Source organism: Kitasatospora sp. NPDC034023, from assembly GCF_055575795.1.
Genome location: NZ_JBVIRY010000018.1, coordinates 1 through 107,888, shown reverse-complemented (window position 1 = coordinate 107,888; position 107,888 = coordinate 1). Strand labels below are relative to the sequence as shown.

The 107,888-nt window shown below is 70.8% G+C and carries 130 protein-coding genes, 1 tRNA gene and 1 pseudogene; 86 read left to right on the top strand and 46 right to left on the bottom strand.

Annotated elements, in window-relative coordinates; genetic code table 11:
- Positions 1-28: 28 nt before the first annotated feature.
- The 7 genes from ACZ52R_RS23720 to ACZ52R_RS23690 all read right to left on the bottom strand — a co-directional run bounded on the left by ACZ52R_RS23720 (position 29) and on the right by ACZ52R_RS23690 (position 3,861).
- Positions 29-613 carry an HNH endonuclease signature motif containing protein gene (locus ACZ52R_RS23720; RefSeq protein ID WP_465664097.1) on the bottom strand — a complete coding sequence of 195 codons (585 nt, stop codon included), beginning with the start codon at positions 611-613 and terminating at the stop codon, positions 29-31.
- Entirely contained in the window at positions 613-1,998 is a 1,386-nt protein-coding gene (gene dnaB / locus ACZ52R_RS23715) for a replicative DNA helicase (protein WP_465664226.1), read from the bottom strand. Before dnaB ends, ACZ52R_RS23720 begins: the two co-directional genes overlap by 1 nt.
- Positions 1,999-2,022: 24 nt before the next feature.
- Positions 2,023-2,511: a hypothetical protein gene (locus tag ACZ52R_RS23710; RefSeq protein WP_465664098.1), complete on the bottom strand. Its 489-nt coding sequence runs from the start codon at positions 2,509-2,511 to the stop codon at positions 2,023-2,025.
- 537 nt (positions 2,512-3,048) lie between these two features.
- Positions 3,049-3,246: a hypothetical protein gene (locus ACZ52R_RS23705; RefSeq protein WP_465754075.1), complete on the bottom strand. Its 198-nt coding sequence runs from the start codon at positions 3,244-3,246 to the stop codon at positions 3,049-3,051.
- A complete protein-coding gene (locus tag ACZ52R_RS23700; protein WP_465754074.1) occupies positions 3,243-3,380 on the bottom strand; it encodes a hypothetical protein in 138 nt (45 codons plus the stop codon). The genes ACZ52R_RS23705 and ACZ52R_RS23700 overlap by 4 nt, the downstream gene beginning before the upstream one ends.
- A gap of 77 nt (positions 3,381-3,457) precedes the next feature.
- Positions 3,458-3,652 (bottom strand): hypothetical protein, encoded by a 195-nt coding sequence (locus tag ACZ52R_RS23695; RefSeq protein ID WP_465754073.1) that lies wholly within the window; start codon positions 3,650-3,652, stop codon positions 3,458-3,460.
- Positions 3,649-3,861, bottom strand: a complete 213-nt coding sequence (locus ACZ52R_RS23690; RefSeq protein ID WP_465754072.1) for a hypothetical protein — start codon at positions 3,859-3,861, stop codon at positions 3,649-3,651. Before ACZ52R_RS23690 ends, ACZ52R_RS23695 begins: the two co-directional genes overlap by 4 nt.
- A gap of 467 nt (positions 3,862-4,328) precedes the next feature.
- On the opposite strand from ACZ52R_RS23690, the gene ACZ52R_RS23685 reads away from it, so the two are divergent.
- Together ACZ52R_RS23685 and ACZ52R_RS23680 are read left to right on the top strand one after the other, a co-directional pair.
- A complete protein-coding gene (locus tag ACZ52R_RS23685) occupies positions 4,329-5,477 on the top strand; it encodes a helix-turn-helix domain-containing protein (RefSeq protein ID WP_465754071.1) in 1,149 nt (382 codons plus the stop codon).
- On the top strand, positions 5,474-6,001 hold the full coding sequence (locus ACZ52R_RS23680; protein ID WP_465754070.1) for a hypothetical protein: 528 nt from the start codon (positions 5,474-5,476) through the stop codon (positions 5,999-6,001). The genes ACZ52R_RS23685 and ACZ52R_RS23680 overlap by 4 nt, the downstream gene beginning before the upstream one ends.
- A gap of 50 nt (positions 6,002-6,051) precedes the next feature.
- On the opposite strand, the gene ACZ52R_RS23675 is transcribed toward ACZ52R_RS23680, so the two are convergent.
- The 3 genes from ACZ52R_RS23675 to ACZ52R_RS23665 form a co-directional block, all read right to left on the bottom strand.
- The gene (locus ACZ52R_RS23675; RefSeq protein ID WP_465754069.1) at positions 6,052-6,474 is read right to left on the bottom strand and encodes a hypothetical protein; all 423 of its coding nucleotides are present in this window, start codon (positions 6,472-6,474) and stop codon (positions 6,052-6,054) included.
- Positions 6,475-6,643: 169 nt separating this feature from the next.
- The gene (locus tag ACZ52R_RS23670; protein WP_465754068.1) at positions 6,644-7,453 is read right to left on the bottom strand and encodes a GntR family transcriptional regulator; all 810 of its coding nucleotides are present in this window, start codon (positions 7,451-7,453) and stop codon (positions 6,644-6,646) included.
- Between the two features lies 1 nt (position 7,454).
- Positions 7,455-7,997 (bottom strand): GntR family transcriptional regulator, encoded by a 543-nt coding sequence (locus ACZ52R_RS23665; RefSeq protein WP_465754067.1) that lies wholly within the window; start codon positions 7,995-7,997, stop codon positions 7,455-7,457.
- Between the two features lie 151 nt (positions 7,998-8,148).
- Between ACZ52R_RS23665 and ACZ52R_RS23660 the strand changes: the two genes are divergently transcribed.
- From ACZ52R_RS23660 to ACZ52R_RS23405, 52 genes are all read left to right on the top strand, one after another.
- A complete protein-coding gene (locus tag ACZ52R_RS23660; RefSeq protein WP_465754066.1) occupies positions 8,149-8,355 on the top strand; it encodes a helix-turn-helix domain-containing protein in 207 nt (68 codons plus the stop codon).
- Positions 8,352-8,597 (top strand): hypothetical protein, encoded by a 246-nt coding sequence (locus tag ACZ52R_RS23655; RefSeq protein WP_465754065.1) that lies wholly within the window; start codon positions 8,352-8,354, stop codon positions 8,595-8,597. The genes ACZ52R_RS23660 and ACZ52R_RS23655 overlap by 4 nt, the downstream gene beginning before the upstream one ends.
- Positions 8,598-8,676: 79 nt before the next feature.
- Positions 8,677-9,021, top strand: a complete 345-nt coding sequence (locus tag ACZ52R_RS23650; protein WP_465754064.1) for a hypothetical protein — start codon at positions 8,677-8,679, stop codon at positions 9,019-9,021.
- A gap of 69 nt (positions 9,022-9,090) precedes the next feature.
- On the top strand, positions 9,091-9,312 hold the full coding sequence (locus ACZ52R_RS23645; RefSeq protein WP_465754063.1) for a hypothetical protein: 222 nt from the start codon (positions 9,091-9,093) through the stop codon (positions 9,310-9,312).
- Between the two features lie 9 nt (positions 9,313-9,321).
- Positions 9,322-9,501: a hypothetical protein gene (locus tag ACZ52R_RS23640; protein WP_465754062.1), complete on the top strand. Its 180-nt coding sequence runs from the start codon at positions 9,322-9,324 to the stop codon at positions 9,499-9,501.
- Between the two features lie 59 nt (positions 9,502-9,560).
- Positions 9,561-9,737 carry a hypothetical protein gene (locus ACZ52R_RS23635; RefSeq protein WP_465754061.1) on the top strand — a complete coding sequence of 59 codons (177 nt, stop codon included), beginning with the start codon at positions 9,561-9,563 and terminating at the stop codon, positions 9,735-9,737.
- Between the two features lie 258 nt (positions 9,738-9,995).
- On the top strand, positions 9,996-10,196 hold the full coding sequence (locus ACZ52R_RS23630) for a hypothetical protein (RefSeq protein WP_465754060.1): 201 nt from the start codon (positions 9,996-9,998) through the stop codon (positions 10,194-10,196).
- 11 nt (positions 10,197-10,207) lie between these two features.
- Positions 10,208-10,477: a hypothetical protein gene (locus ACZ52R_RS23625; protein ID WP_465754059.1), complete on the top strand. Its 270-nt coding sequence runs from the start codon at positions 10,208-10,210 to the stop codon at positions 10,475-10,477.
- Positions 10,478-10,608: 131 nt separating this feature from the next.
- Positions 10,609-10,806: a hypothetical protein gene (locus ACZ52R_RS23620; RefSeq protein ID WP_465754058.1), complete on the top strand. Its 198-nt coding sequence runs from the start codon at positions 10,609-10,611 to the stop codon at positions 10,804-10,806.
- Positions 10,806-11,030, top strand: a complete 225-nt coding sequence (locus ACZ52R_RS23615) for a DUF7739 domain-containing protein (protein WP_465754057.1) — start codon at positions 10,806-10,808, stop codon at positions 11,028-11,030. The genes ACZ52R_RS23620 and ACZ52R_RS23615 overlap by 1 nt, the downstream gene beginning before the upstream one ends.
- Before the next feature lie 134 nt (positions 11,031-11,164).
- The gene (locus tag ACZ52R_RS23610) at positions 11,165-11,380 is read left to right on the top strand and encodes a hypothetical protein (RefSeq protein WP_465754056.1); all 216 of its coding nucleotides are present in this window, start codon (positions 11,165-11,167) and stop codon (positions 11,378-11,380) included.
- Between the two features lie 89 nt (positions 11,381-11,469).
- Positions 11,470-11,949 carry a hypothetical protein gene (locus ACZ52R_RS23605; RefSeq protein ID WP_465754055.1) on the top strand — a complete coding sequence of 160 codons (480 nt, stop codon included), beginning with the start codon at positions 11,470-11,472 and terminating at the stop codon, positions 11,947-11,949.
- 50 nt (positions 11,950-11,999) lie between these two features.
- A complete protein-coding gene (locus ACZ52R_RS23600) occupies positions 12,000-12,212 on the top strand; it encodes a hypothetical protein (protein ID WP_465754054.1) in 213 nt (70 codons plus the stop codon).
- A 275-nt stretch (positions 12,213-12,487) separates the two neighbouring features.
- On the top strand, positions 12,488-12,718 hold the full coding sequence (locus tag ACZ52R_RS23595; protein ID WP_465754053.1) for a hypothetical protein: 231 nt from the start codon (positions 12,488-12,490) through the stop codon (positions 12,716-12,718).
- A 92-nt stretch (positions 12,719-12,810) separates the two neighbouring features.
- Positions 12,811-13,353 (top strand): DUF6197 family protein, encoded by a 543-nt coding sequence (locus ACZ52R_RS23590; RefSeq protein ID WP_465754052.1) that lies wholly within the window; start codon positions 12,811-12,813, stop codon positions 13,351-13,353.
- A gap of 19 nt (positions 13,354-13,372) precedes the next feature.
- Positions 13,373-13,579, top strand: a complete 207-nt coding sequence (locus ACZ52R_RS23585; protein WP_465664128.1) for a hypothetical protein — start codon at positions 13,373-13,375, stop codon at positions 13,577-13,579.
- Between the two features lie 10 nt (positions 13,580-13,589).
- Positions 13,590-13,763, top strand: coding sequence for a hypothetical protein (locus tag ACZ52R_RS23580; RefSeq protein ID WP_465664129.1), 174 nt, complete (start codon positions 13,590-13,592; stop codon positions 13,761-13,763).
- Positions 13,764-13,792: 29 nt separating this feature from the next.
- A complete protein-coding gene (locus ACZ52R_RS23575; protein ID WP_465664130.1) occupies positions 13,793-13,978 on the top strand; it encodes a hypothetical protein in 186 nt (61 codons plus the stop codon).
- Positions 13,979-14,053: 75 nt separating this feature from the next.
- Positions 14,054-14,194 (top strand): hypothetical protein, encoded by a 141-nt coding sequence (locus tag ACZ52R_RS23570; RefSeq protein WP_465664131.1) that lies wholly within the window; start codon positions 14,054-14,056, stop codon positions 14,192-14,194.
- A gap of 16 nt (positions 14,195-14,210) precedes the next feature.
- Positions 14,211-14,417 carry a hypothetical protein gene (locus ACZ52R_RS23565; protein ID WP_465664132.1) on the top strand — a complete coding sequence of 69 codons (207 nt, stop codon included), beginning with the start codon at positions 14,211-14,213 and terminating at the stop codon, positions 14,415-14,417.
- 12 nt (positions 14,418-14,429) lie between these two features.
- Positions 14,430-14,765, top strand: coding sequence for a hypothetical protein (locus ACZ52R_RS23560; protein ID WP_465754051.1), 336 nt, complete (start codon positions 14,430-14,432; stop codon positions 14,763-14,765).
- Between the two features lie 15 nt (positions 14,766-14,780).
- Entirely contained in the window at positions 14,781-15,785 is a 1,005-nt protein-coding gene (locus ACZ52R_RS23555; RefSeq protein WP_465754050.1) for a DUF2637 domain-containing protein, read from the top strand.
- Positions 15,786-16,001: 216 nt separating this feature from the next.
- Positions 16,002-17,915, top strand: coding sequence for an FtsK/SpoIIIE domain-containing protein (locus ACZ52R_RS23550; protein ID WP_465754049.1), 1,914 nt, complete (start codon positions 16,002-16,004; stop codon positions 17,913-17,915).
- 66 nt (positions 17,916-17,981) lie between these two features.
- Positions 17,982-18,206: a hypothetical protein gene (locus ACZ52R_RS23545; protein ID WP_465754048.1), complete on the top strand. Its 225-nt coding sequence runs from the start codon at positions 17,982-17,984 to the stop codon at positions 18,204-18,206.
- 48 nt (positions 18,207-18,254) lie between these two features.
- Entirely contained in the window at positions 18,255-18,380 is a 126-nt protein-coding gene (locus ACZ52R_RS23540) for a hypothetical protein (protein ID WP_465754047.1), read from the top strand.
- A gap of 74 nt (positions 18,381-18,454) precedes the next feature.
- Positions 18,455-19,138 carry a hypothetical protein gene (locus ACZ52R_RS23535; protein WP_465754046.1) on the top strand — a complete coding sequence of 228 codons (684 nt, stop codon included), beginning with the start codon at positions 18,455-18,457 and terminating at the stop codon, positions 19,136-19,138.
- Between the two features lie 96 nt (positions 19,139-19,234).
- Positions 19,235-19,450 carry a helix-turn-helix domain-containing protein gene (locus ACZ52R_RS23530; protein WP_465664140.1) on the top strand — a complete coding sequence of 72 codons (216 nt, stop codon included), beginning with the start codon at positions 19,235-19,237 and terminating at the stop codon, positions 19,448-19,450.
- 167 nt (positions 19,451-19,617) lie between these two features.
- A complete protein-coding gene (locus ACZ52R_RS23525; RefSeq protein WP_465754045.1) occupies positions 19,618-19,782 on the top strand; it encodes a hypothetical protein in 165 nt (54 codons plus the stop codon).
- Entirely contained in the window at positions 19,779-19,991 is a 213-nt protein-coding gene (locus ACZ52R_RS23520; protein ID WP_360251480.1) for a hypothetical protein, read from the top strand. Before ACZ52R_RS23525 ends, ACZ52R_RS23520 begins: the two co-directional genes overlap by 4 nt.
- A 41-nt stretch (positions 19,992-20,032) precedes the next feature.
- On the top strand, positions 20,033-20,872 hold the full coding sequence (locus ACZ52R_RS23515; protein ID WP_465754044.1) for an SGNH/GDSL hydrolase family protein: 840 nt from the start codon (positions 20,033-20,035) through the stop codon (positions 20,870-20,872).
- Between the two features lie 21 nt (positions 20,873-20,893).
- Positions 20,894-21,196, top strand: a complete 303-nt coding sequence (locus ACZ52R_RS23510; RefSeq protein WP_465754043.1) for a hypothetical protein — start codon at positions 20,894-20,896, stop codon at positions 21,194-21,196.
- 2 nt (positions 21,197-21,198) lie between these two features.
- Complete coding sequence (locus ACZ52R_RS23505; RefSeq protein WP_465754042.1) at positions 21,199-22,464, top strand: DNA methyltransferase; 1,266 nt, start codon at positions 21,199-21,201, stop codon at positions 22,462-22,464.
- 5 nt (positions 22,465-22,469) lie between these two features.
- Positions 22,470-22,781: a hypothetical protein gene (locus ACZ52R_RS23500; RefSeq protein WP_465754041.1), complete on the top strand. Its 312-nt coding sequence runs from the start codon at positions 22,470-22,472 to the stop codon at positions 22,779-22,781.
- A 14-nt stretch (positions 22,782-22,795) separates the two neighbouring features.
- On the top strand, positions 22,796-23,392 hold the full coding sequence (locus ACZ52R_RS23495) for a hypothetical protein (RefSeq protein WP_465754040.1): 597 nt from the start codon (positions 22,796-22,798) through the stop codon (positions 23,390-23,392).
- 18 nt (positions 23,393-23,410) lie between these two features.
- The gene (locus ACZ52R_RS23490; RefSeq protein WP_465754039.1) at positions 23,411-25,006 is read left to right on the top strand and encodes a hypothetical protein; all 1,596 of its coding nucleotides are present in this window, start codon (positions 23,411-23,413) and stop codon (positions 25,004-25,006) included.
- Between the two features lie 13 nt (positions 25,007-25,019).
- On the top strand, positions 25,020-27,362 hold the full coding sequence (locus ACZ52R_RS23485; protein ID WP_465754038.1) for a phage portal protein: 2,343 nt from the start codon (positions 25,020-25,022) through the stop codon (positions 27,360-27,362).
- A 224-nt stretch (positions 27,363-27,586) separates the two neighbouring features.
- Complete coding sequence (locus ACZ52R_RS23480; RefSeq protein ID WP_465664147.1) at positions 27,587-28,078, top strand: phage minor head protein; 492 nt, start codon at positions 27,587-27,589, stop codon at positions 28,076-28,078.
- 9 nt (positions 28,079-28,087) lie between these two features.
- Positions 28,088-28,465 carry an XkdF-like putative serine protease domain-containing protein gene (locus ACZ52R_RS23475; protein ID WP_465664148.1) on the top strand — a complete coding sequence of 126 codons (378 nt, stop codon included), beginning with the start codon at positions 28,088-28,090 and terminating at the stop codon, positions 28,463-28,465.
- Positions 28,465-30,075, top strand: a complete 1,611-nt coding sequence (locus tag ACZ52R_RS23470; RefSeq protein WP_465754037.1) for a hypothetical protein — start codon at positions 28,465-28,467, stop codon at positions 30,073-30,075. Before ACZ52R_RS23475 ends, ACZ52R_RS23470 begins: the two co-directional genes overlap by 1 nt.
- An 81-nt stretch (positions 30,076-30,156) precedes the next feature.
- Positions 30,157-31,653, top strand: coding sequence for a hypothetical protein (locus ACZ52R_RS23465; protein ID WP_465754036.1), 1,497 nt, complete (start codon positions 30,157-30,159; stop codon positions 31,651-31,653).
- 178 nt (positions 31,654-31,831) lie between these two features.
- Positions 31,832-32,245 (top strand): hypothetical protein, encoded by a 414-nt coding sequence (locus ACZ52R_RS23460; RefSeq protein WP_465754035.1) that lies wholly within the window; start codon positions 31,832-31,834, stop codon positions 32,243-32,245.
- Positions 32,246-32,286: 41 nt separating this feature from the next.
- The gene (locus ACZ52R_RS23455) at positions 32,287-32,649 is read left to right on the top strand and encodes a hypothetical protein (protein ID WP_465754034.1); all 363 of its coding nucleotides are present in this window, start codon (positions 32,287-32,289) and stop codon (positions 32,647-32,649) included.
- Between the two features lie 58 nt (positions 32,650-32,707).
- Positions 32,708-33,637, top strand: a complete 930-nt coding sequence (locus tag ACZ52R_RS23450; RefSeq protein ID WP_465754033.1) for a hypothetical protein — start codon at positions 32,708-32,710, stop codon at positions 33,635-33,637.
- Between the two features lie 86 nt (positions 33,638-33,723).
- Positions 33,724-34,044 (top strand): hypothetical protein, encoded by a 321-nt coding sequence (locus ACZ52R_RS23445; RefSeq protein ID WP_465664154.1) that lies wholly within the window; start codon positions 33,724-33,726, stop codon positions 34,042-34,044.
- 10 nt (positions 34,045-34,054) lie between these two features.
- Positions 34,055-34,432, top strand: coding sequence for a hypothetical protein (locus tag ACZ52R_RS23440; protein WP_465664155.1), 378 nt, complete (start codon positions 34,055-34,057; stop codon positions 34,430-34,432).
- A 14-nt stretch (positions 34,433-34,446) separates the two neighbouring features.
- A complete protein-coding gene (locus tag ACZ52R_RS23435) occupies positions 34,447-34,944 on the top strand; it encodes a hypothetical protein (protein WP_465664156.1) in 498 nt (165 codons plus the stop codon).
- A gap of 11 nt (positions 34,945-34,955) precedes the next feature.
- Positions 34,956-35,120, top strand: a complete 165-nt coding sequence (locus ACZ52R_RS23430; protein ID WP_465664157.1) for a hypothetical protein — start codon at positions 34,956-34,958, stop codon at positions 35,118-35,120.
- Positions 35,120-35,488: a hypothetical protein gene (locus ACZ52R_RS23425; protein WP_360251427.1), complete on the top strand. Its 369-nt coding sequence runs from the start codon at positions 35,120-35,122 to the stop codon at positions 35,486-35,488. The genes ACZ52R_RS23430 and ACZ52R_RS23425 overlap by 1 nt, the downstream gene beginning before the upstream one ends.
- 83 nt (positions 35,489-35,571) lie before the next feature.
- A complete protein-coding gene (locus ACZ52R_RS23420; protein WP_465664158.1) occupies positions 35,572-36,171 on the top strand; it encodes a hypothetical protein in 600 nt (199 codons plus the stop codon).
- A 38-nt stretch (positions 36,172-36,209) separates the two neighbouring features.
- Complete coding sequence (locus ACZ52R_RS23415) at positions 36,210-36,599, top strand: hypothetical protein (protein WP_465754032.1); 390 nt, start codon at positions 36,210-36,212, stop codon at positions 36,597-36,599.
- A 17-nt stretch (positions 36,600-36,616) separates the two neighbouring features.
- The gene (locus ACZ52R_RS23410; protein WP_465754031.1) at positions 36,617-36,916 is read left to right on the top strand and encodes a hypothetical protein; all 300 of its coding nucleotides are present in this window, start codon (positions 36,617-36,619) and stop codon (positions 36,914-36,916) included.
- Positions 36,917-36,919: 3 nt separating this feature from the next.
- A complete protein-coding gene (locus ACZ52R_RS23405; RefSeq protein WP_465754030.1) occupies positions 36,920-40,795 on the top strand; it encodes a hypothetical protein in 3,876 nt (1,291 codons plus the stop codon).
- Between the two features lie 58 nt (positions 40,796-40,853).
- Here ACZ52R_RS23405 and ACZ52R_RS23400 read toward each other — a convergent pair whose 3' ends face one another.
- Complete coding sequence (locus ACZ52R_RS23400; protein ID WP_465664162.1) at positions 40,854-41,258, bottom strand: hypothetical protein; 405 nt, start codon at positions 41,256-41,258, stop codon at positions 40,854-40,856.
- 351 nt (positions 41,259-41,609) lie between these two features.
- Between ACZ52R_RS23400 and ACZ52R_RS23395 the strand changes: the two genes are divergently transcribed.
- The 16 genes from ACZ52R_RS23395 to ACZ52R_RS23320 all read left to right on the top strand — a co-directional run bounded on the left by ACZ52R_RS23395 (position 41,610) and on the right by ACZ52R_RS23320 (position 54,768).
- A complete protein-coding gene (locus ACZ52R_RS23395; protein ID WP_465664163.1) occupies positions 41,610-42,857 on the top strand; it encodes a phage distal tail protein in 1,248 nt (415 codons plus the stop codon).
- A gap of 37 nt (positions 42,858-42,894) precedes the next feature.
- Complete coding sequence (locus ACZ52R_RS23390) at positions 42,895-43,956, top strand: hypothetical protein (protein WP_465664164.1); 1,062 nt, start codon at positions 42,895-42,897, stop codon at positions 43,954-43,956.
- Complete coding sequence (locus ACZ52R_RS23385) at positions 43,957-45,159, top strand: hypothetical protein (protein ID WP_465754029.1); 1,203 nt, start codon at positions 43,957-43,959, stop codon at positions 45,157-45,159.
- Positions 45,160-45,180: 21 nt separating this feature from the next.
- Entirely contained in the window at positions 45,181-45,492 is a 312-nt protein-coding gene (locus tag ACZ52R_RS23380) for a hypothetical protein (protein ID WP_465754028.1), read from the top strand.
- On the top strand, positions 45,489-47,189 hold the full coding sequence (locus ACZ52R_RS23375) for a glycosyl hydrolase family 28-related protein (protein ID WP_465754027.1): 1,701 nt from the start codon (positions 45,489-45,491) through the stop codon (positions 47,187-47,189). Before ACZ52R_RS23380 ends, ACZ52R_RS23375 begins: the two co-directional genes overlap by 4 nt.
- A gap of 37 nt (positions 47,190-47,226) precedes the next feature.
- Positions 47,227-47,766, top strand: a complete 540-nt coding sequence (locus ACZ52R_RS23370) for a phospholipase D-like domain-containing protein (RefSeq protein WP_465754026.1) — start codon at positions 47,227-47,229, stop codon at positions 47,764-47,766.
- Entirely contained in the window at positions 47,763-48,206 is a 444-nt protein-coding gene (locus ACZ52R_RS23365) for a DUF1003 domain-containing protein (RefSeq protein ID WP_465754025.1), read from the top strand. The genes ACZ52R_RS23370 and ACZ52R_RS23365 overlap by 4 nt, the downstream gene beginning before the upstream one ends.
- Positions 48,203-49,012, top strand: a complete 810-nt coding sequence (locus ACZ52R_RS23360; protein WP_465754024.1) for a hypothetical protein — start codon at positions 48,203-48,205, stop codon at positions 49,010-49,012. Before ACZ52R_RS23365 ends, ACZ52R_RS23360 begins: the two co-directional genes overlap by 4 nt.
- Before the next feature lie 11 nt (positions 49,013-49,023).
- Positions 49,024-50,604: a GH25 family lysozyme gene (locus tag ACZ52R_RS23355; protein ID WP_465754023.1), complete on the top strand. Its 1,581-nt coding sequence runs from the start codon at positions 49,024-49,026 to the stop codon at positions 50,602-50,604.
- Complete coding sequence (locus ACZ52R_RS23350; RefSeq protein WP_465754022.1) at positions 50,604-50,855, top strand: holin; 252 nt, start codon at positions 50,604-50,606, stop codon at positions 50,853-50,855. Before ACZ52R_RS23355 ends, ACZ52R_RS23350 begins: the two co-directional genes overlap by 1 nt.
- Positions 50,855-51,280, top strand: a complete 426-nt coding sequence (locus ACZ52R_RS23345) for a hypothetical protein (protein WP_465754021.1) — start codon at positions 50,855-50,857, stop codon at positions 51,278-51,280. The genes ACZ52R_RS23350 and ACZ52R_RS23345 overlap by 1 nt, the downstream gene beginning before the upstream one ends.
- Positions 51,277-51,642, top strand: coding sequence for a hypothetical protein (locus ACZ52R_RS23340; RefSeq protein WP_465754020.1), 366 nt, complete (start codon positions 51,277-51,279; stop codon positions 51,640-51,642). Before ACZ52R_RS23345 ends, ACZ52R_RS23340 begins: the two co-directional genes overlap by 4 nt.
- Before the next feature lie 264 nt (positions 51,643-51,906).
- Positions 51,907-52,533 carry an HAD family hydrolase gene (locus tag ACZ52R_RS23335; RefSeq protein WP_465754019.1) on the top strand — a complete coding sequence of 209 codons (627 nt, stop codon included), beginning with the start codon at positions 51,907-51,909 and terminating at the stop codon, positions 52,531-52,533.
- Positions 52,534-52,630: 97 nt separating this feature from the next.
- Positions 52,631-53,815, top strand: coding sequence for a helix-turn-helix domain-containing protein (locus tag ACZ52R_RS23330; RefSeq protein WP_465754018.1), 1,185 nt, complete (start codon positions 52,631-52,633; stop codon positions 53,813-53,815).
- 267 nt (positions 53,816-54,082) lie between these two features.
- On the top strand, positions 54,083-54,589 hold the full coding sequence (locus ACZ52R_RS23325; RefSeq protein WP_465754017.1) for a hypothetical protein: 507 nt from the start codon (positions 54,083-54,085) through the stop codon (positions 54,587-54,589).
- A complete protein-coding gene (locus ACZ52R_RS23320; protein WP_465754016.1) occupies positions 54,586-54,768 on the top strand; it encodes a hypothetical protein in 183 nt (60 codons plus the stop codon). Before ACZ52R_RS23325 ends, ACZ52R_RS23320 begins: the two co-directional genes overlap by 4 nt.
- A 119-nt stretch (positions 54,769-54,887) precedes the next feature.
- On the opposite strand, the gene ACZ52R_RS23315 is transcribed toward ACZ52R_RS23320, so the two are convergent.
- Positions 54,888-55,133, bottom strand: a complete 246-nt coding sequence (locus ACZ52R_RS23315) for a helix-turn-helix domain-containing protein (protein ID WP_465664178.1) — start codon at positions 55,131-55,133, stop codon at positions 54,888-54,890.
- Positions 55,134-55,506: 373 nt separating this feature from the next.
- Between ACZ52R_RS23315 and ACZ52R_RS23310 the strand changes: the two genes are divergently transcribed.
- From ACZ52R_RS23310 to ACZ52R_RS23290, 5 genes and pseudogenes are all read left to right on the top strand, one after another.
- Positions 55,507-56,643 (top strand): helix-turn-helix domain-containing protein, encoded by a 1,137-nt coding sequence (locus tag ACZ52R_RS23310; RefSeq protein WP_465754015.1) that lies wholly within the window; start codon positions 55,507-55,509, stop codon positions 56,641-56,643.
- A 143-nt stretch (positions 56,644-56,786) separates the two neighbouring features.
- Positions 56,787-57,299 (top strand): hypothetical protein, encoded by a 513-nt coding sequence (locus ACZ52R_RS23305; protein ID WP_465754014.1) that lies wholly within the window; start codon positions 56,787-56,789, stop codon positions 57,297-57,299.
- Positions 57,300-57,427: 128 nt separating this feature from the next.
- Entirely contained in the window at positions 57,428-57,685 is a 258-nt protein-coding gene (locus tag ACZ52R_RS23300) for a hypothetical protein (protein ID WP_465754013.1), read from the top strand.
- A gap of 58 nt (positions 57,686-57,743) precedes the next feature.
- Positions 57,744-57,875 (top strand): annotated as a pseudogene (locus tag ACZ52R_RS23295) (aldehyde dehydrogenase family protein); the annotation flags it as partial.
- A gap of 243 nt (positions 57,876-58,118) precedes the next feature.
- A complete protein-coding gene (locus ACZ52R_RS23290) occupies positions 58,119-58,442 on the top strand; it encodes a nuclear transport factor 2 family protein (RefSeq protein WP_360489716.1) in 324 nt (107 codons plus the stop codon).
- Between the two features lie 83 nt (positions 58,443-58,525).
- Here the strand turns inward: ACZ52R_RS23290 and ACZ52R_RS23285 are convergent, their stop codons facing one another.
- Entirely contained in the window at positions 58,526-59,746 is a 1,221-nt protein-coding gene (locus ACZ52R_RS23285; protein ID WP_360489718.1) for a serine hydrolase domain-containing protein, read from the bottom strand.
- Positions 59,747-59,849: 103 nt separating this feature from the next.
- Between ACZ52R_RS23285 and ACZ52R_RS23280 the strand changes: the two genes are divergently transcribed.
- The 3 genes from ACZ52R_RS23280 (at position 59,850) to ACZ52R_RS23270 (ending at position 63,327) form a co-directional block, all read left to right on the top strand.
- Positions 59,850-60,368: an NUDIX hydrolase gene (locus tag ACZ52R_RS23280; RefSeq protein WP_360489720.1), complete on the top strand. Its 519-nt coding sequence runs from the start codon at positions 59,850-59,852 to the stop codon at positions 60,366-60,368.
- A gap of 87 nt (positions 60,369-60,455) precedes the next feature.
- Positions 60,456-61,355 carry a TetR/AcrR family transcriptional regulator gene (locus ACZ52R_RS23275; RefSeq protein ID WP_465619969.1) on the top strand — a complete coding sequence of 300 codons (900 nt, stop codon included), beginning with the start codon at positions 60,456-60,458 and terminating at the stop codon, positions 61,353-61,355.
- A 139-nt stretch (positions 61,356-61,494) separates the two neighbouring features.
- On the top strand, positions 61,495-63,327 hold the full coding sequence (locus ACZ52R_RS23270; protein ID WP_465619967.1) for a hypothetical protein: 1,833 nt from the start codon (positions 61,495-61,497) through the stop codon (positions 63,325-63,327).
- 164 nt (positions 63,328-63,491) lie between these two features.
- On the opposite strand, the gene ACZ52R_RS23265 is transcribed toward ACZ52R_RS23270, so the two are convergent.
- From ACZ52R_RS23265 to ACZ52R_RS23210, 12 genes are all read right to left on the bottom strand, one after another.
- The gene (locus ACZ52R_RS23265) at positions 63,492-64,529 is read right to left on the bottom strand and encodes a TetR/AcrR family transcriptional regulator C-terminal domain-containing protein (RefSeq protein ID WP_465619966.1); all 1,038 of its coding nucleotides are present in this window, start codon (positions 64,527-64,529) and stop codon (positions 63,492-63,494) included.
- Between the two features lie 106 nt (positions 64,530-64,635).
- The gene (locus ACZ52R_RS23260; protein WP_360489726.1) at positions 64,636-65,346 is read right to left on the bottom strand and encodes a spermidine synthase family protein; all 711 of its coding nucleotides are present in this window, start codon (positions 65,344-65,346) and stop codon (positions 64,636-64,638) included.
- Positions 65,347-65,504: 158 nt separating this feature from the next.
- Positions 65,505-66,641, bottom strand: coding sequence for a YeiH family protein (locus tag ACZ52R_RS23255; protein WP_465754122.1), 1,137 nt, complete (start codon positions 66,639-66,641; stop codon positions 65,505-65,507).
- Positions 66,642-66,700: 59 nt separating this feature from the next.
- A complete protein-coding gene (locus ACZ52R_RS23250; protein ID WP_465619963.1) occupies positions 66,701-67,282 on the bottom strand; it encodes a cysteine dioxygenase family protein in 582 nt (193 codons plus the stop codon).
- A 76-nt stretch (positions 67,283-67,358) separates the two neighbouring features.
- Positions 67,359-68,264, bottom strand: a complete 906-nt coding sequence (locus tag ACZ52R_RS23245; protein WP_360490658.1) for a LysR family transcriptional regulator — start codon at positions 68,262-68,264, stop codon at positions 67,359-67,361.
- A 141-nt stretch (positions 68,265-68,405) separates the two neighbouring features.
- On the bottom strand, positions 68,406-69,275 hold the full coding sequence (locus tag ACZ52R_RS23240; RefSeq protein ID WP_465754012.1) for an amino acid ABC transporter permease: 870 nt from the start codon (positions 69,273-69,275) through the stop codon (positions 68,406-68,408).
- Positions 69,272-69,916: an amino acid ABC transporter permease gene (locus ACZ52R_RS23235; protein WP_360489732.1), complete on the bottom strand. Its 645-nt coding sequence runs from the start codon at positions 69,914-69,916 to the stop codon at positions 69,272-69,274. The genes ACZ52R_RS23240 and ACZ52R_RS23235 overlap by 4 nt, the downstream gene beginning before the upstream one ends.
- Before the next feature lie 12 nt (positions 69,917-69,928).
- Positions 69,929-70,810 (bottom strand): glutamate ABC transporter substrate-binding protein, encoded by an 882-nt coding sequence (locus ACZ52R_RS23230; RefSeq protein WP_465619961.1) that lies wholly within the window; start codon positions 70,808-70,810, stop codon positions 69,929-69,931.
- 99 nt (positions 70,811-70,909) lie between these two features.
- Positions 70,910-71,689, bottom strand: coding sequence for an amino acid ABC transporter ATP-binding protein (locus tag ACZ52R_RS23225; RefSeq protein ID WP_465619959.1), 780 nt, complete (start codon positions 71,687-71,689; stop codon positions 70,910-70,912).
- A complete protein-coding gene (locus ACZ52R_RS23220; protein WP_360489736.1) occupies positions 71,686-71,931 on the bottom strand; it encodes a LapA family protein in 246 nt (81 codons plus the stop codon). The genes ACZ52R_RS23225 and ACZ52R_RS23220 overlap by 4 nt, the downstream gene beginning before the upstream one ends.
- A gap of 136 nt (positions 71,932-72,067) precedes the next feature.
- Entirely contained in the window at positions 72,068-73,840 is a 1,773-nt protein-coding gene (locus ACZ52R_RS23215; protein ID WP_465754011.1) for an ABC transporter ATP-binding protein, read from the bottom strand.
- A 55-nt stretch (positions 73,841-73,895) separates the two neighbouring features.
- Entirely contained in the window at positions 73,896-75,698 is a 1,803-nt protein-coding gene (locus tag ACZ52R_RS23210) for an ABC transporter transmembrane domain-containing protein (protein ID WP_465619954.1), read from the bottom strand.
- 571 nt (positions 75,699-76,269) lie between these two features.
- Between ACZ52R_RS23210 and ACZ52R_RS23205 the strand changes: the two genes are divergently transcribed.
- The gene (locus ACZ52R_RS23205) at positions 76,270-77,133 is read left to right on the top strand and encodes an aldo/keto reductase (RefSeq protein WP_465754010.1); all 864 of its coding nucleotides are present in this window, start codon (positions 76,270-76,272) and stop codon (positions 77,131-77,133) included.
- A gap of 202 nt (positions 77,134-77,335) precedes the next feature.
- Here the strand turns inward: ACZ52R_RS23205 and ACZ52R_RS23200 are convergent, their stop codons facing one another.
- The gene (locus ACZ52R_RS23200; RefSeq protein WP_360489744.1) at positions 77,336-78,202 is read right to left on the bottom strand and encodes a MarR family winged helix-turn-helix transcriptional regulator; all 867 of its coding nucleotides are present in this window, start codon (positions 78,200-78,202) and stop codon (positions 77,336-77,338) included.
- 403 nt (positions 78,203-78,605) lie between these two features.
- Here ACZ52R_RS23200 and fabG point away from each other — a divergent pair, with 403 nt between their 5' ends.
- A complete protein-coding gene (gene fabG / locus ACZ52R_RS23195; RefSeq protein WP_360489746.1) occupies positions 78,606-79,373 on the top strand; it encodes a 3-oxoacyl-ACP reductase FabG in 768 nt (255 codons plus the stop codon).
- Positions 79,374-79,760: 387 nt separating this feature from the next.
- On the top strand, positions 79,761-80,534 hold the full coding sequence (locus tag ACZ52R_RS23190; RefSeq protein ID WP_465754009.1) for a phosphatase PAP2 family protein: 774 nt from the start codon (positions 79,761-79,763) through the stop codon (positions 80,532-80,534).
- Here ACZ52R_RS23190 and ACZ52R_RS23185 read toward each other — a convergent pair.
- Positions 80,485-80,703, bottom strand: coding sequence for an I78 family peptidase inhibitor (locus ACZ52R_RS23185; RefSeq protein ID WP_360489750.1), 219 nt, complete (start codon positions 80,701-80,703; stop codon positions 80,485-80,487). The two genes, ACZ52R_RS23190 and ACZ52R_RS23185, sit on opposite strands and share 50 nt — an antisense overlap.
- 76 nt (positions 80,704-80,779) lie before the next feature.
- Here ACZ52R_RS23185 and ACZ52R_RS23180 point away from each other — a divergent pair, with 76 nt between their 5' ends.
- Positions 80,780-81,052 (top strand): DUF6343 family protein, encoded by a 273-nt coding sequence (locus ACZ52R_RS23180; protein WP_360489752.1) that lies wholly within the window; start codon positions 80,780-80,782, stop codon positions 81,050-81,052.
- A 78-nt stretch (positions 81,053-81,130) separates the two neighbouring features.
- Here the strand turns inward: ACZ52R_RS23180 and ACZ52R_RS23175 are convergent, their stop codons facing one another.
- The 15 genes from ACZ52R_RS23175 to ACZ52R_RS23105 all read right to left on the bottom strand — a co-directional run bounded on the left by ACZ52R_RS23175 (position 81,131) and on the right by ACZ52R_RS23105 (position 98,847).
- Complete coding sequence (locus ACZ52R_RS23175) at positions 81,131-82,531, bottom strand: aspartate aminotransferase family protein (protein WP_465619947.1); 1,401 nt, start codon at positions 82,529-82,531, stop codon at positions 81,131-81,133.
- Complete coding sequence (gene dxs / locus ACZ52R_RS23170) at positions 82,521-84,431, bottom strand: 1-deoxy-D-xylulose-5-phosphate synthase (RefSeq protein ID WP_465754008.1); 1,911 nt, start codon at positions 84,429-84,431, stop codon at positions 82,521-82,523. The genes ACZ52R_RS23175 and dxs overlap by 11 nt, the downstream gene beginning before the upstream one ends.
- Before the next feature lie 112 nt (positions 84,432-84,543).
- Positions 84,544-85,572, bottom strand: a complete 1,029-nt coding sequence (gene hpnH, locus ACZ52R_RS23165) for an adenosyl-hopene transferase HpnH (protein ID WP_465619945.1) — start codon at positions 85,570-85,572, stop codon at positions 84,544-84,546.
- A 2-nt stretch (positions 85,573-85,574) separates the two neighbouring features.
- The gene (locus ACZ52R_RS23160) at positions 85,575-86,255 is read right to left on the bottom strand and encodes a 5'-methylthioadenosine/S-adenosylhomocysteine nucleosidase family protein (RefSeq protein WP_465664188.1); all 681 of its coding nucleotides are present in this window, start codon (positions 86,253-86,255) and stop codon (positions 85,575-85,577) included.
- Positions 86,252-88,348, bottom strand: coding sequence for a squalene--hopene cyclase (shc, locus tag ACZ52R_RS23155; RefSeq protein WP_465619943.1), 2,097 nt, complete (start codon positions 88,346-88,348; stop codon positions 86,252-86,254). The genes ACZ52R_RS23160 and shc overlap by 4 nt, the downstream gene beginning before the upstream one ends.
- Before the next feature lie 7 nt (positions 88,349-88,355).
- Complete coding sequence (locus ACZ52R_RS23150; RefSeq protein ID WP_396287639.1) at positions 88,356-89,444, bottom strand: polyprenyl synthetase family protein; 1,089 nt, start codon at positions 89,442-89,444, stop codon at positions 88,356-88,358.
- A 194-nt stretch (positions 89,445-89,638) separates the two neighbouring features.
- Positions 89,639-91,081 carry a hydroxysqualene dehydroxylase HpnE gene (gene hpnE / locus ACZ52R_RS23145; RefSeq protein ID WP_465754007.1) on the bottom strand — a complete coding sequence of 481 codons (1,443 nt, stop codon included), beginning with the start codon at positions 91,079-91,081 and terminating at the stop codon, positions 89,639-89,641.
- Positions 91,082-91,208: 127 nt separating this feature from the next.
- On the bottom strand, positions 91,209-92,066 hold the full coding sequence (gene hpnD / locus ACZ52R_RS23140) for a presqualene diphosphate synthase HpnD (protein WP_360490667.1): 858 nt from the start codon (positions 92,064-92,066) through the stop codon (positions 91,209-91,211).
- A 41-nt stretch (positions 92,067-92,107) separates the two neighbouring features.
- The gene (hpnC, locus tag ACZ52R_RS23135; protein WP_465664190.1) at positions 92,108-93,070 is read right to left on the bottom strand and encodes a squalene synthase HpnC; all 963 of its coding nucleotides are present in this window, start codon (positions 93,068-93,070) and stop codon (positions 92,108-92,110) included.
- 285 nt (positions 93,071-93,355) lie between these two features.
- Positions 93,356-94,165, bottom strand: a complete 810-nt coding sequence (locus ACZ52R_RS23130) for an ABC transporter ATP-binding protein (RefSeq protein WP_360489768.1) — start codon at positions 94,163-94,165, stop codon at positions 93,356-93,358.
- On the bottom strand, positions 94,158-95,099 hold the full coding sequence (locus ACZ52R_RS23125) for an ABC transporter permease (protein WP_360489770.1): 942 nt from the start codon (positions 95,097-95,099) through the stop codon (positions 94,158-94,160). Before ACZ52R_RS23125 ends, ACZ52R_RS23130 begins: the two co-directional genes overlap by 8 nt.
- A 141-nt stretch (positions 95,100-95,240) precedes the next feature.
- A complete protein-coding gene (locus tag ACZ52R_RS23120) occupies positions 95,241-96,140 on the bottom strand; it encodes a glycosyltransferase family 2 protein (protein WP_360489772.1) in 900 nt (299 codons plus the stop codon).
- A 73-nt stretch (positions 96,141-96,213) separates the two neighbouring features.
- Positions 96,214-96,951, bottom strand: coding sequence for a CDP-alcohol phosphatidyltransferase family protein (locus ACZ52R_RS23115; RefSeq protein WP_465664229.1), 738 nt, complete (start codon positions 96,949-96,951; stop codon positions 96,214-96,216).
- 91 nt (positions 96,952-97,042) lie between these two features.
- On the bottom strand, positions 97,043-98,104 hold the full coding sequence (locus ACZ52R_RS23110) for an iron-containing alcohol dehydrogenase family protein (protein ID WP_360489774.1): 1,062 nt from the start codon (positions 98,102-98,104) through the stop codon (positions 97,043-97,045).
- Positions 98,092-98,847 (bottom strand): phosphocholine cytidylyltransferase family protein, encoded by a 756-nt coding sequence (locus tag ACZ52R_RS23105; protein ID WP_465619937.1) that lies wholly within the window; start codon positions 98,845-98,847, stop codon positions 98,092-98,094. Before ACZ52R_RS23105 ends, ACZ52R_RS23110 begins: the two co-directional genes overlap by 13 nt.
- Before the next feature lie 645 nt (positions 98,848-99,492).
- Here ACZ52R_RS23105 and idi point away from each other — a divergent pair.
- Positions 99,493-100,140, top strand: a complete 648-nt coding sequence (gene idi / locus ACZ52R_RS23100) for an isopentenyl-diphosphate Delta-isomerase (RefSeq protein WP_360489778.1) — start codon at positions 99,493-99,495, stop codon at positions 100,138-100,140.
- Positions 100,141-100,204: 64 nt separating this feature from the next.
- On the opposite strand, the gene ACZ52R_RS23095 is transcribed toward idi, so the two are convergent.
- The gene (locus tag ACZ52R_RS23095) at positions 100,205-100,744 is read right to left on the bottom strand and encodes an ATP-binding protein (protein ID WP_360489780.1); all 540 of its coding nucleotides are present in this window, start codon (positions 100,742-100,744) and stop codon (positions 100,205-100,207) included.
- 354 nt (positions 100,745-101,098) lie between these two features.
- Between ACZ52R_RS23095 and ACZ52R_RS23090 the strand changes: the two genes are divergently transcribed.
- Positions 101,099-101,183: transfer RNA gene (locus ACZ52R_RS23090), tRNA-Leu, on the top strand.
- Positions 101,184-101,492: 309 nt separating this feature from the next.
- Positions 101,493-103,151, top strand: a complete 1,659-nt coding sequence (locus tag ACZ52R_RS23085) for an APC family permease (RefSeq protein ID WP_465754006.1) — start codon at positions 101,493-101,495, stop codon at positions 103,149-103,151.
- 134 nt (positions 103,152-103,285) lie between these two features.
- On the opposite strand, the gene ACZ52R_RS23080 is transcribed toward ACZ52R_RS23085, so the two are convergent.
- Genes ACZ52R_RS23080 through ACZ52R_RS23070 form a run of 3 tightly spaced genes read right to left on the bottom strand, consistent with a single transcriptional unit; the run spans position 103,286 to position 105,908 of the window.
- The gene (locus ACZ52R_RS23080; protein WP_465754005.1) at positions 103,286-103,780 is read right to left on the bottom strand and encodes a hypothetical protein; all 495 of its coding nucleotides are present in this window, start codon (positions 103,778-103,780) and stop codon (positions 103,286-103,288) included.
- Positions 103,777-105,492, bottom strand: a complete 1,716-nt coding sequence (locus ACZ52R_RS23075) for an alpha/beta hydrolase (RefSeq protein WP_465754004.1) — start codon at positions 105,490-105,492, stop codon at positions 103,777-103,779. Before ACZ52R_RS23075 ends, ACZ52R_RS23080 begins: the two co-directional genes overlap by 4 nt.
- Positions 105,493-105,494: 2 nt before the next feature.
- Positions 105,495-105,908, bottom strand: a complete 414-nt coding sequence (locus ACZ52R_RS23070; RefSeq protein ID WP_465664192.1) for a hypothetical protein — start codon at positions 105,906-105,908, stop codon at positions 105,495-105,497.
- Positions 105,909-106,369: 461 nt separating this feature from the next.
- On the opposite strand from ACZ52R_RS23070, the gene ACZ52R_RS23065 reads away from it, so the two are divergent.
- A complete protein-coding gene (locus tag ACZ52R_RS23065; protein ID WP_465754003.1) occupies positions 106,370-107,797 on the top strand; it encodes an aldehyde dehydrogenase family protein in 1,428 nt (475 codons plus the stop codon).
- The last annotated feature ends 91 nt before the right edge of the window (positions 107,798-107,888 follow it).

Here is a 107,888-nt window from a genome sequence, read left to right as displayed (position 1 = left end):
CGCTCAACTCCCCTTCGGCGTGCCGGAGTCAGTGGGCAGGCCCACGCGTCCCGACCCACTCACGGAGCCGGTTGCACGTCTTGCAGTACCGTCGCCCGTCGTACAGGTACGTGTTCTCTGCGTCGTACGCATGGCCGGCCGGGCAATGAGTCTTGATGGCGTTCCGCACCCCGCCGCGGCCACGCCGCGTGTTCTCGGCGAGCGTGGCCGGTTCGAGGTGTTCAACGTTGATGCACCTGCGGTGCACGCACCGCGGACCCCCCTGGCACGACAGGTCCAGGTTGTGGCACGTGTGGTCAAGAGCCAGCCCCGCCGGTATGGGGCCGACCTTGAGTTCGTAGGCCACTCGGTGCGCGAGCCGGGAGGCCCCGTTCACACTCAACTCCCCGTAGCCGCGCGGGTTGATCGTGCCGGTGTAGAGAACACAGCCACCGGGGCCCGGCTCCGTGCGGGCGTTCAACTTCTCCTCCGCGTGACCGTGGAGAAGGATCGGCGCGAACTGGCCCGTCTGCTTCAGCAGCGCGCGCAGCTTGAGGTAACAGCGCTGGCAGCGGTCTCGTGCATACATTGCCGACGACCCGCAATCGGCGCATCGCCGCGCAGAGGCGGCCATCACTGCTCCCTGGCGAGGTCGGTGAAGCGACTGTAGTGCAGCTGGCTGGCCACGGTGATCGTCGCCGTCGGCCCGTTACGGTGCTTCCCAACGATCAGATCCGCCTCACCGGCCCGCGGCGACTCCTTCTCGTACGCGTCCTCACGGTGCAGCAGGATCACCATGTCGGCGTCCTGCTCGATCGACCCGGACTCGCGCAGATCCGACACCACCGGCCGCTTGTCCTGCCGCTGCTCCGGGCCGCGGTTCAGCTGCGACAGCGCCACCACCGGCACGTTCAGCTCCTTCGCGAGCGTCTTCGCTCCGCGGGAGATCTCCGACACTTCGAGCTGCCTGTTCTCGGCCTTCCCCCCACCGGACTGCATGAGCTGCAGGTAGTCGATGACGACCAGGCCAAGCGGGTGCTTCTGCGCGAGCCGACGCGCCTTGGTGCGGATGTCCATGCCGGTGAGCTGCGCCGAGGCGTCGATGTACAGCGGAGCCGCGGTGATGGCCGGCATCCGGCGGGCGATCCGCGTCCAGTCGTCGTCGGTCAGGTTGCCGGAACGCACCCGTTCGAGCAGGACCTTCGCCTCGGCCGACAGCAGCCGGTCATGGATCTCGCCGCGGCTCATCTCCAGGCTGAAGATGACGGTCGGCAGGCCGTGCTGGATCGCGGCGGAGCGGGCGAAGTCCAGGGCGAGGGTGGACTTGCCCATCGCCGGCCGCGCCGCCACCACGATCATCTGACCGCCGCGCAGCCCTCCGGTCAGCGCATCAAGGTCGGCGTAGCCCGTCGGAACGCCGACGAGCTTGCCCTGGTTCGCCTTGCGGGCCTCGATGTCATCGAGGTGGCCGCCCATTGTGTCAGCGACCGCGAGCATGTCCTCCTCGGCGTGCTCGTCGGCGACCTCGAAAAGCTCCTTCTGTGCGGCGTCCACGATCTCCCGCACGTTGCCCTCGGCAGCCCGGCCCATGTCGGTGATGCGCATCCCGGCCTTGACGAGGCGGCGCAGCACGGCCTGCTCGTGGACGATGCTCGCGCAGTACGCCGCGTCCAGCGCGGTCCTCGCCGTCTCCATCAGGGCGTGGAGGTAAGGGGCACCGCCGACCCGCTGCAGGTCGCCGGTACGGGTGAGCTCCGCGGTGACGGCGATCGGGTCAGTGGGCTCGCCACGGGAGAACAGGCGGACGATGGCCTTGTGGATCTCCTCGTGCGCAGGCCGCTGGTAGTCGCGGGGCTTGAGGACGGAGCAGACTTCGCCGACCTTGTCGCGGTCGAACATCATGCCGCCGACGGTGGCCTGTTCGGCCTGGAGGTTGCTGGGGCCGCCGGCCGGGATGACGTCCGACTCCGGCTCGGGTTCGGGCTCGAAGTCCTCGGGCTGGGGTTCGACGAGGTACATGGTCACAGGGAGGCTCCTGGAGGGTCAGGCCGCGCTGGCGTGGACGTTGGGGTGACAGGCCGGGCAGGGCTGCCCGCTGCGGGTGCGCCAGCGGGGGTTGTGGGCCGCGTGCGGGTTGTTGTCGAGGCAGGTGCCGCACGCCGGCGGGAGGCTGCCGCGGCGGCCGTGGACCTCGGCGTAGGGGCGGAGGTTCGGGATGCGCCGTTTGGCGAGCACCTCCGCCGGGTTGGTGATGCCGTTGGGGTTGGTGCACAGCTCGGCAACGAGCTGGTCGTCGAGCTTCCAGCCGAGGCGCTGTGCCGTAGCAGCGAGGCGGGGGGCCAGGCTCCGGGCGTCGAGGGGGCCGAGGGTCCAGGGCCCCGGGAGGCGGCCGAGGAGAAGCCGGGCTCGGTTGAGGTTTTGGTTCGAGTCCTCCTCCTCCGGGCCGTTCGGGAGGGTTGGCGGCGAGGGCTCGCTCGGCGCGGTCTCCCTGGAGGAGGAGGTAGTTGAGGAGTAAGGAGGAGTAGGGGTCATCTGTTGGATGAAGCATTCGGGGTTTGCTTCACCTGTTGGATGAGGCATCGCGCACGATGCTTCATTCGTCGGGTGAGGAATCCCGTCCAATGCTTCATCTGTTGGGTGAAGATCACCGGATTCTTCATCTGATGGATGAGGAATCCGGGGCGCCAGGACGGGGATCCGATACGTCGCAGTCCGCCCCTTCACCCCAGCGGTCACCACCTCCAGCACACCCTTGCGGATCAGTGCACTCCGCAGGTTCGACCACGCTGCCGGCTTCATCCTCACGCGGCGAAGAATCACCGGGTCGTTGACCGGTGTGAACGTCCGACGTGTCATGTCGTTGGCGTCCCGCGCCAACACCAGCAACCCCTTCCACTCCCCAGTCGTCAACGAGTCCGGGGCGAAGTCCATGACTTCCTCGACCAGCTTGATCCCCATCACGACACCGCCGATGCGGGTACGGGGGTACGCAGGTACACGGCTTCTCCAGCTGGACGTGAAGGTGAAAGAGAATGGGGCCGCCCGCAGTGGGGCGGCCCACAAGGGATGTCAGCGGCCGAGGATCCGGTCGATCGTCCGCTGCGCCGACGCCGCCGGCAGATCACCGGTCACCGTGTGGTGACCCGTCTGCGGCTCGTAGTGCGTCTCCACGTTCTCGAAGCCCAGCTTCCGGGCGTCGTCCGCGGTGGCGACGATGCGGTCCGACGCGCCCCGCTGGCTCTCGTGCAGCGACTGGAGGAGCTTCACGCCGGCACCCCCTCGACGAACGTGACGGCATCGCCGTGCACCGACTGCAGGACCATGACGACCAGCTCGGCGGTCAGGAACCGCGGGTCGAAGCCGACGACGACCTGGTCCGGCGCGATCCACGTCGAACGCATCCGGGACCCGCCCTCCGGCAGACGAACCGGGACCAGGCCAGCAGTGACACGCGGCCGGTCGGCGATGGCAGCGGCGGTCACAGCGCCTCCCCCACGTTGCCGTTAGCCAGCGCACGCAGGTAGCGCTTCGCGAACAGCAACGCCCCGTGGGCGTCACCAACGCTCTTCGCGCGGAGGGCCAGCCAGTAGGCACCCGCGCTTCCGCGCTCGATCAGGGGCGTGCGGGCGACGGCCAGGTTCTCGGTCGGCCGGGCCACAGTGACGGCGATCATCGGGCCACCGCCGGGGTGACGTCGAAGAGGTCACCGAACAGGCCGGTCAGGACGGACCAGGCGTCCTTGCGGTCGATCTGCGCCGGCGAGTACGCGGCGATCACGCCGGTGCCGAAGCGCTGGAAGCGCAGCGGGTGCGGGGCGTCGTCGGGGAGGAGGCCGGCCAGAGCGGCCGGGGCGGGCTTGGGAACGGCGATGGAGGATGCCATGATGGAGTCTCCGGTCTGTGTGCGCCGGGGTTCCTAGGCCATGTGGCGCGCACGGGGATTGGAACGGCCTCGCTTCGGCGGGGCCGTTTGCGTTTCCGAACGCTCCAGACATTACCGCCTATGCGGTATGGATACAAGGCAAGAAGACGGGAATCGCCTTTGCGGTGAACCCAAGGCTCGGCCGACACCCCACCCCGGCAGACCCGCCTGCGGATGCGGCGACCCATGTCCGATGTCGATCGAAGGTAGATCCCCGGACTGGTCTGAACCAATGACTGGGCGCCCGACGTTTCCATTCGCCCACCCCTGCCCGGCAAATGCGGGGACGCGCCACGTTTGCCCAGGTCAGAGCGAAAGCGAAGCCTTGCGGTCAGCAAGCGACACGGGCTCACCCGGGCAGGTGAACCGCAGGTCACAACCTGGTCATGTCGATTGCGATTCTCGCAACGCGACTGTACGGTCACAGCATGGATGCCGGACTGATTGAACGCGTGCGTCAGGTCATCGGCACAGCGGGTGAGACCCAGGGCGCCGTGGCAGAACGCATTGGAATCTCCCCAGACAAGCTGTCGAAGTCACTTGGCGGGAAACGCCGCTTCACCTCCCTTGAACTAGCACTCATCGCCGATTACGCCGGCAGGACCGTCGACTGGCTACTGCGCGGCACCGAGCCGCGCACCGCACTGGGCGCAGCCGCACGCAAGGCGTCCGCCTGCGAAGCCACCACCGACGAAGTGCGCGCCCTACTCGGCCGCTACGAGCAGGTGATCGACGCCCTGGCGAGAATCGGGCATGAGCTGCCGAGGCGGATGTCCAGCCGCCCGGCCGGCGCGGCCGGTGCGCCGCTGGCGCAGGCTGCACTGAAGGCGTTGGGCGCCACCCCGTGGACCCTCTCCACCCAGAACCTGGCCGGCCACTTCGAGGAGGCCTTCGGGGTGGAGATCGCGGGGGTCGACCTTCCCGACAAGCTGGACGGCCTGTCCTGGTCGACCGATGCGTTCGATCTGATCCTGGTCGCCAAGTCCAGCCGGTGGACACGCCAGCGGTTCACGCTCGCCCACGAGCTGGGGCACATCCTGGCAGGTGACGCGCGCGACGAGGCGGTGGTCGAGAAGGTGCAGCCGGGCCGGTCGACGGCGGCCATGGAGGTCCAGGCGAATGCGTTCGCGGCGGAGTTCCTGATGCCGCGCGATTCCGTGCTGGACGACGCGGGCGGCCGCGCGCCGGGGGTTGACCTGGTGGTCGATCTGGCCTGGAAGTACCGCGTATCGCCGAGTGCGATGGCGACCCGACTGAAGGTGCTCGGCGTTCTGACTGCCGATCAGCGGCGCCAGTGGGGCTCGATGTTGACGGCCGAGTCAGCGCGGGCTGCTGGGGCGCTAGAGCAACATATGATCAACACCCGTCGCAGCCAACGGGGTTGGAACCCTCGACGACTAACAGAGCTAGCGATCAAGGCATATGCTTCGGGTGATACGACAGTCCGGCCGCTGGCAGCCCTCCTAGGCCTCGACCCGGACGAGCTCCTGGAGTTCCTGGAGCCCGCCCCACCCGAGTCCGAGCAGCAGCAGGCGGCGCCGTCCGATCCCGGAACGGAGCTCGCGTTCAACCCATGATCATCTGCTTTCCCGACAACACGGTCCTGTGCAATTTCGCCTCCGTCTCCAGGCTCGACATCCTGGAACAGGTGCTGAGTGGCCGGGGCCGCTGGACGGAAGCAGTAGCGTACGAAGCGAAACGATCATCCCGGTTTCTGCCGGCCCTTGACCCTCCCGATATGACCCGCTGGCTCGGGGAGCCGATCGAAGTCGACGACCCGGACGCAGTCGAGCGGATCCGGCAGGGCGTGTTCTTCGGCAGCCCATCGGATCCGCTCAAGCATCTCGGGGAGTCCGAGACGCTCCACGTGATCAGCACCGAGCTGGAGTTCAAAGGCGCCACCTGGATCAGCGACGACAGCGCTTCACTGCGCCTCGCCGAGATCCGCGGGATCCCGACTCTGCGGACCAAGGACGTGATGGCGATCGCCTGCGTCGGGTTCATCGTCTCCAAGAGAGACGGGTTCGCTCTCCTGCAGCAGATGGCGGCGAACGGCCGGCGCCTCCGGATGCCGGCCAGCCCAGACGAGCTGATGCGCTGAGAACACCGCTGCGCCCCGCCCAAGACTCTGGGCGGGCCGCAGTCGCGTGTTCAGCGGACGTGGTTGATGAAGGCGCGCGACCCGTCGCGCAGGTCGATCGTCGCGCCGTGACCGACGGCCGGCGGGGCGGGCTGCGCCGAGTAGACCTCAACGGCGGCGATCTCGCCCCGGTCGGCGGCCAGCAGAGCGGCGACGAGCCCCTGCTCGACCGCGGCCAGGTCCTTCAGCTCGGCTGGCATCGCAGGCCCGGCCGGCTTCTCCCCCAGCACCGGCTCCGGGTCCGGATGGTCGCCCCACTTCTCGCCGGGGGCGCTCATGACCACGATCTGCCAGTTGGTGGTCCGGCCGCCGGCCTCGACGACGACGCCGAACGGATACCTGGTGTTGCCGGTGTCGGCGAAGGTCTTCGCGGCCGCGCCCGGCAGGGACGACGCGGCGTCGAGGAGCAGCTGCTGAAAACGGGCGGGGCGCATGAACGTTCCTTCTGAGGCGGGGGTGAGTCCACCGTACCGGGAAACCAAGCGCGGCAGAGTCAGCGACAGTCGACGTCGAAGTACCCCTGGCAGGGGCTTTGACTTGCGCGGAGCCAGGCGTTCGCCCTTCCGCCAGTAGCTCCGGGTCGTGGACTCCAGGAGGCCTTCCTCAATGTGGAAGTTGGTCGCCCGCGATCTCGTACTGCAGCTCGTACAGGTGCCCAGCCTTGGCCATGACGGTCACCTCGATGACCCGGTCATTGTCACTGAAGACTGTCCGGAAGGTGCGAAGCACGGGAAGCTCACCCACCGGCATCTTCAGGTACACGCCCTGGTCCGCAGTGGGCGTGCGCGCCGAGACGCGGTCAACCGACCGCCGGAACGGGAAGCCCATCTCGGCAAGCAGCGTCGGCACTCCTCCCTTGACCTTCTTCCCTTCCGCGATGGGAGTCCCTCGGGCAATGTCCATCGGGTAGTAGTTCTCCACCAGCTCTGCGGGTTCGCCATCGAGCTTCAGCAGCTGTCGGCGCAGCATGGCGGTTTCGCCCTGCGCGATCCCCAGCGCTTCGGCCACGGATGCTGGCGGAACAACCTCCTCGACGTCGAGCAGTTCGCTTGCTGCAGTCATGCCCTTTTGCTGGGCTTCCGCGATCCAGCGGTAGGGCTGGCCCGGCTCAGCCGGTGCAAAGAAGTCTGCTGGCCGCATCACTCGCATGCGGCCCTCCCGGGCCTTGGTCTGCTTGCCCTTGCTGGTGATGACGAGCCCCTCGTCCTTCAGGGCACGCATGGCGTTCTGCACCGCGGTGATGGATGCACCGAACTTCCCGCACAGTTCACTGATGGACGGGAGATCGTCACCCGGCTTGATGTCGCCGGAGAGGATCTGGTCTCGGATGTCCGCAGCGATGCGCTGACCTGCTGCGCGCAGGTCTCCTTCGACAGCCCGCTTCCGCTCCCCAGGAGCCTTTCGCAATCCCACCTCAGTCGACCTTCATTTCGTAACGAAGCCGGCGCTCATTGCCGGGCGTGACCATCACGCAAACCTCAAATGGCACTCCATCGGCAGTGCAGACAGTGCGAGTCTGCACGAGCACTGGCTCGCCTCCGCCTAGCTCCAGCAGTGCCGTCTCGGCTGGCTCTGCAAGACGACTCTCGACATCTTCGGTCACAGAAGCGATTCGGTACCCGAGTTCCGCGAGGAGCGTCACGGCGCCCCCCTTGATCTTCCGGAACTCTGCTAGCTGCGTGTCGGCAGCCACCCCGAGTGGATACCAGGAGTCGACGAGTTCTACCGGCCGCCCATTGAAGGTGATCAGCCGACGTCGGCGAATTGCACTCGCATCGGGACCGAGGCAGAGCGCGTGGGCTACGTAGACCGGCGCCTGAGTCAGGTCGGCACCGAGTAGGTGCTGGCCACCGACGCCGCCCCGCGCTTCGGCCTCTTGCGTCCAAGCGTCTGCCCCGGTCTGCGGTCGCAAGTAGCCGGCGGAGTCACTGACCCATTGACCGTTTGCGCTGGTCACGCCACACCCCCAGTCCTCGTCTAGGTGCTCCACGGTAGCGCCTTATATCCGTTCAAGAAAAGTAGTACAGCGGGCATCCCTTGCTTCCAATGCGGTAAGGCGGTAAGGTTCAAGCGTTGGAAGACACCAAACAACCCCTCCGGAGACATCTGTGCTCACCGTCAAGGAGGTGGCCGACCGCCTCGGCGTCAGCCCGTCCACCGTCTATCGGTGGGTCGACGACGACGTCCTTCCGGCCACCCGCAAGAGAAAGCCCACCGCGGTCAAGTCCAAGCGCAACATCCGCGGCTCGATCGAGATCGACGAGACCCACGTGATCGCCATCGAGAACGAGCACCGCCTCAGGCAGGCCGCGTGATGGCCGGCACCCACGACCGCCTGTGGGACGGCCTCGATCCTGTCGAGCCTGGCCCGCAGCCTTCTCGCCCTGCCCCTGCTTTCGGCGCGCCGGACATCGGTCAGCGCCACTTCAAGGAGGACCCCATGCCCATCCCCGACCGCGCTTTCGCCAACGGAGACGGTGGCGGTGACCACTCGACGAACGGTGGTTACGGCCACGACCCGTTGCCGCCCCTGCCGAACCCGCAGCCGTCGAAGTGAGCGACTGGGACAACCGGCCAGTGATCCCGAAGATCCCGAAGCCGAGGAAACCGATCGACCCGACCGAGAAGGAGCCGCAGTGAACGTCGACGAGCAGATCGCCCTGTTGGAGAGCCAGATCGCGGAGACCTCCGAGGCATCTGTTGCCGCCGCCGGCGACCCGGCCGAACGGAAGTCCATCGCTGACGAGTTGGTGGCGCAGCGGGACCTGTTGCGGTGCCTCAAGTCGGAGCGCGTGAGCGGCCGGGAGCTTGCCGAGATTCTGGCCGGCGTGACCGCTGCGGACGGCATCCGCTTCGTCGACCTCCTCGAAGAGGCGGGCACCGACAGCCCCGACTGGCACTGCACCGTGCACGGCACCTGGGGGAACGGCGAGCACAACTGCTTTCACTGCATCGACGACCCTTGGCCGCACCGCCTCTGACCCCGCCCCACCCGCCCCCCGGAATCGCCAAAACCAAGCCACTGACATGCCCATGCCTCAGGAGAAGCCATGACCGGCGCCACCACCGAGACCATCGCCCGCTACCTCACCGTCGCCGGAGTCGCCCTCGCCAACCCGGACATCACGGTCGACCTCATCGAGGGCGGTGGCAAGGCCCAGTGCCGGGGCTGCGGCGACGAGTGGAGTAACCCGGACTACGCCTTCACCGTCCGCCAGTGGGCGGAGTCCCACGCCGAGCAATGCCGCGCCCTCCCCACCCACACCAGCTGAGGAACCGTCATGCCCGGCTTCACCCCCGCACACCGCACCGCCGTCGCCACGTCCTACGAGACCGCCGCCAACACCCGCGAAGCCCTGGCCAGCGAGCACGAGAACCAGGGCGACCCGGCCAGCGCCGAGCAGTGCCGCATCTGGGCCGCCAACTGCCGCGCCACCGCCAACGAGATCCGCAACTCCTGACCGGCACCCGCTCACGACAGAGGCGCACCTCGCCCACGACAACCCCGCAAGGAGATCCGATGCGACCCAACGAGACCGCCGACGCCCCCCGCGCCGCCCGCCGCGCCGGTGACGACGCGACCTGCCAGAAGATCCTGAAGGAGGTCACGGACCGGTTCGACACGCGGACCACCGACGGCAGTGAGCTGGCCGCCCTGCTCCGGGCCAACCTCGACACCCCGCTGGCTAAGAAGTGAGTGCCGGCCGCACGTTCTGTGACGCGGCCCGGGCCGCTGCGGACCGCAGCCGCCAGGCGCAGCCCGACTGCGACGGCCCGGTCGTCGCCTACGTCACCTGCAGGAAGACCCCGTCCCACGCTTTCGGATGCGTCACCCACGCGGCCCGGATGCTTGCCGCAGTCCCCAGCGCGGATGTGTTTGCCCTGGAGGACTCCCCGCTCGGCACCGTCGAGGCGGTCCGCCGGGCCGCCTCCCAGTTCTGAAAGGTGAACTCTCATGGCCACGATGCAGGAGCGTTACGACGGCATCGTCAGTGTCGAGATCGCTCTCGGCCGGCTGCGGCCGGACGCGACGGCGGCGGAGCGTGAGGCCGCGGTCGATGCGGTCCTCGACGACCTCGACCACACGGTTGACGCCCGTGCGACCGACCTCTACCACCGGCTCGGTGCGGGCGACCGCTACCCGGCCGCTGTCTGAAGGGAACCATCATGCTGTCGCCGTACATGATGCCCACGGGTCGCTGGCCGGCCGACCTGCCGGACCCCGCCACGATCTCCGCTGTGTTCCAGGCCTACGGCCCCAGTCACACCGCCATTCTGCGAAGCCGGGACCTGTCGGACAGCAGGTCCGATGTCTGGGTGACGTGCAGCTGCGGTCTCTCTACCGCCCCCAAGCGTGTGGACCGTGGCAGCTTCCTCGCCGCGATGGACGAGGCCGAGGTTTTCGCGGACCGGCACGTTGAGGAGACCCGCGGGTGAAGCCCGAGGTCCTGCCGCACGAGCGTCGGCGAGGGGTGGACGGTCCTTTGGGATGTCGTCGCTACCACGAGGGTCGCCGCGTCCACGCACATCACTGAGATCCACACCAACTAGCTTGAGAGGAAAGCGTCATGACCGCCATCGACAAGCTCATCGGTGAGCCCGCCCACCTGATCCTGCGTCACCCTGACGGCCGGGACCCGCTGTACAAGCCCGTCCACACCTACGGTGACGTCGACGATACGACCGTGAAGGCGTTCGCGGAGCAGGTGCTGCACCTGCCCACTGGCCAGGTCGACGTCTACCGCTACAACGGCCAGGCTGCCTGATGGGCTGGTCCTGGGATCACAACCAGACCGGCGGCACCCGTTCCTGCACGGCGCACGCTGAGCTTGGCGAGTACCTGTCCCGGATCGCTCCCCGGCGCGAGTGGGAGGCCGTCAAGAGCCTCTTCAACCGCGGTAGCGGCGACCCGCACGACATCCAGCCCGAGCAGGCCCGGCGCATGGGCGAGGCGTTCAAAACCCTGGCGCCGTTCGCCGACTGCCAGTAGCGCGGCGCTTGCTACGAACTCGGCGCGGCTGCTGCCGAGGCCGGCCGCACCAACTCGGTGTGGCACTGGTCCTAACCGCCCGGGGGCGAGAAGAGATCCGCCAGCCGGTCAACGCAATCTGATTGGAGCGCCACATGTCCAACCTCGGTATCACGTACGCCAAGTACCCGACCAGCGGCAACGCGAGCAAGACCACGGATGTCATGAGCAACGGTGATGACGCCCTCTGGTGGTGCTGGAACTGCAACGAGCAGGGCGACCGCACGCACATGGGCCGGTATCGGGACGACCAGGTCATCAACCAGATCCGCCGCAAGGCCAAGGCCCACGCCGACGCCTGCGTCATCTGATTTCGCCCCGGGGCGGCCGCACAGCCTGCCAGCAACGCCGGCCGCCCCGGGCCCCTATCAACCCAACTGAGCAGACAGGAGTACCCATTATGAGCCTGCGCGCCCTGTTCCGCGGTATCGATGACCGCCTGACTGGCAACCGTGCGATGCGGGAGGTCCGCGAGGAGCACGACACGTGGGCGCGCACCGCCCAGAAGAACGCCATGTACTACACGATGCTGCCGGCCCTGGGCGAGGACCTCGTCAACGCCGGCCGGATCAGCCGCCCCCTCCACTCCGCCTTCGTCTTCGACCGCCGCTCGAAGGCGGGCCCGCTCACGGGCCAGTGGCTGGTCCGCGGCGGTAACAGCACCAGCTGGGGCCTGTGGAAGCAGCTCGGCCCCCTGACGCTGGAGAAGCAGTGGACGCACCTCGACCAGGTACTCCTCGACCTGCGGCGTGACCTTGAGGTCGAGAGTGGCATGGGCGCGCTGGTGCTGGAGCGGCTCCACGCCTCACCCGAGTACCGGTCCCTCACACAGCGCGTGGGCCGCCAGTACCCGGCCACCGTCGCCGCCCTCGCAGCCTGACCGGCCGCCAGCCCCGATGTCCCGTAGCTGCGCACATGAGAGGACTCCCGATGACCACCAAAATCACCGCGGTCGCCGACAGTGAGTGGCCCCGGATTTACGCCCTGTTCGACCGTGCGATGACCCACGAGATCGCCGCACAGGCCGGCGTCCCGTTCCCGGCCGACGAGTCCTGCCTGGAGGACGTCGTCGACCTCGTGGGCGAGATGTACGGCATCGAAGCGCTGCACATGATCTTCACCGGCCGCTCGCCCCGGGCCTGATACCCCCCTTCGCGAGGGGTGCGACGCACCGCACACATCGCACCCCTCGCACTCCCCGCAGCCCTCGCACCCCGAGGAGGCCGCCACGGCCACCGGCACCTGCACCCACCACAAGCGCGGCACCCCCGCCCCCTGCGGCCGCCCGGCCCGCCTCTACCCAGGGGGCTGGTGCTGCCCCGACCACACCCCCGCCCGGCTCGCCGGAACGCCCGAGCCCCCAGCACCCCCATGCACCCCCTTCCCCGCACCACGAGCACACCCGAGAGGACTGACCGATGACGTACACCCTCGTCTCCGGCAACGTCGGCCCGGACCGTCGCTGGGGTTGGCTGCTCTCCACCGGCGGCAGCCAAATCGGCTACCACGACGGCGTCTTCGACCCCGACCCGGAAACCGACGCGGCTGCCGCCCGGCTGTGGGCGGACGATCTGGCCGGAGGGGCCACGGAGCGGTGGAGGCCCGTCATCTGGTCCGCCCAGGGGCCGCGCACCTACAACAGCGTCTGACGGACCGCGGGCCGCGAGGGGGTGCGACACCTCCCCGAGGCACGCACCACCCGCAGATATCGCACACCTGCTGACCAGGGAGGAGGACCGACATGACCGCGGTACTCGACACCGACCTCGACCTCGCGGAGCTGCTCGGCCCGCTCCTGGTCACCGAGGTCGAGGCCTACCTCGCCACCGTCGCACCCACACCGGCCTGGCGTGCCCGGCTTCGTACAGCGATCGCCGAGGCCCACACCGGCACGCCGCGCGGGACCAGCCCCGAAGCACCGTCGCCCTGGTGGCACGACGCCCCCGCCCCGGTGCAAACCCTCACCGACCGCCTCCTGCGTCGGCGCCCGACCGTCCCGGTCACCGCCCGCCAGTACCTGCAGCTCATGGACAGCTACATCCGGCAGCACGGCTGGACTCAGGGCCGCCTCTGGGACGACACCGGGGCCGTTTGCGTCCTCGGCGCCCACATCCGCGTACTCGCTGCAGGCTACGGCACCCCGGCGACCGCCTGGCAGGCCCGGCTGCTGATCGGCAACGCCCTCGGCTACCAGGGCACCCCGGTGCCCGTCGACACCTGGAACGACCTCCCCACCACCCGCCAGAACGACGTCCACATCCTGCTGCGGGCCGCCGCAGCCTGAACCGAAAGGCCCCACTGCCATGGCCACCATGTCCCTGCGCCACCACGGAGCCAACACCCCCGTCCCGCTCGGCCGCTACCTGATGACCCTCCACACCGACCGGGGAAACAACACCAGCACCAACACGGTCACCTCCCCGCACACGCTCGGCTCGCTCGCCACCGGCCTCGCCACCCTGCATCGCGTGCCCGGGACCGTGGTCGACCTCGTCATCACCACGAAGTAAGGAGCCCCGAATGACCGACACCCAGCAGACCGGCAACGGCATCAACGACAACGCGACCGTCAACGGACACGTCACCCAGGCCGGAACGATCACCGGCACCAACGTCAACCTCGGCACCCTCAACGGCGGCCAGACCGTGATCAACGTCGGCCGCAACTACAGCCCCACCGACAAGAAGCACTGACCCCAACCCGACCACCAGAGGAGATCGAAATGTTCGGACGTAAGGCCGCTGCTGAGCGCCGCCGCGAGGCCGAGGCCTTCAACGCCCAGGTCAGGGCCGAGATCGAGGCCGACCGAGTCAAGGACGACATCCTCGACCTGACCCGCGAACCCCCGGTCCGCATCACCACCCACCTCGACGGGCGCGTCGAGTACCGGCGCATCGACAGGGACTGACCAACCCCCGGGGGTGGCCGACGTAGCGCCGGCCACCCCCGGCCCCCGACCGAGTCCAACCCGAAGGATCACCCGATGAAGGACTACCTGCGCTTTCTCGTGAAAGCCCAGCGCGACTCCCGCGACGAGCTCCTCCGCGTCAGCATCCTCGCCGGACTCGTGCTCTTCGCCGTGCTCTTGGCCGCCACCACCATCTACGCCCTGACCACCCCGTAGCCGATCGGAGCCCGCGATGGCCACCTTCAAGAAGGGCGACCGCGTCCGGATCGCCCGCGACAACTTCGCCAAGCACGAGGCGCCCACCCGCTTCCTCGGCCGCACCGGAACGGTAACCGCCTTCCGCCAGGGCTGGGTCTCCGTCAACGGGCTCCAGGACCCCGGCCAGCCCCACGACCCCAAGTCCTACGGCTTCGAGGCCAGCGAAGTCGAACCCGCCTGAAAGGAGGCCCCAGTGGCCCGCACCGCCGCCCCAGCCGAACAACACGCGCTCACCACCGTCAGCCTCGCCCTCGCCGGCCTGGCCGCCACCCAGACCCCCGGGGCGGCGGTCACCACCATCCTCCTCGCCGCCGTCACCCACTACGCCATCCTCGCCCTCGCCGCAGCCTCCCTGCGCCTCAACCTCCCGCACCTCCTCGACGGCCACCACAAACAGCTCCGCGCCACCGCAGCCGCCCTCCTCCTCGGCGCAGCACACGCCACCCGCATGGCCGCCACCGCCATCCTCTGGGCCCTCACCACCACAGCCCACGCCATCGCCCCCGACCAGCCACCTACCAACCGCTAGAAAGGCCCGGACCCCATGCACGAGCACACTGGCGGGACCGACAAGCTCATCCGCGGCGCCCTCTTCCTCGTCATGGGCGCAGCACTCACCGTCGGCACCTGGTCCATCTACACCCTCCTCACCGTCCTCCTCCACGCCCCCAAGCAGGTCGCCATCTTCGGCGCCGGCATGTTCGACATCGCCGCGATCTTCTTCGCCCTGCTCTCTCAGAAGTACGCCGCCAGTCCCGACAGCGGCCTCGCCCCGCGGCTCGCCATGCTCGCCATGGTCGGCACCAGCTCCTGGGTCAACTGGACCCACGCACGCCTTGAGCACTGGGGCCTCGTCGGCGGCGTCATCCTCGCCGCCGCTCCCGTGATCGCCGAACTGTCCTTCGAGATGTGGCACCGGTACGAGCACCGTGAGGCCCTCCGTCGCCAGGGTCGCGTCCCCACCGCACTCCCAGTGATCCCCGGTCTCGCCTGGATCCTGTTCCCCGGACGCTCACACAAAGTGATGCGCCGCACCGTCGGTGCGCGCCTCAGCGTCATCGACAAGCAGGCCGATACGGGCGCATCACTGGACGACGCGCATCACGTGGAGCGCACCACCGAGCCGCATCATGGCATCACCGCGTCGCGCGGCGGTGAGGCGCAGCAGATCGTCATCACGCTGCAGCAGCCACAGGCCATCGCCGCTTCACCCCGGCCAACGCGGGCCGATGTGGCGCATGATGCGCCCAATGAAGTCGCACGTCAGCGCCGTGACGCGCCTCCTCGCATCATCACCGTGCCGCAGGCCGTGTCATCGCCCGCATCGTCCGATGGGGCGATTGAGTCGCCGCACGATATCGACTTCGCCGTGTTGTCGACGGCCGCTGCAGTCCGGGCGATGCGTGATGCGCTTCCCGATGCGACGGCGCAGCAGATCGCTGATGCGCTGGCGCCGCACGGCGTCGCTACGAACGCGGCGTATGTACGCACCGTGTTGTCCCGCGCATCGTCTGCGGCACCGCAGCAGGGCACCGGCGGCTACCTGTGATGCGTCCGGTACTCCCGGTCTGACGGTCTGATGGCGGCGCCCAGCGAGTCTGGGCGCACGCCACCTGCCCTCAGCCCAACCCCCGCTTCCCCACCCCGCCGCAACCCCCCAAAGGAGGCCCCCGTGGCCCAGCAACTCACGCCCGCCGGGGCCGACAACGTCCTCCCGTTCATCCCCCGCCCCCAGCGCTCCCGGCCCGCGACGACAGTGACGACGATGCCGACGACGACCGATTTGGAGCCGCGACCTGCGGAAACGCCGCCGGAAGCGGGCCTCCCGGCATCGTCGTCGCCGGCCCCCGCCCAGGCCCAGGACTCCGTCTACCTGCCCGTCCACGCCAAGCCATCCCTCTCCCGCCGCTTCTTCGAGGGCTGCATCACCGTCGCCAACCGGGTCGGCGCTCTGGTCGTCCGCTACCGAGTCGAGCTCGTCCCCACCGCGGTCGTCGGCACGGTCACCGGCCTCGGCTGGTGGCAGAACCTCGCCGGCGTCGGAGGCTGGGGGACCGCCGCCTACGCGGGCCTCGCCCTCGCCGGGGCGGGGATCACCGCCTGCGGGGTGAAAGAGAAGAACGACAAGCTCGTACAGGCTGGCGCCGGCCTCACCATGACATTTGCCGACGTCGCCACTGCGGTCGGCGCCGGCCCCGGCGGGATCTCCCTCACCGCTGCCGCGGTCACCACCGGTGCCGCGTACGCGGTGTGGGTGCCGTGGCTGATCGATCACCGTAAGGGTCGCAAGAAGCTGCCCGCGAAGCCGGCCGCCACGGCGCACGCGAACGCCAGCGTCGACGTGCAGGTCCAGATGGACAAGGGCCAGGCCGCTCTCAAGGCCGCCGCGTCCAGCACCGGCACCGACACCGACACGGCCGTCGAGGAGGAGCGTCAGCCCGCGCCGCGTGTCCCGGGCGGACCGTTCTACGACAGCGTGATCCCCTACGCCGACGAGGACTCCGACGACATCAACGACCCGATCCGCATCGGCTGGGACGAGTACGGCCGACCTGTCTACCTGACGATGATGTACCGGCACACGCTCGTTGCCGGCGCCAGCGACTGGGGCAAGTCCGGGATCATCAACCTGATCATCAAAAAGCTCCTCAAGAAGAAGGGCGTCGAGCTCTACGGAATCGACCTCAAGCCCGGCGCCCCCGAGCTCGGCCCGTGGGAGCCGCTTCTTCAGAAGCTGGCCCGCACCCCAGAAGAAGCCCGCGACCTCCTTAAGGAGTTCATCGCGGAAGGCCATCGCCGGGGAGTTGCCCTGGAAGGCCTTCGTATCGACTCCCTCAGGCGGGGCAGCTCCAACGTCTCGATGCAGCGGAAGTGGGACCCAGACACGCATGGCACGGTGAAGTACCTGATCACGGACGAACTCGGCGAGCTCATCCGAGCAGAGAAGAGGCTTCGCAGTGAAGAGGCCGAGGCTCGCAAGATCGACCCAGACGGAACCCCTGCGGAGACACCCATCACGGAGCTCTTCGAATCCGGTCTCGCGCTCCTCCGCTTCGTCGGCATGCACTTCGTGTCGGCCACACAGCAGCCGTCCAGCAAGATCTTCGGAGGGGACACCGACGCACGTGGAAACTACGTGAACCGGCTCTCCACCCGTGTCGCGGAACAGGATCACGCCCAGTTCGTCTTCGGCAAGCGCTACAAGCAGCTCGGCCTCGACCCGGCGAAGCTGAAGCGCCCGGGGGAGATCTTCCTGGCCTGCCCGGAACAGCCCGAGGACGGCAACCCGCCGCGGATTCGCGTCGAGTACGTGTCGGACCAGGACATCGCCGACGACGTGGCGCACCTGTACGCCGCGATGGGGCCGCGGCAGGCTGTCGGCCGGTTCGCGCCACAGGGCGAGCCGCGAGCGAACCTGACGAAGCCGGAGCCGCCCGCCAAGCCACAACTGCTCTACCCGGACGGGACGCGCGTCGGCGCCGACGAATGGCCGGGCCTGTACAAGGTGCTCGTAGAGGTCTGCGAGGAGCAGGGCTACGCCACCAAGGGCGACCTCGGCGAGCGTGGCCCGTTCGCCAGCCTGGACACCGTCCGGCGCGCCCTGGAGGTGTGGGTGCAGCACGGCGTCCAGGTGGAGAAGGTCGGCGCGGTCAAGCAGTACTCGCTGCCAACCTCCTGACCTCTGGCCCGCAGGCCCGCCCCGGTGCTATCCGGGGCGGGCCTTCTCGCGCGAGAGGATGAGCCCATGAGCGACACCACCACCATCAATCCCGACGCCCCAGCCACAGATCGGCGCCGGCAACTCCTCGACGCCATCCGCCGTGCCGGAGGAACCTGGAACCGGCAGCGCGCCTGGCAGCTCTACCAGCCCAGGCCCACCGCCAAGTTCGTCCGGGGCGACCTCCAGGACCTCTGCCGCGAAGGGCTACTGGTACGGGTCCGGCTCGGCGATTACGAGGCGGCCCCGTGACCGCCGACCTGGTGGCCTTCCTAACCGCCCGGGGCGTCCGCCACCCCCGTGAGCGCGAAGAACCACATGGCGATGCGCACCGCGCAGTGGGCCGTCGACGAGTTCATGCGCACGATCGCGCTGCCGCACCGCGATCACTCCAACTACCGGCCCGAGTGGGCCCCAGAGAGCTAAGAACTGCGCCGGGGTGACAGATTCCGGATCGGTGCCACACTGGTCTGATCACCCCGCCGCCCGGGAGGACCAGCATGCCCGCGCCCGAAGAACCCGAAGTCGACACCCGGTGCGCGCACTGCCCGCGCCTCCTCCGCAGCAACGAACTCCACCGGCTCGCCTGCTACGCCTGCGAAGACCGCGCCACCACCCAACTCCGCGCAATGCCCAGCCTCTACCGGAACCTCGGCGACAAGCTCACCCCCACAACCCAAGCCAGCAACACCGGTCGGGTCAGCGGGAGTTCCGGCGCAGCGCCGCTCCCCGCCGCCCTCACCCCGCTCGACCTTCGGGGACCCGGAGGAATCGTTTCCTCGGTCCTCGGCATCGAGCAGCGCTGGCGCATCCAACTCGACTGGGAGCCGCTGCCGTTCCGCGGCGACTACGAGAGCAGCCTCTCCGGCTGCGTCACCATGCTGGTCAACAACCTGCCGTGGGCCTGTGAGCAATACGCGGACGTCGGCGCGGACCTGCGGCTGATCTCCAGTCTCCACGCGCAGGCCGATTCGACGGTCACCGGCCAGTGGGAGGTGCGGGTGCCGGTCGGCTGCTGCCCGGCCCAGCCGGAGGACGGCGGGCCGGCGTGCGGCGAACGGCTGAAGGTGTCCCCGTGGGCCATGGAGATCAAGTGCCGAGGCTGCGGCGCGAGGTGGGGCCGAGCCGAGTGGCTGAAGCTCGGCGCGACAATCCGCGGCATCGACATGCCTGTCGCGGCTTGACAACCCGTCGGACCGAAGCGACTATCTGATCAACTAGAACATCTGTCGAAAGGGCCGCCCTACACCGGGCGGTCCTTTTCGCGTTCCAGCGGGGCGGTGCAGCAGGTGGACCCCATACTCGTCACCGCCAAGGAAGCCAGCCTGTGGACCGGCCGGCCCGTCGGCACGATCTGGCGCTGGGCCAGTGAGGGCCGGATCAGCCGGCACGAGACGCCGCGAGGCACTCGCTACGACCTTCGCGAGCTGTCGCCTGCCACCGAAGACGGCCCCGGGGCCGTTCCCACCCTCCCCGAAGGCCGCCGAGCGGCCTGAACCCCAAAGCTCCCCGCTGCGTGCCGCCCGCGCGAGCTGGCCGGTGGGGACGGCCCGCCCTGAGGGCGGCGGGCCCCAGCTCGCGGCCTGGCACCACCGCTTCCCGCCAGGCCGCGAGCACCCAACCCCGGGAGGTGCACATCGCCACGGAAGACACCCACACGCCCATGCCAGCCGCGGACCCCGTCACCTTCGAGTCAGCCCTCGGCCACGCCGCAAGACTGCTCCTCCACGCCGAGCTCGAAACGAACCTGCCGCTGATGGAGCGCCTCGAACGCCTCGCGGACTCCTGGATCGCGATCGCCCGCACCCCCACAGAGGTCAATTCGTGACGGCCAGCCCGCAGCGCGCCCTCGACGCCCCCTTCACCCTCCCCGCCGCCTGGACACCGATCCCCGGCACCTGCTCACGCTGCGGCGCCCGCGCCTGGCTCGGCGAACAACGGTGGTGGCACCAAGGCCCCACCTGTCGAGCCCGGCCCACCAACCGCGTCACTGCTCCCGTCACCGCCGAGTTCATCCCGGACAAGCGGCCGCGCTGACGCCCGCCCACGCACCCGCCCTCACCCGAAGGAGCGCCACGGTGACCGCCCCCATCGGCTACAGCGCCGCCACAGCCACCAGCGGCGCGTTCGGCGCCACCGACACCGGGTTCGTTGAGAACAGCAGCCAGGTTGGCGGCTGGGACGTCTCCGCGTCCCGGTTCAACCTCCTGGAGGTCATGCAGCAGGACGCCAGGCTCGCCATCGACACGCGCGACAACCTGAACCTGCTCCGCAACCAGCTCCTGCCGGCCCCCGCCACTCAGGTCAAGGTCATGGCGTGCGGCGACTCCATCACCGTTGGCTTCGGCTCGACCGACGGCCTCGGCTGGCGCGGCTGGCTCTCCGACCTCATCGCCCGGCAGCGCGTCGCCCCGGTCATGTCGCTCTGCGCACACGGCGGCTGGTACCTCGCCGACCTCAAAGCCAACATCGGCGCCGCCCTGGCCGCGAACAGCCCCGACCTGGTGCTGATCAACATCGGCACGAACGACAGCGACTTCACGGGCGCGTTCACCGCCACCACCTACGGCGCGCTGATCGACCAGATCCTCGCGTCCAGCCCCACCGTCAAGGTCGCCTGCGCCCTCGTCGCCCTCAGCCAGCAGAACACCGGCATCCTCGCCAGTGAGCAGCACGCCAACGCCGTCATCACGCAGGCCGTGAACGCCCGCATCTCGACCGGCCGGGTCGTCCTGTCCGACCACACGCACACCACCACGGCCCGCTGGGAAGTCGACGCCACCCAGCCCGGCAGCGCGCCGCCGCCCGGCCGCTGGACGATTGACGGCGTCCACCCGACCGATGCTGGCTATCTCCAGATGGCTCGCGCCTGGTTCACCACCATCCAGCCGCTCGTGCCTGGCCTCGCCCCGCTCTGACCCGCCCTCAAGGAGTAGCCCGTGTCCATCGCCGACGCCGCCCGCGCCATCGCCGCCCGACTCCAGGCCGAAGGCCACCACCTCGCCGACGACGCGCACAAGCTCTGGGCCCACCTGCACGACGACGAGACCGCCCTGGCCGGCGAAGTCGCCGCCGACGCACGCCAGGTCGCCGCCGACGCCGCCCCGGTCGTCGCCGAGATCAAGGCCGACGTCCAGGCTCTCGGCAGCGAGGCCGTCCAGGACGCCGAGGCGCTCGCGGCCGAGGCTGCCGCCGACGGCAACGGCGCGGGGCAGCCCGAGAAGCCCAGCCCCCAGGAATGACCGTGACCGACACACACGGTGCCGCCTACATCGACACCCGTCACCTTCCCCTCGACGAACTGACCCCGTTTCCTGGCAACGCCAAACGCGGCGACGTCGACGCCATCCGCGCATCCCTGCGCCGCAACGGCCAGTACCGCTCCCTCGTAGTGCGCCTCATTGAACACGGCCCCACCACGGTCCTTGCCGGGAACCACACCCTGCAAGCACTTGCCGCCGAAGGCCACACAACCGCCCGCTGCGAAGTCATCACCTGCGATGACGCCACCGCCCGCCGCATCAACCTCGCCGACAACCGCATCGCCGAGCTCGGAACGTTCGACGCCGAAGCCCTCGCCGAACTCCTCACAGCAGTCGAAAACGACCTCGACGGCTCCGGCTACACCACGGCGGACATCGACGCGATCCTCGGAAGCGTCGAAGAGCTTCCCACCGTCCTCGGCGACCCGGACGAAGTGCCGGCCCCGCCAGCCGCCCCCATCACCAACCCAGGAGACGTCTGGATCCTCGGCCAGCACCGCCTCCTATGTGGCGACTCCACCGACATAGCGGCCGTGGAGGCCATGCTCGCCGGCGAACGAGCGGACTGCATGTGGACCGACCCCCCGTACGGCGTGGACTACGTCGGCAAGACCAAGAACGCCCTGACCATTCAGAACGACGGCGCTGCAGACCTTCCCGAACTCCTCGCGGGGGCATTCGCCGTCGCAACCGCCGCCCTCAAGCCAGGTGCACCGGTCTACATCGCGCACCTGCCAGGCCCGCTGTCACTCGACTTCGCCCACGCGTTCCTCCAGGCAGGCTGGCTACTCCGCCAAAACCTCATCTGGGACAAGGGAACCCTGGTCCTCGGCAGAAGCGACTACCACTACCGGCACGAACCCATTCTCTACGGCTTCACCGACGCGCCTGCGGGATCCGGCCGGCTCGGCCGAGGCGGTGACCGGTGGTTCGGCGACAACGCCCAGACCAGCGTGTTCGAGTTCCCGAAGCCCGCCCGCAGCGAGGACCACCCAACCATGAAGCCCGTATCGCTCGCCGCCGCGGCACTCCGGAACTCCTGCCCACCCGAAGGCGTCGTCTACGAGCCTTTCGGCGGGTCGGGCACCACCCTGGTTGCCGCACACACCGAAGGCCGCATCGCCCGAATCGTCGAACTCGACCCGCGTTACGCGGACGTGATCTGTCGCCGCTACCAGAAGCTCACCGGCGACTGCCCCACTCTGCAGAGCACGGGTGAACGCGTCGACTTCAATTCCCCGGGTTAGCTGACGTGACGGCCGGCCGAGCCGCGCAAGCACTCGCGCTGCGTCTCGCTGGCGTCGACTGGAACACAATCGCCGAACGCCTCGACTACCCCACTGTTGTGGCCGCGATCGAGGACGCAACCGACGCCGCCGAGGAACAGTACGACGGCATCCCACTGGATCCCCTACGGGTCCTGGAGGTTCTCCGACTCGACCGGCTCCAGGCCGCGGTGTGGAGCTCGGCTATGAAGGGCGATCTCGCCTCTGTCAACATGGCGCTGTCCATCGCAGACCGTCGGGCCCGCATGTTGCGCCTGAACCTTCGGTCTGAACGCTGAATCGGAGGTTGTCGGTGCCCGACAGCAACCGCAACGAAACGGGCGCCGGCCGTAAACGGGCGCGGTGTGGCGCCCGCACCCGGCAGGAGGATTCGGCGGAGCTCTGCGGGCTTCCGGCCGGATGGGGTACTGACCACGCCGGGACCGGGCGGTGCAAGCTGCATGGCGGCAAGACCCCCGGGCAGAAGCTGAAAGCCGCCCACGACATCGCCGAGCGGGAGGTTCGGGCCGTGCTCGCCGAACTCGACGTCCAGCCCGTCGACGACCCCCTCACCGCCCTGATGCAGCTCGCCGGCCAAGTCGTCTCGTGGCAAAAAGCCACCGCCGTCCTCGTCAACCGCATCGGCGACGAGATCCGCTACGAAGGACACGCCGGCGCCGAACAGCTCCGCGCGGAAGTGCAGCTGTACGAGCGGGCCATGGACCGGGCGAACACCGTCCTGTCCTCCATTGCCCGTCTCGACATTGAAGCGCGCCTCGCCGCGATCTCCGAGGCGCAAGCCGACCGGGTCCTCAGCGCAATCGACGCGGTCCTCGCACACCTCGGCGTCAGCGGCGTTCAGGCTGCGGAGGCCAAGACCGTCGCGGCCCGCCACCTGCGCTCCGTGTAGGCCGCGAGGGGGTGGCAGGTGCGGGCCGACCCTCTCGCTCTCGCCGCCCGGCGACTCGAAGAAGACGGCGCAGCCCGTGCGCGGGTCGACGAGTACGCCGCGGACCCGGCACTGTGGGCGCGGGAGAAGCTCGGCGAGCACCTGTGGTCGAAGCAGGTGGAGATTGCGGGCTCGGTCCGGGACCACCGCATGACCGCCGTCCAGTCGTGTCACGGCGTCGGCAAGTCGTTCGTTGCCTCCCGGCTCACCGCCTGGTGGCTCGACACCCACCCCGCCGGTGAAGCCCGCGTTGTCACTACCGCCCCAACCGGCGACCAGGTCAAGGCCATCCTGTGGTCCGAGATCAATGCGGCGTTCTCCACCGCCGCCGCCCGCGGCACCCCACTGCCCGGCCGGATCAACGAGACCGACTGGAAGCTCGGGAAGCGGCTCATTGCGTTCGGCCGTAAGCCGAGCGACTACAATCCGCACGCTTTCCAAGGCATCCACGCCAAGTACGTCCTCGTCATCCTCGACGAGGCCTGCGGCATCAACAAGCAGTTCTGGACCGCCGCGAACGCCATCGCCACAGGCGAGCACTGCCGCATCCTCGCGATCGGCAACCCCGACGACCCGGGTTCCCAGTTCGCCCGGGTCTGCGCCAACACCGGCCGTTGGAACGTCATCCGCATCTCGGCGTTCGACACCCCGAACTTCACCGGCGAGACAGTGCCGGCCGAGCTGCAGCCGATGCTCGTCTCGCACGCCTACGAAGCCGACATGCGGGCCGAGTTCGGCGCCCAGTCCCCGACCTACATCTCCAAGGTCCTCGGCGAGTTCCCGTCGGACGCCGAGGACGGCGTTGTGCGGCTCTCCGCGATCCGCGCCTGCGGCCTTCCGCCAGAACAGCCGCTCAGATACACCGATCTCGCCCCCGTCGAACTTGGCGTCGACCTCGGCGCGGGCGGCGACGAGACCGTCATTCGCGAGCGCCGCGGCACCCGTGTCGGACGCGAGTGGCGCAGCCGCGAGAAAGACCCCACCAAGGTCGTGCACCTGATCGTCGCGGCGATCCGCGAGTCGAAGGCCACCAGGGTCAAGGTCGACAGCATCGGCATCGGCTGGGGCATCGTCGGAACCCTCAGGGAGCGCCGCGCCCAGGGCGAACACGACGCGGAGATCATCGGCGTCAACGTGTCCGAAGCCAGCAGCGAGCCCGCGAAGTTCGCCCGGCTGCGGTCCCAGATCTGGTGGCAGGTCGGCCGGCAGCTGTCCGAGGACCGCGGCTGGGACCTGTCCGAGCTTGACCCGGACGACAGGGAGCGGCTCGTCTCCCAGTTGACCGCACCCAAGTACTCCACTGATGCGGCCGGCCGGATCGTGGTGGAGCCGAAAGCCGAGACGAAGAAGAGGATAGGCCGCTCACCCGACAACGCGGACGCCCTGCTCCTGGCGTTCTACAGCGGCAGCGGCCTCGACGCGCACGCCTGGCTCTCCTACGGCCGCCGTAAGGCGGCCGAAGCTGCCCCGGCGGACGTGCCGGACGAGTCCGCGCCCACCGCTGTGTCCGACGACCCGGCCGTCGCCCGCAAGCAGGCCCGCGACGCCGCCATCCGCAGACAACGCCAACCCTGAGATGGGAGGCAGCGTGGGCATCCGGGACCGCATCGCCAAGGTCTTCGGCCCCGGCACCCGCGTGCCTGCGGAGATCGTCGCCGCCGAACAGGCCGCCCAGATGACCATGCAGACGCCGTTCGCGCCGGGCACCCCCCAGATGCCGTTCGACGGCTACTCGCGGCAGCCCCGTTCCAGGGACTTCCCGGCTGGCGTCAACATCGCCGCCCGGCCCCGCATCAACGAGCGCGTCGCCTTCCACACCCTGCGCGGCCTGATCGAGGCGTACGACGTCGCCCAGGCCTGCATCTGGCACCGCATCGATTCCATCCGTGCCCTCGACTGGTCGCTGACCCCGGCGCCCGGATTCCATGGCGACGCCGCCGCGGCCATCGCGCAGGGCATGGCCGTCCTCGCCAAGCCGGACCGGCAGACGCCGTTCGCGAACTGGCTCGCCAAGTGGTTGTACGACGTTTTGGCGTACGACGCGGGCACCCTGTACCGGCTTCGGAACCGGCGCGGCGACGCGATCGGCCTGCGGGTCGTCGACGGCACCACCATCGCCCCGCTGCTCGACTACTGGGGCAACATCCCCGAGCCGCCCGCCGAGGGATACGTCCAGTACGTGCAGGGCCTCCCCTGGAACTGGCTCACCCGGGACGACCTCATCTACGAGCCGTTCCGGCCGCGCGCCAACAGCCCGTACGGCACCGCTCCGCTGGAGACCGTGTTGCTCAACGCCAACACCGACCTGCGGTTCCAGGCCCACTTTCTGGGACGGTTCACCGAAGGCAACGTGCCGGAAGCGTTCGCGTCCGCACCGGAGACCTGGAGCCCCGACCAGATCGAAGAATGGCAGACCGTCTGGGACGCCATGATGCTCGGTGACCAGGCCGCCAAACATCAGATTCGATGGATGCCCGGCGGCAGCGGCATCACTTGGAGCAACGAGAAGGATTTCTCCGACACGTTCTCGCTGTTCTTGATGCGCAAGACCTGCGCGGCGTACCACGTCGTCCCCACCGACCTTGGGTTCACCGAAACCGCCAACCTGTCCTCGTCCGAGTCGCAGGGTGACGTGCAGCACCGCGTCGGCGACCTGCCGCTGATCGCCCACATCACCTCCGTACTGACCGACTTCCTCCAGAACGACCTCGGCCTGCCGGTCTGCTTCACGTTCGACACCGGCCAGGAAAAGGAAGACAGGCTGCAGCTCGCGCAGGCCTGGCAGGTCTACATCGAGACCGGTATGGCCTCTGTCGACGAAGGCCGCGAGGCCCTCCTTGGCCTACCCGGCGACCCCACCCGGCCCACCCCGCGTTTCTACTCCACCCCGCGCGTCGGGCCGATCCCCCTGCTCGCCATCGACGGGGTCGCAGGGCGGGTCGACCCGGAGACGTTCGGCCCCGCCAAGGACCAGCCGGTCCTCGACCAGCCGTACGTACCCCCGCCCGGCGCCGTGCCGGCCGCGGGCACCACCGACCAGGCGGCCGCGGCCGCCGCCGAGGACGCGTACCAGACCCGGTACAACGCGATGGTCCACAACACCGAGGTCGCCAAGGACGGCGGCGCCCAGACCGGGCCCACCACGGGCATCACCTCGGCGACCGGCATCACCGGCTACGACCTCGTCCGCACCACGGACGACGAGGACGAGGACCGGGACCAGCTGGTCAAGCGGGAGCTCGGCTCTTTCCACCGTTTCTCTCGGGCGCGCCGACGCGACGGCCGCTGGAGGGACTTCACCTTCCAGCACGTCACCACCCGACAGGCCCGGCGCCTCAACCAGGCAGGCCGCCTTGCCGTCCGCAAGGCCACGGGGGAGGTCGCCGTCGCCGGACTCGCCGTTCGGGCGGCCGACACCGGTCGCGTCCTCATGCTGCAGCGGGCACTCGACCCCGACGACCCCGCGGCTGGCATGTGGGAGATGCCCGGTGGCCACCTGGAAGGCAACGAGACGCCCCTCCAGGGCGCCTGGCGCGAATGGGCCGAGGAAACGGGCTACATCCCCCCGCCGGGCACACTCACCGGCACGTGGACCAGCGGCGACGGGATCTACCAAGGCACCGTGTGGACCGTCGACTCCGAGACCGCCGTCCCGGTCAGCACAGGCCGCGGCCAGGTCACCAACCCGGACGACCCCGACGGCGACCAGGTCGAAGCCATCGCGTGGTGGGACCCCTGCCTCCTCGCCGGGAACCCAGCCGTACGGGCGGAGCTCCTGGACGGCCTGCCCGGCGTCCTCGCCGCACTCGGCCTCGACAGCCCCGCAGACGTAGAAAAGGCCGACGACGGCGGTGACGCGGACCCAAAAGCCCCGACGCCTGGCCCGGCTGGGACCACGATGAGCGCACCGCCCGCTACTGGGCGCCGCTGATCGCCGCCGCGCTCGGCACCGCACTCACCGTCACGGCCGCAACCCGACTGGCCCAGGCCTTCGCCTCCAACAACGGCGGCAATCGCACGGACCGGCAGACGCTGACCGCGGCCGCCGCCACCTACCTCACGAGCCAGGACATCACTCCCGGGCCCGCGCTCACCGACGCGCTCGCCGGCCTCTACGCCGACGCCTATCTCGTCGGCGCGGTATCCGCCGCGACCGTGACCACCGGCACCACCAGCAACCTGAACAGCTGGCAGCCCGGCGGCGCCCCCGCAGCACAGGCCGGCATCGAGGACCACGGCACCGGCCCGGCCCTCACCATGCTCACGCTCGGGGCCGGCGCCACCGCCGCAGCCCTGACCGCATCACGCATCAATAACGCGGCCAAGGCCCTCGCAGACGGCACCGCAGCCGGCGACACACCGCACAGCATTGGCGCCGCCATGCACGCCGCCCTGGCCGACCCCGACCGCGCCTACGCGGCAGCCGTCACCGAAACGACCCGGGCCATCGCGGCAGGAGCAGCCGACGGCTACCGGCGCAGCGGCGTCGCGCACGGCCGCTGGCAGACCGAGCCAGACGGCCGTGTCTGCCCGGTCTGCGAAGCCAATGCCGCCGCCGGGACGCTTCCGCTTGGCAGCACCTATCCCAGCGGCGACGCCTACCCGCCGGCCCACCCCCGGTGCCGATGCGCCGTCCTTCCCGCCTAGGAGGTCCCCGTGCCCGAGCAGCGCTACGTCCTCGGCATCGCCTACCAGGCGGGACCCGACCCGCGGATTCAGAAGGGCGCCGACGGCGGCCGTGATTTCTTCACCCCGGAGGAGCTGGAGAAAGCCGCGTGGAGCTTCCTCCGGGACGGCGGCTCCCAGGTCGGCCTCAACCACATCGACGGCACGACCGGCGCGGCCACCGTCGTCGAGTCGTACGTGTGGCGCGGCCCCGACTGGGACCTCGGCGACGGCGTCGTGGTGAAGGCCGGTGACTGGCTCGTCGGCGCCGTCCTCGACGAAGCCGCCTGGCACCTCTACAAGTCCGGCCGGATCACCGGTTTCTCGCCGCAGGGAACGGCGCGGCGCATCCCCAACAGGAGCAGCTGATGACCACACCCGCTGACGACGAGTTCACCGAGCTGCGTGACGCGACCATCCCCCGCGTGGACCTGGTCGACAAGGCCGCCAACGGCACGCGGTTCCTCATCGCCAAGAACGCCGCCGACAGCCGGGGCCTCATGGCGCCCGGCTTCGTGCGAGACCTGATCGGCAAGACCGCCGAGCCCACGCCCCAGGAGGAGACCGTGACGATGACCGGCAGCCCCGGGGCCATCGCCAAGCTCATGCACGAGGCCGCGCAGCGCGCACGCCGCCGCGACGACGTTGCCAAGGACGCCGGCATCGGCGCCGACCTCGACGACTCCGAGGACGGCCTCGACCCCACGATGGTCCTTGCGGCCCCCGACGACGACGCGCCCGGCGACCCCAACGACCCCGGCTCCCCCGCTTGGGAGGCGATCGACGCGGCCACTGCCCAGAAGTGGACGAGCATCGCGGTCCGCCTCAAGAACGCCCTCGGCGTCCTCGCCGAACGCGAGATGCTTGAAGCCGCCGGTGCCGACCCCGACGACGCCTACGACGCGTGGGATCTGCAGGACGCGCAGTGCGCCCTGGACTACGTGATCGACACCCTCGCGTCGTTCGCCGTCGGCGAGCAGGCCGCAGCCGACCTGGCCGGCGAGGCCATGGCCACCGTCGGCAAAGCCCTCGCCGGGCTGGAACCCGCCGCGCTCGACACCGTCGAGGCCCTCGGCCAGGTGGCCAAGGCCGGCCGCGTCCTCTCCGCGGCGAACGAGGCCGCGATCCGCACCGCGACCGAGCACCTGCAGAAGGTGCTGGCGTCGCTGCCCGAAGCCCCGGTCGTCAAGACCGCCCACGAGGAGCCCGACATGCCCACGCCCACCCCGTCCGAGGACCGCACCGCAGCGGCCGGCGAGGAGCCCGCGATGGGCACCGCCGAGGTCGAGAAGACCACCGAGCCCCACGCCGGCGAGCCGGTGGCCAAGGCCGACGGCGAGAAGCCGCCCGTGGTCGTCGTCTACGACCAGGCCGGGCGGCTCATCGGCATCGTCGACCCCGCCGACGTCACCCCTGTCGCCAACTCCGAAGCCGAGCCCGACGCCACCAGCACCGGCGACACCGCGGACGCCGAGGACGACTCCGCCGACGACGACACCCCCGACCTCGAACCGCAGCCCGCAGCCGACGCCGGCACCCCCGCCGACGCGCCGCCGGACGACGACGAGACCGTCACCAAGACCACCGACACCGACACCATCTCCGACATGTTCAAGAGCAGCCTCCTGGCTGCGGTCGAAGACGTCCTGACGAAGAACAGCGCCGACCAGGCCGAAAAGATCGCCAAGACCGGCGATGCCGTCCTGGAACTGGCGGAACTCGTCGAGACACTCAAGGGCCGCATCGGGGTGCTGGAGGAACAGCCCGCCCAGCCGAAGATCTTCACCAACGGAGCGACCCCGCCGCGCGAGCACATGCGCGGCCAGGACCACGGCGCACCCCCGGCCGTCGACGTCGCCAAGGCCCGCGAACTCAAGGGCGTGCTCTACCGGGGCACCGCCGCCGAGCAGAACCGCGCCGCCAACGACATGCAGGCCGCCGCCATCGCCGCGCTCCAGGCGATCCACCAGCCGCGGTAACCACCCGCACCCAGACACCCCCCAAGCCTCCGGACGAGCGCCCAGCGCCCCGGGGGCTTTCGCATGCCCAGGAGGCACCCCTTGACACCGCTCGGCAGCATGACCGAGGACACGCTGGCCGCCATCAGCAAGGCGCAGACCAGCGGAATCCTCAACAACACCGGCATCTACTCGTACGACCTGAGCGAGCTCGTCTCCCTCATCCCGGTCGTCACCCCGTTCCGCGACATCGTCGCCCGCGTCAAGAGCCCCAACGGCAACCCCTACGCCGTATGGCGCGCCATCATGAACCTCACCAACAGCCAGCCGAGCCCCGCGATGGGCTTCGACTACGCCGCCAACGAAGTGCAGTTCCAGGAGCAGGACTTCCAGGCGAGGTACAAGCCGACCGGCTTCGCGGGCCTGGTCACGCAGGACGCCTACGACCTGGCCCAGGGCTACGGCGACCCGTTCGCCATCAGCACCTTCCAGGTCCTCAACCAGGTCCTCATCGGCGACGACCGGCAGCTCATGGGCGGCCAGTCCTTCCCGCTTGCCCGGCCCGCGGCACCCACGCTGGCCACCTCGACCACGGGCGGCACCATGGCCGCGACCACCACCGTGTACGTCGGCGTCGCGGCCCGCACCGGCACCGGCTACTACTATGGCAACGGCAACAGCCAGGGCAATAGCGCCAGCATCGCGACCGGTGCCGGTTCCACCAACTCCGTCTCGGCGACGGTCGGTTCGGTGCGCGGCGCGGTCTGCTACGACTGGTTCCAGTCCGCCAACGGGACGACCTGGTACTACTACACGACCACCACGGTGAACGCGGTCACCATGACCAAGATCATCAACGCGAACCAGGCGCTCCCCACCCTCAACGCCGCCCCTGACCTGTCCACCTCCTGGCAGGGCACCGCCAACGCCTCCCCCACCTACAACGCCGCCGCCGACAACGGCTCCGCCGCCCCCGCCGAATACGACGGCTTCCTCGCCAGCCTCGCCGGCGACTACAACGGCGCCGGCCAGTGGGGACAGCCCGGCACCGGAACCGCCAACCCCTCCATCAACAACTCGCTCAACGGCGCCGCCCTCACACTCACCGGCGGCAGCATCACCGAGATCGAGAACCTGCTCTTCCTCCCGCTCTGGCAGCAGGTCAAGTGCTCGCCCACCGCCATCATGGTCAACGCCGTCCAGGCCCAGTCAATCGCCAACCTCATCCTCGGCTCGTCCTCGGCGACCACCTACCTCAACACCGACTCTGCCGGCCGCGTCTCCGTCACCGCCGGCGGCCGCGTCGGCGAGATCGTCAACGCCCCCGCGGGCGGTGTCACGGTCCCGATCGAGGTCCACACCTCCCTCCCGCCGGGCACGATCATCGCCCGCACCGACCGCGTGCCGTTCCCGCAGGCCAACATCCAGAGCGTCCTGGAGTACCGCGCCCTGCGCGACACCGCCCAGTTTGACTACGGCGTCTCCCGCATCGCCAACACCGCAGGCGGGGGCCCGAGGCGCGAGTACGAAATCCGCAGTGTCGGAGCCTTCCTGAACCGCGCGCCCGTGGCGATGGCGTCTTTGCAGAATGTCGCCTGACACCCGGCGATGACCTGCAGTCCGTCCACGCCAGTTGCAGAGCCGACAACGGCCTTCCTGCCGAACTGATGACAGGAGGGCGGTTCGTAGTGGCCGGGAACTAAGCACTCCCGGCCACTCTGCAACCGTCGACAAACAGAAGGAGGCCCAGATGCCGCCGGCCCGTGCGGGTGTACCTATGCCGAACTTCACTGCCACACAGGAGCTGTTTCGCGCTGACGGGCTGACGCTGAACAGCAACTCGGACAGCGTGACGGCCAACATCACCAACCAGGTCAACGGTGCAACCGGCGGCCTGATTGATGTCTCGTCGGTGTCGAACGGCCTGCTGGTCGTCAACGTGGCGAACGCCCCGACCGGCACCAGCCCGAGCCTGGCGGTCTTCTTCGACGTCCGCGACGCCTTCGGAAACTGGATTCTTACCTCGAACCCGACGGCGATCTCCGGCGCCGCCCTCGGCTTCGCGGGCACCGTCGCGGGCAACATCTCGACCGGCTACGGCCTCACCTACAACGGCCGGATCCGCTGGACGGTCACCGGGACTGGCAGCCCGACTTTCACTGGGGTCAGCTTCAGCCTTTTCGGCCGCTGACCCGCCCTCATCAGTTCCTTCCCCCTTCGAGGAGAGCAGGCATGCGCCTCTACTCGCGTACGGGCGCGACCGCGCTCGAACACCCCGTCCATGGCCGTATCGAGGCCGACCCGGTTCACGGCGGGTTCGACCTGCCGGAGGAACTCGCCGAGGAGCTGCAGTCGTTTCCGACCTGGGAGACGGACGTGGCTCGGCAGCACCGTCTGATCGCGGAGGAGATGGAGCGGCGCAAGGACCCGGCGACGCTCCTCGACGCGGTACAGCAGCTGGTGCAGGCGGCTCAGGCCGTGGGCGCGGCGCGGCAGGAGTCCGGCGCTGCCGGGCAGGCCGAGGAGTCTGCTCCCGCGAAGGCCGCCCGCGGGCGGAAGGCCGCCGCGAGCCGTCCGGACCCGTCCTCCGAGTAGCCGCCTCATCAGGCCGAGCGCGCAGTCGCGCACCGATCCGAGCAGGGGGTGAGTGGCTGTGGCGACGCCGTACATCACGCCGGGGATGCTGCTGGCGCAGCCGGCGGGGATCAGCTGGAAGGTGATGCCGACCTTGACCGCTGATGCCTCGTCGCAGTTCGCTCAGCTTCAGCAGGTGTGCTGGAGTGCGACGGCCGTCGTGGACACCTACTGTCGGCAGCCGCTGCGGGCGACGGTGGTGACGGAGACGCAGGCCGGTCCGGGCGGGTCGCGGGTCTCGGTGGACCGGCACACCCGGATGGGCGCGGTCGTCGCGCGGCATCGGCATCTGTCGGACGTGTGGGCGGTGCTCTTGTCACCGGCGCGCACCTTTCCTTCGGTGTGGTCACCGGTGCCTGCCGGCCAGTTCCGGCTCCGCAGTTCAGCGGCCTTCGCCGGGCCGGTTCCGGCGACGGGCCCGTCGGGTGGCAGTGCCATCGACGTGGCTCCGGGCTGGATCGACTGGCGGCAGGGGCGGGGCGGCTGGCAGGTGCAGACGTCCTATACGTCGGGTTGGCCGCACGCAGGCCTTACCGCGCCTGCTGCCGCGGGCGCCATGTCGATCAGTGTGGACGACGTGACGGGCTGGGGCGGTGCGCATGGCACGGCCGGGTTTTGCTACGACGGGGCGTCCACGGAGACGATTGCCGTGAGCGGGGCCACCGCCACTGTTCCGGTGGTGCTGCCGAACACGGCAACTGCGGTGCAGACCGGGCCGGGCACCGTTCAGCTCGCCCAGCCCCTGACCCAGAACCACGCGACTGGGGCTGTCGTGTCGGCACTCCCGCCGAACGTGATTCACGCCGCGGTTCTCGCCGCCGCAGTGGAGGCCCTGGAGGGAATCGACGCCATTGCGGCTCAGTCTCTGTCAGGGCAGTTGGCAGGCGGAACAGGGGCTCTGGCGACCGAGGTCGAGATGCTGCTCGACGACTACCGGCGGGTCGGCTGATGGCCCGCCGCCGGCCGAACCTCGGCAGCGGGGGTGCTTCCGGAACCGCCGGGGTCCTTCGGTTCTGGAACCGCACGATCACGATCATGCGCGGCACGGCCGTCAACGCGTACGGCGACGCGACGGACGTCGGGGTTCCCCTCTACACGGGGGTTCCGGCGGCGCTGGCGGAGACCGAGCAGGTGGCCTTCGACTCGGCGAGCCAGCGGCAACAGATCATCCGCTCGATCACATGCAACGTGCCGAACTGGGCCGATGTACGGACCACGGACACCATCCGGGACGAGACGACCGGCCGCTACTTCATGATCGAGAACATTCAGGAGCAGCCCGGCATCGGCTACTACCCGCCGCCGAAGACACTGACGCTGCGCCTGAGGTCGGGCGTCACCGCCGCATCGGACTGAGGAGGCTGCCATGGCGCACGCTGAGATCGACGGAGCCTGGGAACACGAAGTGACGAGCGCCCTGGGCCGGCTGTTCGTCGAGCGGCTCGGCCCGGCCATCGCAGCCGACGCCGCCCGCTACTGCCCCCAGCACACCGGGGCGCTCGCCGCCAGCATCGAGCACCACATGGAAGGCCAGGATCTCATCGTGTCCGCGACTGGCGGAGCTGAGGGCCGCACCTACGCCGCCTACGTCGAGCTCGGCACCGGCCCGCACATCATCCGCCCCAACGGCAAGCAGGCCCTGTACTGGGAAGGCGCCGCGCACCCGGTCCGAGAGGTGCACCACCCGGGCACCCGGCCGCGACCTTTCCTGCGGCCCGCGCTGTACCAGCAGCGCGGCGACTGACCGAGGGAGGCGAGGTGACCACTCCCCTTCCGCTGGAGGCCACCGACGAACTCGTCTGCGCGCAGTGGATCGCCACCATCCCAGGGTTCACCCCGGCCATGGTCGGAACGACTCTGCCTCCGGACGTCAACGCCGACGGCTCCCTCGCCCCGTGGGTCGCCACCGGGTTCGTCACCGTCGCGGTGGTTGGCGGCAACCCTGACCCGCTTCTGCCAGTCAACTGGCCTGTGCTGCAGGTCGACTGCTGGGCCACCGTGCCGGGCAGCAACAAACCGCCGTGGCACCAGGCCGCAGCCCTGGCCGGCGCCATCCGCCGAGCCACCTGGGACCGGCGGGCCGTCTCCCGGCCCTTGCAGATCACCGCGAACGGGGTCGCCTACCCGGCTGCGGCGGTGCGCTCCGCCTACCTGACGACCGCGCCCCGCCGCCTGTACGACGACCAAGGCGACTACGCCCACTACCAGGCCGATCTGTCGCTGTCGTGGGTGACCGTCAACGACCGCCTCTACTGAGCGAGGAATCCATGCCTCTGGTCCGCACCACCTTCTTCGACGACCTGGTCGAGGTCCCCGACGACGAGATCCCGGTGCTCCGGGCTCAGGGCCTGCTGGTCGGGGAGTCCGCGCCGCAGCCCGCCGCCGACCCTGTTCCCGTCAAGCCGACCGCCTCCAAGACGAAGGACGCCTAATGGCCCGCCTCGCCCTGACCGCGACCAGCCAGCCGAAGACCGGCGCGGCATCCCCCCTCAACCTCACTGCCCTCCTCACCGCCGGCACCCTCGGCGCCAACACCGGCGTGAGCTTCGTCAACACCGGACGCGAGGTCCTGCACATCTCCATGGGCGCGGGCGCCAGCACGGTGATCGTCAACATCGGGACGACCATCGAGGGGCAGTCCGTCACTGCCATCACGGCGTCGCTGACCTCAAGCGCGACCAACATCGTCGGGCCGTTCCCGTCGGACGAGAACCAGCCCAACGGGCAGATCTACGTGGACTTCGGTACCCCGGCGAGCGTCAACGGTGTCGCCCTGCTTCAGAACGCCGGCGTCTTCTAGCCCGGTCCCGCAGTACCGCCCCCCGGCCCGCTGTGCGGGCTTTTTTCATGCCCGCGCCCGGCAGTGGCGCCTGACCCAAGGGGATGAGTCCCATCGCCGTCAACGCTGCAAATCTCGTACTCGGCCCGGCGCGACTCTACGTCGCCCCATTCGGCTCGACCGAGCCCGCCGACTCCACCGTCACTCCGAACGGCCCCACGACCCCGCCGTCCTCCCCGTGGACCGATGTCGGCGGGACCGACGGCGGCGTCACGTGGGAGGTCGACAACACGTACACCGGACTTCAGGTCGACCAGATCACGATGGAGGTCGGCGCCCGCCTGACCGCCATGAAGATGACGGTGACCGCCAAGCTCGCAGAGATGACGCTCGGCAACCTGCAGACGGCGCTCAACAACATCGGCACCCTGGCCACCAACAGCGGCTACTCAACGCTCGACATCCCGGTGACCTCGGCCTCGACGCAGCCCAGCTACGCGGCCCTGATCATCGACGGCTGGGCGCCGATGCTGTCCAGCGGCCAGCCGGCACTGCGCCGCGTCATCGTCCGCAAGGTCCTCAGCCAGGTCAAGGCGCAGCTGTCGTACGACAAGAAGACCCAGCAGGCCTACGACTGCACTTTCTCGGCGTACTACGTCAGCAGCAGCATCCCTCCGGTCCACATCGTCGACCAGACGGCGTGAGCTGAACCGATCCGTTCCTGCCGCCCTGAAGGGGGACCATGGCCGCGAAGGTCACCGCCAGTAAGAAAGCCGCCGCCCGCCGCCCCACTCCCGCGCCCGCGGCAAGCCCGGCCGAGTCTGACTTCGGGGTGCTACGCCTCACAACAAGTCCGCAGGTGGATGAGGAGCGGGTGCCGCTGTTCTACATCGACGACGTCGAGTACTGCATCCCGAAACGGCCGCGGATGAACATCGCCCTGCAGTACATGCACCTCGCCAAGGACCAGGGCGACGCAGTCGCGACGGACTACCTCCTCGGCAGTCTCCTGGGCGAGGAAGGCTACCGGGCTCTGCGCGAATTCGACCAGCTCACCCCGGAGCAGTTCCAGCACATCACCGCCATCGCTACCCGGCAGACCATGGGCGCTCTGGAGCTCCCAAAAGCGTAGTCGACCGGGTGGTCCAGGTGGGCTGGGTGCTGGACCATCTCGACGATCTGGCCAGCGACTTCTCTGTCTTTCACCGGATTCCCGACGTCACGGTCCTGGACGGGCCGACGTTTCTGCGGCTGGCGTGGCGGATGCCCGCCTACGAGGGCGTGATGCGGGCCAGGGCTGCCGCCTCCCAGGAGGAGGACACCGGCGCCGGGCCTACGCCTCGGATGGCGCCCGGCCGCCACGAGGAGATCAACCCCGGGACCCGCACGGCTCTGATGGCCGACCCGGCATTCGCCGGCCTGTTCAGTTACGGATCGTCTCGGGGGTGAGCTGTGCCCGAGGGCTTTCGTATTGCGAGCGCGTGGGTGCGGGTCTCACCGGACTTGGAGGGCTTCCGGGAGGAGCTCCAGGCCAAGCTTGACGAGGCAACCACCGGTGTCGTGGGCCGGGTGCGGGTCGTCCTGGACTCGGCGGAGTTCGACGCGCAGTCGGGCGAGGTCAAGGCCAAACTCGATGAGCTCGGTGGCGAACGGGCCGAGCCGTCGGTGCACCTGGAGGTTGCAGGGTTTGAGGCCAAGGCCGAGGACGCGCGCGCCCAGTTGGAGGAGCTGGGCGGGCGGCGGGCGGGTCCTGAGCTGCACCTGGAGGACGCAGAGTTCGAGGCCAGGGTCGACGACGCCAGGGCGCGGATCGACCGCCTGAGTCACGACCGTGCCCGTCCTGACATCACGCTGGACACGGCCGCGTTCGATGCCCGGCTGGACAGGGCCGAGGCCCGCCTGCACGCTTTCGGGACCAGGGAGGCGTCTGCCCGCCTGAACGCGTCCGCGAGCCGCTCCGGAGGCGGTAGCGGGGGTGGTGGTAGCGAGGGCGGCAGTCTGCTCGGGGGCCTGGGCGAGCACCCGATGCTGGCTGGCGTCACTGCTGGCATCACCTCCCTGCTGCCGAGCGTCGGCGGGGCCGCGATGGGTGGCGGCCTCCTCGCAGGCGCGGGCGCCCTGGCTCTTGGGCCGGTTGCCAAGGCGCTCAGCGACGCCCACCAGGCCTCCCTGAACATCGGCATGACCCCGCAGCAAACTGCGGCGATCCAGTTCTCCAACTCTGTGCAGAAGCAGGGCGCGCAGGAGCAGGTCACCACAGCTCGCATGCAGCAGGCTCAGGACGCGATCACCGCGGCCCGCACGATCGAGACCGCGCAGATGAACCTGGCGTCGGTCGAGCGCAGCACCGCGGCGCAGCAGGTGCAGGCCCTGCAGTCGGTGGTGCAGGCCGAGCAGGGCGTCCAGCAGGCCGACTACGCGCTGTCCGAGGCGCAGTACAACCTGAACCAGGCGTGGGAGCGGGCGCGGGAGAACCTGCGGGAGCTGAATGACCAGCTCGCGGACAGCCAGTTGAACGTCGAGCAGGCGCAGCTCGGCATCCAGCAGGCCGTCTACCAGCAGAAGTTGACGAACGAGAACGCCTACTCGACCGCCCTGGACCGGCAGCAGGCCGCTCTGGCTGTCGCGCAGGCTCAGCAGCGGCTCGTTGACGCGCAGGACCAGTTGGCCGCTTCCCAGTACAACGCGAACCGGGCGAATCAGGAGGGGATCGACGGTTCGCAGGAGATCATCAAGGCGAAGCAGGCCGTCATCGCGGCGCAGTACGGGCAGACCGACGCCCAGGCCCAGTACTCGATCGCGCAACAGGACCTGACGAACACGCAGCTCAATAACGCGACGCAGCTCAAAGAAGCGCAGATCCAACTGGCAGCAGCGGAGCAGGATGCTGCCTACCGGCGGCAGATGGACGCTCGCAGCGTCGAACTGGCCGAGCGGAACGTCGCCAACACGGTCAAGGAGCAGGAGCTCCAGTGGGCGTCGATGAAGTCCACGGAGAACGAGGCGGCGAACGCTCTCGCGAAGGACCTGGCGCGCATGACGCCTGCGATGCGCTCCGTGATGGAGCAGATCTTCGGGATGAGCGGCGCTTTCCGGGAGATGAGGGATGCCGCTCAGAACGCGGTTGCCCCGGGTTTGTCGCAGTTCATCACCGGCCTGTCTGAGTCGATGCCGGCGCTGACTGCCGGTGTGACGGGCATGGGGCAGGTCATCGGGCAGGCATTCGGCTCGATCGGCAAGGCGCTGCAGTCGACACAGGGCAAGGAAGTCCTGCAGGGGCTGATCGACAACGGCCTGCAACTCGTTAAGACGGTCGTCCCCGCGATCGGCGGCTTCGTCAGCGCGCTGGCGAAGCTTGGAGCGCAGAAGGGCGCAGCGGACGGTCTCGCAGGCGCGGTTGTCGGAATAGCCAACGCCTTGACCGCCGTGGCAAAAGGCTTGTCGCCGTTCGTGGGGTCGCTGTCGTCGGTTCTCGGCACTCTCGGCCAGGCGCTGGCGCCGATCGGCTCGCTGCTGGCTACGGTCGTCGGGCAAACGTCCCAGGCGCTCGCCCCTGCGCTTGCGGCTCTGCTGCCCGCCGTAACCACGCTGGCCGGCGCGCTCGGGCAGGGGCTGAGCCCGATCTTCCAAGCCCTGGGCGTGCTGTTGCTGCCCGTGGCCCAGGCGATCACTGGCGTCGTCCAGGCGTTCGCGCCGCTGCTGCCGGTCATCGGGGAGATCATCGGGCAGATCGGCCTCAGCCTGGCGCCGCTCCTGCAGGCGCTCGTGCCGATCGTGCTCCAGCTCGCCCAGATGCTGACGAAGGACCTGCAGGTCGGCCTACTCCAGTCGCTGCAGGCGATGCTGCCGCTGGTGCCGGTCGGTGTCAGGCTGATCGAGTCGCTTCTGCCGCTCGTCAGCCTGATTCTCAAGCTCGGTGGCATCTTCATCGACTTCGCCGCCAAGCTGATCGGCCCGGTGATCAGCGGGATCGTTGCCGTGGTCGCAGCGGTCGGCAACTTCGTTTCGAACTGGCGCGAAGCAGTCGACTGGGTCGAAGCCAAGGCCTCGTGGCTGTGGCACGGGGTGTTCGAGCCGCTATGGAAGGGAATTTCGGACGGCTCCCTCGCGTTCATCGGAATTTTCAAGACAGGGTGGGATTCCCTGAAGGAAATTTTCAAAACGCCGGTGAACTTCCTGATCAACACGGTCTACGACAACGGCATCGCGAAACTCTGGAACTCGGTCACCGGCGCGATCGGCATGCACAGCCTGGACCTGCCGATCATCACCGGTTTCGCCACTGGCGGCGTCATCCCCGGTTATGCCCCCGGACAGGACACCGTGCCGGCGATGCTCTCGCCTGGCGAGGGTGTGCTGGTGCCGGAGGCGGTGCAGGCCATCGGCCCCGACGTGGTGCACAGCCTGAACGCGGCCTACGGCGGCGGCCGGCAGTCTGTCGGCAACCACTTCTCCGGCGGCGGCATCATCGGCGGCATCGGAAAATTCGTCGGCGATCTGATCGACAAGGCTGTCGACATCGGGAAGATCACCGCCGCTCTCGCCACAGGCAACGGTGAGGCCTTGTCCAATGCGCTGAACAAGCTGGTCGGAACTCAGGGCGACGTCGGGAACTTCACCAAGTTGATGCTCGGCATTCCCACGTCGCTGATCAAGAGCATGGTGCAGGCGATCCTCGGATCGCACCCTGCCGCCCCCTCTGGCGGGGGCGGCGGGGTGATCCCATCCGGCGACCACCTCAGCATCATCGACCAGGCACTCCAGGCCGCCGGCGTGCCCCCGCCGGGCACGCAGGACGAGTGGCGGGCCGGGCTGAACACGTTGATCACGCGCGAGTCCGGCTGGAACCCGCGGGCCATCAACAACACCGATTCCAACGCTGCCGCTGGCGACCCGTCACGCGGCCTCGCACAGACGATCATGTCGACGTTCCTGTCGAACCACGTAGCGGGGACCAGCACCGACATCTACGATCCCGTAGCCAACGTTGCCGCGGCGATCCACTACATCGTGGGCCGCTACGGGAACATCAGCCGGGTACAGCAGGCCAACCCGAACCTGCCGCCGAAGGGCTACGACCAAGGCGGGTGGCTGATGCCGGGCACGATGCCAGTGAACGGGCTCGGCCGGCCCGAGGCGGTGCTGACGCCGGAGCAGTCGGAGGCGTTCATCGCCCTCGCGAGGCATCTCGCCGCACAGGGCGTCGGGGGCGCATCGGTCGGCCGACAGGTCACCGTGGAGCAGCACTACCACGGCACTCAGCTGCCGACGATCGAGCAGCAGGCCGACATGCAGCGGCGCCTGGCGCTCACGCTCAGTGGCGCCTGACCGCCCGCAGGAGAACACCGCAGAGCCACCGCGGTGTTCTCCTTCCGGGGCGGGCCGCCTACGCCTTGCTGATCCGGGTGACGCCCACCCACAACTGCTTGAGCTGGGAGGGAGTCAGTGACGGGTCGGGGTTGAGATTGACCTTCAGCGAAATCGACTTGCCCGGCCCGATGGGTGCCGTTGTCGCGTCGACTCCAAGGCCGCCAGACCGTCCGGTCGCGCTGCCGATGGCCTGGGCGACGTGGAAGGCGTACCGAACCGGCGCAGAGCAGGGGTTCGTGAACTCGAAGGTCACGATCGCCACGCCCACATCGGCCTGGGCGTCGAGGAGCTGGGCCTCGTTTCCAGAGTCGTCGGCCGGGATCGCGCACGGGTCGGCGGCGCTCTTCACGACCTTGACGTCGTCGAGGTCGGGCGCGCCCTGCGCCGGCTTGTACGGGAGGCGTGCGGCCGGGATGGCCACCTCCAGGCGCCCCGGCGTCTGCGATGCAGTGCCTGGCGCCGGGTCCGGGCCGGAGGCTGTCGTCGGAGCCGGTGCGGGCGCCGAAGTCGTCGCTGCCGCAGGCGACGCTGGCGGGCTCTCCGTCTGGGCCGGCGTCCGGCTCGGCGGTGCAGCGGCCGGATGCGTGGTGGTACTGGCGCAGGCGGCAGTCAGCAGGACGACACCGGCGAGGGCCGGGATGACACGGCGCACTGATTCCCCAGGGGCTGTGACGAAATGGTGCGGCCAGTGTGGCAGCGCCGCGGGCCGGGCCTTGTGGCCCTTTGCCGGACTGTGACCGATTGCAGCGTGACGTGCCGGAGGTGGTGACGGATGGTTCAAGCCGTCGCAGGCCAGCCCTGGACGCTCTACCTCAACTTCTACAACCAGACCGGCGGCGCGCTCACTGATCCGTCCACGGTGCAGCTCGACATCACCTACGGTCAGCAGGTCGGCTTCGTCGCGGACGTCGCCGGCCCGTACACCTACCAGGGCGCCAGCCAACCCGTCTCGGGCCAGGTGTGGCGGATCGGCGTCGGCCAGTACGCCTGCACCTGGAACGTTCCCCCCACTGCTACGCAGGGCGTCTACGTCGCGAACTGGGCATGCCAGTACGGCAGCAACACGTTCCTCGGCGTCGAGGACTTCTCTGTCACTGGCGGGTTCACTCCGCCCGTCCCGGCGAGGGACACCGGGTTCTGGACCGGCGGCCTGATCTTCGGAAGCCTGGACATCGAGTTCGGGCAGGTGGACAGCAACGGCATCGCCTGGCTGTGGCAGAAGTTGGAGGGTTGGGACGGCCCCGACGTCCAGGGCGCCGGCGTCATCCCCCGCTCCGGCGACCATGGAGGCTGGGCGTCACCCCAGTTCTACGCCCCCCGCACCCTGACCTGGACCGTCACCGCGTCGGCCCCGACACAGGCCCTCCGAGACCAGGCCCGCGCGCTGCTCCAGCAGGCGGTGCCCATCAGTGGGCTGGCGCAGCTGCGCTACGACGAGCCGGTCCCCAAATACGCGTGGGTGCGGCGCAGCGGAAAACTGACCGAGGCCTACCCCACCCTGACCGACGTCACCTTCACCGTCGGCCTGGTGGCACCGGACCCGCGCAAGTACGGCACCGTGCAACGGTCGCTCGTGATCGGCGTGGTGCCCGCCACCGCGGGCGGCAGCATGGTGACCCCGTTCACGGTGCCGTTCACCGTCAAGGCGTCGCCGCCCCCGGGCGTGTCCGTCGCGAACAACGCCGGCGGTTTCGCATCCCCGCCGGTCGTGGTCATCACAGGCCCGGTCACCGGGCCCACCCTGACCAACCTGACCACCCGGCAGACGGTCTCGTGGTCGACCCTGACGCTCAACACCGGCGACACCCTCACAGTCGACTTCCTGAACCGCCAGGGCTTCGTGAACGCCTCCACGATCTCCACCACCCCGGGCGTTCCGTCCGCCGGCGGCACGTTCTGGCCAGCCGACCTCAACTCCGGCTGGTGGCAGTTGTCGGCGGGCTCCAACCAGGTGCAGTACGGCGGCGGAACAGGCACCGGATCCACCGCGACCATCTACTGGCGGGACGCGTGGGTGTGACACCGCGCCGCAGGGAGGGACTCCAATGGCAACACAGGTGACCACCAGCCTGCCCATGTGGCTCACGGGCGCCACCTACGACGCCAACAGCGGCAACGACCTGCGAAACAGCGGAGTCACCGCCTACTTCTACGACCAGGGCATCGCCACTGGCACCACGATCGGCGTCCTGGGTGGTGTCGTCGGCGGCACCGGCCTGGCGGTGTCCGCGGGCACTGGCATGACGGTCACGGTGCAGCCCGGCTCGTACGTGGTTCCGAACTCGTCGACCCCGACGGCAGGCGGCTACGCGTCGACCCTGTCAACCCAGGCGACGCTGACCGTGCAGACCGCGGATCCGTCGAACTCCCGGATCGACATCATCGTCGCGTATGTGTCCGACGTCGGCAGCTCATCCTCGTTCGGGGCGATCCAGATCATCACCGGCGTGGCCGGGCCCTCGCCGTCGGTCCCTACGGCCCCGGCGAACTCGATCACCCTGGCGCGACTGACGGTCACCGCCGCAGCAACATCCATCACGGCCGGGATGCTCTCGGACGTACGGCCGTTCACCGTCGCCACGGGCGGCATCCTCGTCGCGCCGCGCGGCACGGTGAACGGCTACAAGGGGCAGATCGCCTACGACCCCGCGTCGAACGCGTTCTACCACAACAACGGCACCACCAACGCCACCCAGCTGCACGTGCTGCCGTGGGTGCCGATCATCCAGACTCGGAACACCAACTTCGTCTTCGATGGCAGCGAGCAGACCGTACTGTCGGCCACGATCACCACCGACGGCAACACCGACATCGAGATCTACTTCAAGTACGCGGGAATCGGCTGCAGCCTCGGCGGCACGTTCATCGCGACTTTCCGCATGTACATCGACTCGTCGGCGGTCGACGGCACGTGGACGCCAAGCCTGCCCGGCGACGGCACGATCTACAACGGCTCCGCCTGGTCGTACTTCACGAGTTCGGGCGCGGGCGACACGCCTAGCGCCGGGACGCACACGGTGAAGGTGACCGTCCAGAACGGCAGCGGCCTGTACTCGACGACGATCGCCGCCAGCGCCACCGCCAAGACCTTGCTGCGCGTTGGGCCGGGCGGGATGTGAGTGAGCACCTACACCTACGCCTCCACCGACCTGATATCCGGCCGGGTCCTCGCCGACAGCCTGCCCCTCACCGTCCAGTCGTTCGGAATGCAGCTCAACGGCTCCGGCACCCTCACCGGAAGCCTCGCGCTCAACGCCGAGCCCGCGGTCAACGCGCCCGCCATCGCCGCGCTGGAGCCGCGTCGCTCCGTCCTGTGGGTCCTGCAGGACGGCTACCCCGTGTGGGCAGGCATCGTCTGGGACTGGCCCGACCAGGGACGACAGCCCGGGACCCTGCCGATATCCGCGCAGACCATCGACACTCTGTGGTCACACCGCCTGGTCACCGACACCATCATCTACCAGCAAGTCGACTTGTTCACCGCCTTCATGGACCTGTGCCGGTACGGCACGTCCAAGCAGTCGGGGTACATCTCATCCGTCTCTCCGGCAGCAACCCGGACCCCGGCTTACCTGGCGATGGTCGCGCAGAACGGCGGCGTGGCACGTCTGGTGATGCCGCAAGGGACCGCGGGCACCGCCGGGGTGCCGTGGACCGCCTCCTACACGTACTCGGACCTGACTCAGATCAGCGGCGCGTGGCAGGACATGTGCGCATCAGGGAACTTGGAGTACGCGTTCGTTCCCGGCCTCGACTCCTCCGGCAACCTCGCGATCTTCCTGCGGCTCGCCTACCTGCGGATGGGGCGTACCGCGGCCTCCTCCGGCTACAACCTGATCTACCCGGGCAACGCCATCGACTACGGCTACCAGCGCACCGGCAGCCAGAGCAGCAACATGGTGTGGGCCACCGCCCCGCCGAACGGCGCCGCCCTTCAGTGGCAGTCCGCCTACCCGCACGGCTCCGACCCCGTCGACCTCGCCGACGGCGTGTACCCGCTGATGGAATCCAACGTCTCCTGGCAGGGCTCATGGGTCGTTTCCCAAGCCCAGATCGACGGCTTCGCCGACGGCGAGGTCGCGATGAAAACCCGGGCCATGACCAACCCGATGGTGACCGTCGGCGCCGGATACCCCAGGGTGCGGGACATCATCCTGGGCGACGCCACCACCCTGGTCGCAACCTCGCCACTGCACCCGCCCGGCCCGAACGGCCAGCCCGGCCTGCAGCAACGGGTGCGCGTCGTCGGCTGGACGGCATACCCGCCGGGCCCGCAGCAGGCCGAGAAGATCCAGCTCCAGACATCCGCCGTCGGCGCCTGACCAGGAGAAAGGGAGCTGCTGATGACCCGCTACCCCGACCCGCTCGAATCGAGGTTCTCCGCAACGCTCCAGAACGCCTTGCAGCGAATCGGCCGGCTAGAGAACCGAACGACCAGCATCGACTCCGGCTTTCCGCTGGCCGCGCTGCCCGCAGTCATCGACCCGGCGTACAGCAGCGGCCAGCCCCGGGCATACATCAACGGCGCCACCGTCCTCACAGGCCCGTACCGGCGCCTGTCGTCCTACACCCCGACAGCCAACGACAGCGTGCTCGCCATGCCAGTCCGCATCGGCCAGGTCGGCACCTACGTCATCCTGGGGAAGCTCATATGACGGCCTCCATGTACGGCGCGGCGGACCGCGTCGCCAAGGCCGGCGACACCATGACCGGCCCGCTCGTACTCACCGGCAGCCCGCCCGCCCAGGTTCCCGCCGGCGCCGCCGTCGGCAGCGTGCTCACCTCCGACGCCTCCGGCAACCTCACCCTCCAGGCCCCCGGCGCGGTGTCCGGCACCGACTACCTCAACGTCAAGGCGTACGGGGCCAAGGGCGACGGCACCACAAACGACACCTCGGCGGTCCAGTCCGCACTGACCGCAGCCGCAACCAAGGGCGGCACCGTGTACTTCCCGGCCGGAACGTACGTGCTGTCCTCCGCGCTTGCCCCGGCCAACCAGGTCAGTCTCCTCGGCGCCGGGCCGGGCGCCACCGTGCTCAAGCAGACGTCCACCAGCGCGCACGGCGTCGCCTACAACCCCACCACCCTCAACTACGTCTCCGTCCGGAACCTGACCCTGCAAGGCCCGGGATCCGGTACGGGAGTCGGCCTGTTCGTGCAGGCCAACAGCGGCGCGAACCCGGTCACCTCGTGCCAGGTCAACAACGTCGCCGTCACCGGGTTCGGCAGCCACGGCGTCCAGCTGGTCACGCCCACCGGATGCAGCCTCGCCTCGGTCAGCGTCTCCAGCGTAGGCGGGCACGCCTTCTACCTGTCCGGGGGCACCGGAAACGCGCTCGACGCCTGCGCCGCCGTCGGCAGCACCAGCACTCAGCAGGGCTTCAACCTGTCGTCGGTCTCGTACACCACCCTCACCGGGTGCAAAGCGTCCGCCTGCGGCGGCGGCTACCTGATCAGCAGCGGCTCCGCCAACGCCCTGAACTCCTGTGGCGCCGACAGCATCGTTGCCCAGGCCAGCCAGGACGGATCCGGGTTCAAGGTCTCCGGCGGGTCCGTCCACGCCCTCACCGGCTGCTACAGCACCGTCAACAAGGCCGCGGCGTTCTGGGTCACCGGGAGCGCCACGGGCGTGTCCCTGATCGGCGTCCAGGAGGCCTCTCCCGGCGCCGGCGCGACATCGTCCATCAAGGTCGACACCGGATCCAGCGCCACTGTGATTGACAGCTCCACCGTCACCGCGACCAGCTACGCCTCATCCACCACGAACAGCGTCACCGCCGCCACTGTCACCCTCCCGGGCGCCGTCACTGCAGGCAGCGCCAGCGTCACCGGGAGCCTGAGCGCGGGCAGCGGATCCGTCTCCGGCAACCTGTCCGTCACCGGGAACCTGACGGTGTCGGGCATCGGACAGCGGGTCGCCGCCTACAAGGCCTCCAACCAGTCGGTGACCAGCTCGACAACCCTGGTCAATGACTCCGCCCTGGTCGTGGCACTGGCGGCCAACGCTACGTACCGGATCGACGGTTACATCTCCTACACCGGTGACAACTCGCCCGCCGGCGACCTTCAGTGCACCCTCACGGTCCCCAGCGGGGCCACCGGCTCCTGGTCGTCGTTCGGGGTCCCAACCGGCGCCCTGACGGCTTACGACGCGGTGGCGATCGGCTTCGCGACGACCCGGCGGCTCGGCACGAATGGCGCCGCAACGCCGATGGCGCTCAGGCCCGGCGGCGTGGTGGTCACCAGCGCGACGTCCGGCAACCTGCAGTTCCAATTCGCGCAGGGCGCGTCCAGCACCACGTCTACCACCGTCAGGTCCGGCTCTGTCCTGATCGCCACCCGCATCGCCTGACGGGCACCACCTCGCTATCACACCCCTGGAGGACCCATTGGCGCTTGCCAGCCTCGCCTCTCTTGACCAGCACAAGACCAGCGGATTCCCGCCCGGCTACCCGCAGGACGTGCGCACCTGGTACTCGCCGGTCGACGACGTCCACGGCGTCCTGCTCGACCTCGTAAAGTCGGCGAGCACCTCGCTGGTGGTCGCCATGTACGGGTTTGACGATGACGATCTTGCCGACGCGATCCGGGAGAAGCTCGCCGACGAGCACGTGTTCGTGCAGCTCACCCTCGACTCCAGCCAGGCCGGCGGTGTGCATGAGCGGGCGATCCTCTCCCGGGAGGGCTACCCGGCGTCGAGTGTCGCGATCGGGCGCAGTGAGCACGGCCAGATCATGCACATGAAGATGGTGATCGTTGACGGCCTTGACGTTGTCACGGGCTCGACGAACTGGTCCCATTCCGGCGAAGCGCTCCAGGACAACCAGACGACCGTCATCCGGGACCCGCTCGTCGCCGCCGAGGCCCGCGCCCGCATCGACGCCATCCACCACCACATGCTGAACGCGACGAAGCGGGCAGGCTCGTGAGGGCCGCCGATGCCTCGGGGCCCTCGGAGCACCTGCACCCGGCGAACCAGGCCCGGCACGACGATCGGACGCTCGGCGACCGTGTCGCCGACGGTCTGGCCGGCGGCATGGGCAGTTGGCGGTTCATCACCTCCCAGGCGGCGTTCACCGCGGCGTGGATCGCGGCGAACACGTTGCATGGCTGGTCCCGGTGGGATAGGTATCCGTTCGTCCTGCTCAACCTCGTCTACTCGTTCCAGGCCGGCTTCACCGGGCCGATACTCCTGCTCAGCCAGAACCGGCAGGCGGAACACGACCGCCTGCGCGCGGAGCACGACTACGAGGTGGACAGGGAGGCCCTGGCCTGGACGAAGGCCATCGCCGTACACCTCGGCATCACCGATCCGGCGGCCGAAGTGACCGCCATCGACGGCACTCTCACCCGCAAGGAGGACCGATGACCCGAGCCCTCGGACGGTTCGTCGACCACGACCCGCGCTCCCTGGCATACGCCCACGGGGTCCTGCCGCAGTCGGCACTGACCACCACGTCGTGGACCCGGCGTATACCCGTGCTCGATCAGGGCCAGCTCGGGTCGTGCACCGGAAACGCCGCGACCGGCCTGCTCGGCACGGACAGTGCCGGCCGCATGGGGGCCGTCACCGTCACCATCAGCGCGGCCGGTGCCGCAGCTTCCCACGGCGCCTTCCAGGCCGGCGAGCACCCTCTGGACGAGGCCTTCGCCGTCAGTCTCTACTCGCTGGCCACCGTGTTGGACGGCGCGCCCGGGCAGTACCCTCCCGCCGACACTGGGAGCAGCGGTCTCGGCGTCGCGAAGGCCCTCAAGGCGCTGGGCCTGGCCACCGGCTACACCCACGCATTCGCCCTGTCCGCAGTGCGCTCCGCTCTGCAGTCCGGTCCGGCGCTCCTAGGAATCCCGTGGCTCCAGTCGATGTTCACGCCGGGCGCTGACGGGCGGATCCCGGTCGACCCGGCGTCCGGCGTCGCGGGCGGCCACGAGATCGAGATCACCGGCTGGGACGCCGACACCGACCGGTTCTGGCTCACCAACTCGTGGGGCGGCGATTGGGGGCAGGGCGGGCGCGGCTACCTCGCCGCGCCGGACCTGCAGTGGCTGCTGTCCCAGCAGGGCGACGTCACGGTGCCCGTGCTCTCCACCCCGCCCACCCCGACCCCGGCGCCGGCCGACCCGGACGCCGCGTTCGCGGCTGCGGCCCACTCCTGGCTGGCCGCCAAGGGCCTGTGAGAGGAGGGACCGTGGCGCTCGCACGCGGTTACGACGTCTCCGACTACCAGTCCTCGATCCCTGCGGACGCGCAGTTCGTCTTCATCAAGGCGACCGAGGGTGCCCGGACCAGCCAGCGGGGCTACACAGCCAAGCTCGCCGACGCCCGCAGCCGCGGGCTGGTCGTCGGCCACTACCACTTCATCCACTGCGAGAACCCGGTCCAGGGCGAGATCGATCACTTCTGTCAGGTGATTGGCACCGTCCCGCCTGGCGAGCTGCTGGTGCTGGACTTCGAACCGTACGGTCAGCCTGTCTCAGACGGTACCGCGACGGCGGCGAAGAACGCGTGGCTGGCGGCGGTCAAGCAGCGCTACCCGAACAACCGGGTCGGCTTGTACACCAGCGCCGATTGGTGGCGCCGGACCGATGACAACGCCGGCGACTTCCTCTGGATCGCCGACTACGTCCAAGCTGGCTCCCCGAGGATCCAGGCTGCCTGGCGTTTCCACCAGTTCGCGGACACGCCGCTTGACATGGACGTCTACAACGGCAGCTTCGACGAGCTTCGGGCCTGGGCCGGCGGGACAGTTCCGCAGCCCGTCCCGCCTCCGACGCCGGGCGCACCCGCGGCGTGGACGTCGCCGGGACGAGTACCCCGAGCTGCGTGGGGCGCGGCGGCCCCGACAGGCGCCTACACCCCGATGGCAGGTGCCCTCGGCGTAAAGATCCACTACCTGGGTGAGGCCTACCAGTTCGGCGACCACTCCACGTGCGCCGCGTACGTCCGGAAGGTCCAAGCCGCCCACATGGTTGACCCCGTCCAGCACTGGATGGACATCGCCTACAACGAGCTGGTGTGCGAGCACGGCTATCGGTTCGAAGGCCGTGGCCACAACGTCAGGTCCGGCGCCAACGGCGACCAGACGCTCAATGCCCAGCACTACGCGATCTGCGCACTCGTCGGATCGTCCGGCTACACCGTGCCAACCGACGCCCAACTCCAGGGCCTGCGCGACGCCATCGAGGACTACCAGGCCAACGCCGCCGCCGGGCCCGAGATCAAGGGCCACAGGGACGGCTACCAGACCGACTGCCCCGGCGGACCGCTCTACGCGTGGGTCCAGGCCGGCGCCCCACGACCCGAGGAGGACGACGACATGGCCGCACGTACCGACGACGAGATCATCGCCCTGGTCACCAAGGGGGTGTTCGCTGCCCGCGACGACGTGACCTGGTCAGGCCGCCACTATGACGGCGACGGGTCCCCGAGCCTGCTCGACCTGATCGCCCAGATCCCAGCCGCCGTATGGGAGCACGGCCTTCCGAACGTGGATGTCAACTGGCAGCAGCGAGCCGGCGACGACGCTCTCGTGCCCGCGAAGTGGTTGGCCGCCGCGGTTAACCCGCTGCAGCTGCAGCTTGCTGCGGCCCGCGCCCAGATCGCCGCCCAGGACGCCGTCGTCCAGACCCTCCTCGACCGCACCGCTGGCGTCGACACCGCCACCGTGACGGCCGCCATCGAGGCCGCCGTCACCAAGGCCCTCGCCGCCGGCGTCGACATGCACGTCACTACCACCCCCACCGCCCCTGCCTCGAAGGAGACTTCCTGATGGCCCAGATCGAAACCAAGGTCAAGGCCGCCGCGGCCGCCACCTACCTCGGCACCACCTCGCTGCTCGCCGGTCTCACCGCGGTGCAGGACCATCCCGGACTGGTCGGCTGGCTGCCTGAGTGGCTCGCCCCGTTCGTCCTGGCGATCGTGCCGACCGCGATCGCCGGGGTGGCGGGCTACCAGGCCCGGCACACCCCGCGCCCGGACCTGGTTCCGCCCCTCGCAACCGTCAAGCCGCTGGAGTCGTGATGCGCGGGGCGGTCCACCGGGCCGCACGCCGGGTGGGCCGCCGCGGCGCCGTCCTCGCCCTCAAGGGCGTCATGGCGGGCATCTACGGCTACAGCCTGCTCGTCCAGCCACCCCAGGACACCCGGGGCATCAGGCTGTTACTCGACCTGATGCCCCTGCACCTATGGGCGTGGGCGTGGATCGCCGCGGGCCTGCTCGCCATCGTCTGCGCGTGGCGCCCACCGGGACGGGACTGGCCTGGCTACCCGGCCATCTACCTCGTCGTCGCCCCGTGGGCGCTGGGCAGTCTGGCTAGCTGGTGGCTGTACGACAACCCCCGCGGCTGGGCCAGCGCCGTCGTCTGGGGATCTTTCTGTGGCGTGGCGCTCATCGCCGCCGAATGGCCCGAACCACCGCACGACCAGCACGACCGGAGGCGCCCGTGAGTGGAGAATCCTGGGCCGCCATCTCCGCAGTCGGCGCCGCAGCCGTCACCCTCGGCGGCACCGTCTACACCGCCCGCGCCGGCCGCCGCAGCGCCAGCCAAGAGCGCCGCGACGACTTCCGCGTCGTCACCTCCCGCATGCAGCACGAGCTCGACCGTCTCGGCAAGCGTCTCGACGAGCAGGAGCTGGAGTCGGTCCAGCAGCGAGCACGGCTCGCCGGCCAGGAGTACACCATTCGCTACCTCGCCGGATGGGTGCGCTCGATGGTTGGTTTCGTCCGGGCGTCTGGGCTGGAGCCGCCTCCGGCCCCACAGCCCATTCCCGAGGACGTGAGGCCGTATCTTCAGGGCCTCGACGTGTGACCACGCCCCCGCTCAGCTCTCCCTCGGGAGGGTCGGGCGGGGGCGATTCGTCGTCGACGGGCTCAGGCTTGCTCGCCGTCGAGCGCCTTCTTGGCCGCATCGTGACTCGCCTGTCAGAAGGCCTAGTTGTGGCGGGCCTCGGTCATCGCCCGCTCAGCGAGGAGGGCCGCGGTGTGCAGGGGCAGCAGGTCAGCGGGGATGTCGATGTCGGCCATGGCGCCATCGTACGAGAGAGCAAGCGGCGCACTCCCGTAGGCTCGGCCTATGCGCTCTGTGGTCTTCGACATCGGCGAAACCCTGACCAGTGACACCCGCTACTGGGGTGACTGGGCCCGCTGGCTCGGCGTGCCGCAGCACACCCTGTCGGCGCTGGTCGGCATGGTCGTGGCCGAGGGTCGAGACAACGCGGACGCGATCCGGATCATGCGCCCTGGTGTGGACGTGGGGGCGGAATGGAGAGCCCGGCAGGCTGCTGGTCAGGGCGACTACCTCGACGAGACGGACCTCTACCCGGACGTACGCCCGGCTCTCTCCCAACTGCGCGAGGCTGGGCTGTGGGTGGGCATCGCTGGCAACCAGAACGCTGCTGTGTCTGCGCTGCTGCGCGCGCTCGACCTGCCGGCCGACGATATCGCTACCTCAGCCGAGTGGGGCGTCGCCAAGCCGGGCCCCGGCTTCTTCGAGCGGGTGATCGAGTGGGCGCCCGGCGAGCCACACGAGATCGCCTACGTGGGTGACCACCCGGCGAACGACATCACGCCGGCCCGAGCTGCGGGACTACGGGCTGTCCACCTCCGCCGCGGCCCGATCGGTCTCACCACCGCGGCGCCGGACGCCGACTGGGCAGTCAACTCGCTGACGGAACTGGCCGATCTGCTCGCCAGCCAGTAGCAGGATCGCCCTGACGGCGTGGCCGCCGAGGCGATCTCGCCCGACACCATGCGGGCGCCGGTACCGTTCCGAGTGCGACCACGGAACGGAGCCCAGTATGCCCGCGCCCACTGCCCCCACGCTTGGCCTTCGCCTCGAAACGGCCCGCGCTGCGGCTCGACTGTCTCGTCGTCAGCTGGCCAAGCTGTCGGGGGTCTCGCCCAGCATGATCCAGAAGATCGGCGACGGCGAACGGCACCCGAGTGACCAGGTGCTCTCAGCGCTGGCGAGCGCACTTGGGACGACCCCGGAGGAACTACTGGGCGGCCCTGGTCGGACGGACAGTCGCGTTCACCAGGCCATCCCAGACCTGCAGCGGGCGATCGCGGCGTACGACCTACCGGAGGACGGTCTGGTCAGGCCCCTGCCGCAGATTGGCGCCGACGTTGCGGCTGCCGTCGAGGACCGGGTGCAGGCCCGGTACGTCCGCCTCAGTGAGCGCATGCCCTCCCTGCTTGCCGAGCTGTTCCGCGCGGTTGATCAGTCTGACGGGCGCGAGCGGGAGGAGGCGGCACGGCTGCTGACGCTGGCAATCCGGTCGGCGGACGCGGTGGCCTACAAGTACGCGTACCGCGACCTCTCGGCCCGCTTGGTGGAACTGATGCGGTGGGCGGCTGCGATCGCTGCTGACCCGGCACTCGACGCGGCAGCGGCCTACGTCCGCATGGAGACGTTCTTTGCAGCTGGGCAACTTGGCCCCGGACTGCGGTCGTTGAGGGCTGCCGTGGACCGGATGCCAGCGCCGCAGACGGAGCGGCTGGCAGCAGCAGCTGCAGCTCTGCACATGCGGGCCGCGGTCACGGCCGGCCGCATGCGCCAGGCCGACGACGCCCGCACCCACCTGCGCGAGGCTGAGCAACTCACCCGTCAGGTGCGAGAGCGACTGTACAACGGCACAGCGGTGGGGCCCGACTCGCTGGAGATCCACCGGCTCGCGGTAGCCGTCGAACTCGGCGAGGAGAGCGACCTCCACGCAGCGGTGGCTGCAGCTGCCCGGTGGGCTCCGCCGCGAGAGCTGCCGGCCGAACGGCGAAGCCACTACTACATCGACCTCGGCCGCGCCCAGGTGCAGCTCGGCCAGCCGCAGCACGCGGCCGAGTCGCTGCTGGTGGCTCGACAGATCGCCCCTCAGCATGTCCGTGAGCACGGGCAGGTGCGAACGTCGCTGGCCACAATGGTGCGGCTGACGCGGGGGCGAGACGAGCGGGTGCTGACGCTCGCACGGTGGGCGAAGGCCGTCTGAGGCGCGCGCGGATCTTTACCACAGCTTGTGGTAAATCCCGGGGTGGCGGCCGGGGATCGTAGGGGGCGTGACAGGGACAACACCGATCGTTTCCGATCCTGGAGCCATAAGTCCTGCGCGGCTGCATGGGGAGGCCTGCATCAGCTGCGGCTCGCCTGAGCCGCCGCTGTTCCCGGCAGGCCACGTCCACACATCGACCGGTGAGGGCTCGGCCCCGTTCGGCTGGGCCGTCGTGGCCTGCGCCACCTGCGCCATGGGAGGTGCTGAATGAGCATCGAGGGCGACCTCACTGTAGCCGTGGACGGCCACCTGGACCGCGTCACCAAACCGGTGCCGGAGGCAATGGAGGTGCTGTGGCAGACGGTCCGTCAGCTGCCGATCAGCGACTACGAGCTCAAAGCCATGGGATGGCTGCTGGGCAGTGGGGACACGGCGGACCTGGAGCGCATGATGGCCGGGTCCGGCGTCGTCGACTGGCCCCTCGGCCTAGTGGGCGGCGGCCAGGCGATCGTCCGCGTCTGGTGCGGCGACGGCCTGACCCGCGCTCAGCGAATCGCCGCCAGGTACACCGTCGTGCAGCTGCCGACTGATGAACTGGGGCGGCGCATGTGGGCGATTGAGGACGCCGAGACTGGTGGCCTGGTCACCGCGGGCACCGGCCGGCGCCCGCTAATGTTCCCGATCCGGGAGACCGCCGGCGAGTGGATCCGCGGCCGGGTGAACCTCGCCGGGTATCGCAGCGGCGCTTTCCCGGGCGGGTCGGTGGCTCGGTGACCACCGTCGGCGGGAAGCCGGTCCACCCCGGGACCACCATGGGCCACTGCCCGCGCTGCTACGCGTACACCCGCGGCCGTCCGATACGCACGATCGACGAGCGCCGGGAGTTGGTCGAGCACGACGACTGTCCCGGTGAGCCTCCGCGCGGGACCCGCACCCGTACCTACAACGGCTGAACTCCAGCGCCTCGGAGGCCCCAAGGCGCCGCCGACCGGCCCGTCGACCCCGCCGCCGCCGAACCTGCCGAGCGAGTAGCACAGACCGATGGCCGGCCGTACGACGGTACGGCCAGCCATCACCCATAGAGCAGCCGCCAGGTCTCGACGCCGAACACGCGCGCCACGGCCACGAGGTCGTCGAGGCTGGGCGGCGTCTTGCCGTTCTCCCAATTCGAAATCGACTGGCGGTCACGATCGATCATCTCGCCTAGGCGTTCCTGACTCACGCCCCGCTGGCGCCGGAGGAAGCGGATCCGATCGCCGACCTCGCGACGTTCCCGCTGCTGGCGGGCGTCTGGTGGGCGTTGAGGTGGGGTCGGCACCCCTTGACGCTGGCGCGACCATGATCAATTGTCTGCATACCAGGGCAACCATTTGATCGATAACACGTTCGATAGCATGCAGCGGAACCGGAAGGGTATCCACCACAAACCATCCGTCGGTCACGCACGCACTGACACCGCCAAACACAACCGCGAGCTTGATCACTCGTTCGACATATCGCTAGGTGCACCCACCAAACGCATGCAACCATCCGCTCGATCGCCCGACCGACCACACGCAAGGAGGGGCCGTGCCAGGCTGCCAAACCCCACACACCGCAGCCGCCAACCACCCAACCCGCCAGGCACCTGGACACCCATTAACCCCGCCCCACACAGGAGACCCCACCACCAGGCCTGACAGGACGACAGCGTGCAGCCAGACCCTCACACCCTCATCGACCAGATCCGCATAGCCGGCCTCCAGCTCCTCATGACAGGGCACGCCGACGACTTCCGGCGCATCATCAGCCCGCTGTTCGAACCCGGCACATTCGACACCGACACATGCCGCGTCTACATCGCCCACGGACCCTCGCCCGACCGCAGCCGCGTCCTCGCCGCGTGCCAGGACGCCGTCGGGAAGCGCGCGTTCGTGACCAGGTGCCTGGCGTACGAGGGCGACGTCATCGTCATCGCCCCCCTAAACACGCCCCCCGGATCACCGGCCACAGGCTGGGACCGGACAGGCACGCGCCTGCGGGACCTCCTCGACTCACTCCCCGCCTGGCATCTGGGCGGCAGCGGGATCTCCAACCTCAACCAGGTCGCCCAGGCCTACAGGGACGCATCCAACGCCCTGCTCAGCGCCCGGTACATCGACGCCCGGGCCGCTCTCTACAGCTCCGACATCCGACTCGCCTGCGTGCTCGGAGACAGAGCTGTGAACTGGGCGGCAAACTTCTTGGCCCCTCTACTCCAACAGTCGACGGGCCGTACCGAGCAGTTGGTCGACACGGTGCGTCTCGGCCTAGTCTTCAACCACTCGGCCGCCGCCAAAATGATCCCGACGGGCCGGAACGTGGTCGCCAAACGCATGCAGTACGTGGGTGACCTGCTCGGCCTGAATCTGGACAGATTCCCGGACAGGGCAGCGCTGGACCTGGCACTTGAGGTCAATGCCACCTCCGACTGCGGCAGCTCCCCAGCGGGGCCGACGCCCACCCTGGCCGAGCTTCTCACCACCTCGGAGGTCCGCAACTGGGCAGACTCGCTCCTCGGGCGTCTCGACTCTGACTCGCGCCCCCTACGCCGGACAGTGACGGCTTGGCTGAGTCACGACGGTCATGTCGCCGAGGCTGCCAACGCGCTCGGACTGCGGCCGGCGGCGGTTCGAGATCACCTCCGGGCCGCCGAGTCGCTCCTCCGCCGGCGACTTCTCGGTTCGCTGCCGAGCGAGGCCGACGAGTCGGACCTGGGGGTCGTCGGCAGCGGAGGGGTCTACCTGGCTGCGGCGGCGCTCGGCGAGGTAGAGGTCGGCGAGTGGCCGGACAGAAGGCCTCGCTCGTGATGATGATCTGACAAAAGGTGCAGATGTTGTGGGTTCGCGGCGAAACAGGTGCACATTTTCCGTTCCGTGCGCCGGGCGTGCGCCCCTACCGTAGTCCTCCCGCGCCAGGAGATCGATCAATCTCAGCCAGCCTGGAGGCCTAGGTGACCACCCTCACGATCCTCGGCAACATCCCGCACGCGCACACGATCACCAGCCGCCTCACAAACGCCGGCTTCACCCTGAATGCCCCCGCCACCCACGGACCCGCAGACGCACCCGCAGGCGAGGAGCCCCCCAGAGTACTCCTCACCGCCTTCGGCTCGGCCGCCGCCTCAAGGCAGGCGGCGGCCCGCGCCTTGCCGTCCATGGCCCCGGGCGGCTACTGGATCGACCTGAGCCCCGCCTGTGACGACGCCACCAGCGCCTCACTGGCCGAATGCCACGGCGCCACCCGCATCCAGGCCCCGCTCGCGAACCATCGCGGCGTCCTCGTCGCGACCGTCCACCCCGACGTCGACCTGGCCGGGCTCCCGCTGTGCGACCTGATCCTCAACTCCGCCGCACACCTCGTCATCCGGAGCACCCACCCCGACCGCGGCCTCATCGGACTGGACCTGGAGGCGCAGCTCGGCATCCCGTCACCACGATCCAGCAACGACCCGACTCTCGGCTGACCAAGGACCCTCAGAACATGCGCGCGGCACGTGCAGTCACACCCCTTCCGATCAGCCGACCCCAGCCACAGCCTCCGAGAGTCACCGCACCAGCGGCGCCGTCGGCCCTTGAGGCCGTCCGCATTGAGATGGCCCTGGAGGCGTCATCCCGGGCCGCCGAGAATGCGCTCAAGGGTCTCGCGCCCGCGGACCTCATCCTGCTCGTTGAGAGCCTGCGAGGAGCCCTTGCAGACCTGCTGCGGCTGCATCGTGGGCCCCTACGATGCTGGGCGAGCCTGCGGGAGGCCGAGGAAGTCAACCTGGCGACGATGAGCGTCGGTGACATGACGGCCTTGACCCGCCGACTGCGCGACGAGGTAGTCGAGCTCGCGGCCTACGCCACCTGACCTGCGGCAATCCAGCGCGCACATCCCGCAGGCCTTTGTACCCCCTTTTACGAAAGCCGCGCACGCGGCCTTCGGCGGGTACAAGAACTCCGGCATCGGACGGGAGAACCACAAGGCGCTGCTGGAGCACTACCAGCAGACCAAGAACCTGCTGGTCAGCTACTCCCCCGACGCGGTCGGCTTCTTCTAGGCCGGCCCTGCGGAAATGTGGAGCGGGAGACGGTTCCGGTCTCCCGCTCCACCGCCACTCCCCGCGGCGGGCACTCGGGTCGAGCCATCACTCGGGTCAAGCCGTGGGGCCGAATCACCCATTTCGGGATCCAAGCACATGAATCCTGCCATTTTCCCGACGCGCCGCCGACATGCCCGGACGGCCCCCGCGAACGTCGTAGACAGGACTCCCCGACCCCTCACCCGTCTCCGGGAGTCCCACATGACCATCGCCCCCGCCAAACTCACCGACCCCGCCGTCCGCGCGTTCGTCACCGCGATCAACGCGGGCGACCGCGAGGCCTTCTTCGCCTTGCTCGCGCCGGACGCGGCCATGTCCGACGACGGTTCCGAGCGCGAGCTGGCGGACTGGGTCGACCGGGAGATCTTCGGCCCGAACGGCCGGATGGCCGTCCAGACCGAGTCGAACGGCGGCCACGCGCTCGTCGCCGAGTTCACCAACGACACCTGGGGCATGATGCGCACCGCGTGGCGCTTCACCGTCGAGGGCGGCAAGATCCGCCGCTTCGACACCGGCCAGGCCTGAACCCAGCGGGCGCAGGACGGCTGCCGGGCTCAGGACAGCCCGCAGGCGCAGGACGGCTTCCGGGCTCAGGACGGTCTGTGGGCTCAGGACAGCCCCAGGCACCCCCGCACCGCACGGATCAGGTTCCGCGAGCGGATGTCCCCGGTGACGCCCGGCTGCATGCCGTTGGTGACGTAGCCGAAGCCCAGCCCCAGCTCCGGGTCGGCGAAGCCCAGCGAACCGCCCCGCCCGGGGTGCCCGAAGCTCGCCGGGGAGGCCATCGGCGCGGTCGGGCCGTGCCGCCAGAAACCCAGGCCGAAGGTGGAGTTGACGATCAGCACCCGGTCGGGCCCGTGCACGGCCGGCCCGACCGCGCGGGTCAGCACCTCGGGTCCGAGCAGCGGCGGCAGCAGCGCGCCGGAGCCGTCGGGGCGGTCGGCCGCGCCGATCAGCGCCGCGTAGAACCGGGCCAGCGAACGGGCGGTGCCGATACCGCCGGCGCCGGGGATCTCGGCGGCCTGCACCGCCGGGTCGTTGAGGTCCACCCCGGGGCGCACCGAGGCGAACGACCGCGCGGTCAGCGAACTCGGGTCCTCGTAGGCGTCCCGGACGGACTGCTTGGGCCGCAGCCGCAGCCCGCTCGGTCCGGTCCGGGCCGCCTCCGGGGCGGGCAGGTCGACCAGCTTGCCGACCCGCGGCGCGGCCCCGGCCGGCAGCCCGATCCACAGGTCCAGTCCGAGCGGCCGGGCGATCTCCTCGGCGAAGTACTGTCCGATCGTCCGATCGCTCACCCGCCGCACCACCTCGCCGACCAGCCAGCCGAAGGTGTACGGGTGGTAGCCGTGCGCCGTGCCGGGCTCCCAGGCGGGCGTCTGCGCGGCGACGGCGGCGGCCGCACGCTCCCAGGTGAGCACGTCCTCCAACCGCAGCGGCACGTCCAGCGCGGGCACCCCGGCCCGGTGCGAGAGCAGCCAGCGCACCGGCACCCCGCCCTTACCCGCCGCCGCGAACTCCGGCCAGTACGAGGCCACCGGCGCGTCCAGGTCCAGCAGTCCGCGTTCGACGGCCAGCAGCGCGGTGGTCGCGGTCAGGCCCTTGGTGACCGAGCGCAACACCTGCGCGGTGTCCGCCGTCCACGGCACCGCCGGCGCGGGCCGCCCGCCGACCTCGGGCCGGGCGTCGCCGCCCCACAGGTCGACCACCTTGCGGCCGTGCGCGTACAGCGCGAAGGCCGCGCCGAGCTCGCCGTACTCGGCGAAGTTCCGTGCGAAGGCCGCCCGTACGGGCTCGAACCCCTCGGCCGTCTCGCCCCAGATCTCCACCATCGCGCGCCGCCTTCACCCCGGTAACGATCGTCATGGTCCACCCGTGTTCGAAGGATCGTGAAGATCCGTTCGAGTCGGGCCCCGAAACCCTAACCTGTCCGTCATGACCAACCCTGCCGAAGAACTGCTGGACATCGTCGACGAGCACGACCGGGTGATCGGGACCGCCCTGCGCGGCGAGGTCTACCGGCGCGGCCTGATCCACCGCTGCGTCTTCATCCTGGTCCGCGACCCGGCCGGACGGATCTTCGTCCACCGCCGCACCGACACCAAACTGTTCGCCCCCGGGGCGTACGACATGTTCGTCGGCGGCGTCGTCGGCTCGGGCGAGACCTACGCCGAGGCCGCCGTCCGCGAGGCCGAGGAGGAACTCGGCGTCCACGGCATCGTCCCGCGCCCGATGTTCAAGTTCCTCTTCCGGGAGCCCGACGGTGGCAAGCTCACCTGGTGGTGCGACATGTACGAGGCCGAATGGGACGGCCCGGTCGACCCGCAGGAGTCCGAGGTCGCCTGGCACACCTGGCTCACCCCCGACGAACTCGCCGAGCGCCTCGCCCGTGACACCTTCGTCGCCGACGGCCGCGAGGCCTACCGCCGCTATCTGGACTTCCGGGCCGCGTAGACGGCCGCAGACGCCGCGTGGACGCTGCACAACCGCCGCACGGACGGCCGCATGGGCCCCCGGACCACCGCCGGATAGGCTGGCCGCATGGCCTCCCGTACGCCGTCCCCGACGGCCGACCGCGCAGCACGGACCTCCGCACCCGCCCGGGCGGCGGCGGGTGACCGGCCCCGTCGGCGGCTGAGCGTGGACGAGCGGCGGGAGCAGCTGATCGCCGTGGCCCTGGAGCTGTTCAGCCGGCGGCCGCCGGAGGAGGTGTCGATCGACGACATCGCCGCCGCCGCGGGCGCCTCCCGGCCGCTGGTGTACCACTACTTCCCCGGCAAGCAGGCGCTGTACGAGGAGTCGCTGCGGCGGGCCGGCCAGGAACTGTCGGCCCGCTTCGAGGAGCCGATGGAAGGGCCGCTGTCGGAGCGGCTGTACCGGGTGATGGGCCGCTACCTGGACTTCGTGCAGAGTCACGGGCCGGGCTTCGCGGCGCTGCTGCGGGGCGGCTCGGTGGCCGCCAGCGCGGGCACCTCGGCGGTGATCGACGAGGTCCGCCGGGCCGCGCAGGAGCAGATCCTGGCCCACCTGGCGATCCCCTCGCCCAGCCCGGCGCTGCGGCTGACCGTCCGCGCCTGGATCGCCAACGCCGAGATCACCTCGCTGGAGTGGCTTGGCGAGCGCTCGGTGCCGCTGGAGGAACTGCAGCTGCACCTGGTGCAGGAGTTCGTCGCGGCACTCACCATCACCGCCGCCCGGGAGCCGGCGCTCGCCGCCGAGCTCGCCTCCTTCTTCGCCGACGAGCGCCCGCAGGGGCCGACCGGGCGTCTGGTGCGGGACCTCGCCGCGCTGCTCGCCGTCCCGGGGATCCTCGACGCGCTCACCGCGCTCGCCACCGAGGCCACCGGGGCCGCTGAGGTTGGGGAGGCCACCGAGGTTGCCGAGGCCGCCGGTGCCGCTGAGGCCACCGAGGAGCCCCCGCCGACGCGCTCGTCCGAGTGATCATCCGGTCATCCTGCGGTTCGGTCAGGACGGCGGGCTCTGATAGGAATGGGCAGGGATCTGACGGCGCGCCGCCGCGACCGGCCCGATTCCACCCGAACCACCGACGGCAGACGGAGCAGAGCGGGGGGCTCACCAGTTGACCCAGGACGTCCAGTTCAGTGCGGAGGCCAACCCCTTCGCGGCAGCCGAGCAGGTCTGCGCGACCCTCGGCACGCTCACCGACGCCCTCTTCGACGAGCACACCTCGCGCCACCCGGCGGCCTCGCTGAGCGCCCTGCGCGCGACCGCGCACCCCGCCGCCGAGGCGCTGTTCGGCCTGCCGCTCGCCCCCAACGGCCCGGTGCACGCCGCCCTCGACCGGCTCGGCACGGTGATCACCGTCGGCTCCGCCCGTCCCGGCACCGGCGCCCGGATCGCCGACCGGGTGATCGACGCGCTGCAGTCCCGCTACGGCGGCGGACCGGTGCGCGGCGCCATCGCCGACCGGGGCACCACCTCGGCCGCGCTCTTCCAGCTGCCGGTCACCGGTGAGTTCGCCGACGCCATGCTGCGCCCGCCGTTCGCCCCGGCGCTCGCCGCGCTGGCGGCCGGACAGCAGACCCGGCAACCGGTCGAACTGCCCACCGGCGCGGGCGCCGAGGTCCGGCTGGTCGTCCCGCCCGGTTTCCACCCGCTGACCTCCCCCGGCGGGCCCCCCGGGGTCTCCGCCCGTACGGTGCCCCCGCTGCCCGCCGACGCGGACCCGGCCGACGGGACCGCCCCGGCCACCGCGGCGGCGGCCGCCGAGCTGTCCGGGCACCTGGCGGAGGTCGCCGAGGAACTGTTCAGCACCACCGGTACCGAGCCGCGCCGCGACTTCGCGGTGGTCGCCGCCACCCTGGCCGACCTGATCCAGGACGCGGGCGTCGCGTACGCGGGCGTCTGCGCCCTCGAGCTCGACGACCGCACCTCGGACGCCGCCCTCGTCGTCTCGCTCGCCCGGCACCCGCTGCCGATCACCGCGCTCGCCACCGAGCTGGCCACCGTCCGACGGCACGCCGAGGTGTGGACGGTCCTGCTGCCGGCCGGCCCGGCCGCCGTCCTGGTCGAGGGACGGACCGTCCCGGTGCCCGGACCGCTGGCCGCCGACGGGCAGCGACGCTGGGTGGTCACCTCGGCCGTCCAGGCCTTCGTACCGCTGCCGGACGGCGGGACGGTGCTGTGCGCCCAGCTGTCCACGGCGCGGCCGGAGGACTGGGAGCTGTACACCGAGGCGTTCGCGGAGCTGCTGAAGAGCATCCAGTTCGGCTGGGACGGCGAGCCGGCCCCGACCGGCGCCGCGCCCGCCGCCGTGCCTGCCACCGTGCCGGCTCCCCCTCAGGCACCGGATCCGGAACCGGTGCCGGTCGAGGAGACGCAGACGCAGACGCCGACGCCGACGCAGACGGAGGAGCCCACGGAGCTGCCCGTCCACCTGCGCGGCACGCCGGTGCGGGTTCCGCCCGCGGACTTCAACCCCTTCGCGCCCGTCGCCGAGTCGTCCACCACCGAGGCCGAGCCGACCGCGGAGGACCGCCCGAAGGGCACGCCGGTCATGGTCCCGCCGCCGGACTTCGACCCCTTCGCCATGCCGGACCTCCCGTCCACACCGGCCGCCGCGCCCGCAGCGCAGCCCGCCGCCGCCGACCCGTTCGGCACGACGGTCGCGGCCGACCGGAAGAGCGACCCGTTCGGCACCACCCTCGCCCCGCAGGGCCCGGCCATCCCGCCGCCGCCGTCGACCCCGCCGGTCATCCCGGCGCCCGTCGCGGCAGCAGTCGCGGCGGAGGCCGAGCCGACCGCGGAGGACCGCCCGAAGGGCACGCCGGTCATGGTCCCGCCGCCGGACTTCGACCCCTTCGCCATGCCGGACTTCCCGTCCACGCCGGCGAAGGAGCCCGAGGCAGCGGCGGACGCGAACGCGACGCCGGAGCACCGTCCGTTCGGCTGAGCCTGGCAGCTGCGCGCGCGAGCAGGGAACGGCGAACAGACGACACGCTACGGGTGACGGGTCACAGCTGACAGGTTTCAGATTTCAGATTTCGTTCGCTGAAATCTGAAACCTGAAATCTGTTACCTGTCACCGGTCAGCCGTCGGCTGCCCTCCGCCACCCGTCACGCGCGCCGCCGCTCGATCACCGCCGCGATCCCGTCCAGCATCCGCGCCATCCCGAACTCGAACAGCGCCTCCAGACTCAGGTCGATCTCCGGACCCCGGTTCATCGCGTCGAACATCGGGAACCGGTCCGGGTCCGACATCAGCCGGTCGTGGTCCTCGTCGTCCAGACGGTCCATCCACTCGTCCGCCGACAGCCCGCTGTCCTGTTCGGCCTGCGCCTCCCGCTCAAAGTGGACGGCCAGCCCGCACACGAACGCCGCCAGCGCGACGGAGGCCTGGGCCATCTCCTCCCGGCTCAGCCCCAGTCCCGCCAGCACCGCCATCGAGCGCTCGGTGTGCAGCGCCGCGTCCGGCGCGAGCACCGGCCGGGTGAAGGACATCGTGGACGCCAGCCACGGGTGCCGCCGGTAGATCCGCCATTGCAGCCGCGCGACCGACTCCAGCCCCTCCCGCCAGTCCGACGCCGACACCGACGCCGGCCGCTCGGGCAGAGGCTGCTCGCCGAAGGCCACGTCCAGCATGAGCCGCAACAGCTCGTCCTTGCCCGGCACATGACGGTAGAGCGACATCGTCGCGACCCCGAGGTCCGTCGCGACCCGTCGCATCGACAGCGCCGCCAGCCCCTCCACGTCCGCCACCCGGACGGCCGTCGCCACGATCCGCTCCCGGGTGAGGTCCCGCTCACCGCCGGCCCGCGCACGCCGAACGGCGGCCGGAGCCAACGCCGCAGCCGCCTCGGCCCCAGCCCCCTTCGCCCCGGCAACCCTCGCCCCAGCCACCGCAGCCTCGACCGCCGTAGCCCCGGACGCCTTGGTCCCGACCACCACCGTCCCCACCCCCGGAACGGCGCGGACCAGCCCCTCTTCCCGCAGGCGGTTCAGCACCTTGGTCGCCGTGGCCATCGCCACGCCCCATTCCCGGGTGATCCGCCGGGTCGACGGCACCCGGGCCCCCGGCGCCAACTCCCCTGCCACGATGCGCCGTCGAAGCTCGGCCGCGATCCGCTCCGAGGGAGTACCGCTCTCAGCCACCACCCACCACCGCCCGCCAGACCCTCCACTGCCCCAGGGAGAAGTCCCATGGGAGAAACCCCAGCAGCCGATCCCCGCCAACCGCCGTTCGCGTCGGCCGGGTTCGCTCTCAGCCCGCGCGCCGCGCCAGGTGCACCACGTCCGGCACTCCCCGGGACACCGGGATCTCGTGCGTCACCACGTCCGAGAAGCCCGCCCCCCGCAGCGCCTCCTCGAAGGCCTGCGACGGCTGGGCGCTCCACACCGCCAGCACCCCGCCCGGCTGCAGCCGGTGCCAGAGCACCGCGAGTCCGTCCGCGCCGTAGAGCCCGTTGTTGGAGTCGGTGACGGTCCAGTCCGGCCCGTTGTCGATGTCCAGGCACAGGGCGTCGTAGCGCTCGCCGTCCGCGGCCGCGAGGTACTCCAGCAGGTCGGTGTGGAGCACCGCGACCCGCTCGTCCTCGAGCGCGCCGTCCGAGAAGGCGCCGAGCGGGCCGTTCCGGTGCCAGTCGATGATCGCGGTCTCCCGCTCGACGATGGCGATGCGGCCCCAGCGCGGCTCGGCCGCCGCGTACGCGAGCGAGAAGCCGACCCCGAGGCCGCCGATCAGGACCGCCGGCCGCTCGGGCCGGCTGCCCGTACGGTCGAGTTCGTCCAGCGCGGCCTGGATCAGCAGTCGCTCCGAGCGTCCGTCGGCGGTGTCCATGAGGAAGCAGCCGTTGGCGATGATCTCGAAGTGCCGTCCGCGCTGCCGCAGCACCACCTCGCCGAACGGGCCTTCCCGTCGGTCGAGCGTGACGACGGCCTCGGGGCCGTCCCGTTCGGGCAGTGCGGTGGTCATCCGTCCTCCTCGACGAACCCAGGCGAACTCGGGCGAACTCAAGTGAACTCAAGTGAACTCGGGCGAACTCGACTGCGGACCGTCCCGGTGTGACCGCAGGACCGTCCCGGTGCGGACGAGTACCCGCCCGACAATAGCCGAGTCCGCACCGGGGCCCGTCAGGTCGTGATCAGTACCCCCGCGTAGGAGACGCCGGCCACGACCACCCAGGAGCCGAGCCCGAGCAGGGCGATCCGCCCGCCGGTACGGATCATGGTCGGCAGGTGCACGGCGCTGCCGAGGCCGAACAACGCGGCGGCGAGCAGCAGTTCCTGGGCGTCTCCGGCCAGGCCGAGCGCCCGCTCGGGCAGCACGCCGGTGGTCCGCAGGACGATCATCGCGAGGAACCCCGCCACGAACAGGGGCACGATCGGCGGACGGCTCCCGGTCTTCACCGAATTCGCAGCCGCCCCCTCCAGCGCACCCGACAGCGGTCCCGCCGGCGGTCCTTCCAGCGGTTCCGCCATCGCCCCCGCCGACGGTCCCCCGCCCGAGGCCCCACCGGAGCCCGCACCCACCGCCTGCGCCACCCGCGCCGCCTGCGCCGCCCGCAGGTTCCGCCGCACCGCGACGGCCACCCCCGCGACCAGCGGCGCCAGCAGCACCACGCGCATCAGCTTGACCAGTACCGCCTCCCGCAGCGCCGCCGCCCCGCCGGTCTGCGCGGTGGCGACCACCTGTCCGACGTCGTGCACGCTCGCGCCGACCCAGCGCCCGAACTCAACGTCGCCGAGCCCGAGCGGCTGCTGGAGCAGCGGCAGGACGGCGATCGCGAGGGTCCCGCACAGGGTGACCAGCGCCACCGAGGCCGCGACGTCCTCCTCCTCACTGCCCGCGGCCTGGCTGACCGCGCCGATGGCCGAGGCCCCGCAGATCGAGTACCCGGTGGCGACCAGCAGTGGCTGGTCGCCGGGCAGGCCGAGCCGCCGGCCCAGCCAGAGCGTGCCGGCAAAGGTGGCCGCGACCACCACGATCACCATGGCGACGGTGGCCCAGCCGAGGCCGAGCACGTCGTCCAGGCTGAGTTTGAGCCCGAGCAGGACGATCCCGACCCGCATCAGCCGCTTCCCGGCCGTGGACAGGCCCGGCCGGGCGACCCCGCGGACCACCGGGCGCAGCCCGGGCAGGTGGGCCGCCGCCATGCCGAGCACGACGGCGGCGGTGAGCTTGGGCACGGCCGGCACCACGGCGTGGACGCCCAGGGCGGCGGCCACCCCGAGGGCCGCGAGCAGCAGTCCGGGGGCGTCTCCGCGCATCGGGGGCAGCGAGTGGGTGCGGGCGGCGCGTTGCCGCAGGGTCAGTGCCACGCCGCCGCTCACTGCTCCTGGTCGGCGGGCAGCCGGTAGACCCGCCGGATGCTGGTGCCGAGCCGCGAGACGTCCGCGCCATACACGTGGATGGAGATGGCCGTGCTGCTGCAGGAGTTGCGCACCAGGTGGATGTCGCCGGGCGGGGCGAAGGCGGCGACGGTGCCGGCCGGGCCGGCCACGTGCTCGGTCTCGACCAGCCGGGCGGTGCGGCCGTCGGGGACCAGTCGGTAGCGGGTCTCGCTCTCCTGGCCGCGGTGGACGCCGGCCACGCACCAGGAGACGTGGTCGTGGATCGGGGTGTGCTGTCCGGGCAGCCAGACCAGGGCGACGACGGAGAAGCTGCCGTCCTCCTCGGCGTGCAGGACGTGCTGGCGGTACCGCTGCGGGTCGCCCTCGCACTGGGCGGGGGTGAGCAGCGCGTCGGGTCCGTCCTGGTCGGCGTGCAGGTGCGGGGCGAGGCGCTCGCCGACCAGGTAGGCGGTGAGCTCTGGGGGCAGTCCGCGGTCCACGACGGCGCGGATCTCGCTGATCAGCGCGGTCATCCGCTCGGTGAGCCGGTCGCTGCCGACCGTGGCTGAGGGCGTCATGCCAGCAGGTTCGGCCCTAGCGACCTATCACGTCCAAGGAGGTTTTGTAAGCAATATCCCCACCAAGGCTTATATGTCAGCAGCCGACCCGGCTCGCCGCCGCCTGCCGCAGGTGGTCCAGGACCAGTCCGGTGGCCGGGATCCGGCGGTGCTCGCGCAGCACGTACGCGCTCACCTGCCGCCGCAGGTGCGGCTCGACGGCCCGCCCGGTGACCTTGCGGTGACACATGAAGGAGAGGACCAGCGCGGGCATCAGCGCGATCCCGACCCCGGCGGCGACGAGCGACTGCACCGCGAGGTTGTCGTCGGTGGAGAAGACGATGTCCGGCGCGAAGCCCTCCTCCGCGCAGACGTGCAGCAGATTGGCCCGACATCGTGGGCAGCCGGCGATCCAGCGCTCGCCGTCGAGGTCGGCGAGCCGTACGGCGTGCCGGCGGCCGAGCGGGTGCCCGACCGGCAGCAGCACCGTGAGCAGGTCCTCCATCAGCGGGATCTCGTCCAGCCCGTCCGGGACCTCGGTGGCCGCGCCCGGGTAGCGGAAGGCCAGCGCGATGTCGCATTCCCCGCGCAGCAGCCGCTGGACGGAGTCGGGTGGCTCGGCCTCCAGCAGCTCGACCCGTACGCCGGGGTGCTCGGCCAGCAGCCGGGCCATCGCCTCGGGTATCAGGGTGGCGTTGGCGCTGGGGAAGGCGCAGACCCGGACCCGCCCGGCGCGCAGCCGGGCGAGCGCGGCGAGCTGCTGCTGGGCGGCGGACATGCTGCCGAGGATCAGCTCGGCGTGCCGGGAGAGCGCCTCGCCCGCTTCGGTGAGCCGCAGTCCGCGCCCGGCGCGGGTGAACAGCGGGACGCCGACGGTGCGTTCGAGCGCCTTCATCTGCTGGGTGATGGCGGGCTGGGTGTAGCCGAGTTCCCGGGCGGCGGCCGAGTAGGAGCCGGCCCGGACGACCTCGTGGAACGTCCTGATGTGCCGCGAGTCGAACACCGGCTCCATGGCCCTCCCGCCCGGGTCGTCGTCGTCCGGACCGTTCACGCGGTCCCGTCCAGCCCCGCAATCATAAGAGGAATTTGGAGGTACCGGCCCCGGCCCCATCCGTACCTATGGTTCAGCGTCGAACCAAGCCTCTCACTGCTGCGCCGACGGCGGCAGCCCCATCGCCACCCCGGCCTTGACCACCGGCGCCCCGCCCCGCACGGTCGGGCTGCGCCGGCTGCGCTTCTCGACGAAGCGGGCGAGCCAGGAGAGCAGCAGGCACATGCCGATGTAGATCGGCGCGATCACGATCACCACCGGGATGAACGGCAGGTCGTAGTCGAGGTTGGTGGCGATCAGCTTGCCCGCGTGCAGGAACTCCTCGTAGGTGATCAGGAAGCCCAGCGAGGTGTCCTTGAGCGCGACCACCAGCTGGCTGATGATGGCCGGCAGCATCGCCCGGTTGGCCTGCGGCACCAGCACGTAGGACATCACCTGGGTCTTGCGCATGCCCAGCGCGTACGCCGCCTCCCGCTGCCCCTTGGGCACCGCGAGCACGCCGGCCCGGAACACCTCGGCCAGCACCGACCCGTTGTAGAGCACCAGCCCGGCCACCAGCGCCCACAGCGGCTGCACCTTCAGCGCGACGAAGACGAAGAAGATCATCACCAGCACCGGCATGGCCCGGAAGAACTCGACCACCAGCGTGGAGACCCAGCGCACCACCCGGTGGTCCGACAGCCGCCCGGCCGCGAACAGCGCCCCGAACGGCAGCGCGAACAGCACCGTCCAGCCGAACGCCTTCAGCGTGTTGCCGAGCCCACGCAGCAGCAGCTCCTGGACGCCTCGGTACTCGAAGGGCTGCCACTTGGCGTAGGTGAACTGGTGGGTGTGGAACAGCATGTAGACGACCCAGGCGACCCCCGCCGCGATCAGCAGCAGCGCGATCCCGCCGTACAGCCGGTGGCGGGCGAGCGCCTTCGGCCCGGGGATGTCGTACAGCGCCGAGGATTCAACGGTCATCGGGACACCGCCACTCGTCGTTCCAGCAGGTTGAAGACGGCGCTGATGGCAAGGGTGATGATCAGGTAGCCGACGGCGATCCAGACGAAGGTCCAGACGATGCTGTAGCCCAGCTCGTTGATGGTCCGGTAGGTGCCGAGCAGTTCGGTGACGCTGAACGAGCCGGCGATCGCCGTGTTCTTCGCCAGCGCGATCATCACGCTGCCGATCGGCGCCACCACCGAGCGGTACGCCTGCGGCAGCACCACCAGGCTCATCGTCTGCCCGAAGGTCATGCCCAGGCTCCGGGCCGCCTCGCCCTGCCCGGTCGGCACGGTGTTCACGCCCGAGCGCATCGCCTCGCAGACGAAGGCCGAGGTGTAACAGCCGAGCGCGAGCACCGCGAAGGTGTAGAAGGGCAGCGTGATGTCGAACCGGGGCAGGCCCAGCACCACGATGAAGAACAGCAGGGTCAGCGGCGTGTTGCGCAGGATCGTCACCCACACCGTCCCGAACACCCGCAGCGGCCTGACCGGCGAGACCCGGAAGCTCGCGATCAGCACCCCCAGCACCAGCGACAGCACGGCGCTCACCGCGAAGAGCGAGAGCGTGCCGAGGAAGCCTTCCCAGTAGGTCGACCAGTTGTCGGTCAGCGTTTTCACGGCGCGGCCCTCTCAGTACCGGTTGATCTGCGGCGGGGCCGGCGCGGCTTCCCCGGAGAGACCGAGGGTGGCCTCGAAGGCCTTCTTCCAGTCGCCGTTCTGCTCGCGCTGCTCCAGCGCGTCGTTCAGCGCCATGCGCAGCACGGTGTCGTTCTTCGGTACCCCGATGCCGTACGGCTCGGTCGAGAACAGCGGGCCGACCACCTTGAGCTCGTCCGGCACCTTGGCCGCGTAGCCGAGCAGGATCGCGTTGTCCGTGGTCACGGCGTCGACCTGGTTGGTGATCAGGTTGTCGACGCACGCCGAGTAGGTGTCGTAGCCGATCAGCTTGGCCTTCGGGTACTGCGACTGGATGCGCTGGTACGGCGTCGAACCGGCCGCCGAGCAGACCTTCTTGCCGTTCAGGTCCTGCGGGCCGTGGATGGTGGTGTCGTTCTTGCGCACCAGCAGCGACTGGCCGGCGACGAAGTACGGCCCCGCGAAGCCGACCAGCTTCTTCCGGTTGTCGTTGATGGTGTACGTGCCGACGTAGTAGTCCACCTGGCCGTTCTGCAGCGCGGTCTCGCGGTTGGCCGAGGCGATGGTCTTGAACTGGATCTTGTCCGGCGGGAAGCCGAGGGAGGCGCCGACCATCTTGGCGATCTCGATGTCGAAGCCGGAGTACACGCCGGTGGCCGGGTTCTTCTGGCCCAGGTACGGCTGGTCCTCCTTGGCGCCGACCACCAGGTGGCCCCGGCTGCGGGCGGCGTCCAGGGTCGGCGAGCCGGTGATCGAGGAGGCGTTCTGCACCTGGTAGCTGGGCAGCGCGCTGGGCTGCGGGCCCTTGGGCGGCGGGGTCCCGGCCTTGCCGCAGCCCGCCGCCAGCGCGGTGAGCAGCAGGGCGGCGGCGAGCACGCGCTTCCTCCCCCGCGCCGCGGGCTTCGCCGGGCGCGCTGCGCTGGGCTTCCCCGACCCCCCTGCGCCGGGCGCCGTCTCATCGTTCACGGCGCCGCCTCAGTGCTTCAGGATCTTGGACAGGAAGTCCCGGGCGCGCTCGCTCTCGGGGGCGCTGAAGAAGCCCTCCGGGGCGCGGTCCTCCACGATCCTGCCGTCCGCCATGAACACCACCCGGTTCGCGGAGGCCCGGGCGAAGCCCATCTCGTGGGTGACCACGACCATCGTCATGCCCTCGTGCGCGAGCTGGCGCATGACGTCCAGCACCTCGTTGATCATCTCGGGGTCGAGCGCCGAGGTCGGCTCGTCGAAGAGCAGCGCCTTGGGGTCCATCGCGAGCGCGCGGGCGATCGCGACCCGCTGCTGCTGCCCGCCGGACAGCTGGGCCGGGTACTTGTCGGCCTGCGACGCGAGGCCCACCCGCTCCAGCAGCGCGCGGGACTTGGCGTCGGCCTCCGTCCTGGGCCGGCCGCGCACCTTGATCTGCGCGAGTGAGACGTTCTGCAACACGGTCTTGTGCGCGAACAGGTTGAAGGACTGGAACACCATGCCGACCTCGGCGCGCAGCCGGGCGAGGCCCTTGCCCTCCGCGGGCAGCGGCTCGCCGTCGAGCAGGATGGTGCCGTTCTCGATCGGTTCGAGCCGGTTGATCGCCCGGCAGAGCGTGGACTTGCCGGAGCCGGACGGGCCGATGACCACGACGACCTCGCCACGGCCCACCGTCAGCTCGATGTCCTGGAGTACGTGCAGGTCCCCGAAGTGCTTGTTGACCCCGCGCAGCTCGATCAGCGGGGCGAAGTCCGCGGTGGCGCTCCGGGCCGGCTCGGGAGCTGTGGTCACCTGCTGCGCCGTCCCTTCAGCAGCCAGCCCAGCACGCTGCCCGCGACGAGCGTGGCCAGCAACGCGATCCAGAGCGGTGCGGTGACGGTGAACACCCAGAACTGGATCTTCACCTTTTCGAGGTTGGCGAACAGGAACCACACGGCCAGGATGACGATGACGCCGATCCCGATGTACCGCGTGGGGATCCCGCCGATCTCACCGCGTGGGGAGCGGGACGAGCCGTCTGAAATCTTGGTCACCGGAGCAGTCTGCGGGCCGGGCCGCCGATTTGCCCGGTTACGCGCCCTTCCGGGGCGGGGAGTAACCCGCACGGGGCAATCCGACCCCGTGCGGGTTTACCGATCTACGGCTACGGCCCTCCGAACTCCTCGGCTGCTACCGCTCGTCCCGCCACGAGCGCCAGAGCGCCGCGTACGGACCGCCGGCCGCGACCAGCTGCGGGTGGCTGCCGTACTCGCTGATCCGCCCGCCCTCGACCACCGCGATCACGTCCGCGTCGTGCGCGGTGTGCAGCCGGTGGGCGATGGCGATGACCGTCCGGCCCTCCAGCACCCGGGAGAGCGAGCGCTCCAGGTGCCGGGCGGCGCGCGGGTCCAGCAGCGAGGTGGCCTCGTCCAGCACCAGGGTGTGCGGATCGGCCAGCACCAGCCGGGCCAGGGCCAGTTGCTGGGCCTGCGGCGGGGTCAGCGAGGTGCCGCCGGAGCCGACCTCGGTGTCCAGCCCCTCCGACAGGGCGTCCACCCAGTCGCCGGCGTCCACCGCATCCAGCGCGGCCCGCAGCTCGGTGTCGTCGGCGTCGGGCGCGGCCAGCCGCAGGTTGTCCCGCAGGGTGCCGACGAAGACGTGGTGCTCCTGGTTGACCAGGGCCACCTCCGCGCGCACCCGCTCGGCCGGCATCCGGGACAGCGCCGCCCCGCCGAGGGTCACGCTGCCGCGGCCGGGGGCGTAGATCCCGGCCAGCAGCCGCCCGAGCGTGGACTTGCCCGCCCCGGACGGCCCGACCAGCGCGACCCGGCTGCCCGGGGCGACATCCAGGCTGATCCCGTGCAGGACGTCCGCGCCCTCGCGGTAGCCGAAGCGGACGTCCCGGGCCTCCACCCGGCGGCCGTCCGGGCGGGCGGACTCGTCCTCCTCGTGTTCCGGCACCTCGCGCACGCCGACCAGCCGGGCCAGCGAGGCCTGCCCGATCTGCAGCTCGTCGTACCAGCGCAGGATCAGGTCCACCGGACCGGTCAGCATCTGCGCGTACAGCACGCCGGTGGTCAACTGGCCGACGGTGATCCAGCCCTTGAGCGTGAACAGCCCGCCGAGTACCAGGGTCGCGAGCACCGCCGCGGTGTAGACCGCGTCGATGGTCGGGAACCAGACCGAGCGCAACCACAGGGTGTACCGCTCCCAGGCGAGCCACTCGCGCAGCTTGCGGTCGGTCAGCCCGATCCGCCGGCCGCCCAGGCGCAGCGCCTCGACCGTCCGCCCGGCGTCCACCGTCTCGGCCAGCACGGTGTTCACCGCGGCGTACCCGGCCGACTCGTTGCGGTAGGACTGCGGCGCCCGCCGGAAGTACCAGCGGGAGGTGGCCAGCAGCAGCGGCAGCCCGATCAGCGAGGTCAGCGCGAGCACCGGCGAGGTGACCAGCAGGGCGCCGAGCACCAGCAGCAACGAGACCACGGCGACGGCGAGTTCGGGCACCGCCTCGCGCACCGACTTGTCCAGCCGGTCGACGTCGGTGGTGCCCCGGGAGACCAGGTCCCCGGTGCCGGCCCGCTCCAGCACACCCGTCGGCAGCGCGACCGAGCGGACCAGGAAGTCCTCGCGCAGGTCGGCCAGGACCCGCTCGCCGAGCACCGCGCCGCGCATCCGCGACCAGCCGGTGAACGCGGCCTGCGCCACGAGCGCCAGCAGGTACCAGGCGACCGCCACCGTGATGGTGGACCCGGCGGTGCCGGTGGCCAGCGCCTCGACCAGGTGGCCGAGCACCCAGGGCCCGACCAGCCCGGCCAGCGTGGCCACCGAGTGCAGCGCCACGACGGTCGAGAACCCGCCCCGGTGCCGCCGCGCGAGCAGCAGCAGGTACGCGCGCACGGCGGCCGGGGAGCCGACCGGCAGGGTGGCGGCCGGCCCCTGCTCCTCATGGACGGGGGGCTTCATGACGTACTCCTCGGGTACGGGGCGGGACTGCCGGCGAACCTGTTCATGACGCTGTTCACACGGCCTCACCCACCGGCTGGGCGGCCTCCTCGTCGCGGGTGACCACGGCCCGGTAGGCCGGCTCGGACCGCATCAGCTCGCGGTGCCGCCCCGCCGCGACCACCCGGCCCTCGCGCAGCAGCACCACCCGGTCCGCCTGGTCGAGCAGCAGCGGACTGGTCGCGAACACCACGGTGGTGCGGCCCGCCCGGGTGTCCCGCAGTCCGGTGGCGATCCTGGACTCGGTGTGGGCGTCCACCGCGCTGGTGGGTTCGTCCAGCACCAGGACCGGCGGGTCCGCCAGCAGCGCGCGGGCCAGGGCGAGCCGCTGGCGCTGGCCGCCGGACAGCGAGCGCCCGCGCTCGGTGATCCGGGCGCGCATCGGATCGCCCGCGCACTCCGGCGAGCCGTCCACCAGCGCCTCCAGCACGTCGTCCGACCGGGCGGCCACCAGCGCCTCGGCCGCCGAGACCCGGCCCGAGGACGGGATGTCGAACAGCTCGGCCAGGGTGCCGGAGAGCAGCACCGGCTCCTTGTCGTGGACCAGCACGGCCGCCCGCGCCTCGGCCAGCGGCACCGTGTCCAGCTCCGTCCCGCCGAGCCGTACGGAGGGCTGCGCCTGCTCGCCCTCGGCCAACGGGACGTGGCCGCCGAGCCGCTCGGCGAGCGCCCCGGCGAGGTCCGGGTCCCCGCAGACCACCGCGGTCAGCTCACCGGCCCGCGCGGTCAGCCCGCTGACCGGGTCGTACAGGTCCGCCTTGGCCGGCCTGGTCCGTGGGGCCGGCGTGATTGTCGTGGTCGTCGTGGCCTCGCTCGCTCCACCGCTCCGGCTGAGGGACAGCACCCGGACGGCCCGCCCTGCGGAGACCCGGGCGACGCTCCAGGCGTGCGCCGCCTCGCCCAGGATCCGCAGCGGCGCGGCCAGGAATGCGGTCGCGCCGTACACCGCGATCAGGGTGCCGACGGAGAGCTCGCCGGAGGCCGCCAGCCGGGCGCCGTACCAGGTGACACCGATCACGAACAGGCCGGGCAGCAGCACCTGTTGGGCCTGCATCAGCGACCAGATCCGGGCCGAGCGGACGGCGGCCGCCCGCACCTTCTGGGAGGCCGCCCGGTACCGCTCCAGGAACAGTTCCTCACCGCCGATGCCGCGCAGCACCCGCAGCCCCGCCACCGTGTCGGCGGCCAGCTCGGTGGCCTTGCCGCCGAGCGCGCGCTGCTGCTCGTAGCGCCGCTCGAACGGCCCGATCAGCGGCCAGACGGAGGCCGCCAGCACCGGGACGCCGAGCAGCACGCCGATGCCCAGCACCGGTTCGACCACCAGCACCACCGAGCTGACGGCCAGCCAGACGATCACCGCGGACCGGACCCGGGCGATCAGCTCGACGTACCAGCCGATCCGCTCGACGTCCCCGCTGCCGACCGCGACGACCTCACCGGTGGCGATCCGGCGGGACAGCCCGGCCCCGAGGTGCGAGGCCTGCCGGGCCACCAACTGCCGTACCTGGCAAGCCGCGTGGATCCAGTTCCAGACCGCTTGGCGATGCGACAGGACGGTGCCCAGCGCGGCGCCCACGGCAAGCAGCAGGGCGAGCCCGCCGGCCTGCCAGATCCCGCCGGCGTCACCGTCGACGGCGGCCTGCACGCCCGAGCCGAGCGGTATCGGCAGGGCGGCCTGGCACCCCATCTCGAGCAGCGTCCAGCAGGTCGCGAGCAGTTGCCCGCGCCGCTGACTGCGCTGCAGCCAGCGCAGGAAGGCCAGGGGTGAGGAGAGATCGGGACTGCCGGGGTCGGCCGGCGGCAGCGGGGTGAGCGGCATGACACTCCGATACGAACGGTGCGGAGGTACGGGGGAACCGGGCGAACGGGGGTGCGGGCGAACGGGGCACGGACGGGCGCGCGCCGTCCGGCACGGCGGACCGGTTCACGCGAGCAGCCCGAGCCGACAGGCGAGGGCAATGGGCGACGGACGCGCGGCGCAACGGCGCGGCGGCGTCGACACGTCCGGTGGGAGCCCCGGACGGGACATGGGAAGGGCACGAAGGGCCCTGATTTCAGGAGGCCATGTCCGCGAGCCTGCCAACCCCGGTGTGACCCGCGCAACAGGTTTTCCGCCGCCCCGCCCGCCCGGCTCCCCGCCCGGCCCGCCCGCCCAGCCCGCCAGGGACCTCCGCCGGGCCTCCGCCGGGCCTCCGACGGGCCTGCGACGGACCTCCGACGGGCCTGCGGGGCCCGCGACGGGCCTGCGACCCCGCCACCGACGCTCGTCCGCCCGGGGCGAGCCACTGCAAACCTCCACCCAAAATTCGCCCGTTTGGCGGGAACAATCAGGTTCCGGTGCCAGTTGCCCCCCACTGGAAAGACCTACGACCAGGAGGGCATCCCGTCCCGTGAGCACCATCCCCAGCGTCACCCTCAACGACGGCGCGCAGATCCCGCAGCTCGGTTTCGGCGTGTGGCAGGTCCCGGACGGTGAGGCCACCGCCGCCGTCAACTCCGCGATCGGCGCGGGCTACCGCTCCATCGACACCGCGGCCATCTACGAGAACGAGGCCGGCACCGGCGCGGCGATCGCCGAGGCGCTGGCGGGCGGCATCGCCCGCGAGGACCTCTACATCACCACCAAGCTGTGGAACTCGGGCACCCGCGACTGGTCCGGCGAGCAGGGCCGCGAGGCCGTGCTGCGCGCGTTCGACGCCTCGATGGACAAGCTCGGCCTCGACTACCTCGACCTGTACCTGATCCACTGGCCGCGCCCGATGCACGGCAGCTACCTCAACATCTGGAAGGCCTTCGAGCAGCTGAAGGCGGACGGCCGGGTCAAGTCGATCGGCGTCTCCAACTTCGGCACCGAGCAGCTGACCCGCCTGCTCGACGAGGCCTCGGTCGCCCCGGTCCTGAACCAGGTCGAACTGCACCCGTACTTCCCGCAGGAGGAGCTGCGCGCCTTCCACGCGCAGCACGGCATCGCCACCGAGGCGTGGAGCCCGCTGGGCCAGGGCGGGGAGCTGCTCGCCGAGCCGGCCCTGGTGAAGATCGCCGAGAAGCACGGTCGCACGGTCGCCCAGGTGGTCCTGCGCTGGCACCTGCAGAGCGGCGTGATCGCCATCCCGAAGTCGGTCACCCCGTCCCGGATCCGGGAGAACCTGGACGTCATCGGCTTCGAGCTGGACGCGGAGGACCTCACGGCGATCGCCGCCGTCGCCACCGGCAAGCGCATCGGTCCGGACCCGCAGGGCTTCGACTGGAACTGACGTGGACCCGGGGTGCCGAATCCGGTCCCCGAGCATCCGCGACCGGAACCCACGGGGCCTGATGGCCGCCATGACGAGGACCGCCCGCCCCGAACGGGGTGGGCGGTCCTCGTCATGCGCGATTCACAACATCACCACACCAACGGCCAGGGACCCTCGGTGCGTTGGCGAATCGTTTTGGCTGTTGTTACCAAGGCTTGGTCTAAAGCCTGCCCGCCTTGGCGATGAGCGCGAGTGCAGCCTCGTGCTCAGCCTCCTCCAGCGGAGCCAGCAGCAGCCGCTGGACCTCGGCCACCCCGGCGGCCGAGCGGTGCAGCAGGTCCTGTCCCGCCGGTGAGAGCGAGAGCAGGTTGCGCCGTCCGTCCGAGGGGTCGCGCCGGCGCTGCACCAGACCGCGGCGCACCAGCCGGCTCACCATCTCGGCCATGGTGGCCTTGTCCAGCGAGGCCAGCTCGCCCACCGTGCGCTGGTCGGCGCCCGGCTCCTGCTCCAGGGCGTCCAGCACCGCGTACTGCGGGGCCGTCAGCTCCGCGCCGACGTGCTCCGACCAGAGCTTGGTGTGCACCTGCTGGCTCACCCTGATCAGGTAGCCGATCGCCCGCTGGGCGTCCAGTATCGGCCGCGCGTCCGTGAAGACGGCGACCGCCGCGGGCTCCAGCCTGGCTATCTTGGCCATCACCCGGACGACCTCGACCTGCTCCTCCGCCGTCAGCGGCTCGAACAGGACGCGCTGCACGCGGACCACACCACCGGTGGCCTCGCGCACCGCCTGGGCGCCGCTCTGCGAGAGAGCGAGCAGCTTGCGTCGGCCGTCGGCCGGGTCGCGCCGACGCAGCACCAGGCCGCGGCGGACCAGCCGCGCGACCATCTCGGCCATCGTGGCCTTGTCCAGCGACGCTCGCTCGCCGACCGTTCGCTGGTCCGCACCCGGCTCGAGGGCCAGGACCAGCAGCACGGCGAACTGCGGAGCCGTGAGATCGGCTCCGACGTGCTCCGACCACAGCCGGGTGTGAACCTGCTGTGCAACGCGAATGAGGTGTCCGGGCGACTGCTGCAGTCGCGCGGACACGCGGGTTGTCGGGATCTCCCCCAGCACCATGTATCCGTCCCGATGTCACACCCGGTGTGTGTGGGACACCCGGGTGGGGCAGTAACGGCGAGTGGGCGTCCAGCTATGAGGGAGGGCGCTCCAGCCGTGCAGCCGGTGGCTGCTGGCGGACACTATACAAACGGCTGGCCCCTGCTGGCAGGCAGGGGCGGATAGTAGACGCAGGTTCGGCAACATTGGCATATTTACGCGCTGCCACACCGTTGCAGTAACCCGTTCTCAGCAGAAAGCCGACCGGTCGGTCCTTACCGACCGTCACCTGCGTCTCTCCACTCTGGCCGCCTTCCCTACTCGCCGGTAGGGTGTGGCCACCCTCCCCCGGGGGCTCCCCCGGAGGCAACCCCCGAGAGAGACGAGAGCGAGCATGACCGAGCAGAGCACCGCCCCCCGGGTCGCCGTCGTCACCGGCGCCGCCCGCGGCCTGGGTGCCGCCACCGCCGTCCGGCTGGCCGCCGACGGTTACGCGGTCGCCGTCCTGGACCTGGACGAGGCGGCCGGCAAGGACACCGTGGACCGGATCACCGCCGCCGGCGGCAGGGCCGTGGCCGTCGGCGCCGACGTCTCGAACGCCGAGCAGGTCCAGGCCGCCGTCGACCGCGTGGTCGCCGAGCTCGGCACCCCCGTCGTGCTGGTCAACAACGCGGGTGTTCTCCGCGACAACCTGCTCTTCAAGATGTCCGAGTCCGACTGGGACACGGTCATGAACGTTCACCTCCGCGGCGCCTTCCTGATGACCCGCGCAGTGCAGAAGCACATGGTCGACGCCGGATTCGGCCGCATCGTCAACCTGTCCTCCTCCTCGGCCCAGGGCAACCGCGGCCAGGCCAACTACTCGGCCGCCAAGGCCGGCCTGCAGGGCTTCACCAAGACTTTGGCCATTGAGCTGGGCAAGTTCGGCATCACCGCCAACGCCGTCGCCCCCGGATTCATCGCCACGGACATGACAGCAGCCACCGCCGCCCGGGTCGGCATGGACTTCGAAGACTTCAAGCGGGCTGCCGCCTCTCAGATCCCGGTCCAGCGGGTCGGTCTGCCTGAGGACGTCGCCCACACCATCTCGTTCCTGGCGAGCGAGGGCGCCGGCTTCGTCTCCGGCCAGGTGATCTACGTCGCGGGCGGGCCCCTCGACTGAGCACGGAACCTACACAGGGTTACCACGGAGTGGGAAGCCGGGCAGGCCGGCCTCCCACTCCGTTTCCTTTACCGGGGCTTTTGGGGAACCATTCGAAGACCACACTGGCATTCGATCCCGAAATAGCGGAAATCGCTCGCCGGACCACCCCGGACAGCCCAAATTGTCGATTTCACGGGAAAATGACAATTACCCCCGGAATAGCCCTGTCCGGATGGGTAAGGTCGCCCCGTGCAATCCGGAAGTACCCCCGCCCCCATTCCGCGACAGGGGCGGCGACACCACACCGCCACCACCGGCCGGGGACGCCCCACCACCCCCTGCGGCCCGATCGGCCCCATCAGCCGCGACCCCGACCGTCGCAGCCCGATCGGCCCCGTCAGCCCCATGATCCCCGCCGGCCGCGACCCCGGCTGGCCGCCGATGAGCCGACGGCAGGCCGCCCTGCTCGCCGCCACCGTCGTCGTCTACCTGCTGGTACTGGCCGGTGTCCTGCTCAACACCGCCCTGGTCGACCTCGACTGGTCGGTCCGCCTGCTGCGCCCGTACGAGCGGTGGCCCCGGCTGGAGCCGCTGCTCGACTCCTGGGTGGTCGCCGGGCAGCGCGGGCCCTCGGCGATCGCCGCCTTCGCCTGGCTCGCCTGGCGCGCCCGCCGACTAGGCCGACTGCGCCCGCTGCTGGTCATGGGGATCGCGCTGCTTTTGCTGAATGTCACGGTGGGCGCGGTGAAGATCGTCACCGGCCGGCTCGGCCCGCACTACGCCCAGTACGTCGGCTCGCCCGAGCTCTTCTCCGGCGGCACCATCTTCCCGTCCGGCCACACCGCGAACGCCGTGGTCACCTGGGGCGTGCTTGCCTACCTCGCGGTCCGCTGGCGTCGCACCGGCGCGGTGATCGCCGCCGGAACCGCCTGCTCGATCGGCCTGACCACGGTCTACCTGGGCACCCACTGGGTCACCGACGTGCTGGCCGGCTGGGCCGCCGGGCTGCTCGTCCTGCTCTCGCTGCCGCTGCTGGAACCCCTCGTGACCATCGTCGAGCAACGGCTCCACCGCCGCTTCGGCCGCCGCGCCCTCCCCTACCGGGCCACCACGGCGATGGGGGCGAGCGCTACCCCTCCCAGCTCCGCTCGACCACGCCGTCCCGCACCGCGAGGTTGAGCCGCCCCTGCCGGTACTCCATGGTCATCAGGTCCCCGGGCTCCAGCACCCGGACCGAGGCCCAGCCGTGCCGCCGGGCCAGCTCCCGGGCCCGCTCGACCCGCAGCCCCGCGTACCCCTCGGCGTCCGCCCCCGCCGTACCCGACCCCACCGCGTCCGACCCCGACATCGTGCCTCCCCCGGCCAGCCTCCTCGGACGTACGCTGGAATCGTAGCCCGACCCGCGCGGTCCGGAGGTGAAGGCCATGCGCACCACCACCCCGCGACGGTGGCGCAGCGGCACCGAGCCGACCACCGCCCGCAGCGACCTCAAGCTCCGCTACCTGCTCTCGCTCATCTTCACGCCGCTGTTCGTGCTGGCCACGGTGGGCTTCGCGGTCTGGGCGGCCGTCTCGCCCGTCAACGGCGCACCCAGCCGGGGCACGCTCACCGGCTTCGCCGTCGCGTGCGGCCTGCTCTCCCTGTTCGCCATCGTCGATCTCGTGGTGGTCGTCCGGCGTCGCCGGACCGAGCTCTGACGCGGTGTCTCCCATGGAGTGTGAAGTCGGCCCGGCCGACTTCACACTCCCCGCACCCAAACCACCCGGCCCTCGGCCTCAGCGACCGCCGACCGCCTGCTTCACCAGCGTCCGCCCGAAGTCCCACATCAGGCCGCTCCCCCGGTGGGCCTCGTCCATGATGTCGGTGAAGGCGTCCATGAAGCGGTCCACGTCCCGCTCGGTGATGATCAGCGGCGGAAGCAGCTTGATCACTTCCAGGTGGTCCCCGGACACCTGGGTGAGGATCCGGTGCCGCTGCAGCAGCGGGACCACGACCATCTGCGCGAACAGCCCCTTGCGTGCCGCCTGCAGGGCCGTCCACCCGGTGCGCAGCTTGAGCGACTTGGGCCGGCCGAACTCGATGCCGATCATCAGCCCGCGCCCGCGCACCTCGGCGAGCAGCTCGTACTTGTCGACCAGCTCGGTCAGCCGCTCGCGGAACCGGTCGCCGACCGTGCGGGCGTTCTCCACCACCTTCTCGTCCCGCATCACCTCCAGGGTCGCCAGCCCGGCCGCCATGGCCTGGGCGTTCGATCCGAAGCTGGCCGAGTGCACCAGCACCCGGTCCATCGAGGAGTACACCTTCTCGAAGATCCAGCCCTTGCCGAGCGTCGCCCCGACCGGGACGTACCCGCCGGAGAGCGCCTTGGCCGCGCAGACCAGGTCGGGCAGCACGCCGTCCTCGTGCTGGTAGGCGAAGAACTCTCCGGTGCGGCCGATCCCGGTCTGCACCTCGTCGCAGATGAGCAGCGCCTTGTGCTCGTGCAGCAGCGCCTGGGCGGCGCGCAGCCAGCCGGGCGGCGGGGCCTGGACGCCCTTGCCCTGGATCGGTTCGACGATCAGGGCCGCGACGTCGCCGCGCTTCAACTCCTTTGCCAGCGCCGACAGATCGCCGAGCGGGATGGCGGTGTCCGGGAGCAGCGGGTCGAAGCCCTTGCGGAAGCCGTTCTCCCCGTTGACCGAGAGCGAGCCGGTGGTCAGCCCGTGGAAGGCGTGGTCGGCGTAGAGGATCCGCCGGCGTCCGGTGGCGTACCGGGCGAACTTCAGCGCGGTCTCCACCGCTTCCGTCCCGCTGTTGCCGAAGAACACCCGGTCCAGCCCGGGGGCGTACGACAGCAGCCGCTCGGCCAGCAGCCCGGGCAACGGCGAGCAGTCGAAGCGCACCAGGTCCGGCAGGTCCAGGTCCATCACCTGCTGGATCGCCGTGCGCACCACCGGGTGGTGGCGGCCGAGCGCGAAGATGCCGAAGCCGGCCAGCATGTCGAGGTACTCGTTGCCCTCGGCGTCGTAGAAGTACTGGCCCTTGGCGCGCTCGTAGTACTTGTCGAAGCCGATGGTGTGGAGCATCCGGGACAGCTGCGGGTTGAGGTAGCGGCTGCTCAACTCGTAGCGCTCACCGCCGCGTTCGGCGAGGAGGGCGGCGAGGTCGAAGGCGGGGCGGTCTGGGTCAGCCGGCATGGCGCGGGTTCGCTCCTCGGGTCGGTAGCAGGTTCTTGGCGAAGACGGCGGTCTGGGCGGCGACCCCGGTCCCGGTGAGCCCCGCCTCCTCGAGGATCTCTCCGCGCGAGGCGTGCCCGAGGAACTCCTGCGGCAGGCCGAGGACCCGCAGCGGTACGTCCACGTCGGCGTCGCGCAGCGCCTGGGCGATCGCCGAACCGACCCCGCCGGTCCGGCCGTTGTCCTCCACGGTGACCACCAGCCGGTGGGCGGCGGCCAGCTCGGGCAGCGCCGGGTCGACGGGCTTGACCCAGCGCGGGTCGACGACGGTCGCGGTGAAGCCCTCGGCGAGCAGCAGCCGGGCGGCGTCCAGGCAGGCCGGGGCGGTGGTGCCGACGGCGACCAGCAGGATCTCGGCCGGGCGCCCGGTGCGCAGCAGCACGTCCACCCCGCCGATCCGCTCGACGGCCCGCACGGCGGGCCCGACGTTCCCCTTCGGGAAGCGCACGACCGTCGGCGCGTCCCCGACCTCGACGGCCTCGCGCAGCTGGGCCCGCAGCTGGTCGGCGTCGCGCGGTGCGGCGAGCCGCAGGCCCGGGACGACCTGCAGGATCGACAGGTCCCACATGCCGTTGTGCGAGGCGCCGTCCGGTCCGGTCACCCCGGAGCGGTCGAGTACGAAGGTGACGCCCAGCCGGTGTAGGGCGACGTCCATCAACACCTGGTCGAAGGCCCGGTTCAGGAAGGTCGCGTACACCGCGACCACCGGGTGCAGTCCTCCGGTGGCGAGCCCCGCGGCGCTGGTGACGGCGTGCTGTTCGGCGATCCCGACGTCGAAGGCCCGCGTCGGGTACGCCTTGGCGAACGGCGCCAGGCCCACCGGCTGCAGCATGGCCGCGGTGATCGCCACCAGGTCCGGCCGCTCGGTGCCGAGCGCGAGCAGTTCCTCGCCGAACACCGAGGTCCAGGAGACGCCGCTGCTGGGCGAGATCGGCAGGCAGGTGTACGGGTCGATCGGGTTGACGGCGTGGAAGCGGTCGGCTTCGTCCTGCTCGGCGGGACGGTAGCCGCGTCCCTTGACGGTGAGGCAGTGCACGATGACCGGCCCGCCGAAGTTGCGGGCCTGGCGCAGCGCCTGTTCGACCGCGCCCAGGTCGTGGCCGTCGATCGGGCCGAGGTACTTGAGGCCGAGGTCCTCGAACATGCCCTGTGGGGCGAAGGCGTCCTTGAACCCCTTCTTGGCGCCGTGCAGCGCGTCGAAGATCGGCTGGCCGACCAGCGGGGTGCGTTGCAGCGCTTCCTTGCCGAGGGCGAGGAAGCGCTCGTAGCCCTGGGTGGTGCGCAGGGTGGCGAGGTGGTTGGCGAGGCCGCCGATGGTCTTGGCGTAGGAGCGTTCGTTGTCGTTGACGACGATGACCAGCGGCCGGTCGCGGGCTTCGGCGATGTTGTTGAGCGCTTCCCAGGCGAGTCCGCCGGTGAGCGCGCCGTCGCCGATCACCGCGACGGTGTGCCGGTCGTGCTGGCCGAGCAGCCGGGCGGCTTTGGCCAGGCCGTCGGCGTAGGAGAGCGCGGTGGAGGCGTGCGAGTTCTCGACCAGGTCGTGCTCGGACTCGCCGCGCGAGGGGTAGCCGGACAGTCCGCCCCGCATCCTCAGCCGGGTGAAGTCCTGGCGGCCGGTGAGCAGTTTGTGGACGTAGCTCTGGTGGCCGGTGTCGAAGACGATCCGGTCGTACGGCGAGTCGAAGACCCGGTGCAGCGCGATGGTGAGCTCCACCACGCCGAGATTGGGCCCGAGGTGTCCGCCGGTGCGGGTGACGGCGTCGATCAGGAAGTCCCTGATCTCGTCGGCGAGCAGCGGGAGTTCGGCCGCCGGGAGCTTGCGCAGCTCGGCCGGCGAGGTGACGCGGGAGAGCAGTGACATGGGTACACCTCACGACTCGGAGCGGTGCGGTGATGCCTCCGCCCGGCAGGGGCGGAGCCGGCCCGGGCGCGGGGCCCGGGCCGGGGTGCCGACTTGGCGGTCAACTCCCGGCTCAGCGGCCGTGGTTGCCGCCGATGGTCTCGGTGATGGCGCGCAGCGACTGCTGGAGCGAACCCATGGTGGCGAGGACGGCCGTCGGCTCGTAGCCGCAGTGGGCCATGCAGTTGGCGCAGCGCGGGTCCCGGCCGCGGCCGTACTTGCTCCAGTCGGTCTTCTCGACCAGCTCGCGGTAGGTCGGCACGTAGCCGTCGGCCATCAGGTAGCAGGGCCGCTGCCAGCCGAACAGCGAGTAGTTGGGGATGCCCCACGGGGTGCATTCGAAGTCGGCCTTGCCCTCCAGGAAGTCCAGGAAGAGCGGGCTGTGGTTGAGGCGCCAGCGCTTGCGGTTCCCGCCGGCGAAGGCTTTGCGGAAGAGTTCCCTGGTCTGTTCGACGCCCAGGAAGTGCTCCTGGTCGGGGGCCTTCTCGTAGGCGTAGGCGGGCGAGATCATCATCTCGTCCACTTTCAGCTCGTCGTTGAGGTAGTCCAGCACCTCGATGACGGTCTGCGGGGTGTCGGTGTTGAAGAAGGTGCTGTTGGTGGTGACCCGGAAGCCGCGCCGCTTGGCCTCCTTGATCGCGGCCACCGCCTCGTCGAAGGTGCCCTCCTTGGCCACCGACTCGTCGTGCCGCTCCCGCATGCCGTCGATGTGCACGGCGAAGGTGAAGTACGGGGAGGGCGTGAACTTCTCGATCTTCTTGCGCAGCAGCAGCGCGTTGGTGCACAGGAACACGTACTTGCGGTGCTCGACCAGCTGGCGGACGATCTCGTCGATCTGCGGGTGCATCAGCGGCTCGCCGCCGGCGATCGAGACCATCGGGGCACCCGACTCCAGGACCGCGCCGACCGCCTGGGCGACGGGCATCCGCTGCTTCAGGACGCCCGCCGGGTGCTGGATCTTGCCGCAGCCCTCGCAGGCGAGGTTGCAGGCGAACAGCGGTTCCAGCTCCACGATCAGCGGGAACTTGTCCCGTCGTTTGAGCAGCTTCTGCTGCATGAGGTAGGTGCCGACCCGCACGGTCTGGCGCAACGGCATGGCCATGGCTAGCTCGCCTCCTGAGGGAGCGTCGAGGATGTGGGGTGGTTCAGGTCTGCGGAGCGGGGCGCGAGCTCCTGCCGGTACCAGTCGACCAGGGCGGGCACCGTCGCCCGGAGGGTCCGCCAGGCCCGCACCCCGGCCGGGAGGGTGCCGGGGCGCAGCAGTTCGTGCTCGGGGGTGTCGACCACCACGCGCAGGACGGCCGCGGGCAGTGTCGGCCGCACCTCCCGCAGCGCGGCCAGCACGGCGGCGGCCTCCATGTCGACGGCGAGCGCGCCCTGCAGGTGCAGTGCCCGGCGCTCGATGCCGCGCACGACGTGGTCGGCGGTGTGGTGCACCCCGGTGTGTACGGTCAGGCCGCGTTCCTTCAGCGCCCGGGTGAGCTCCGGCCCGGAGTCGACCGGGTAGAGGTGGCCCTCGGCGTCGCGCACGCCGTCGGCCGCGACGACGTCGCCGGGCTGCACGCCGGGGCCGAGCGCGGCGCCGAAGCCGGCCACCACGACCGCGCCGTAGCCGCCGGAGACGGAGCCGAGCAGCCGTCGCACGGCCATCCCGGCGCGCCGCCGGCCGACCCCGGTGCGGACCAGCACCGGGGCTCCGCCGGCCGCGCCGCGCCAGTCGCCGCCGCGCAGGGCCCAGACCTCGGGGCCCAGTGCGCAGAGCACCAGCAGGGGGGCGGTGGTCACCGCGCCGCCCCGATCGCCGGGGTGCCGTTCGCCCGGCCCCCACCGTCCCGACGGATGGTCGGGCTGCCGTGGAGGTAGCGGCCGAGCGCGGTGACCGGGAAGACCAGCCGGTACAGGTGGTAGTTGATGGAGAAGTCCCACGGGAAGCCGGTGCCGGTGAATTGCGGCTCGTCCCAGGTGCCCTCGGGCAGCTGGGTGCGCACCAGCCAGTCCACGCCGCGTTCCACCGCCGGGTTGGTCCGGCCGTCCGGGCCCTCGCCGGCTGCGAGCAGCGCCATCAGCGCCCACGCGGTCTGCGAGGCGGTGGAGTCGCCGCGCCCGGCCCAGCGCGCCGGGTCGTCGTAGGAGCGCATGTCCTCGCCCCAGCCGCCGTCGGCGTTCTGCCGGTCCTCCAGCCAGCGCACCGCCCGGCGGATCGCCGGGTGCTCGTCCGGGACGCCGGCCGCGACCAGGGCGGGCAGCACCGAGCCGGTGCCGTAGATGTAGTTGGTGCCCCAGCGGCCGAACCATGAGCCGTCCGCCTCCTGGTTGCGCAGCAGCCACTCGATGCCGCGCCGGGTCCGGGGGTCGCGGGCGCGGCCGGTCTCCGCGAGCATCTCCACCACGTGGGCGGTGACGTCGGCGGACGGCGGGTCGACCACCTCGCCGAAGTCGCAGAACGGCAGCTTGTTGGGCAGCGTGCTGGTGTTGTCGACGTCGAAGGCGCCCCAGGCGCCGTTCTTGGACTGCATGCCGAGGTTCCACAGCACGCCCCGGTCCACCGCCGCGTCGACCTTGGCCGGGTCGGGGTGGGCCACCCGGCGCAGCGCCAGGACCACCTCGGCGGTGTCGTCGATGTCGGGGTAGGTGTCGTTCTCGAACTCGAAGGCCCAGCCGCCGGCGGGGAGCCCGGGCCGTTGGACGGCCCAGTCGCCGCGCTTGCGGATCTCCTCGCCGAGCATCCAGTCGACGGCGGAGACCAGCGCGGGGTGGTCGGCCGGCAGCCCGGCGTCGGCCAGCGCGACGGTGGCCAGGCAGGTGTCCCAGACCGGGGACTGGCAGGCCTCCAGCCAGCGCTTGCCGTCCTCGGTGTGCACGGTGAAGCGGTCGAAGGAGGAGAGTCCGGCCTGCATCACCGGGTGTTCCAGCTCGTAGCCCTCGAGGTGCAGGGCGATCAGCGAGTAGACGGCGGGGGGCTGGATGCCGCCCCAGCAGCCGTCGGCTTCCTGCCGTTCGACGATCCAGCGGCAGGCCTGGGCGACGGCCAGGCGGCGCAGCGGGCGGAAGGCCCGGCGGTGGTAGGCGTGCAGTGCCTTGTCGAGGCGCTCGAACAGGCCGTCCCAGGTGGTGGCGGGGGCGAGTGGCCGTTGGGGGTAGGGGTCGGCCGGGTCGGTGTGCAGCTCGGTGAGCTGGAAGGGCGCCGGACGGACGGGCCGGTGGGCGGAGACGACGGTCAGCGGGACGATGGTCTGGCGGGCCCAGCACCCGAAGGCGTAGATGTTCAGCGGGAGCCACTTGGGCAGGAAGATGATCTCGGGCGGCATCTCCGGCAGCCGCTCCCAGGGCCACCAGCCGAACAGCGCGAGCCAGATCCGGGTGAACACCCGGGCGGCCGCGATGCCGCCCGCCGAGCGGACGTACCGGGCGGCGGCCAGCATGTGCGGGGCGTTCGGCTCGTCGCCGGCCAGCCTGAGCGCGACGTAGGCCTCGACGGTGGTGGACAGTTCGGGCGGCCCGCCGTGGAAGGTGGCCCAGGTGCCGTCCTCACGCTGATGGGAGCGGATCCACTCGGCGGTGGCGTTCGTCTGTTCGTCGGTCCGGATCCCGAGGAACTGTCGGAGCAGTAAATCCTCGGCGTCCATGGTGACGTTGGTCTCCAGGTCGCCTTTCCACCAGCCCTCGGAGGACTGCAGCGAGAGCAGGTGGGTGGTGGCGCGGGCCAGGGCCTCCCGCGCGTCGGCCGGTCGGAGGTCCGCCTCGTCGGTCGGCCGGAGCTGGTCGGCGTCCTCGGGCTGCCACCGCCCCGCGCCCAGGAGGGCCGGGGGGCGGTCGCCCACCGCGACCGGCTCGGAATCGTACTCAGGGTCGAGCCGGCCGTCCGCGGTTGCTGTCAACGTAACGTCACCTCTCTCGTACCACCACGAATTCGGCGAGTGCGACGAAGTGCTCGCGCACCTCGTCGGACATGGGCACCTCGTCCAGGGCGGAGAGGGCAGTCGTGTGCTGGCGGCGGGCCTCCTCCTGGGTCCAGGCGCGGCCGCCGGCCTCCTCGATCAGCGCGGCCCGGGCGGCGAGCTCGGGCTCGCTCTCCTCTCCCCGCCCCTTCGGGTCGGCCAGCTGCCCGGCGAGCCGGCGCGAGGCCGGGCCGCCCTCGGCCAGGGCTGCGGCGACCGGCAGGGACTTCTTGCGCTGGCGCAGGTCTCCCCAGTGCGGCTTGCCGGTGACCTCGGTGGCGCCCCAGATGCCGAGCAGGTCGTCCACCGCCTGGAAGGCCAGGCCCAGGTGGTGGCCGTAGCGCTGGAGGGAGTCGGAGACCTTGTCGTCGGCCCCGGCCAGGACCGCGCCGATCGCCGAGGCGGCGGCCAGCAGGGCCGCGGTCTTTCCGCCCTCCATCTCCAGGCACTCCGCGACGGTCACGCTGTCGCGCTGTTCGAAGGCAACGTCCATGGCCTGGCCGTCGATCAGCCGGCGGGTCGCCGTGGTGAGCAGCCGGACGGCGCGCGCGGCGTCGGTGGGACTCGCGCCGCCGGTCACCGCGGCGTCGAGCAGCACCTCCGTGCCGAGCGTCGCCAGGGCGTCGCCGACCAGGATCGCCTGGGCCGGCCCGAAGACCGTCCAGGCGGTGGCCCGGTGCCGCCGGGTCTCGTCACCGTCCATCAGATCATCATGGAGCAGGGAGAAGTTGTGCACCAGTTCAACGGCCACCCCACCGGGCACCCCCACCTCGGCCGCCGCACCGGTGGCCTGGGCGGACAGCAGTGCCAGCGCCGGGCGTACGGCCTTGCCGCCGTCCCCCGAGACCGGCGTGCCGTCCCGGTCGATCCAGCCGAAGTGGTAGGCCCCGACGGTGTCCATCGGTGCGGCCAAACGGGCGACGGCGGCCCGTAGCGGCGGGGTGCAGAGCGTACGGCTGCGGGCGAGCAGCTCCGGCACCGAGACCGGTTCGGCGTGCGCCGTACCTCCGACGGCGAAGCCGGTGCGTGACTCCACGTGCGTTCCCTCTCCCTGGTGGTGCCGGACCGCACGGGGCGGCCGGGTGCTGTCGGTGCGGCTGGTGTCGATTCGGGTGGTGCCGGTGCCAAGGGCGTCGGTCCGGCCGGTCCGGCCGGTCCCGCTGATTCCGCCGACGCGCTCGACGGTACGCCCGTCGGCTCTCGCGGGCTCTCCGGCGGCGGGGCCCGCCGTCACCTGGGCCACCTCCCGTCGCCGCGGTCCACCGGCACCCGGGCGCCGGTCGCGGCGAGCGCGGCGAGCGCGGCGTCGGCGGCGGCGTGGCCGCTGCGCACGGCGCCCTCCATGGTCGCGGGCCAGCCGGTGGCCGTCCACGAGCCGGCCAGCAGCAGGCCGGGGACCTCGGTGCGGGCCGACGGGCGCAGCGGCCCGCGGCCCGGGGCCGGGTCGAAGGTCGCGGTGCGCTCGCGGGTGACGAAGAAGTCGAGCACCTCGGCCCCGGCCGCGGCCGGCAGCAGCCGCTCCAGCTCGGGCAGGTAGCGGCGGCGCAGCTCGGCGACCGGCAGGTCGATCTCGTCCTGCGCGGCGGACTGCGAGAGCGCCAGGTACTGGGCGCCCGGGTGGGCCCGGCCCAGCTCGGTGGCGGCCAGGCCGGAGTGCGCGGTGCGGTCGAAGACCCACTGGACCGGGGAGCCGAGGGCGGCGAAGAACGGCCGACGCAGCAGCTTGCGGTCGTAGATCACGTGCACGTTGAGGATCGGCGCGGTGCCGAACCCGGCCAGCCGTTCCTGCTCCGGGATGGCGTTCGGCGGCAGTAGGGCGGCCGCGCTGTCCTGGGCGCCGGCCAGCACGACGGTGTCGGCGGTGAGCAGTTCCCCGCCCTCCAGGAGGACGGCGTGCTGCGGCGCGGCCGGCTTGAGTTCCGCCACCCGGGTGCGCAGCAGCACCTTCACACCGGCGTGTTCCAGCTCGGCGAGCGCCCGGTCGTGGTGGATCGCGCCGAGCGGGGCGGCGGCGATGCCGATGTCGGCGGCGCCCGGGTCGGAGAGCAGGCCGGTCTGGAACACCTTCGCCGCGAGCGCCATCGACACCTGGTCGGCCCGCCCGTTCAGGGTGGCGACGCCGACCAGGTCCCACAGGGCGGCCTGGGTGGCGGCGTTCTGCCCGTTGCGGCGCAGCCACTCGCCGAAGGAGATCCGGTCCAGCGCCGGGTCGTCGAGGTCCAGGCCCTTCAGGGCGAGCGCGCCGCGGACCACCCGGGCGCGGTCGACCGGGGACAGGTGCGGGTAGCGGGCGAGGCTGGCGGCCAGGTGCAGGGGGACGGGCAGGCCGGCCCGCTGCAGCCGGCCGAGGGTGCGCACCGGTGCGGCGTCGGGGCCGGTGACGGAGAGCACCGGGACGTCGAGGCGGTCCTGCAGGTGGACCAGGCGGGTGGCGCCGAGCCGCTCCAGCAGGCCGCGGTAGGCGGTGCAGCAGCGCAGGTAGACGTGCTGGCCGTTGTCGACGGTCAGCTCGCCGCGTCGGAAGGAGAACGCCAGGCCGCCGAGCCGGGGCCGCCCCTCGGCGAGGGTGACCCGGTGGCCCGCCTCGGCCAGGCGCAGGGCGGCGGTGATTCCGGCCAGGCCGCCGCCGACCACGACGGCGGCCGGGCGCGCGGCATCGGCTCGCCCGGTCATCGGCCCTCCCCCTCGCAGTCGCTGGACCGCCGGCAGGCGGTCGCTGAAGCCGGTCCTCGTTCGGTCAACACGGAACTGCCCGCACGTGATTCCCCGCTGACACAGCGTGACAGAACTGTCGCGAGAATCAAGAACGCCCCCCGGCGAGCCCGGAAAGCGCCACGTACGCCTTCTCCCAGCCCGGCAGCGAGACCCGGCCGCGCAGGACCGACTCGGGGTCGGCGGCGATCCGGCCGAGCAGCCGGTGGTAGATCCCGGCCATCGCGGCGGTGCAGGCCCGGCTGCGGCGGTCGAGCATCGGCAGCAGCCGCAGGCCCTCCTCGAAGGCGGCCTGGGCGCGGGCGGCCTCGAAGGCCACCAGGCCGGTGAAGTCCGCGCCGACCGGCGGCTTGGGCAGCGCGAAGCCCTGCTCGCAGCCGAACCGGACGAGGTCCTCGGTGGGCAGGTAGGTGCGGCCGTTCAGGGCGTCCTCGCGCAGGTCGCGCAGGATGTTGGTGAGCTGCAGCGCCAGGCCCAGGGTGTCCGCGTACCGCGCCCCGAGCTCGGGGTCGTCGCAGCCGTAGACGCCCAGGGAGAGCCGGCCGATCGCGCCGGCCACGCAGCGGCAGTAGACCTTCAGCTCCTCGTACGTCTGGTACTCGGCGCCCTTGAGGTCCATCTCGACGCCGTCGATCAGTTCGTCGAAGCCGCCGAGCGGGATCGGGAAGCGCCGGGCCGTGTCGGCCAGGGCGACCTTGATCGGGTCGGTGTCGTCCTCGGCGACCACCCCGGAGCGGACCTCGTCCACCAGTTCCCGGGTGCGCAGCAGCGCCTCGGCCTTGCGGTCGGCCGGGAGGTCGCCGTCGCCGATGTCGTCCACCCGGCGGGCCAGGGCGTACAGGGCCGACATGGCCAGCCGCTTGGGTTCGGGCAGCAGGCGGATGCCGTAGCTGAAGTTGCGCGCCTGCAACCCGGTGACTGCCTCGCAGTACCGGTATGCCGCCATGACCTGGGCCGACGCCAGTGGTGATGCCGCCACTCGGGCGTTCACCTTCCCTTCGCGAAGATGGCCGCCGCCTTCGCTGCGAGGCGGCGCTTGTCCGGCTTCGCCTGCCGGGCGAGCACGTCGTACCCGGCGTCCTCGACGGCAGCCAGGGCCGCGTACCCGCCGGCGGTGAATCCCGCCAGGAGCAGTCGAAGCCTCCCCCGAACCGTACCTACCAATGGTGCGCCGCGATCGAGCAGGGTGCGGGCCCGTTCCGCTTCGAAGGCGATCAGCTCCCGCACCGCGCCGTCGGCGGAGGGGGCGGCGAGGTCGGCCTCGGTCACGCCGAAGCGCTCCAGGTCCTCGGTGGGGAGGTAGATCCGGCCGTGGCGCAGGTCCTCGGCGACGTCCTGCAGGTGCTCGACCACCTGGAGGCCACTGCAGATGGCGTCGGAGAGCTCGATCCGCTCGGGCGTGGAGACGCCCGCGATGGCCAGGACGAGGCGGCCGATCGGGTCGGCGGAGAGCGTGCAGTAGCCGATCAGGTCGTCGTACGTGGCGTAGCGGGCGGTGGACTGGTCCACCCGGTTGGCCTCGATCAGACGGCGGAACGGCTCGGGCGTCAGGCCGTGCCGGTCGACCAGCGGAACCAGGGCCCGCATCAGCGGGTGGCGCGGGCGGTCGGCGCCGGATCCGGCGGAGCCGCCCGGGTGCAGCGCGGTCTCGAAGACCCGGTCGAGGTCGTGCTCCAGCCCGTCGAGCAGCGCGAGCCGGAAGGCGACCTCCTGCGGAGTCGGCGGGCCGGACTGGCCCGAAGGGGTGGCCGGGGGCGCCTGCTCGACGCCGAGCAGCCGGGCGGTGGCGGCCGGGTCGGCCAGGTCGCCGTCGCCGGAGTCGTCGACGAGGCGGGCGAAGCCGTACACCGCCATCAGGTCGTCGCGCCAGGCGGCGGGCAGGAAGAACGGGGCGACCGGGAAGTTCTCCGCACCCGCCTTGTCCAGGGTCTGACCCGCGGAACGGTTCACCGGCGTATCACTGGGCTGGGCCGAAGCCGACACTGCTGTCACTCCCCCGTTCTACACCGCTGGGTACGACCGGTCCGACTCGGACACGCGTCCGAGCGCGGGCGTCACGTCCGGCACACCGCCCCCGCGCCCACCAGCCTGACACCCCGGGGCGCGCCGGTGAAGACCGCCCCGCCCGCCCGGCGGGGTGCTCACCCCTGCGGGGGCGGCCACCTGGGGTAACGGCGGGGGCACGCCGAAGGGCCGGTCCCGGATGTCCCGGAACCGGCCCTGGGGGCGGGGGTGCTACGGGCGCTCGCCGCGCTCGTAGCGGCCGACGACCTCGTCGGTCGGCCCGTCCATGACGAGCTCGCCGGCCTCGATCCAGATGGTCCGCTCGCAGACCTCGCGGATCGAGTTGTTGTCGTGGCTGACGAGGAAGACCGTACCGGCGGACCCGCGCAGCTCGTCGATGCGCCGCTTGCTGCGCTGCTGGAAGGCCTGGTCACCGGTGGCCAGGGCCTCGTCGATCAGCAGCACGTCGTGGGTCTTCGCGGCGGCGATCGAGAAGCGCAGGCGGGCACCCATGCCGGAGGAGTAGGTGCGCATCGGCAGGGAGATGAAGTCGCCCTTGTCGTTGATGCCGGAGAACTCGACGATGTCCTGGTAGCGCTCCCGCACGTCGGCCGGGGACATCCCCATCGCCAGGCAGCCCAGGACGACGTTGCGCTCGCCGCTGAGCTCGTTCATCAGCGCGGCGTTGACGCCCAGCAGCGAGGGCTGGCCGTTGGTGTAGATGCCGCCCTTCTCCGTCGGCAGCAGGCCCGCGATGGCGGAGAGCATGGTCGACTTGCCGGAGCCGTTGGAGCCGATCAGGCCGATCGCCTCGCCCTTGTACGCGGTGAAGCTGATGCCCTTCACCGCGTGCACCTCGCGCACGCCGGCCCCGCGCTTGCGGCTGAGGATGCGGCTCAGCGCCGAGGTGGCACTGCCCTTGCCGGAGCCGGCGCCGTGCACCCGGTAGACGATGTGCACGTCGTCGACGACGACGGTGGGCTCGCGGGCCACGTCCGTGTCCCGGACGAAGTCGTTCTTGTTCAGGTCGACGTCAGCCACGGCCGTACTCCTCCTCGGCCTTCCAGAAGAAGACGTATCCGATGACGAACAGCCCGACGCCCCAGGCGAGCCCGTACACCCACTGGTGCGGCGGCAGGGACTGGTACACGGACTGGTGCTTGTTGTAGATGACCGGCGCGAAGGCGTGCCGCAGCAGGTCCATGTAGACCGAGGCCGGGTTCACGTTGCAGATCACCTGGATGTAGTGCGGCCACTTGTGGACCCGGTCCTGGATGCTGAACATCACGCCGGACAGGAACATCCAGGCCCGCATCACGAACGGGATCAGCTGGGAGATGTCACTGGTCTTGGCGCCGATCCGGGCCATGATCAGGGAGATGCCGGTGTTGAACATCGTCTGCAGGATCAGCGCCGGGATGATCAGCAGCCAGGTCCTGCCCGGGGCGATGCCGCTGGCCAGGACGGTCACGACCAGCACGACCATCGAGATCATCAGCTGCTGGAGCTGGATCACGGTGAAGGCGATCGGCAGGCTGGCGCGGGGGAAGTGCAGGGCCCGGATCAGGCCGAGGTTGTCGGAGATCGCCCGGGTGCCGGACTGCACTGCGTTCTGGGTGAACTGGAACACGAAGACGCCGATGCAGAGCCAGGCGATGTACGTGTCCGGCGGGAAGCCGTCCTTGCTCGACAGGATCACGCCGAAGACCAGGTAGAAGACCGCGCAGTTGAGCAGCGGGGTCACGACCTGCCACAGCTGGCCGAGCTTGGCGTCGGTGTACTGGGCCACCAGTCGGGCGGTGGCGAAGGCCCAGATGAAGTGGCGCCGGGCCCAGAGCTGCTTGGTGTAGGCGAACAGACCCGGCCGGGCGCCGCTCACCGACAGACCGTACTTGTCCGCAAGCTGCTTCGCGGTCAGGCCCGCGTCCACCCCCCTGGGGGTCGAGAGGCTGACGGGTTCACTCACTGTCGACACATTCGTCCTTCACGCGGGATCGGTCGGGGCGGCCGGTCGACGGGGGGTCCGCCGGCCGTGCGCCGATGGGGATCCACTGGGATCTCGGGGGAGCCGGCCGGTGTGTGGTCACCGGCCGCAGCAATCGATCATTTGATCAGATCAGATGATCGGAGGTCGGCCCAGCCTGGTCAGTTGCCAAACGGTACGCCATCGCATGGGCCGTCGCGGACCGCAGGATTCGCGCCAGCCCGCCCGGAATCCGCCCCACCAGGCCTTCAGCGCCTCGGGGGAAGGGCGGCGGGCCAGGGTGAGCAGAAGCCAGGTTCCCAGATAGAGAGGCACCAACAGGGCCGGAAGGTTCCGCCTCGCGAGCCAAACCCGGTTGCGGGCCACGTTGTGGAAGTAGGTGGCGTGCCGGGCCGGGGAGGTCGTGGGGTGGTGCAGCACCACGTCCGCCCGGTAGTCGATGCCCCAGCCCGCGTCCACCGCGCGCCACGCGAGGTCGGTCTCCTCGTGGGCGTAGAAGAACTCGGCGGGCAGCTGGCCGGCCTCCTCGAACACCTTGCAGCGCACGGCGCTCGCGCCGCCCAGGAAGGTGGTCACCCGGGACGAGCGCAGCGGGTCGCTGGCACGCAGCCGGGGGACGTGCCGGCGCTGGGTGACACCGGTGTCCGGGTCGGCGATCCGGAAGGACACGATGCCCAGCTCCGGGTCGGCGGTGAAGGCCTCGCGCAGCAGACGGGCGGAGTCGGTGCGCGGCAGGCAGCCGTCGTCGTCCAGGAACAGGACGGCGTCCACGTCCGCGCCGTCCCGGCCGAACAGCTCGATGCCGACGTTGCGGCCGCCCGGGATGCCGAGGTTCTCCGGCAGCTCGACGGTGCGCACGCCCTCCGGCAGCGGGGGCAGCGGGGCGCCGTTGACGACCACGGCCAGCTCGACCGCGGGGCCCTCCTGGGCGCGGACGGACTCGATCAGGGCGTTGAGCTCGGCGGGCCGGTTGCCCATGGTGATGATCACGGCGCCGAGGCGGAAGCTCTCCGCGTTGGTCACGGCGTTCATGCACCCACCTCGCCGCGCTCGGCAGGGGCATGCGCCCACGCGCACCTGTCGATCATTCGCTCGCTCCGCTCGCTCATCGCAGCCTGCTCGAGAGGACGATGCTCAGCAGGTGCAGCACGGTCTGCAGCATGGCGATCGCCGCCAGGACGACCACCGCGAGCCGGGTGAAGAAGAGCCCGCCGTGCACGGTGTCGGCGATCCCGGCGGCCAGGATGAACAGCGAGGCCTCGACCGCGCCGACCAGGCGGTGGAACTTCAGGAGCGAGGCCGCCCGGCGGGCCTTGGCGACGGTGGCCGAGCGCGGCACCGAGGCGCTGTCCTCGACGGCCGTCAGACCGGTGCGGGCCCGGGCCACGTCCACCAGGTCCGTCTCGGACTTGATCAGGATCGCGCCGAGCGCGGCCAGCGTGCCGAGAAAGGCCCACTCCCAGTGCGAGCCGCCGCCCTCGCGGTGCAGCAGGTCGGTGGCGCGCAGGCCGAGGCCGGTCAGCAGGGCCGCCTCGGACATGTAGTGGCCGACCCGGTCCAGGTAGACGCCGGTGAGCGAGGTCTGCCGGCGCCAGCGGGCCACCTCGCCGTCCACGCAGTCCAGCAGCAGGTAGACCTGGATCAGCAGGGCACCCAGGACCGCGCCCGCGATGCCCGGCACGACCAGCGCGACGCCGGCCAGGATGCCGGTGCACATCATCAGGTACGTCAGGCCGTTGGGCGTGATCGCCGTCACGGTGGAGAGCACGCGGGTGATCCGCAGCGAGATCCTCCGCATGTACAGACGCCCGGCCCAGTGCTCGGCGCTGCGGCGCTGGAGCATGCCCTCCGGGTGGATCACCGCGCGCAGCTCCTCGATCGAGGGCCGGCGGGTCAGGTCCACCGGGGGCCGTTCGGCGCCCGCGGTGGAGGGGTCAGCTGTTGAGGGCTTGGACATAGTCGGCGTACGCGTCCCTGATAGCGGAAGGGGAGAGGTCGAGGTGCTCAAGGATGGTGAAGCGTCCCGGGCGGGTGTTCGGAGCGTAGTGCACCGCTTCGGTGAACTCCGCTTCGGTGAAGCCGATCTGAGCGGCGGTCACCGGCAGCCCGTGGCTCGCCAGGCGCTCCACGATCAGACCGGTCAGCTCGCGCTCGCCCCGCAGGAAGCTGGCGAACGCGGCACCGAGGCCGACCTGTTCGCCGTGCTGGGCGGACCGCTTGGGATACAGCACGTCCAGGGCATGCGAGATCTCGTGGCAGGCGCCTGACGAAGGCCGGGTGCTGCCAGCGATGTTCATCGCGATGCCGGACAGTACCAGGGCTTCCGCGAGGGCTGTCAGGAGGTCCTGATCCTGAGTGTTTCCTGGGTGCCGCAGCAGGTTCTCGCCCGCCGAGCGGGCCATCGCGACGGCCAGCCCGTCCACCGGCTCGCCGGTGACCGCGTGCGACAACTCCCAGTCCGCGCAGGCCGAGATGTTGGAGACGACGTCGCCGATGCCGGCCGCGACGAAGCGCTGCGGGGCCTCCCGGATCACGTCCAGGTCGACGATGATGCCGATCGGGCTGGGCACCCCGTAGGAGCCCCGGCCGGCGTCGTTGTCGAGGGTGGAGACCGGCGAGCAGATGCCGTCGTGGGCCAGGTTGGTGGCGACCGCGACCAACGGCAGGCCGACCCGGGCGGCGGCGTACTTGGCGGCGTCGATGATCTTGCCGCCGCCGAGGCCGACGATCGCGTCGTAGTGCCCGCCGCGCATCGCCTCGGCCAGCCGCACCGCGCTGTCCAGGCTGCCGTCGTCCACGTTGTACCAGTCGGCGCCCGGCAGGGCCGGCTCCAGGCGACGGCGCATGGCCGCGCCGGAGCCGTTGCTGATCGCCACCGCGATCCGGCCCGAGGCCGACAGCCGCTGGTCCGCGAGGATCCCGCCGAGCGCGTCCAGCGCGCCCGAGCGGATCTCCACGAACAGCGGCGACGGGACCAGTCGGGTCAGTACTGGCACGCGATCTCCCGCGCCTTCGCCAGGTCGTCGTGGTTGTCGACCTCGACCCAGGAGACCTCGCCGATCGGCTGCACGTCGATCCGCAGGCCGCGGTCGACCATCTCCTGGTAGCCGTCCTCGTAGTACAGCTGCGGGTCGCGCTCGTAGGTGACGCGCAGCGCGTCGGTCAGGTCGGCGGCGGCGGACGGGTTGATCACCGTGACGCCGATGTACTCGCCGCTCGCCTCGGCCGGGTCCATCAGCTTGGTGATGCGGCGCATACCGGCGGCCGGGTCGACGACGACCTTCATCTCCTCGTCGGCGAGCTTCTTCACCGTGTCGAGGGCGAGCAGGATGCCGGGGGCGGTGCCGCCGTCGAGGAGACGCTGGTTGCCCTCCAGCATGGTGCGCTGGACGGAGGCCGGGTGGACGGTGTCGCCGTTGGCCAGCAGCAGACCCTCGCCGAACAGGTCGCGGGCGCACCAGAGCGAGTACGCGTTGTTCCACTCCTCGGCCTTGTCGTTCTCGACCAGGTGGAGCTTGACGCCGTACTTGCTCTCCAGGGCGTCCTTGCGGTCGTACACCGCCTCCTTGCGGTAGCCGACGACGATCGCGGCCTCGCGCAGTCCGACCTCGGCGAAGTTGCCGAGGGTGAGGTCCAGGACGGTCCGCTCCCCGTCGACCGGCACCAGCGCCTTGGGCAGGGTGTCGGTGTACGGGCGCAGCCGGCGGCCGGCGCCGGCTGCCAGAACGAGGCCGATCATGCGGGGTCTCCTGATCCGTCGTGCTGTGCGCGCGGGCCGTGCCGAGGGGCGGCGGCGCTGCTTCGCCGGACGGGGTGCGACCGGGCCGGGCAGCGGCGCGCCGGTGCCGGCACAGATCCGGGCACCGTGTCGTATGTGATGGTAGGCGACTTGGACGACCGGCCCGAACGCGCCCGGAGACGGGACGGTGACGGAGGGGTGACCAGGCGGTGGCGGCGGCGTTCGTGCGGGCGGTCGTGCGCGGGTGTCCGCGTACGGGTCTCGCGTACGGGTCACGTGCGGGTTTCGCGTACGGGTGGGGCGGGTGTCCGCGCCGGGCCGCTTCCGGAGTCCTCCGGACCGCGCCGGGCCGCGCCGGGCCGCGCCAGGCCGCGCCAGGCCGGTCGAACGACCACCGAACGTGCGTCGAACGATTCTGCGACGATCGTGATTCTTACGAGGGCTTCTCCGACCCCTCTCTGCCCGGATTCCGACTCCTCCGTGTCATGATCCGCCCGGTTGTGCGTGGGACCCCTACCCGGCGCCACCCATACGGCAGACTGGAGCCCGACGCCGGCGCCGGTGCCCCCGCTGTGTCCACCGCGCCACCCGGTGCGCCGGACGCACCCGATGCTCCCGTTGCTCCCGCTCCCGGAAAGAGGCCCCATGCCCCAGAGTCTGCCGACCGACCCGACCCACTTCGCCGCCGACATCGACACCGGTCTCGACGTGGAGACCGACGTGTCGGCCGACCCGCGGACCGCCTCGGCGGCCGGCACCGAGATCCTGCTGGAACTGGTCGACGACGAGGGCGTCACGATCGGCACCGCCGAGAAGCTCTGGGCCCACCAGCAGCCGGGCCGGCTGCACCGCGCCTTCTCGGTGTTCCTCTTCGACCGCCAGGGCCGCCTGCTGCTCCAGCGCCGGGCCCTCGGCAAGTACCACTCCCCCGGCGTCTGGTCGAACACCTGCTGCGGCCACCCCTACCCGGACGAACCGCCGTTCGTCGCCGCCGCCCGGCGCACCGCGGAGGAGCTGGGCGTCGCCCCGGCGCTGCTCTGCGAGGCCGGCACCGTCCGCTACGACCTGCCGGACGAGGCGTCCGGGCTGATCGAGCGGGAGTGGAACCACCTCTTCGTGGGACTGGTCACCGCCGCGGTCGAGCCGAACCCGGACGAGGTCGACGACTTCGCCTTCGTGACCGCGCAGGAGCTGCGGGAGCTGCGGGCCGAGCGGCCGTTCTCGGTCTGGTTCGAGACGGTCTTCGAGGCGGCGCTGCCGGGGATCCGGGAGATCGCCGGGCGGGACTGGTAGGCGGTCGGTCCCGGTGCGGGGCCGGCGGCCGGTCCGGGTGCGTCGCTCGTCTACGGCGGACCGGTCAGCGCTCGGGCTCCGGGGGGACGGGCAGTGAGGCCCAGATGACCTTTCCGCCCTCCCCGGTCCGCTCGACGTCGCACACCCCGCCGGCCTGCAACGTGACGCTCTTCACCAGCAGCAGGCCGCGCCCGCCGGTACGTCCGGTGTCATTCTCCAGCGCCTTGGGCCGGTACGGGTCGCCGTCCTCGACCGACACCCGCACCCAGCCCCCGCGCACCGACAGCTCGGTGATCACCTCGGGCGAGAGCTCGGCCGCGTGTGTCACCGCGTTGCTCACCAGCTCCGAGACGATCAGCAGCAGGTCGTCCACCAGCTCCTGGTAGCGCACCCCGGCCATGCCCTGGGCCAGCAGGCGGTCGCGCACCGCGTGCCTGGTGAGCGGCACCGAAGCCTCGGCGGCGGGCACCGGGAAGCGCCACAGGCCCTCGGCGGGGCCGTTCCCCGGACTGCCGCGTCTCGGTTCGGCCTCCGCCGTCCCGCTGATCTGCTCCACGTCCAGCCGCCCTTCGTCCGCGACCCGGGAATCAGGCGATCCGCTCATGGCGCCCTCGGTCCACAGAGGCTAGGAGAGCGGTCCCGGCGACTGTGGCACCGTCGACAACTTGCCCGTGTCGGATCGCTTCCGACCGGAACCGATCGCTGGCGCTACCGGAGTCGACCGGTTCCTTCGCGGTCGCCATCGCTTCGGGCGGGGTTCGAGCGTGTTCGCCAGCTGTACCAACCTGTGCGGCGGGCCTCCCGGGGCACCCCGGGGCCTCCGGGCAGGTCTCCGGGCCCCTCGGCGCCCCTCGAGGTCCGGACCCGAGGAAGCGCAGGTGAGAAGCACTCCAGAACCCTGGTAATGTTCTCTCTGTCGCCGAGGGGGCGAGAGAAAAACCCCCGAAGCACACACCCTGTCCGGGTGGCGGAATGGCAGACGCGCTAGCTTGAGGTGCTAGTGCCCTTTATCGGGCGTGGGGGTTCAAGTCCCCCCTCGGACACAGCTGAATTCCCCGTGGGATCCGAAAGGAACCCGCGGGGAATTTTCTTTTTCCCGCCCGAGTTCCCGTCCGACTTTCGGCCGCTCCCCGACCGCAGCCTCCCGTGGCGGTGTGGCGCCGGCCTCTCCGCAGGTGCTCGCCGGTCCGGAAACCGGACACGAGATGGCAACGATCGAACGGTTTGAGCTTCCTCTGAGGTATTCGCCCGTTTTTGGACCATAAGCTGCTGTGCGTTTGTCCGGAATACGGACTCAAAACCGCAAAAACACCGACACCACCCCATGAACCCCGAGCGAAAGGACCGATACGTTGAGTGAGCCCGAATCCTCGACGGCATCACACCAGAACTACCGCCGATCGCTCGGCACCATCAGCCTGACCGCGGTCGGGCTGGGGTCGATCATCGGATCCGGGTGGTTGTTCGGTGCCGAGCGGGCCGCCAGGCTCGCCGGGCCGGCCTCGATCATCGCCTGGGTGATCGGCGCCGCGGTGGCGCTGACCATCGCCCTCACCTACAGCGAGCTGGGCTCGATGTTCCCCAAGGCCGGCGGCATGGTCCGGTACGGCCAGTACTCGCACGGCTCGCTGGCCGGGTACCTGGCCGCCTGGGCCAACTGGATCGCCATCGTCTCGGTCATCCCGGGCGAGGCCACCGCCTCCGTCCAGTACATGAGCTCCTGGCACTTCGGCTGGGCGAAGGGGCTCTTCGACGGCCAGGAACTGACCCTCAGCGGTGTGGCCCTGGCCAGCGTGCTGCTGGTCGTCTACTTCATCCTGAACTGGTTCGCGATCACGCTGTTCGCCAAGACCAACACGGCGATCACCGTCTTCAAGGTCATCGTGCCGACGCTGACCGCCGGCGCGCTGCTCCTCGCGCACTTCGACACCGCGCACTTCACCGACCACGGCGGCTTCGCGCCGAACGGCTGGAGCGCGGTGTTCACCGCCGTCGCGGTCTCCGGCATCGTCTGGGCCTTCAACGGCTTCCAGTCGCCGCTCAACCTGGCCGGCGAGGCCCGCAACCCCGGCAAGTCGCTGCCGAAGGCCGTCATCGGCTCGATCCTGATCGCCCTGGTGATCTACGTCGCGCTGCAGATCGCCTTCCTCGGCGCCATCCCGAGCGGCGACCTCTCCAAGGGCTGGAGCGGCCTCGGCTACACCTCGCCGCTGGCCGACCTCGCGATCGCCTGGGGCATCAACTGGCTCGCGATCCTGCTCTACGCGGACGCCTTCATCTCGCCGTCCGGTACCGGCATGATCTACGCCGCCACCACCTCGCGCATGATCCACGGTGTGCAGGAGAACGGCCACCTGCCGAAGATCTTCGGCAAGGTCGACGCCAAGACCGGCATCCCGCGCCCGGCGCTGCTGCTCAACCTGGTGGTCGCCTTCCTGTTCCTCGCGGTCTTCCGCGGCTGGGGCTCGCTGGCCGAGATCGTCTCGGTGGCCACCGTGATCTCGTACATCACCGGCCCGGTCGCCGTGATGGCTCTGCGCCGCCTCGCCCCCGACCTGCCGCGCCCCGTCCGGCTGCGCGCCATGCCGGTCATCGCCCCGGTCGCGATGGTCTTCGGCTCGCTGGTGCTGTACTGGGCCCGCTGGCCGCTCACCGGCAAGGTCATCCTGCTGATGGCCGCCGGTCTGCCGATCTGGGCCTGGTACGAGCTGCGCAAGCCGTTCGCCGAGCTGAAGCCGCACCTCGCGGCGGGCGCCTGGATGGTCGCCTACCTGTTCGTGATGGCCGGTGTCTCGTGGGCCGGCAGCAGCGACTTCGGCGGGCACGGCTACCTGCCGGAGGGCTGGGACCTGCTGATCGTGGCCGCGATCGGGCTCGCCTTCTACTACTGGGGCGTCGCCAGCGCCTGGGCCAACCCCTCGCTGGCCGCGGTCCGGCAGGAGATGGCGGAGGCGGAGCTCGCCGAGGACGCTTCGGCTCCCGCCGAGGCGGGCGAGCCTTCGCGGGTCTGAGCCGCTGAGTCTCCGAATCGGGTGACATGTCGAAGGGCCGGTCGGGTACCGGCCCTTCGGCGTTCCCGCAGGACTTGCCCGGCTTCAGGGCTTGCCCGCCTTCAGGACTTGCCTGCCTTCAGGCGTGCCGGCGGTCAGGGCTTGTCCGCCGGCACGCAGGAGGCCCGGACGGTCAGGTGGAAGGTGTCCGGGGCGGTGTCGGGCTCGCCGAGCACCACCGAGGCGGTGAACTCGTCGGAGCCCTTGGCGAGGTCGAGCCGCCGGTCGTCACGGTGCCGGACGGCGAACCCGTCCTGCGCGAGCCGCTGCCGTACCGCTTCGAAGACCTCCGACGCCTTCGAGGCCGACAGCCCGCTCAGGTCGTAGGTCAGGTACGGCAGGTAGGTCGGGGTCGAGCCGACCGGCCCGGGAGCGCACTCGTCCCTGTCTGGCTGGGGTGCGGACACCCGTGCCGCGTCCTTCCCGGGGACTGCGGCGAGCGCGGCGGTGGCGTAGGCCCGGACCTTCTCCTCGGCCCGGCCGAGCCGCATCGACGGGGTGTCGCTGCCGCAGGCGGCGAGGGCGAGGAGGGTGGCGGGCAGCAGCAGGCCGAGCGCGGCGGTCCGCCGGGGGTGGGTGGGTCGGATCATGTGACCGGCTGTCCCGCGATGACCTGGCCGAACGCCTTCCAGGACGGCGTGTTCGCGTTCCAGTAGTGGTCGTGGTCGGTGTCCTGGGCCGGCAGGTGCTGGGCGCCGAAGGCCGGGTTCATCGGGTCCCGGCCGAACCGCAGGTGGTAGTCGTCGCTGGTCGGGTCGAGGTTGTCGATGTCGATCGCCGGGGTCCAGTCCGTGATCGAGTCCTTGCCGCCGAGCACGGTGTAGACGTGGCCGGGGTCGATCTTGGTGCCGTTCCCGAGGTCGGTGTTGAGGTCGGCGGCCCGTTCGACGCCGACGCCGGGACTCCCGGCGAAGATCACGGTGTCCACCGGCAGTCCCTTGTCGCGCATGGTGTAGCCGACCACGGTGCTGCCGTAGCTGTGCCCGATGATGGTGTTGTGGGACGGCGTGCCCTGGTGGGTGGCGCGCAGGCCGGACTGGAAGTTGAACAGGTCCTGCTCGGCGTCCTTGGCGTAGCCCTCGTAGGCCGCGTCCGGGACGGGCGCCCCGAGCGTGGGCGAGGCGGTCTGGGGCGCCGCGTAGTTCACGTACGCGATCGTGGAGACCTTGGCGCCCGGACTGGACTGTTCCGCGCTGCGGTACATCTCCTTGGCCTTGTCCATGGTGCCGCCGACGCCGCCGAGCCGGGACTCGGTGCCGGGCACGAAGGTGGCCACGTGGTCGGCGGTGTCCGGGTCGTTCAGGGCCAGGATCGCGCGGCCGCCCACCGCCGCGGCGTCGAGCCGGAGCAGGTACGGCCGCGGGTTGCTGTCGGTCACGGGCTGGGCGAGGCGGTCCTGGAGCGTCTGGAGGCCGTGCAACTCGTCCTCCAGGCCCTTGCGCTGGGCCTCCCAGACCACGTGCTCCGGGTTCTTGGCGGCACCGCCCGGCGTACCCACCCAGGAGGTCGGCTCGGCCTGGTCGAGGGCGGCGAGCTGGGTGCGGAGGTCCGACTGGGCCCGGGTCAGGTTGGTCCGGTTCGCCTGGTCCCGGGCAGCGGCGGGGATACCGTCGAGATTGCCGACCTGGTCGGGGTGGTTGAGGATCAGCCGCTGCTGCTGGGCCGACGTCAGACCGTCCCACCAGGTCTTGACGTCCGTGGGCTTGGTGCCGGCCGGCGGGACGTGGTCCGTCGCGTCGTCCGCGGCCCGGTCGGCCGCGACCGCCGCGCCGGTCAGGCCGGTGCCGTCGGCGGCGTGCTGGGCGAAGCGGTTCAGCTGGCCGGTGATCGCCCGGTCCGCCTGGGCTCCCTCGTTGAGGGCCGCGGTGATCCGCGCGCTGATGTCCTCCGCCCGCTTGCGTATGGCGTCGTCGGCCGAGGCCGCCTGGGTGCCCCCGGGCTGACCGGGGGCGGGACCCCAGCTGATCTGACCGTCGGGGGCCACCGTGAGACCGTCCGCCTTGGCGTCGTCGAGGGCGGCCACCAGGTGGGACTGCGCCAGTGCGAAGGCCTCGCCGGCGGCGCTCAACGAGCGGCTGACGAAGACGAGTTCCTCGTGCGCGTTCTGCAGCTTGGTGGTGAAGGCCTGGAGGTCGCCGAAGACCTGGGTGGCGGTCGTGCCCGTCCAGCCCGACAGCCGGTTGACGACGGTGCTCTGCCAGACGTCGATGTGCTCGGCGAACTTGCCGGCCAGGGCTTCGTAGGCGTTCTTGGCGCCGGCCAGGTCGTTGAGGTCGGCGTCGTGGAGCGTCGCGATGTCCACGGTCACCGTCCCTTCGAGGACTGGTCGCCGACGATCACCGTGTTGAACGGGTCCGGTCTGGACGGGCCGGGCGTGGACGGGGAGGTGCTGGCGGCCGTCCGGGCGGCGGTGCCGTCCAGGTCGTCGGCGATGTTGCGGTCGCTCGACCCGTAGGACTGCGCGATCTGCTGCAGCTTGGTCCCGTACCGGCCGAGGTCGCCCGCCAGACTGTTCAGCAGCGTGGCCCAGTTGGCGGTGCAGTTGTGCAGGGCCGTCGCGGTGGTCCAGCCCTTGAGGCCGCCCTCGGCCTTTCCGCTCGCCTCGGTCAGCGCCTGGTCCTCGCCCGGGACGGCCTGCGCCAGTTGCTGGGCACTCTGCCCACTTGCCGTCAGATCGCTTGGTCTGACGACGAGTTCGAGTGCTTTGTCCGGATCCACTGTCGCTGTCCCCCCTGATCGCCCGTCGATGGACGAGGACAAGGACGCCGGGGACCGGAGGGCAGTTCCGTGCGGAACCGGGCTTCGTGTACCTCCGTTCTGCCTGGTCCGGGGCCTCCTGGTCACCTTCTTCGAGGATGGCCTCCGTCTCGGTTCGCACGCCCGGCGTGGTGGCGGGCGGTCCTCGTCAACGAGGGCCGGGAGCAGCGTTGCGGCACCCGGATCGGCGCGGTGGCGGATGGCAGGCCGGTGCCGTGGCCGTGCGAGGACCCGGAGCGGCTGGACGCGCGGCGAGCCGAGGTGGGCATCGAGCGGTTCGACGAGTGCACCGCACGGTTCTGCCCCGTGGAACCGGCAAGTTGCCGGGCCGGATGGGCTCTTGCGCGCGGCTGCCCGGCCGTTTTGACTGGCCTCCGACCAGCACTGTCAGTCAAGCGGCTGAGCTGATGAGAGGACAACCGGTGCAGCAGTACGCGGAGTACAGCGACCAGTACATCGACGGCGCCTGGCGGCCCTCCGGGGACCCCGGCTCGATCGCCGTCCTGAACCCGGCGACCGAGCAGGTGCTCGCCACGGTGCCGGCCGGCGGGACGACCGACGTCGACGCGGCGGTGGCGGCAGCCCGCCGGGCCGCCCGGAGCTGGGCCGCGACCACCCGCGAGGAGCGGCTGGACCTGCTGACCCGGCTGCGCGACGGGCTCGCCGCCGCACAGAACGAGATCACCGAGACGGTCGTCGCCGAACTGGGCGCCCCGGTCGGCTTCACCGCCGCCGTGCACGCCGGGCTGCCGCTGACCGTGGCGACCTCCTACCTGACCCTGCTCGCCGAGCACCCCTTCGAGGAGCGGATCGGCAACTCGGTGGTACACGCCGAGCCGACCGGGGTGGTCGCGGCGATCACGCCGTGGAACTACCCGCTGCACCAGATCGTGGCCAAGGTCGTCCCCGCCCTGGCGGCCGGCTGCCCGGTGGTCCTCAAGCCGGCCGAGGACACCCCGCTGGTGGCCCGGCTGTTCGCCCGCCTGGTGCACGAGGCCGGGTTCCCGGCCGGCGTGTTCAACCTCGTCACCGGCACCGGGGAACTGGCGGGCGCGGCGCTCGTCGCCCACCCGGGGGTGGACGTGGTCTCGTTCACCGGCTCCACCGCCGTCGGCCGGCAGGTCGCCGAGACGGCCGGCCGGGGCCTCAAGCGGGTCGCCCTGGAGCTCGGCGGCAAGTCGGCCAACGTCGTCCTGCCGGGCGCCAACATCACCCGCGCGGTCAAGACCAACGTCGCCGGCGTCTTCGCCAACTCGGGCCAGACCTGCAGCGCCTGGACCCGCCTGCTGGTGCACGAGGACCAGTACGAGGAGGCGATCACGCGAGCCGCCAAGGCCGCCGCCCCGTACGTGCCCGGCGACCCCACCGACCCGCAGACCCGGATCGGCCCGGTGGTCAACGCCAAGCAGCTGGCCCGGGTGCGCGGCTACATCGACGGCGCGCTGGCCGAGGGCGCCCGGCTGGTCGTCGGCGGCTCGGAGCCCGTCGCCGAACTGCCCACCGGCTTCTACGTCCGCCCGACCGTACTCGCCGACGTGACACCGGAGATGGCGGTGGCCCAGGAGGAGGTCTTCGGCCCGGTCCTGGTGATCCTCGCCTACCGCGACGAGGACCACGCCGTCGAACTCGCCAACGGCACCCCGTACGGCCTGGCCGGCGGCGTCTGGGCCCGCGACACCGACACCGCCGCCGCCTTCGCCCGCCGCCTCGACACCGGCCAGGTCGACCTCAACGGCGGCCGCTTCAACCCCCTCGCGCCCTTCGGCGGCTACAAGGACTCCGGCCTCGGCCGCGAACTGGGCCGCCACGGGCTGGAGGAGTTCCTGCAGTACAAGTCGCTGCAGTACTAGGGAGTGTTCTGAGTTTGGATCATGATGCGGGTCTCAGGCTGCGGAGCCAGATGACGGCACCGCACAGGTGCAGGCCGGCTTCGTAGCTGGT

What these genes read in the sequence shown, in the direction of transcription:
- ACZ52R_RS23720 (WP_465664097.1), bottom strand. Translation starts at nt 613, where the DNA reads ATGGCCGCCTCTGCGCGGCGATGCGCCGATTGCGGGTCGTCGGCAATG.
- dnaB (WP_465664226.1), bottom strand. Translation starts at nt 1,998, where the DNA reads ATGTACCTCGTCGAACCCCAGCCCGAGGACTTCGAGCCCGAACCCGAG.
- ACZ52R_RS23710 (WP_465664098.1), bottom strand. Translation starts at nt 2,511, where the DNA reads ATGACCCCTACTCCTCCTTACTCCTCAACTACCTCCTCCTCCAGGGAG.
- ACZ52R_RS23700 (WP_465754074.1), bottom strand. Translation starts at nt 3,380, where the DNA reads ATGCGTTCGACGTGGATCGCGCCGGACCAGGTCGTCGTCGGCTTCGAC.
- ACZ52R_RS23695 (WP_465754073.1), bottom strand. Translation starts at nt 3,652, where the DNA reads ATGATCGCCGTCACTGTGGCCCGGCCGACCGAGAACCTGGCCGTCGCC.
- ACZ52R_RS23690 (WP_465754072.1), bottom strand. Translation starts at nt 3,861, where the DNA reads ATGGCATCCTCCATCGCCGTTCCCAAGCCCGCCCCGGCCGCTCTGGCC.
- ACZ52R_RS23685 (WP_465754071.1), top strand. Translation starts at nt 4,329, where the DNA reads ATGGATGCCGGACTGATTGAACGCGTGCGTCAGGTCATCGGCACAGCG.
- ACZ52R_RS23680 (WP_465754070.1), top strand. Translation starts at nt 5,474, where the DNA reads ATGATCATCTGCTTTCCCGACAACACGGTCCTGTGCAATTTCGCCTCC.
- ACZ52R_RS23675 (WP_465754069.1), bottom strand. Translation starts at nt 6,474, where the DNA reads ATGCGCCCCGCCCGTTTTCAGCAGCTGCTCCTCGACGCCGCGTCGTCC.
- ACZ52R_RS23645 (WP_465754063.1), top strand. Translation starts at nt 9,091, where the DNA reads ATGACCGGCGCCACCACCGAGACCATCGCCCGCTACCTCACCGTCGCC.
- ACZ52R_RS23640 (WP_465754062.1), top strand. Translation starts at nt 9,322, where the DNA reads ATGCCCGGCTTCACCCCCGCACACCGCACCGCCGTCGCCACGTCCTAC.
- ACZ52R_RS23635 (WP_465754061.1), top strand. Translation starts at nt 9,561, where the DNA reads ATGCGACCCAACGAGACCGCCGACGCCCCCCGCGCCGCCCGCCGCGCC.
- ACZ52R_RS23630 (WP_465754060.1), top strand. Translation starts at nt 9,996, where the DNA reads ATGGCCACGATGCAGGAGCGTTACGACGGCATCGTCAGTGTCGAGATC.
- ACZ52R_RS23625 (WP_465754059.1), top strand. Translation starts at nt 10,208, where the DNA reads ATGCTGTCGCCGTACATGATGCCCACGGGTCGCTGGCCGGCCGACCTG.
- ACZ52R_RS23620 (WP_465754058.1), top strand. Translation starts at nt 10,609, where the DNA reads ATGACCGCCATCGACAAGCTCATCGGTGAGCCCGCCCACCTGATCCTG.
- ACZ52R_RS23615 (WP_465754057.1), top strand. Translation starts at nt 10,806, where the DNA reads ATGGGCTGGTCCTGGGATCACAACCAGACCGGCGGCACCCGTTCCTGC.
- ACZ52R_RS23610 (WP_465754056.1), top strand. Translation starts at nt 11,165, where the DNA reads ATGTCCAACCTCGGTATCACGTACGCCAAGTACCCGACCAGCGGCAAC.
- ACZ52R_RS23605 (WP_465754055.1), top strand. Translation starts at nt 11,470, where the DNA reads ATGAGCCTGCGCGCCCTGTTCCGCGGTATCGATGACCGCCTGACTGGC.
- ACZ52R_RS23600 (WP_465754054.1), top strand. Translation starts at nt 12,000, where the DNA reads ATGACCACCAAAATCACCGCGGTCGCCGACAGTGAGTGGCCCCGGATT.
- ACZ52R_RS23595 (WP_465754053.1), top strand. Translation starts at nt 12,488, where the DNA reads ATGACGTACACCCTCGTCTCCGGCAACGTCGGCCCGGACCGTCGCTGG.
- ACZ52R_RS23590 (WP_465754052.1), top strand. Translation starts at nt 12,811, where the DNA reads ATGACCGCGGTACTCGACACCGACCTCGACCTCGCGGAGCTGCTCGGC.
- ACZ52R_RS23585 (WP_465664128.1), top strand. Translation starts at nt 13,373, where the DNA reads ATGGCCACCATGTCCCTGCGCCACCACGGAGCCAACACCCCCGTCCCG.
- ACZ52R_RS23580 (WP_465664129.1), top strand. Translation starts at nt 13,590, where the DNA reads ATGACCGACACCCAGCAGACCGGCAACGGCATCAACGACAACGCGACC.
- ACZ52R_RS23575 (WP_465664130.1), top strand. Translation starts at nt 13,793, where the DNA reads ATGTTCGGACGTAAGGCCGCTGCTGAGCGCCGCCGCGAGGCCGAGGCC.
- ACZ52R_RS23570 (WP_465664131.1), top strand. Translation starts at nt 14,054, where the DNA reads ATGAAGGACTACCTGCGCTTTCTCGTGAAAGCCCAGCGCGACTCCCGC.
- ACZ52R_RS23565 (WP_465664132.1), top strand. Translation starts at nt 14,211, where the DNA reads ATGGCCACCTTCAAGAAGGGCGACCGCGTCCGGATCGCCCGCGACAAC.
- ACZ52R_RS23555 (WP_465754050.1), top strand. Translation starts at nt 14,781, where the DNA reads ATGCACGAGCACACTGGCGGGACCGACAAGCTCATCCGCGGCGCCCTC.
- ACZ52R_RS23550 (WP_465754049.1), top strand. Translation starts at nt 16,002, where the DNA reads ATGCCGACGACGACCGATTTGGAGCCGCGACCTGCGGAAACGCCGCCG.
- ACZ52R_RS23545 (WP_465754048.1), top strand. Translation starts at nt 17,982, where the DNA reads ATGAGCGACACCACCACCATCAATCCCGACGCCCCAGCCACAGATCGG.
- ACZ52R_RS23535 (WP_465754046.1), top strand. Translation starts at nt 18,455, where the DNA reads ATGCCCGCGCCCGAAGAACCCGAAGTCGACACCCGGTGCGCGCACTGC.
- ACZ52R_RS23525 (WP_465754045.1), top strand. Translation starts at nt 19,618, where the DNA reads ATGCCAGCCGCGGACCCCGTCACCTTCGAGTCAGCCCTCGGCCACGCC.
- ACZ52R_RS23470 (WP_465754037.1), top strand. Translation starts at nt 28,465, where the DNA reads ATGACCACACCCGCTGACGACGAGTTCACCGAGCTGCGTGACGCGACC.
- ACZ52R_RS23460 (WP_465754035.1), top strand. Translation starts at nt 31,832, where the DNA reads ATGCCGAACTTCACTGCCACACAGGAGCTGTTTCGCGCTGACGGGCTG.
- ACZ52R_RS23455 (WP_465754034.1), top strand. Translation starts at nt 32,287, where the DNA reads ATGCGCCTCTACTCGCGTACGGGCGCGACCGCGCTCGAACACCCCGTC.
- ACZ52R_RS23445 (WP_465664154.1), top strand. Translation starts at nt 33,724, where the DNA reads ATGCGCGGCACGGCCGTCAACGCGTACGGCGACGCGACGGACGTCGGG.
- ACZ52R_RS23440 (WP_465664155.1), top strand. Translation starts at nt 34,055, where the DNA reads ATGGCGCACGCTGAGATCGACGGAGCCTGGGAACACGAAGTGACGAGC.
- ACZ52R_RS23430 (WP_465664157.1), top strand. Translation starts at nt 34,956, where the DNA reads ATGCCTCTGGTCCGCACCACCTTCTTCGACGACCTGGTCGAGGTCCCC.
- ACZ52R_RS23425 (WP_360251427.1), top strand. Translation starts at nt 35,120, where the DNA reads ATGGCCCGCCTCGCCCTGACCGCGACCAGCCAGCCGAAGACCGGCGCG.
- ACZ52R_RS23420 (WP_465664158.1), top strand. Translation starts at nt 35,572, where the DNA reads ATGAGTCCCATCGCCGTCAACGCTGCAAATCTCGTACTCGGCCCGGCG.
- ACZ52R_RS23415 (WP_465754032.1), top strand. Translation starts at nt 36,210, where the DNA reads ATGGCCGCGAAGGTCACCGCCAGTAAGAAAGCCGCCGCCCGCCGCCCC.
- ACZ52R_RS23395 (WP_465664163.1), top strand. Translation starts at nt 41,610, where the DNA reads ATGGTTCAAGCCGTCGCAGGCCAGCCCTGGACGCTCTACCTCAACTTC.
- ACZ52R_RS23380 (WP_465754028.1), top strand. Translation starts at nt 45,181, where the DNA reads ATGACCCGCTACCCCGACCCGCTCGAATCGAGGTTCTCCGCAACGCTC.
- ACZ52R_RS23375 (WP_465754027.1), top strand. Translation starts at nt 45,489, where the DNA reads ATGACGGCCTCCATGTACGGCGCGGCGGACCGCGTCGCCAAGGCCGGC.
- ACZ52R_RS23360 (WP_465754024.1), top strand. Translation starts at nt 48,203, where the DNA reads ATGACCCGAGCCCTCGGACGGTTCGTCGACCACGACCCGCGCTCCCTG.
- ACZ52R_RS23350 (WP_465754022.1), top strand. Translation starts at nt 50,604, where the DNA reads ATGGCCCAGATCGAAACCAAGGTCAAGGCCGCCGCGGCCGCCACCTAC.
- ACZ52R_RS23345 (WP_465754021.1), top strand. Translation starts at nt 50,855, where the DNA reads ATGCGCGGGGCGGTCCACCGGGCCGCACGCCGGGTGGGCCGCCGCGGC.
- ACZ52R_RS23335 (WP_465754019.1), top strand. Translation starts at nt 51,907, where the DNA reads ATGCGCTCTGTGGTCTTCGACATCGGCGAAACCCTGACCAGTGACACC.
- ACZ52R_RS23330 (WP_465754018.1), top strand. Translation starts at nt 52,631, where the DNA reads ATGCCCGCGCCCACTGCCCCCACGCTTGGCCTTCGCCTCGAAACGGCC.
- ACZ52R_RS23325 (WP_465754017.1), top strand. Translation starts at nt 54,083, where the DNA reads ATGAGCATCGAGGGCGACCTCACTGTAGCCGTGGACGGCCACCTGGAC.
- ACZ52R_RS23300 (WP_465754013.1), top strand. Translation starts at nt 57,428, where the DNA reads ATGGCCCTGGAGGCGTCATCCCGGGCCGCCGAGAATGCGCTCAAGGGT.
- ACZ52R_RS23290 (WP_360489716.1), top strand. Translation starts at nt 58,119, where the DNA reads ATGACCATCGCCCCCGCCAAACTCACCGACCCCGCCGTCCGCGCGTTC.
- ACZ52R_RS23285 (WP_360489718.1), bottom strand. Translation starts at nt 59,746, where the DNA reads ATGGTGGAGATCTGGGGCGAGACGGCCGAGGGGTTCGAGCCCGTACGG.
- ACZ52R_RS23280 (WP_360489720.1), top strand. Translation starts at nt 59,850, where the DNA reads ATGACCAACCCTGCCGAAGAACTGCTGGACATCGTCGACGAGCACGAC.
- ACZ52R_RS23275 (WP_465619969.1), top strand. Translation starts at nt 60,456, where the DNA reads ATGGCCTCCCGTACGCCGTCCCCGACGGCCGACCGCGCAGCACGGACC.
- ACZ52R_RS23260 (WP_360489726.1), bottom strand. Translation starts at nt 65,346, where the DNA reads ATGACCACCGCACTGCCCGAACGGGACGGCCCCGAGGCCGTCGTCACG.
- ACZ52R_RS23255 (WP_465754122.1), bottom strand. Translation starts at nt 66,641, where the DNA reads ATGCGCGGAGACGCCCCCGGACTGCTGCTCGCGGCCCTCGGGGTGGCC.
- ACZ52R_RS23250 (WP_465619963.1), bottom strand. Translation starts at nt 67,282, where the DNA reads ATGACGCCCTCAGCCACGGTCGGCAGCGACCGGCTCACCGAGCGGATG.
- ACZ52R_RS23240 (WP_465754012.1), bottom strand. Translation starts at nt 69,275, where the DNA reads ATGACCGTTGAATCCTCGGCGCTGTACGACATCCCCGGGCCGAAGGCG.
- ACZ52R_RS23215 (WP_465754011.1), bottom strand. Translation starts at nt 73,840, where the DNA reads ATGAAGCCCCCCGTCCATGAGGAGCAGGGGCCGGCCGCCACCCTGCCG.
- ACZ52R_RS23210 (WP_465619954.1), bottom strand. Translation starts at nt 75,698, where the DNA reads ATGCCGCTCACCCCGCTGCCGCCGGCCGACCCCGGCAGTCCCGATCTC.
- fabG (WP_360489746.1), top strand. Translation starts at nt 78,606, where the DNA reads ATGACCGAGCAGAGCACCGCCCCCCGGGTCGCCGTCGTCACCGGCGCC.
- ACZ52R_RS23190 (WP_465754009.1), top strand. Translation starts at nt 79,761, where the DNA reads ATGATCCCCGCCGGCCGCGACCCCGGCTGGCCGCCGATGAGCCGACGG.
- ACZ52R_RS23185 (WP_360489750.1), bottom strand. Translation starts at nt 80,703, where the DNA reads ATGTCGGGGTCGGACGCGGTGGGGTCGGGTACGGCGGGGGCGGACGCC.
- ACZ52R_RS23180 (WP_360489752.1), top strand. Translation starts at nt 80,780, where the DNA reads ATGCGCACCACCACCCCGCGACGGTGGCGCAGCGGCACCGAGCCGACC.
- ACZ52R_RS23175 (WP_465619947.1), bottom strand. Translation starts at nt 82,531, where the DNA reads ATGCCGGCTGACCCAGACCGCCCCGCCTTCGACCTCGCCGCCCTCCTC.
- dxs (WP_465754008.1), bottom strand. Translation starts at nt 84,431, where the DNA reads ATGTCACTGCTCTCCCGCGTCACCTCGCCGGCCGAGCTGCGCAAGCTC.
- hpnH (WP_465619945.1), bottom strand. Translation starts at nt 85,572, where the DNA reads ATGGCCATGCCGTTGCGCCAGACCGTGCGGGTCGGCACCTACCTCATG.
- hpnE (WP_465754007.1), bottom strand. Translation starts at nt 91,081, where the DNA reads ATGACCGGGCGAGCCGATGCCGCGCGCCCGGCCGCCGTCGTGGTCGGC.
- hpnD (WP_360490667.1), bottom strand. Translation starts at nt 92,066, where the DNA reads ATGGCGGCATACCGGTACTGCGAGGCAGTCACCGGGTTGCAGGCGCGC.
- ACZ52R_RS23120 (WP_360489772.1), bottom strand. Translation starts at nt 96,140, where the DNA reads ATGAACGCCGTGACCAACGCGGAGAGCTTCCGCCTCGGCGCCGTGATC.
- ACZ52R_RS23115 (WP_465664229.1), bottom strand. Translation starts at nt 96,951, where the DNA reads ATGCTCCAGCGCCGCAGCGCCGAGCACTGGGCCGGGCGTCTGTACATG.
- ACZ52R_RS23105 (WP_465619937.1), bottom strand. Translation starts at nt 98,847, where the DNA reads ATGATCGGCCTCGTTCTGGCAGCCGGCGCCGGCCGCCGGCTGCGCCCG.
- idi (WP_360489778.1), top strand. Translation starts at nt 99,493, where the DNA reads ATGCCCCAGAGTCTGCCGACCGACCCGACCCACTTCGCCGCCGACATC.
- ACZ52R_RS23095 (WP_360489780.1), bottom strand. Translation starts at nt 100,744, where the DNA reads ATGAGCGGATCGCCTGATTCCCGGGTCGCGGACGAAGGGCGGCTGGAC.
- ACZ52R_RS23080 (WP_465754005.1), bottom strand. Translation starts at nt 103,780, where the DNA reads ATGATCCGACCCACCCACCCCCGGCGGACCGCCGCGCTCGGCCTGCTG.